Below are 115,343 nucleotides of genomic sequence, written 5' to 3'. Positions count from 1 at the left end.
CCCGCACCGCGCCGGCGCGCCGCAGGGCGGCGTCGAAGATGGCGTCGGCGCTGTCGGTGTCGGCGCGGCCGGCCTTGAGCACGATGACCGGCTTGACGCTGGCCGCGGCCCGCAGCGTGCTCATGAATTCGCGCGCCGGGCCCACGTCTTCCAGGTACAGCACGATGCTGTCGGTGCGAGGATCGCTGGCCAGGTAGTCCAGCACCTTGGACAGGCCCACCACCGCCTCGTCGCCCAGCGACACGGCGGTGGAAAAACCGATATGCACGTCCTCGGCCCAGTCCATGACGGCGGCCATGATGGAGCGCGACTGCGCCAGCAGCGCCACGCGGCCGGCGCGCGCCAGCACCGGATGCTGGCTCAGGTTCAGGCCGGCATGCGGGCGCTGCGCGCCGAACGAGCGCGGCCCCAGCAGTTCACAGCGGTTTTCCTCGGCCCAGGCGCGGCACAGCGCCAGCGTGCCGCGCGGATACGGGTCGGGCAGCTCGTGCGGCAACAGGATGACCGAGCGTGGGGCCAGCGGGGACAGCCGGCGCAGGGTCTCGGGCAGCACGGCGGGCGAAACGCAAACCAGGGCCAGATCGGGCCGCTCGCCAGCGGCCAGCCCCTGAAGCGTCTCCGGCAGGTCGGGCGCGGCGCCGGGGTCGCAGGCCACCACCGTGGTTTTCGCCTTGAGCCCGGGCGACAGGGAAGCCGCCGCCGGCAGCGGCCGATCGGCGACGATCACCAGCGAACCGGGTTCGAACATCGGGGCAAGAGCGTGTCGCAGCATGGCGGGAACAGGCACTAATCTAAAATAGCGTCCATCGTAACAAGACAACCCCCACGTCCGCTTGATCCAGGCCCGGTCCGCCGCCGCTTCGTGGCGCCGCAGCCGCTATCATTGCCACCTATGACCTCCAACGCCTCCTCCCCCATCCGCACCCGCTTCGCGCCTTCGCCCACCGGCTTCCTGCACCTGGGCGGCGCCCGCACCGCGCTGTTCTCCTGGGCCTTCGCGCGCCACCACAAGGGCACCTTCGTGCTGCGCATCGAAGACACGGACGTCGAACGCTCCACGCCGGAAGCGGTGCAGGCCATCCTGGACAGCATGGACTGGCTCGGCATGCAGCCGGACGAAGGCCCGTTCTACCAGATGCAGCGCATGGACCGCTACCGTGAAGTGGTCGCGCAGATGCTGGCCGCCGGCACCGCCTACCACTGCTACAGCTCGCCCGAGGAAGTCGAGGCCATGCGCGAGGCCGCCCGCGCCCGCGGCGACAAGCCGCGCTACGACGGCACCTGGCGCCCCGAGCCCGGCAAGACCCTGCCGCCGGTGCCCGAAGGCCGCAAGCCGGTGGTGCGCTTCAAGAACCCCCAGGACGGCGCCACCGCCTGGAACGACATGGTCAAGGGCCCCATCAGCTTCGACAACACCGAGCTGGACGACCTGATCATCGCGCGCCCGGATGGCACCCCCACCTACAACTTCTGCGTGGTCGTGGACGACTGGGACATGGGCATCACCCACGTGCTGCGCGGCGATGACCACGTCAACAACACTCCGCGCCAGATCAACATCCTGCGCGCGCTGGGCGCCACCCTGCCCGAATACGGCCACGTGCCCATGATCCTCGGCCCGGACGGCGAAAAGCTGTCCAAGCGCCACGGCGCGGTCAACGTCATGGAGTACGACAACGAGGGCTACCTGCCCGAGGCCATGATCAACTACCTGGCGCGCCTGGGCTGGAGCCACGGCGACGACGAACTCTTCAGCCGCGACCAACTGGTGGAATGGTTCGACACCCGCCACCTGTCCAAGTCGGCCTCGCAGTGGGACCCGAAGAAGCTGAACTGGGTCAACGCCCACTACATCAAGCAGATGGACAACGCCGAACTGGCCGAACGCGTGGCGCCGCGCGTCGCCCATCGCGGCGGCTATCCGGAAAAGATCGACCTGCCGGGCGTGATGGGCCTGCTCAAGGACCGCGCCGAGACCCTGGAACAACTGGCCGACGGCGCCATGCTGTTCTGCGGCGAGTTCAAGCCGGCCTCGCCGGAACTGGTCGAGCAGCACCTGACCGCCGCCGCGCGCGAGGCGCTGGCCGATTTCGCCCAGCGCGCCCAGGGCGCCGACTGGACCCGCGAGGCCATCTCGGCGCTGATCAAGGCCGTGCTGGCCGAGCGCGGCCTGAAGATGCCGCAACTGGCGATCCCGCTGCGCGTGGCCGTCACCGGCCAGACCCAGACGCCCGCGGTGGACGCGGTGCTGGCCCTGCTGGGCAAGGACACCGTGCTCAAGCGCCTGGCCGCCATCTGATCGGACTTCCCTCCGCGAAAAAGCCCCGCCGGCCTGGCCGTTCGGGGCTTTTTTTCGCCTCATGGGCCGGTTGCCGTCCCGGCGCCGCACGGCTGCGGGCATCCTAGACGGCCTGGGGTCGCGCCTTCAAGGCCCAAGAGAAGAATGCGCCCAGCAGCGGCAGCAGCACGGCCGAACCGCCGAACAGCACCGCCGCGCCGGCCTCGTCCACCACCGAGCCGGCGAGCGCCACGCCCGCCGCCTGGCCCATGAACAGGCAGGAGGCGAACCAGGCCACCGCCGTGCCGCGCGCCGACGGCACCATCTGGGTGGCGTTGGTCTGCAAGGTCGCGTGCAGCAGGTAGTAGCCGAAGCCCGCCAGCACGCTGGCCAGCAGGCTCCACAACCACACCGGCCCCAGCAGGTACGACAGGAAGGCCGCGCCCAGCACCAGCCCGCCCGCCACCGCCAGGCCGCGTTCGCCCAGGCGCTTGAGGATGCGGCCCGCCACCACCGTATAGAGCAGCCCGCCCACCGCGTACACCGCCACCAGCGCGCCGGCCGCCGTCAGCGAGATGTCGAAGCGCTCATGCAGGTAGGACGGCGCGAACGCCAGGGCGCCGAACACCAGCAGGCCCTCGATGAACACCGTGGCCAGCACCACGCGCGCCCATGGCGTGCCCAGCACCAGCCGCGCCTGTGCCACGAACCCCTGGCGCGGCGCGTTCGGATCGACCACGCCCAGTCCCAGCGCGCGCTGGCGCCGCACTTCCCGATGCAGCAGCGTGCCCACCACCAGGTAGCCGCCCACCAGCGCCGCGAAGGCCCAGCGCCAACCGAGGGTATCGGCGAACAGGCCGCCGGCCAACTGCCCGGCCGCCATGCCCAGGATGGTGCCGGTCAGAAAGCGCGCCAGCGTCGCCTGGCGACGCTCATAGGGAACGGTGTCGCCGATCCAGGCCATCGACAGCGGCACGATGCCGGCGCCCGCCGCCCCCGACAGGGCGCGGCAGAACACCAGCACGTCCAGCGTCTCGGCCAGGAAAGCGCCGGCGCTGCCCAGTGCGCAGGCGAACGTCGCCACGCTGACGACGCGGTATTTGCCGTAGCGGTCGCCGACCGGTCCGAAGAACATCTGCAGCACGCCGTAGGCCACCGCGAAGGCGGTGACGGCGCGCGCGGCCTGGCCCGTGCTGGCGCCGAACTCGGCCGCCAGTTGGGGCAGCATGGGATCACAGATACGGAAGGCGCTGGCGCTGACGAAGGCGGCCAGTGCAAGCAGCGCGATGGCGCGCGCTTCGGATGACAGGGCGGGCATGGAGGGCCGGCGGCGCAATGGAGGACGAAGTCCGCACCTTACCGCAGCCGCGCCCGCTTGGCGACGCCGGCGCCCGGATTCCGTCCGCGCGACGGAACGCGGAATCGCCGGCCACCCCAGGGATCAATACGGCAGGCGATAGCCCTGCGGCATGCGGCGCGCGGTCACGATCTGGCCGCCGCTCTTGAGCTCGCGCAGCGTCAGCTTGGCCTGCTCGACCTTCTCGACACGGTAGCGGTTGATGTAAATCGGATCGGCGGCGTCGACGATCTCGCCGTTCGATTGCGTGGTCTGCATCGTGTAGACGCCGTCCACCACGCTCCAGCAACCGGTCTCGCGCAGCGCCGGACGCGTCTTGCGGCCGATCTTCAACTGGGTTTCATAGGCCATGCGGCCATCGGCATACAGCACCGTCAGGGCCTGGAAATCGCCGCTGACGCCTTTCGGCTTGGAATTCGAATACCAGGTGCCGACCATGGGATCGCCGCTCTTGGCGGGCACGCATGCCACCGGCTTGGGCGCCGCTTCCGGCTGGGCCTCGGTAATGGAGGCGGGTTTCCTGGCGGCGCAGCCGGCCAGGATCAGGAGGGCGCAGGCCACGCCCGCCGAACGCAAATACACACTGCTCATGAATTCCTCAACACGTCTGTCGACGCGCCGCGCCGCTCAAACCGGCACGCCCCTCGCGCAGCAAACATCACGCACTCTAAAGATGCGCAGGTGAAGAATCAACGACGATCGGCGGCGTGTGCAATTGCGCAACAGTCCTTGCCGGAAACCCCGTGTTTTAAGGGCTCAACGCGCAAAAATGCGTTGGTTTCAAGCGACACTGCGGGCGCCGCGCGCGGCCTTGGCGCGCAGCATTTCCTCCATGCGCGCCGCGGCCGGCGACAGGCTGCGGCCGGCCAACCGCGTGATGCCCAGTTCGCGCTCGATGCGCGGCCGCGCCAGCGGCACGAAAACCAGACCGGGAGAATCCGGCGGCACCCCCAGCCGCGCCAGCACCGTCACGCCCACGCCGCGCTCCAGCATCGCCAGCAGCGACATCATGTTGGACACGAACACCTGACGCTCCATCATGAAGGCGGCCTGCGGATAGTCCGCCAATTGCCGGTGCGCCACCGTGCCCACCAGCGGCAGCCCCGCGATCTCGCGCCAGGTCACGGACTTGCGCCCCGCCAGGGGATGGCCGCGATGGCAGACCAGTCCGAAGGCATCGCGCAGCAGCGGCTCGAACGCCAGCCGCCGGTCGCGCAGCACCGGGCTGCACACCCCCAGCTCGACCTCGCCCGCCAGCACCATGCGCTCAACGCCTTCGGAGTTGTCGTCGAACAGGCGCAGCGCCACCGCCGGGTAGCGCTCGCGGTAGGTCGCCACCAGTTCGGGCAGCCAATGGGTCGCAACCGTCGCCACCGAGGCCATGGTCAGGGTGCCGGCCTCGTTGCTGGCCAGCCCCGCCAGCGTCCCGGCCACGCGGTCGTGGTGCTCGACCAGTTCGCGCGCCAGCGGCAGGCAGTCCTGGCCGAACCGAGTCAGCGCGTTGCCATTGCCGCGCTCGAACAGCGGCTGGCCCAGGCGCTGCTCCATTTCGCGGATCGACAGCGACAGCGCCGGCTGCGAGCGGAAGGCGCGCGCGGCGGCGGCGCGGAAGCTGCGCAATTCGGCCACCAGCAGGAAGTGGCGGTAGTGCGCAATGGAAAGTTCGGGCAAGGCGGGCATCGGGACACCTGATTTGATGAACTTATCAAATCATAGGAAAAATAAAGTTTTCTCATCATAGGGCGGCACTTAACATGGCCGCAATGACTACCGCGACTCTCTCCCCCGCCCGCGCCCAGGCCGTCGATCCGCTCGACTTCAGCCTCGCCGACCGGCTGCCCGCCCGCGCTGCCGGCCAGGGCCGGCTGCTGACCGCCGCCGCGCCCAACGGCAGGCCCGGCCTGCTGCTCGTGCCCGGCGCCTATCACGGCGCCTGGTGCTACGCGCACTACCTGGACTATTTCGCCCGAGCCGGCCTGGCCTGCGCAGCCATCGACCTGCGCGGCCACGGCCCCTTGCCGCAGCCACCCGGCTTCGTCGACACGGGCATCGCCGACCTGGCCGCCGATGTCGTCAGCGCGCTCGACCTGCTGGACGCGCCCATCGTCGTGGTGGGCCACAGCATGGGCGCCCTGCCCGCGCTGCTGGCCGCCAGCCAGCGCGCCGTCGCCGGCGTGGTGCTGATGGCGCCCTCGCCGCCCGCCAACCTGCCCGGCGCGCTGGGCCTGCCGCCGGTGCCCGCCGACGCCGTGCGCGCCGCGCCCGCCGCCAGCGAGATCCGCGCCCGCTTCCTGGCCACCTCGCCGACGCGCGACGTCAGCGCCGTCACCCAACGCCTGAATCCCGAAAGCCCGCGCGTGCTCAACGACCGCTACCTGCTGCGCGTGCCCGTCGATCCCGCCGCCATTACCGCCCCCGGCCTGTGCCTGGAGGCCGGCCTGGATACCCACGACCGCCATCCGCCCGGCCAGGACCGCGCCATCGCGCGACTGTTCGGCTTTTCCCATGCCGTCCTCGCCGGACAGCCCCATTGCATGATGTACGGCGACGCATGGCAGGCCAGCGCGGACGCGATCCTCGGCTGGTATCGCCAACAGTTCGGCTGACCCGCGACGCCCCTGACGCCTGATACATCCTCAACCATCGACATCCGCCTACGACCGCCAGACAGATCCACCCGGCCCGCGTCCAGCGAGCCATGAAGCACACCGCAAGCCATAGAACATGACGGCGCCAGCGCCGCCCCAGGAGACAAGCATGACCCTCACCGCCTTCGCGCCCCGCGCCTTCCTGCGCCCTGCGCTCGCCGCCGCCAGCCTGCTGCTGGCCGCCACCACGCACGCCGCCGGCTGGCCCGAGAAACCCATCACGCTGATCGTGCCATCCGCCGCCGGCGGCGCCGCCGACCTCACCGCCCGCACCTTCGCCCAGTTCCTGGGCAAGCAGACCGGCCAGACCGTCATCGTCGAGGACCGCCCCGGCGCCGGCGGCATCGTCGGCACCAATGCCGCCAAGAACGCCGCCGGCGACGGCTACACCTTCCTCTTGTCCACCAACTCCACCCACGCCGCCAACCAGTTCCTCTACAAGCGCCTGCCCTACGACGCGCAAAAGGACTTCGTGCAGATCGGCATGCTCGGCACCTTCGGCACCGTCGGCATCGTCGCCCCCGACAGCCCCTATCGCACCGTGCCCGAGCTGGTCGACTACGCCAAGAAGCATCCCGGCGAAGTCTTCTTCGGCTACTACAGCTCGTCCTCGCAAGTGCCGTCCGAACTGTTCAAGCAACGCGCCGGCATCAACATCGGCGCCGCCGGCTACAAGAACATCACCCAGATCATCACCGACCTGCGCGGCAAGCAGATCGGCTTCGCCTTCGTCGATTACCTGACCGCCATGGGCCAGATCGACGGCAAGGGCCTCGCCCCCCTCGCCGTCACCGCCGCCCAGCGCCACCCCGCCTGGCCCGACGTCCCCACCATGTCGACCTACTTTCCCGACTTCGTCGTCGCCGGCTGGCTCGGCATCTCCGCCCCCGCCGGCACCCCGCCCGACATCGTCGCCAGGATGAACGCCGCCACCCAGGCCGCCGTCAACGATCCCGCCACCGCCGACAAACTCCGCGCCCTCGGCCTGACCCCCGAAGCCATGGACACCGCCCGCTTCGACACCTTCGTCAAGGAAGACACCGCCCGCTGGAAGGAGTGGATCAAGATCTCCGGCATCCAACCCCAGTAACCGCCCGCAGCAAATAAAGAAACGCCCTCTATATATAGAGGGCGTCGCAATATAGAGACCATCAAAAGATTGCGCCCATCGAATCAAGCGCGATGACGCAGGATTCACCAGCCCCTCCCATCACGATCGCGCCGCGCCATTGCCCCCCCGAGCAACGCCTCTCTCCAGCAGCGCGCAGCGTCCGCCGCCTCGACACAAGACACCCAAATGCCAAAAAGCGGCCGCCCGCGCGGCCGCTTTTTGGCGACCCCGCAAGACCCTCCCTCCCCCCAGATTGACGGCAAAAACGCCAAGCACACAACCCGCCCCAAAGCCCGGCCGTTAAGTCTCATCAAAAGCGGGAGCCGGGGCAGGCGGGGGATGGCGGGGCGTGTAGATGCGCCCGGCGGAAACCGTAGATACCGTCTTGGCCGTCAAGTAGAAAAAGCGTAGTCAGGTCTGTAAGGCTGCCGCGTCTTGAGCACACCGAAGCACAGATGTACCACCTTGCGCATGCAAGCACCCAGCGCCGACATCTTGGTCTTGCCCGCCGCCAGCAGCCGTTGATATAACGCCCGCACATGGGGGTTGTGTTTGGAAGCAACAACGCCGGCCATATACACCTTGGCCCGTACATCAGCGGGACCTGCCTTGGACATGCGGCTGCGCCCGCGTAGCGACGTGCCCGACTGTCTCCGCACCGGCACCAGGCCTAGATATGCCGCCAGATCCTCGGCGCACTTGAACTGGTGCATGCGCATCACTCGCAGCATGGTTCTGGCCACCTTCGGGCCGACCCCGGGGATGGAGGACAACAGCTTGGTGTCGTCCTTCAGGTCAGGGTGCCGGTCGATGTGGTCATCGATGGCCTTCTCCAGGCGAGCGATCTCCTTGTCATAGAAGCTCAGGGTGTCACTGATCGAACGCTCCACCAGCTCCGAGGCCGAACTGGCCTCGATCTTCTCTTGGCGGTTCATCGTGCGCAGCCGATCCTTGGACAGCGCGTCCAGCTGGGTAATCAAGGCGCGTAGCTCGCGCACATGTGCCGGCGGGGGCTGCCAAGCACCAGGCCTCATCGCCACGCCATAACGAGCCAACACCAGGCTATCGAGTGCATCTGTCTTGGAGCGCATCGCCATTGCCCGACTGAAGTCGTGCACGCTGGCCGGGTTGGCGATCGACACCGCGATGCCGCCGTCATGCAGCGTCGTGGCGGCCTGCTCGTGATACGGGCCCGTGGCTTCCAGCACGGCATGGGCCTGGTCGGCTCCCACCCCGTGCTTGGCGCACCATCGAACCAGTTCGTGCACTCCGTCCCGACTATTAGGCACAACCTTGCTCTTGCGCTTGTCGTTCTCTGGATCCAGCAACAACGTGCAGTCCAGCTTCAGCTTGGAGACATCAATACCCAGATAGATCATCGTTCATACCCCCTCATACAAGAAAGTATGCCAACTGCGCCCACTTACCTTGTGCATGCAGGGTCAATCAGCCCTAGGCTACCGTCCAGTGTCCGCGATGGCGTCAGAGGTGAGAGACAGGGGTTTGGTCTACGGAACAGGGTTAAGTCCCTCGGGAGCCAAAGAAACTCACCTGCCTCTCATGGAATGGTAGCTAACCATCCCAGGGATCAAGATACAAGGGAGCCGAAGGCGGACGAGGTTGAGCCCGGGGCAGTCCGGAGCGAACGCTCCGGACCGCAATCGTAGCCCCGCCATCCCCCGCCTGCCCCGGCTCCCGCGACTAAAGAACCCAACCCGCCACAAGAGCCCACATAGAAGCCCCCCCTACAAAGGCAACTTCAACTCATGCTTGATCTCCCGCAACGCCACAATCGTCCGCGTCTGCCGAATCCCAGGCATATTGAACAAGAACCGATGCAAGAACCGGTCATAAGCCTCCGGACTCTCCACAAGAATCTTGAGCAGAAAATCCGAATCCCCCGTCACCGCATAGCACTCGAGAATCTCCGGCGCATCCCGCACCGACCGCTCGAAGTTCTCCACCGTGTTCGCCGAATGCCGCTCCAGGCTGATCTGCGCGAACATACAGCCCAGCCCCACCTTGCTGCGATCCACCTGCGCGCTGTAGCCCTGGATCACGCCGCTGGCCTCCAGCGCCTTCACCCGCCGCCACACCGGCGCCGCCGATAGCCCCACCTTGTCCGAAAGCTGCTGCGCCGAGGCCCGGCCATCCTCCTGCAAGGCCTTGAGGATGCCGATATCGGTCTTGTCCATCGTTTTGTCTCCTGTTTGGGTCGAAATTCCGCGAACACGAAATATTCATTGCGAATTATAGGGATAGCACGATCCGAAAACGCAATAAACCCGATGCCTCGCGAACCTATCATGGTGCCGACTACAGGAGCATTCATGATGGACGGCACCCCCGCCCCCGAGCCCACGCTGGACCTCGACTACCAGCTCGCCGACAACCTCACCCGCGAGACCGGCCGCATCTTCCTGACCGGCACCCAGGCCCTGGTGCGCATCATGCTGACGCAGCGCCGCATCGACCGCGAGCGCGGCCTGAACACCGCCGGCTTCGTCTCCGGCTATCGCGGCTCGCCCCTGGGCGGCGTCGACATGGCGATGTGGAAGGCGCAGAAGGCGCTGGACGCCAACCAGATCTCGTTCCTGCCCGGCATCAACGAAGACATGGCCGCCACCGCCGTCATGGGCACCCAGCAGGCCGGCATGCGCGCCGACCGCAACGTCGATGGCGTCTTCGCCATGTGGTACGGCAAGGGCCCCGGCGTGGACCGCGCCGGCGACGCCCTGCACCACGGCAATGCCGCCGGCGCCTCGCGCCATGGCGGCGTGCTGGTGGTGGTGGGCGACGACCACACCGCCGTCTCCTCCTCGATCCCGCACGCCAGCGAAGCCTCGCTGATCGGCTGGCAGATGCCCATCGTGCACCCGGCCTCGATCGACGAATACGAGACCTTCGCGCTGTGGGGCTGGGCCCTGTCGCGCCACTCCGGCGCCTGGGTCGCCTTCAAGGCCGTGTCCGAGACCATCGAAAGCGGTCACTCGTTCACCCCCGCGCCGGTGCGCCACTACGACATGCCGGCCGATCCCGACCTGCCGCCGGAAGCGCTGGAATACTCCGCCCGCGACTTCCTGTCGCTGGCGGTCGAAACCCGCATGAACCTGCGCATGAAGGCGGTCGCCGCCTTCGCCCGCCGCCACAGCATCGACCGCCTCACCTGTCCGGCGCCCAAGGCCACCGTCGGCATCGTCACCGTCGGCAAGGCCCACCTGGACGCCATGGAAGCGCTGACGCGCCTGGGCGTGGACACCGTCACCGCCAACGCGCCGGTGCGCATCTACAAGCCGGGCCTGACCTGGCCGCTGGACGCCGAACGCATGCTCGAGTTCGCGCGCGGCCTCTCGCACATCCTCGTGATCGAGGAAAAAGGCGCCGTGGTCGAGACCCAGCTCAAGGACCTGCTGTTCAACCTGCCCGAGCGCGCCACCGTGGTCGGCAAGAAGGGTTTCGACGGCGAGACGCTGGTGCCGTCCGCCGGCCAGTTGCGCCCGTCGCTGCTGGCGCGGCCGCTGGCCCAATGGCTGTCGCGCAGCGCCGGCCTGCAGCCCGGCGTCGACCTGGCCACCTTCGACTGCCAGGACATGCTGTCCAACGACGCCGACGGCATGCGCCGCCGCCCCTATTTCTGTTCCGGCTGTCCGCACAGCACCTCGACCAAGGTGCCGGAAGGCAGCCAGGCGCTGTCGGGCGTGGGCTGCCACTACATGGCCGCCTGGATGGACCGCGACACCGGCGGCCTGACCCAGATGGGCGGCGAAGGGGTCGACTGGATCGGCCTGTCGCGCTACACCAGGATGCCGCATATCTTCCAGAACATGGGGGAAGGCACCTACTACCACTCCGGCTACCTGGCGATCCGCCAGGCCGTGGCCGCCAAGGCCAACATCACCTACAAGATCCTGTTCAACGACGCCGTCGCCATGACCGGCGGCCAGCCGGTGGATGGCCCGATCTCGGTGCCGCAGATCTGCCAGCAACTGCGCGGCGAGAACGTCGCCCGCATCGTCGTCACCAGCGATGAGCCCGAGAAATACCGGGGCGTGGACCTGGGCGCCGGCATCAAGGTGCATCACCGCCGCGAGCTCGACGCCCTGCAGCGCGAGCTGCGCGAGATTCCCGGCGTCACCGTGCTGATCCACGACCAGACCTGTGCCGCCGAAAAGCGCCGCCGCAGGAAGAAGAACCAGTTCCCCGATCCGGCCCGCCGCATGCTGATCAACAGCGCCGTGTGCGAAGGCTGCGGCGACTGCGGCGTGAAATCGAACTGCCTGTCGGTGGTGCCGCTGGAAACGCCCTACGGCCGCAAGCGCGCCATCGACCAGTCAAGCTGCAACAAGGACTACTCCTGCGCCGAAGGCTTCTGCCCCAGCTTCGTCTCGGTCATGGGCGGCAAGCCCAGAAAGAGCGCCGCGCCCAAGGCCGACCAGGAGCGCCTGCAACGCCTGATCCAGCAACTGCCGCTGCCGCAACCGCCGGCGCTGGAGCGTCCCTACCGCCTGCTGGTGGCGGGCATGGGCGGCACCGGCGTCATCACCATCGGCGCCATCGTCTCGATGGCCGCGCACCTGGAAGGCCTGTCGGCCGCGGTGCTGGACCTGACCGGCCTGGCGCAGAAGGGCGGCACGGTCGTCAGCCACATCCGCCTGGCGCCCGCGGGCGCGGCCGCCGGCCCGGTGCGCCTGGACTGGCAGCAGGCCGACGCCGCCATCCTGTGCGATCCGGTCGCCGCCGTGGCGCCCGACTCGCTCGGCGCGCTGCGCCGCGGCCACACCCAGGTCACCGTCAACACCTATGTCGCGCCGGTGTCCGATTTCACCCGCAACCCGGACGCCGCCCTGCGGCCGGAAGCGCTGCTGGCCAAGATCCGCCACGCGGCGGGCGAGGACCACACCGCCGCCATCGACGCGCACGAGGCCGCGCTGGCCCTGTTCGGCGACAGCATCCTGTCGAACATGTTCATGCTGGGCTACGCCTGGCAGCGCGGCGGCGTGCCGCTGTCGCAGGCCGCCATCAATCGCGCCATCGAACTGAACGGCGTCGCCGTGGCCGCCAACCGCGCGGCGTTCGACAGCGGCCGCCTGGCCGCGCACCAGCCCGACGCGCTGGACGGCGCGCTGCGCCCGCGCGCCCAGGTGGTGCAACTGCATGTGCCGGAAACGTTCGAGCGCGCCGTGGCGCGCCGCGTCGAGGACCTGACCGCTTACCAGGACGCCGCCTACGCGCAGGCCTATCGCGACGTGGTCGAACGCGTCGCCGCGCGCGAACGCGAGCTGGCGCCCGACGCCAGGACGCCGCGCCTGGCCATGGCGGTGGCGCGCGGCCTGTTCAAGCTGATGGCCTACAAGGACGAATACGAAGTCGCCCGCCTCTATACCGGCGAAGCCTTCCAGGCCCAGCTCAAGGGCCAGTTCGAAGGCGACTACAGCCTGCGCTTCCACATGGCGCCGCCGATCTTCGCGCGCAAGGACCCGCGCACCGGCGTGCCGCGCAAGCTGACGCTCGGCCCGCGCACCATGACCGCGCTCAAGCTGCTGACCCGCTTCAAGCGCCTGCGCGGCACCTGGTTCGATCCGTTCGGCCACACGGCCGAGCGCAAGATGGAGCGGGCCCTGGTGGTCGAATACCGCCAGACCATAGACCAGTTGCTCGCAGGGTTGAATCGCGACAACCTGGCGCGAGCGGCTACAATCGCCGCCCTTGCAGAAACCATCCGCGGCTTCGGCCACGTGAAGGCTGCGAACGTCGAGAAGTACAGGACGGAGCTGGCCCGCTTGATGCAAAGCTATACGGCGCCTGCCCCGCGCGATGTACCCCTGCGGAAAACCGCATAAACACTCGCGCTGAGCGGCATTCTCCTGGGCGCGCCTTGCTAGGCGCGCCCAGTGCATTTAGTAACAATGTTTTGGGAACCTGATCCTATCTTCTTCTTGTAGCTGTCGTACTCGATCACTAGAATTAGTGTCCAACGAGGGGTGCTACACTATATGTTGTGGTCGCCTAACCGCTGATACTCGTCGGCCACGCCATGCGGATTCGTCCGTCCAAGCGTTGCGCCCCCCTCAATAAGATCCAAATTTCGTACCTGACATGACGTCGTCATGTCGCTATCTACGCGCTTTTCGCACAGGAGCTTCCATGCAGACTACGATCGCCTCTGTGACCCGGCCTTCGGCCGTGCCGCCCTCTCAAACCGATTCCCCGGCCGACGCCAACGGCGGGCAATGGGCCAGCTACAACATCATCCGCCGCAATGGCTCGGTGGTCGGGTTCGAACCCGGCAAGATCGCCATCGCCATGACCAAGGCCTTCCTGGCCGTCAACGGTGGCCAGGGCGCAGCCTCGGCCCGCGTGCGCGAGCTGGTTGAACAACTGACGACCCAGGCCGTCAACGCGCTGGTGCGCAACCGCCCGGGCGGCGGCACCTTCCACATCGAAGACATCCAGGACCAGGTCGAACTGGCGCTGATGCGTTCGGGCCAGCATGACGTCGCCCGCGCCTATGTGCTCTATCGCGAAAAGCGCACCCAGGAACGCGCCGCCGCCGCGGCCGCCGAAGGCCAGCAGAAGGCCGACGCCGTGCCCCAGGAAAACGTGCTGCATGTCACGGACGCGGGTGTCCGCCGTCCGCTGGACATCGCCGAACTGCGCGCCACCATCGTCGCCGCCGGTGAAGGCCTGGCCGAATTCATCGACTCCGAAGCCATCCTGAAGGAAACGGTCAAGAACCTGTACGACGGCATCCCCGTCGACGAAGTGTTCAAGTCCGCCATCCTGTCGGCGCGCGCGCTGGTCGAGAAGGACCCGGCCTACAGCCAGGTCACCGCCCGCCTGCTGCTGCACACGATCCGCAAGGAAGTGCTGGGCGAGGAAGTCTCGCAGGACGGCATGGCCGCCCGCTACGCCGAATACTTCCCCACCTTCATCGCCCGCGGCATCGAAGGCGGCCTGCTGTCGCCCGACCTGGCCAGCTATGACCTGACCAAGCTGGGCAAGGCCCTGAACGCCAAGCGCGACCTGCAGTTCGGCTACCTCGGCCTGCAGACCCTGTACGACCGCTACTTCCTGCACATCCGCGGCACCCGCATCGAACTGCCGCAGGTGTTCTTCATGCGCGTGGCCATGGGCCTGGCGCTGCGCGAGACCGATCGCGAAGCCCGCGCCATCGAGTTCTACGAGATCCTGTCGTCGTTCGACTTCATGAGCTCGACCCCGACGCTGTTCAACTCGGGCACTCTGCACTCGCAACTGTCGTCGTGCTACCTGACCACCGTCTCCGACGACCTGGAAGGCATCTACGACGCCATCAAGGAAAACGCCCTGCTGGCCAAGTACGCCGGCGGCCTGGGCAACGACTGGACCCCGGTGCGCGCGCTGCGCAGCCACATCAAGGGCACCAACGGCGAAAGCCAGGGCGTGGTCCCGTTCCTGAAGGTCGTCAACGACACCGCCGTGGCGGTGAACCAGGGCGGCAAGCGCAAGGGCGCGGTCTGCACCTACCTGGAATCGTGGCACCTGGACATCGAGGAATTCCTCGAACTGCGCAAGAACACCGGCGACGAGCGCCGTCGCACCCACGACATGAACACGGCGAACTGGATTCCCGACCTGTTCATGAAGCGCGTCATGGAAGGCGGCGAATGGACCCTGTTCTCGCCGTCCGACTGCCCCGACCTGCACGACAAGTACGGCAAGGCCTTCGAAGAAGCCTACGTCGGCTATGAAGCGCGCGTTGCCAGCGGCGACCTGAAGCTGTTCAAGAAGATGCCGGCGCTGACCCTGTGGCGCAAGATGCTGTCGATGCTGTTCGAAACCGGCCACCCGTGGATCACGTTCAAGGATCCGTGCAACATCCGTTCGCCGCAGCAGCACGTCGGTGTGGTCCACAGCTCGAACCTGTGCACCGAGATCACGCTGAACACCAACGAATCCGAAATCGCGGTTTGCAACCTGGGTTCGGTGAACCTGGTCGCGCACATGAAGCCGGCCGCTGGCGGCGGTTTCGAACTCGACCACGAGAAGATCAAGCGCACCGTCAGCATCGCCATGCGCATGCTCGACAACGTCATCGACATCAACTATTACGCCGTCGACAAGGCCCGCAACTCCAACGCGCGCCATCGTCCGGTGGGCATGGGCATCATGGGTTTCCAGGACTGCCTGCAGATGATGCGCGTGCCGTACGCATCGCAAGCCGCCGTCGAATTCGCCGATCGTTCGATGGAAGCGGTGTGCTATCACGCCTACTGGGCCTCGAGCCTGCTGGCCGAAGAACGTGGCCGCTATCAATCGTACGAAGGCTCGCTGTGGTCGCGTGGCATCCTGCCGCAAGACACGTTGAAGATGCTGCGTGACGAACGCGGCGGTCATGTCGAGGTCGATGAATCGAGCACGCTCGATTGGGATGCGTTGCGCGCGCGCATCAAACAACATGGCATGCGCAACTCCAATTGCATCGCAATCGCCCCAACCGCGACTATTTCCAATATCATTGGTGTATCTGCGTGCATCGAACCCACTTTCCAGAACTTGTACGTCAAATCGAATCTCTCCGGCGAGTTCACGGTCGTTAACGATTACCTCGTGCGTGACCTGAAGAAACTCGGTCTCTGGGACGAAGTCATGGTCGCCGACCTCAAGTACTTCGACGGCAGCCTGTCCCGCATCGATCGCGTACCTTCCGAACTCCGCGAACTCTACGCCACCGCGTTCGAAGTCGAACCGAGCTGGCTGGTGGAATGCGCCTCGCGTCGCCAGAAGTGGATCGATCAAGCCCAGTCGCTGAACATCTACATGGCCGGCGCTTCCGGCAAGAAGCTGGACGACACCTACAAGCTGGCCTGGAAGCGTGGCCTGAAGACGACCTATTACCTGCGTACCCTTGGCGCCACCAGCGCCGAGAAGTCGACGGGACGCGGCGGCGAACTGAACGCCGTCAGCGCCGGTGGCCAGTCCACCGCGGCTCCCGTGTCCGCTGCACCTGTTTTGCCGGAACCCGAAGTTCTCGGGGCGGTTTGCACCATGCGGCCGGGCGACCCCGGCTTCGAAGAGTGCGAAGCCTGCCAATAACCGCCTCCGGAGAATGAATCATGATTAATTGGGAAGACGACACCCTCGCCACGCAACCTGCACAAGCCCCCGCGCCCGCGGCGGGCGGGCAGGCTGCGCCCGAAGTCCGGGCGGCGACCGGCGTGTTCGGCGACACCGCCATGCCGACCCCGGCCGCGCCGCAGCATGCGGCCGGCCTGGCGGCCAGCGGCAGCGCCACCTCGCAACGCGTGAAGGTCGCCGACAAGCGCATCATCAACGGCCAGACCGACGTCAACCAGTTGGTGCCGTTCAAGTACAAGTGGGCATGGGAGAAATACCTGGCCACGTGCGCGAACCACTGGATGCCGCAAGAAATCAACATGTCGCGCGACATCGCCCTCTGGAAGAACCCGAACGGGCTCACCGAGGACGAACGCCGCATCGTCAAGCGCAACCTGGGTTTCTTCGTCACGGCCGACTCGCTGGCCGCGAACAACATCGTGCTGGGCACCTACCGCCACATCACGGCGCCCGAATGCCGCCAGTTCCTGCTGCGCCAGGCATTCGAGGAAGCCATCCACACGCACGCCTATCAATACATCGTCGAAAGCCTGGACCTGGACGAAGCGGAGATCTTCAACGCTTACAACGAAGTGCCGTCCATCCGCGCCAAGGACGAGTTCCTGATTCCGTTCATCGACGCGATCGCGGACCCCAACTTCAAGACGGGCACGCCCGAAGCCGACCAGACGCTGCTGAAGTCGCTGATCGTCTTCGCTTGCCTGATGGAAGGCCTGTTCTTCTACGTTGGCTTCACGCAGATCCTGGCGCTGGGTCGCCAGAACAAGATGACCGGCGCGGCCGAGCAGTACATGTACATCCTGCGCGATGAATCCATGCACTGCAATTTCGGCATCGACCTGATCAACACCGTCAAACTGGAAAATCCGCATCTGTGGACGCCGGAATTCCGCGAAGAAATTCGAGAACTCTTCCGCAAAGCGGTCGAACTCGAATACGCTTACGCCGAAGACACGATGCCGCGTGGCGTGTTGGGCTTGAACGCTCCCATGTTCAAATCCTACCTGCGCTTCATCGCCAACCGTCGTTGCCAGCAAATCGGTATCGAACCGCTGTACCCGCAGGAAGAAAATCCCTTCCCGTGGATGGCGGAAATGATCGATCTTAAGAAGGAACGCAACTTTTTTGAAACTCGCGTGATCGAATACCAAACCGGTGGCACGCTGAGCTGGGAGTAACGCAGTTCGCCTTCGGGCCCGGCGCGGGCACGCTCTTGCAAGAGCGTTGCGTTCGCGCCAGGCCTTGAGGGCGATCTCCCAGGTCAGGGTGTTTTCGAACACGTAGAACAAGCGGTAGGCGGTCTGTGATCAGACTGCCCACCGGCGCCATTTGAAATGGCTCGCGCCAAAGGAGCGGGGGCCATATCAAATGGCTGTGCCGAATTCATTAGCGCAAACCGTAGTAGCTGTTGCTCGCACAGAACAGCGGCATGCGCCGATGAATAGCCCGGGCACGGTTCGCCTTGTTGGCGGATCGGGGCACGGGTTTAAGTTCTGGGACCCCTGAACCTAAGGAGCATGACCATGGCAACAGCCAAGAAAGCCGTAAAGAAAGCGGTGAAGAAGCCCGCCGCCAAGAAGGCAGTAGCGAAGAAGGCCGCCCCGGCCAAGAAAGCTGCCGTCAAGAAGGTAGCCGTCAAGAAGGTCGCCGCCAAGAAGCCGGCGGTGAAGAAGGTTGCCGCCAAGAAGCCGGCCGCCAAGAAGGTCGCGAAGAAAGCGGTAGCCAAGAAGGCCGTCGCCAAGAAAGTCGCGGCCAAGAAGCCGGTAGCCAAGAAGGCAGCGGCCAAGAAGGTCGTCGCCAAGAAGGCGGTTGCCAAGAAGGCCGTCGCCAAGAAAGCGGTTGCCAAGAAGGCCCCCGCCAAGAAAGCGGTAGCCAAGAAGGCCGTCGCCAAGAAGGCGGTTGCCAAGAAGGCCCCCGCCAAGAAGGCGGTTGCCAAGAAAGTCGTAGCCAAGAAGGCTCCGGCTGCCAAGAAGCCTGCCGCCAAGCCGGCTGCCAAGCCTGCCGCGAAGCCCGCCGCTGCCAAGAAGCCCGCTGCGAAGAAAGCCGCTCCGAAGAAGCCCGCCACGCCGCCGTCCACGGCCGCTGCCCCGGGCGCGAAGACCGCGCTGAACCCCGCCGCGTCGTGGCCGTTCCCGACGGGTGGCCGTCCGTAATCGGACCGGTCACAACGGTAGCAGTACCTCAAACCGCCTGGCTTCGGCCAGGCGGTTTTTATTCGCCCCCACCCCAAGAAAGAAAACGTATTCGCACGGCTCGGGCGCCACCGTTGCCGCATTGCCGTGAGACAATAAAAGCCGTCATCATTAGGTAGATCGCGCCCATGCTCGGTGAAATTCTTCGCTTCCTGCTCGAAATCGCGTTCACGCTGTTCGGCGCCGCGCTCATCGCCCGCGCCTGGATGCATGCGATACGGCTGCATCCCTTCAATCCGCTGGCGCGCGTCATCTACCAGGCCACCAACTGGCTGGTGCTGCCGCTGCGCAAGATCATTCCGGCGGGCAACAAGATCGACTGGACCAGCCTGGTGGCCACCTGGCTGGCCGCGCTGGTGTACCTGGTGCTGATCTGGCTGGTCGCCATCGGCGCCCTGATTCCCGCGGTGCTGCTGCCCTCGGCCATGCTGTCGGCGCTGCTGATGGCGCTCAAGTGGGCGCTGAACCTGGTGGTGTGGCTGACCCTGATCCAGGCGGTGCTGTCGTGGGTCAACCCGATGGCGCCCATGATGCCGATGCTGCAGGCGCTGACCGCTCCGATGCTGGATCCCATCCGGCGGCTGCTGCCGCGCACCTCGATCGACTTCTCGCCGCTGGTGCTGCTGATCGTGGCGCAGGTCCTGCTGATGGTGCTGGCGCGGCTGAGCTACAGCATGATGGGCGTGTGAAACGACAACGGCCCGGCGAACTGACCGGGCCGTCCCTGGCGCACGCCGCGCGGCGGCGCCTTACGCCGGAATCGCGGCGTAGATATCGATCAGCTTTTTGCGATCGATCTTGTGATTGTTCGACATCGGCAGCGCCGCGCACGCCACCAGCTCGGACGGCACCATATAGGGCGGCAGGCGCTGCCCCAGCTTGTCCTTCCACCCTGTCAATGCATCCTGCGCCAGCAGGCTGGCTTCGGCCTGCTCGGCGGCCACGCCGGCAACGAAGCCGATCAGGCGCACCGCGGTGCCGTCCGGCCGCCGCAGCACCGCGCAGGCGCCGCCTTCCACGCCCGGCAGGCCATGCAGGGCCTCGTCGATCTCGGCCAGTTCGATGCGATAGCCGTTCAGCTTGATCTGGTCGTCCATGCGGCCGCGGCAGAACAGCAGGCCGTCCGCGTCCAGTTGCCCCAGGTCGCCCGTGCGGAAACCACGGCGACCGTCCTCGGCCACGAACAGCTTGACCTCGTTCAGGTCCTGGCGGTTCAGGTAACCGCGCATGACGTGGTCGCCGATGATGCAGATCTCGCCATCCTCGATGCGCAGTTCGCAATCGGGCTTGGCATGGCCGACGGGCAGCGGATCATGCGCCGCCAGCACCGCGTCGGTGATGGCGATCCAGGTGGTGGCCACGGTGGCCTCGGTCGGCCCGTAGGTGTTCAGGATCACGGCGTCCGGAAAACGCTGGCGCAGCTTCTTCGCCAGCGCCGCCGGCAACGGTTCGCCGCAGAACAGGAAGGTACCCAGCGTCGGCAGCGTGACCGGCGAGAAATCGCGGTTGGCCAGTTGCTGGTGGGCGAAGGACGGGGTCGAGACCCAGGTTGTCACGCCTTGCTGCGCCAGCCGGCTCATCCAGGTCGCGGCCGCGCCAATCTGCTCGCGCGAATTCAGCACGCAGGTGCCGCCGGCGGCCAACGTGGCGAACACCTCGTACATCGACAGGTCGAAGCTGAACGGCGCCTGGTTCATGAACACCGGCGCATCGCCCAGGCCGAAGCTGCCCAGCATCCAGTCGCCCAGCAGGCCCACGCTCTCGCGGCCGATCTGCACGCCCTTGGGGTCGCCGGTGCTGCCGGACGTGAACATGACGTAGGCCAGGCCGCGCTCGGCCAGCTCGGCGCCCTCTCCCGGCTCGAAGCCGCGCGCGGCCGCATCGTACACGGCCGCGGCGCGCACGATCTCGACAATGCGGCGCAGGCGCTCCGGCGGATAGATGGTGTCGACGGGCACAAACGGCGCGCCGATCAGCAGCGCGCCCACCATGGCAACGAAGAACGAGGCTTCCTTGTGGCCGTAGATGGCCACCGGCACATCCGGCGCCGCGCCATGCGCGCGCGCCTCGTCGGCCCAGGCCGTGGCTTCGTCGCGCAGTTGCGCCCAGGTCAGGCTGCGGTCGGCGCCGACCACCGCGAGCGCGTCGGGCGCGCGCGCGGAGTCAACGAACTGGAAGGTCTTCAGGTCGAAACGCATGCCGAAACTCCGGGCATCAGATGGGGCTGCGACCGCTGAACACGTAGAGCGCCAGGGCAGCCAGGATCAGGGTGAGCACGCGTCCGAGGAAACGCATGACGGGCCGCGCCAGCGCGGCCTGCAGGGCCGGACGGGTACGCGCCGCGTTGATCAGCAGGTTGTGGCCCACCGAGTACGCGCCGAACATCAGGCCGCTGACGATGTAGTGCAGCGACAGGCCGTTCCATACGCCCATCGCCAACAGCGTGGCGAAGATACCGATGTTCTGCGCCGCCATCCGGTGGCGCGAGAAGAACGAGGTCTTGCTCAGCGCCTTGTAGATCGGCATGAACACCACGTCGCGCAGCCACTCGGACAGGCTGATGTGCCAACGGCGCCAGAAGTCCTGCGGATTGAGCGTCGCCAGCGGGTTGCGGAAGTTGATCGGCAGGGTGAAGCCGAACAGCATGCCGATACCGATGGCCATGGTGGAATAGCCGGCAAAATCGAAGAACAGGTAGGCGCTGTAGAGCGAGGCGTTCAGCGCCACGCCGGTGAACGAGTAGTCGTGCGCGTCCAGGGTCGACAGGCCGTAGCGCCAGATCAGTTCGGCCAGGCCGAACTTCTGGATCACGCCCAGCATGATCAATTCCAGGCCCGCCAGCCAGGTGTTCAGGTTCACGCCTTCGTAGCCGCGCTTGAGGTCGGCCTGGAAGGAGCGCCAGCGGTACATCGGACCGGCCAGCAGCGTCAGCGGGAAGAACAGGTAGATGAAGTAGTCCAGCGGCGACACGCGCTCGTTGCGCGGCGCGAACAGCAGCACGTCGATGGCACGGAAGGTGGCGAACGACAGGCCCAGCATCGCGCCAAGGTGCGAGACGCCGGTCTTGACCAGCAGCAGCGGCGTCATGGTGATGATGACAGCCAGCCAGGTCGGGATGTAGTTGCGCCGCATGGCCCACAACGCGCTGCCCGAAATGGCCAGCAGCGCGATCGGCTGGTAGGGACGCGCCCAGAACACCGCCATCCATACGCCCAGGCAGATCACGCCGATGACGTGCCGATAGCCGATGCGCAGCGGCATGCCGAACGAACGATACGCCAACAGACCCAGCCCGCCGAACAGGGCGCCGCCGAAGAAGCTCAAGCTTGCGAACAATTCCATGCTGCGGTCAGAACTGTTGATATTGGAATTCGACCTTGATAGGTCCGCCGCTACCCGTGGTGGGCTGCGCCTGCAGCACGAACACCAGGATCACCCCGACATACAGGCAGAGATGCCAGAAGAAGCGGCGCCCCCAGGCCTTGGCCGCCTTGCGGGCATCCGGCCCCTGGGCGGCGCCGTCCGGCGTCGCATCGGTTTTCTGTTGGGGGGTCATCGGGAAAAGTACTCCGCTATGCCTTGGTCCGCCATCGCCCAACCGAGCTCGGCCAGATGCATGTCATCACGCACCATGCCCGGTTCGAAGGGAATGCTGTACATATCGAGGCAACCCATCTGGTAGCGTTGGCACATGCCGGTGATGGCGGCCACCACCGGGTCGAAACGCTCGACGTCCAGGATGAGTTTGGGATTGAACGGCTGGATCACGAAGTACGCCTTGACCTTGCGCCGTTGCAGCAAGGCCATGACACGCGACAGGTCGCCCAGCTCGGTGCGGGTGAGCGGATCGACGTTGGCGAACTCGTTGCGCGCCGGCGAATACAGCGGCGCCAGGTACTGCTTGTAGTAATCGTCGCGCACGTCGTAGGGATTGTTGCCGCCCAGTTGGTGCTCGACTTCGCGCGCCTCGTGCGTCAGGCGCGACCATTGGCCGGCATTGAGCCTGGCCGACGAGGGCCACGACACGAAACGATGCGCGGGCACCGACAGCTTGCTGCGCGGACGGTCGGGCGCGGGCTCCTTGCGCGCGTTCCACCACAGCGACAGCTTGTCCTTGAGTTCGGCGACCTGGCCATTGGCGATCAACCACAAGAGCCCCCAATTGGCGTTGTCGCTGATCCAGGTCTGCATTTGTTCGCGCGTGCTGGGCTTGTCCCAGAGGCGATCCCAGACCGGTCCGGTGACGTGTTCGGCGAACGCGCTGCGCGGCAACTGGCCGCCCGAGGCGAACCAGGCCGGCGACACCATGATCACGAGCCGCGTGTTCGGCGTCAGCGAATCGGCCACCGACTCCAGCACGCTGACGATGCCATACGACTGGAACATGGCGTGGCCGTAGGCCAGCGTCGGCACCTTCAGTTCTTCGGGGAAGAAACGGTAAGGCACAAAGCGCAGGTCATGGCTGGACAATTCGGACGAGCCGAGCACCACCAGCGTGCCGTCGCTGAGCGCGTTGCCCAGGCGGGTCAGGTTGACGTGCTGCGTGCCCCAATCCGGCCCCAGATTGGGCAGGTAGTTGCTCTTGGACGCCGCCACCGTCGAAACCGGATGGACGATGTTGGACAAGACGTCATCCGCGCCACAGAAAGCCCCATACGCCAGCGCCACCGCCGTGGTGGCCGCTGCGACGTGGGACAACAGGCGGGTATTGCTAAATATTGGCAGCGACATAGCCGGCGAGCGTGCGGACCGACTGCAGATGCTCCGCGATCTCGGGAGCCGGGATGCTGCAGCCGTACTCCGCCTCGACCGCCAGCGTGATATCCACGGCGGCGAGCGAGTCGACCAGGCCAGTGGCAATCAGTTGCGTATCGGGAGTGACTTTCTTCATGACGATCGACTCGACGATGGAGCCGATCTTGGTGTGGAGTTCTTGCTCGGTATGCATAGAGAGTGCGGCGTTACATTGCCTCGTCGGCAAAATATTCCCCGCCCCGAGATACAGGACGGCGAGTATACAAAAAATCGCTGAAAATCGACTGACATTTACAGCATCCTGGAGGGTCGCGCCGATGCACTTGGTTACATCAAAATCAGGCGGCGAGATCGCTCACGGATGCAATCATGGCATTACAAGCGTCGAATCGCCATGAAACTTACAGACCAAATCGCTATAAAAAGCGCGTAAACGTAACGCTTGCGGGTAAACACCGGGTGCTGCGTTGCAGCGGAACGACAGATTTCCGCGCGCCACCCGTCCCCTACCTCGTTGACCGCGCCGCAACGACCGCCCAAAACGGAAAAGCCCGCTTTCGCGGGCTTTTCTTCTGGCTGGGGACCCAGCCTTTTACATCGGCGTGACGCGCGTGGGGCCGGCGCCGCTGATGACCTGCACCCGCTGGCCGACGCTGATCGGCACGTCGGCTTCCTGGGCCACGACTCGGGTTTCGCCGTTATCCAGACGAACCGTGATTTCGTAGCCGGAATTCTTGCCGACCTGGTTTTCCACCGCATTGCCCGCCAGGGCGCCCAGGATGGCGCCGCCAACGGTAGCGATGGTGCGGCCCGTGCCGCCGCCGACGGCGTTACCCGCCACGCCGCCCAGCGCGCCGCCAGCCAGCATGCCGACGCCGCTGGATTTGTCGTTCTGGATGACGATCGGGCGCACGCCCGTTACGGTGCCCGTGCGAACGATCTGCTCGCGCTGGGCTTGATCATAGCTATACACACCGCTGGACGCGCTGCGATTGGCGCAACCGCCCAGGACAGCCATCGAGGTCACGACGGCAGCCACGGCCAACCACCGGCCAGTACGCGGCGTCAACAAGGAAAAGGTTTTGCTTTGGTTCATTTGGACTCCTCGATCGGGCACTGCCGACGATCCGATCATACCCTGCCCAGACAGGACGGCAGCCTAACGTGCAACACACTGAAACTCACCGCCACGGGCGGAAAACGGATTTGCAAACCGGCCGCGGCATTCTCACGCCGCGGCCGGTCTCTCGTCTGCAATTCGACCATCCCGGCCGCTTCAGGTTCCCGAAACGGCCCCGGGCGGGCGACGGGGAGTTCAGGCCGGCAGATGGATGCCGTAGGTGGCGTGCAGCAGAGCGTCGATCTCGGCCCGCGTGGGCGCGTGGTTCTGCGGACCGCGCGAGGCGATCTTGATGGCGCCCATGACGTTGCCCAGCCGGCAACTGTCTTCCCAGCTCCAGCCGCTGGTCAGGCCGTAGAGCAGGCCGCCGCGCTGCGCGTCGCCGCAACCGGTGGGGTCGACCACCTGGGCCGCGCGCACCGGGGAGATCTGGATGGTCTTGCCGTCGGTCAGCAGCGTGGCGCCCTCGGCGCCGCGGGTCACCACCACCGCCTGCAGCTTGGCGGCGATGTCGGCCATGCTACGGCCGGTGCGTTGCTCGACCACGCCAGCCTCGTAATCGTTCACCGTCAGGGCCTGCGCCAGGTCGAGCATGCGCTCCAGGTCGGCGCCGTCGAACAGCGGCATGGCCTGGCCCAAGTCGAAGATGAACGGGATGCCCTGCTTATGCAGGCGCTCGGCGTGGGCGAACATGCCTTCCTTGGCGTCCGGGGCGACGATGCCCCAGGCGGCCTTGGCGCCGCTCAGGTCGTTGCTGGCGGAGAAGGACATGGCGCCGGGGTGGAACGCGGTGATCTGGTTGTCGTCCAGGTCGGTGGTGATGAAGCACTGCGCGGTGAAGGTGCCGGGCACGACCTTGACGCGGCTGGTGTCGATGCCGAGACCGTCCAGGCGCTCGAGGTATTCACCGGCGTCTTCGCCCACGGTGGCCACCGGCACGGGCTTGCCGCCCAGCAGGTTCATGTTGTAGGCGATGTTGCCGGAGCAGCCGCCGTATTCCTTGCGCATGCTGGGAACCAGGAACGACACGCTCAGGGACTGGATGCGGTCGGCCAGGATGTGTTCCTTGAAGCGGCCTTCAAACACCGCGATGGTGTCGAACGCCATCGAGCCGCAGACCAGAACAGGGGTTGCCATGAATGTCATCCTTCAGGGAAAGAACTTGTCGAGTTGGTAGCCGTTGACTTGAACGCCGGTCACTTCAATCGGCACGGAAATCTTCAGTTCGCCCGCCGGTCCGAAGGGACCGCGCAACTGCTCGGGCGTCAGGTAATTCTCGGGCATCAGCACCCGGCGCACCACCACGGTGTCCGATAAATCAGTCAGGTCCAGCACCAGCGCGGGCCAGTGCTGCGGCTTGTCGTAGCGGTTGCGCAGAACCAGGTTCAACACCAGGCGGGTGCGGCCGTCGTCGATGGCGGCGGCACCCGTGGGAGGCTGCAGCGACGACGAGGAAATGGCAATCCGCTCGAGGCGGCGCGCGTAGCCGACCGTGCATCCGAGCGGCTTGCAGACGGTCTCGATCGCCGGCCGCAGGACGGGCACGGAGTTGGCGATATCGATGCGGTACACGTACAGCAGTTGCAGCCCCAGCGCGATCAGGCCGAGCAGGCAGGCATAGCCCCACAGCTTGCGCAGCAGGCCGCGGCGCTCCTGGCGGTCCTGGTCGAGGAATTCGGGCGGCGCACGGCCGACGTCGGTGGCGCTGGAGTAGCGGGTGCGCGTGTCGCCGAGGATCGGTTCCGGCGAGTCCTCGCCGCGCCCGTCATCGACGTCGTCGTGGTCTCTGTCGAAATCGTCGTCGCGATCCCCATCGCGGCCATCCTCGTCATCGTCATGGCGCGAATCGGCAGCCTCGTCACGCACCACGAAGACCGGCTCGGCCGGCCGGGCAGCGTGCGGCGCCTCCCAACGCGCGCTGTCGCGCACCGCCACGATGGGCTCGTCGCGCGGCGCGGCGGGTTCCTGCCAGCGCGGCTGCCGGGCCAGGCGCGGCTCATCGTCGTAGCGATCGAGGTCTTCGTTCTCGTCTTCGTCGTCATCGCCCTCTTGCGCCAGCGCGGCGTCGGGTTCGATGCGGCGGCGGATATCGTCGCGGCCGCGCAGCACCGCGGGCGGTACTGCGGGCGGCACAGCGGGCGGCGGCGTGACGGGCCGGATCGCCGTTTCGCGCGGCGTCGCCAGGAAAGGTTCGTCGGGCAGGTCGTCCCAGGGGGCAACGGGGGGTTGCTCGGCGGACGGCCGCCGCACCAGAGGCGGGGGTTCATCGGCCGGTTGGGCGGGTGGCGCCAGGACCGGCGCGGCGCTCGCCGGCGAGACAATGGGCGCGGCGGGCGGGATCGCGGCGGGCGGCGGAACCGCAGCCGGTACGCCCGATGCCGGTATGCCCGATGCCGGTACGCCCGATGCCGGTATGCCCGCCTCAGGCAGCAGGCAGGCGCGGCCATCGAACACGGTGGCGCAGGCGCCGCAACGCACCAGGCCGTTGCGGACCCGGAGTTGGTCGGGCACCACCTTGAATGACGTGCCGCATTGCGGGCAGCGGGTGGTCAGGGCCATGGCGCGATCCGGCGGAAACGGACTCAGGCCTTCTGGCCGTGCAGGCAGACCCAGCCGTCGCGGGCGCGCCAGACCGACATGGCGATCCAGGGCGCGTACGCGGCGGCGACTTCCTCGGCCTGCCGTTCCAGCACGCCGGACAGCACCAGGTGACCGCCCGCGGCGACGCGCCCGGCCAGCATGGGCGCCAGCACCTTGAGCGGGTTGGACAGGATGTTGGCCACCACCACTTCGAACGTGCCGTCGGCCAGGCCGTCGGGCAACATGGCCTGCAGTTCGACGTGGTTGACCTCGGCGTTGAAGACCGTGCTCTGCACCGCCTGGGCGTCGATGTCGACGGCCTGGGTCGGGCCGGCGCCCAGCTTGCGCGCGGCGATGGCAAGGATGCCCGAGCCGCAGCCGTAGTCCAGCAGCGTCGCGCCCTTGGGCAGCTCGGCTTCGAGCCACGCCAGGCACAGGTGCGTGGTCGGATGGCTGCCGGTGCCGAAGGCCAGGCCCGGATCGAGTTCGATATGGATGGCGCCATCCTCGGCCGCGGCCGCTTCCAGGCCCGGCACGTCCGGGCTGTCGCGGTGCCAACTGGGCACGATCCAGAGACGTTCGGCGATGTGGATGGGGCCGAACTGCGATTGCGTCAGGCGCACCCAGTCGGCGTCCGGCACGTCGCGCAGGCTCCAGCCGGCGAACAGCGCCGGGTCGAGCTCGCCCGCGGCGGCGGCTTCTTCCATGATCTGCGCGGGGTCGGCTCCGTCCGGCAGCAAGGCCACGACGCGATTGCGCTCCCAGGCCTGCACGTCGGGCTCGGTGCCCGGCTCGCCGAACAGCGGACGCTCGTCGTCGGTGCCCAGGTCGGCGTCCTCGACGGACACCGACAGCACGCCCGCTTCCAGCAGGGCGTCGGACAGGGCCTCGGCTTGCGCCTCCTGGCAATGGAGCACGAGTTCACGCATGATGATTCTTCCATCTGGCCAACGGGCCGCGGCATGCGCCGCGGCCCGGTCAGCCCGGTTAAGGCAGTAAAAAAGGGGCCACGGGCCCCTATTGTGCTGGTCAGGGGCGCTGGGCCAGCTTGTTTTCCAGATAGTGGATGCTGGTGCCGCCTTCGATGAAGCGGGCGTCCTGCAGCAGTTCACGGTGCAGCGGGATGTTGGTGGAAATGCCTTCCACCACCATTTCCGACAGCGCGGTGCGCATGCGTGCCAGGGCCTGGTCGCGCGTGTCGCCGTAGGTGATGACCTTGGCGATCATCGAATCATAGTTCGGCGGCACGAAATAGCCGTTGAACGCGTGCGAATCGATACGCACGCCCGGGCCGCCCGGCGTGTGCCAGTTGGTGATGCGGCCAGGGCTGGGCACGAAGCGGAACGGATCCTCGGCGTTGATGCGGCACTCGATCGCGTGGCCCTTGAAGGTGATGTCGCGCTGGCGCAGCGTGAACTTCTCGCCGGCGGCGATCAGGATCTGCTGCTGCACCAGGTCGACGCCGGTGATCAGCTCGGTGACCGGGTGTTCGACCTGGATGCGGGTGTTCATTTCGATGAAATAGAACTCGCCGTTCTCATACAGGAATTCGAACGTGCCGGCGCCGCGGTAGCCCATCTTGCGGCAGGCGTCGGCGCAGCGGTCGCCGATGCGCTCGATCAGGCGGCGCGCGATGCCGGGGGCCGGCGCTTCCTCGATGACCTTCTGGTGGCGGCGCTGCATGGAGCAATCGCGCTCGCCCAGCCACACGGCGTTGCGACCGCCGTCGGCCAGCACCTGGATTTCCACATGGCGCGGGTTCTCGAGGAACTTCTCCATATAGACTTCCGGGTTGTTGAACGCGGCGCCCGCTTCCGAACGCGTCATGGTGACGGCGTTCAGCAGCGCGGCCTCGGTGTACACCACGCGCATGCCGCGGCCACCGCCGCCGCCCGCGGCCTTGATGATGACCGGATAGCCGACTTCGCGGGCAACGCGGATGATTTCCTGCGGATCGTCGGGCAACGCGCCTTCGGAACCCGGCACCACCGGCACGCCGGCTTCGATCATGGCGCGCTTGGCGCTGACCTTGTCGCCCATCAGGCGAATGGTGTCGGGGCGCGGACCGATGAACACGAAGCCGCTCTTTTCGACGCGATCGGCGAAGTCGGCATTTTCGGACAAGAACCCGTAACCCGGGTGGATTGCCTCGGAATCCGTGACTTCGGCCGCCGAAATGATGGCCGGCATGTTGAGGTAGCTTTCACGCGACGGCGCAGGCCCGATGCACACGGATTCATCGGCCAGGCGCACGTACTTGGCTTCGCGGTCCGCTTCGGAGTGCACCACCACGGTCTTGATGCCCAGCTCGCGGCAGGCGCGCTGAATGCGCAGGGCGATTTCGCCCCGGTTGGCGATCAGGATTTTTTCGAACATTTTCAGCTATCAGCCAATGACGAACAGGGGTTGACCGTACTCGACGGGCTCGCCGTTTTCGACCAGGATTTCTTTGATGACGCCGGACTTGTCGGCTTCGATTTCATTGAGCAGCTTCATGGCTTCAATGATGCACAGCGGGTCGCCTTCCTTGACCGTGGCGCCCACGTCGATGAACGGCGCGGCGCCCGGGTTCGGCGAACGGTAGAAGGTGCCGACCATCGGCGCCTTGACCACGTGGCCCTGGACCACCGGGGCGGCTTCGGCCGCGGCGGGAGCGGGAGCGGGCGCGGCGGCGGCCACGGGCGCGGCGGCGACGCCAGCTTCCGGCTGGTGGTAGGCCACCGGCTGCAGGGTCTGCGAGAACTTGACGATGCGAACCTTGCCTTCGCCTTCGGTGATTTCCAGTTCGGCGATGCCCGATTCAGCCACCAAGTCGATCAGGGTTTTGAGTTTTCGAAGGTCCATAAAAGCTGCTTCCCGAGATAGTGTCGGCAACGTCCCGATCGTCGGGTCCGCGCCATATAAGATGTAAAAGCTGAGAGTTGGTGCGAGATCAGTGCCGCACTGCGTAACGCAGCGCCGCTTCGTAGCCGTCCGCGCCCAGGCCGCTGATGAGGCCTACCGCCAAGTCGGACAGATATGAGTGATGCCTGAAGGGCTCTCGCTTATACAGGTTGGACAAATGTACTTCAATAAATGGGATCGCGACCCCGGCCAGCGCATCGCGGATCGCGACGCTGGTGTGCGTATATGCCGCCGCGTTGATGATGATGAAATCGGTGCCGTCTTGCCGGGCCGCCTGGATGCGGTCAACCAGCGCGCCTTCGTGATTGCCTTGCCACGCGGTCAGCGTGGCGCCCAATTCACCGGCCAGCCGCTCCAGGCCCTCGTTGATCTGGGACAGCGTGAGGCTGCCGTAGATATGGGGTTCCCGGGTGCCAAGCAGGTTCAGATTCGGGCCATGCAATACCAGTATGTTTTGCGCCATGCGCTTGCCAGAGAGTGGATTGCCAATTGTTGGCAAAACAGCCGATAAACCAGCTTTTTACGCCAATTCCTACTATTTGTCCAACAGACTTACGCCTTCAAACCAGAGAGCGTTTGATTCAGGTCGTCGGGCTGGATTTCACCCAATATCTTCCGGTTAATGCTGCCATCTGCATTGAAAACAATGGTAAATGGCAGGCCACCACTAGGATTTCCCAGCTTGCGCAGGGTATCGATGGCACCGGCGCCAATGACCCACAACGGGTACGACACCTGTACTTTCTCGACAAATTTTTGCATGTTGGCGGCAGAATCCACGCCGATACCGACAAACTTGATTTGCGGGTATTTTTTCTGCAACGCGTCGAGTTCGGGCATCTCCTTGACGCACGGCGCGCACCAGGTGGCCCAGAAATTCACCACGATGGGCTGGCCCTTCCAGGCGGCCAGCGACTGCGTCGCGCCGTTCAGGTCGGGCAACTGCAACTGCATGAGTGCGGCGACAGGATCCTCGGCGGCGGGCGCCGCGGGTGCCTGCCGGGACTTGTTGCGCCCCAGCAGGGTGTAGCCGCCCGCGACCGTGGCGGCCACGGCCACGGCGGCGGAAAGGAGTAGGCGTCGATTCATGGCGCGATCATAACCGCTGCGGCCGGTTTTCGCCGCATCGCCCGCCGTGCCGGCTTGACCTGCGCCTATATATACAATGCAGGACAGGAGAGTTTTCAATGCACCTGCACATTCTTGGCATCTGCGGTACGTTCATGGGCGGCCTGGCGCTGATCGCGCGCGCCGCCGGCCACAAGGTCACCGGTTGCGACGCGGGCGTCTATCCGCCCATGAGCACCCAGCTATCCGAACAGGGAATCGAGCTGATCGAGGGTTTCGGCCCCGAACAGATGGCCCTCAAGCCGGACCTGTACGTGATCGGCAACGTCGTCAGCCGCGGCAATCCCCTGATGGAAGCCATTCTGGAATCCGGCGCCCGCTATGTGTCCGGCCCGCAATGGCTGGGCGACAACATCCTGCCGGGCGCCCACGTGCTGGCGGTGGCCGGCACCCACGGCAAGACCACCACCAGCTCGATGCTGGCCTGGATCCTGGAAGCCGCCGGCCTGGCACCCAATTTCCTGATCGGCGGCGTGGCCCAGGATCTGCATGTGTCCGCGCGCTATGATCCGGCGCGGCGCCCGTTCGTGATCGAAGCGGACGAATACGACACGGCGTTCTTCGACAAGCGTTCCAAGTTCGTGCACTATCGCCCGCGCACCGCGGTGCTGAACAACCTGGAATACGATCACGCCGACATTTTTCCCGATCTGGCGGCCATCGAGACCCAATTCCATCACCTGGTCCGCACCATTCCGGCGTCCGGCCGCATCATCCGCCCGGCGCGCTCCGAAGCGCTGGACCGCGTGATTGCGCGCGGATGCTGGTCCGAAATCGTCACGTTCGGCGCCGATGGCGCCTGGCAGGCGGGCGCGCCCGACGACAGCGGCGCCTTCGAGGTGCGGCGCGACGGCGCCAGCATGGGCAGCGTGCGCTGGACCCTGGGCGGCGAACACAACCGCATGAACGCGCTGGCCGCGCTGGCGGCCGCCGAGCACGCCGGCGTGCCGGCCGCCGAGGGCGTCGAGGCCCTGAGCCGGTTCGGCGGGGTCAAGCGCCGCATGGAACTGCGCGGCACGGTCAACGGCGTCAAGGTCTACGACGATTTCGCCCATCACCCCACCGCCATCGCCACCACCCTGGAAGGCCTGCGCCGCCAGGTCGGGCCGGCGCGCATCCTGGCCGTGCTGGAGCCCCGCTCCAACACCATGAAGCTGGGCGCCATGGCGGCGCGCCTGCCCGACTCCCTGCGCGACGCGGACCTGGTGTTCTGCTTCGGCGCCCGCGAGGGCAAGCACGCCCTGGGCTGGAATCCGGCGCAGGTGCTGGCGCCCCTGGGCGGACGCGCTTCCAGTTACGATGATATCGACGCCCTGGTGGCCGCCGTGACGCGCGCCGCGCAACCCGGCGACCAGGTGCTGGTGATGAGCAACGGCGGCTTCGGCGGCATCCACGGCAAGCTGCTGGCCGCCCTGGAGGCGCGCGGCTGAGGCCGGGCGCCTCCATCCGCGCCCCCGCCCCATCGGAAAGGCACCCAATGATTCTTTACCTGCACGGTTTCCGGTCCTCGCCGATCTCCTTCAAGGCCCGCCTGATGGCCGACGCCATGGCCGCCCGCGGGCTGGCCGGCGCGTGGGCCTGCCCGCAACTGCCGGCCAGCCCGCGCGAGGCCGCCGAGCTGGCGCTGGGCATCGCCCGCGAGCAATTGACAGGCGCCCCCGACCCGCTCGCGCTGACCGTGATCGGTTCGTCCCTGGGCGGTTTCTATGCCACCTGGCTGGCCGAGACGCTGGGCTGCAAGGCGGTGCTGCTCAACCCCGCCGTCGAGGCCGCGCGGGACCTGGCGACCCAGGTAGGCGAGCACCGCATGTATCATTCCGACGCGCCGTTCATGTTCCTGCCGGAATATGTGGAGGAACTGGCCGCCCTGCACGTCGGTCGGATCACCCGGCCAGAGCGGTATTTCCTGGTGGCGGCGACGGGCGACGAGGTGCTGGACTGGCGTGAGATGCGTGATCGCTACGCCGGCTGCCGCCAGCGCATCGTGCAAGGCGGCGACCATGGCCTGTCCGGTTTCGCCGACTGGATGCCCGAGGTGCTCGAATTCGCCCTTGGCTCCACGCCGAATGGCCCCAAATAACACTGACATCAACGATAGATAGCTGCGCAAGGCGGCGCGTGCGCGCCGCCCAGGACGACCCTCACCATGTATGTGTTTTACGAAGACGACGGCAGCTTCAAGGCCGGCCATATCCTGTCCGAAACCGACGCCAGCCTGCAGGTGGAGTCGGAGTCGGGCAAGCGCAGCAAGATCAAGCGCGCCAACACGCTGTTCAATTTCGCCGCGCCCGAACCGGCCGCGCTGATGGCCCAGGCGGCGGCGCTGGCCGAAACCCTGGATCTGCAATTCCTCTGGGAATGCGCGCCCCAGGAAGAATTCGATTCGCCCGCGCTGGCGGCCGATTACTTCGGCCACGCCCCCACCCCGGTGGAACAGGCCGCGCTGCTGATGCGCCTGCACGGCGCGCCCGCCTATTTCCACCGCCGCGGCAAGGGCAGCTACCGCCCCGCCCCGCCCGACATCCTGGCCGCCGCCCTGGCCGCGCTCGAAAAGAAACAGCGCCAGGCCGAGCAGCAGCAGGAATGGGTCGACGAGATGGCCGCTGGCCGCCTGCCCGAGCCCATCGCCCAGGCGGCCGAATCACTGCTGATCCGGCCCGACAAGAATTCGCAGCAATGGAAGGCGCTGGACGCCGCCTGCGCCAAGCTCGGCAAGAGCCCCGACCGCCTGCTGCTGGAACTGGGCGCCTGGCCGCACGCGCTGGCCCTGCACAAGCGCCGCTTCCTGGCGGTGAACTTCCCGCGCGGCCTGGCCTTCCCCGAGCTGGAACTGCCGCCGCTCGACCGTGACCTGCCGCTGTCGGATGCCGAGATCTACTCGGTCGACGACGTCACCACCACCGAAATCGACGACGCGCTGTCGGTCTCCACCCTGCCCGACGGCAATCTGCGCGTCGGCATCCACGTGGCCGCGCCCGGCCTGACCGTGACGCGCGACAGCGAGTTCGACAAGCTGGCGCGCGCGCGCCTGTCGACCGTCTACATGCCGGGCGACAAGATCCCCATGCAGCCCGACAATGTCATCAAGGCGTTCTCGCTGGACGCCGGCCGCGAGGTGCCGGTGCTGTCGCTGTACGTGACGGCCAACCCGGAAACCGGCGAGGTCATCGAGTCGGACACGCGCCTGGAGCGCGTGGTGGTGCGTGAGAACCTGCGCCACAACATGCTCGACGCCCAGGTCACCGAAGAAAGCCTGAACGACGCCTCCACCGACCTGCCCTACGGCCACTGGCTGCGCCCGCTGTGGAAGCTGGCGCAGGCGCTGTCGGCGCAGCGCGAAAACGTGCGCGGCAAGCCCGAGAACAATTCGCGGGTGGAATACAGCTTCTACCTGGACGGCGACCCCGACGATCCCGACACCCCGGTGCGCCTGGTGCCGCGCCAGCGCAACGCGCCGCTGGACCGGATGGTGGCCGAGTACATGATCCTGGCCAACAATCTGTGGGGCGGCCTGCTGAACCAGCACGGCGTGCCCGGCATCTACCGCTCGCAACAGGCCGGCCGCGTGCGCATGAGCACGCAGGCGCTGCCGCACGAAGCCATTGGCGTGCCGCAATACGCCTGGAGCACGTCGCCGCTGCGCCGCTACGTCGACCTGGTGAACCAGTGGCAGTTGATCGCCGCGGTCGAGCACGGCGTCTCGGCGCGCCTGGTGGCCCCATTCAAGCCGCGCGACGCGGACCTGTTCGCGATCATCGGCGCGTTCGACGCGCAGTACGCGGCCTGGGCCGAGTTCCAGAGCGCGATGGAGCGCTACTGGTGCCTGCGCTGGCTCAAGCAGCACAACATCACCCGCACCGTGGCGCACGCGCTGCGCGAAGACCTGGTGCGCTTCGCCAACTGCCCGCTCGTGACCCGCATCGGGGGGATGCCCGAGCTGGAGCGCGGGACGGCGGTGGAGGTGGAGATCCTGGGGATGGATGAGTTGTCGCTGGAGCTGGATTGCCGGTATGTGGGGCAGGTGGGGCCGGCGGCTGAAGAGGCTGCTGCCTAGGGCGGTATTTGGCTTGTCGCTGGGTTGTTTCTGCTGGCGGCGGGGGGCTTTCTTAGGCCGCCCGTCTGGCAGGCGGCCCGGGCGGCGGGCGCCCACGATTGCGGTCCGGAGCGTTCGCTCCGGACTTCCCCTGCCTCATCCTCGTTGCCGCCTGCCGGCGGCTGCCTTCGGATTCCGTCGGGCGCATCGAGGTTGCCCGCCGCCCGGGCCGCCTGCCAGACGAGCTGCGTTTTTCTTGGCCTGTGGCGCTGCAAGAGCGAGGACACTTCACGAGATTGCTGATGCCCGTTGCGGGTGGCCGCGCGGGCGGCCGCCCGCAACTTACGCGGTGTCTTGGCTTGGCTTGATGACGCTGTGCGCGGGTGGCGGGTGGCTTGCTTGGGGGGCCGTCCAGTCGGGAGGGGGAGAGAGTGGCGGCGCGCGATGGAGGGTGGCTTGCGCGTGACGGGCTTGGCGCGCGCCTGATACTGGGGAAGAACGGCTGATAGGGAAGAGGTCTGGCGATGCATCGCGGATCCTTCCACGGGAAGAACGCCCGATGCATCCCGGACTCTTCCAAACGTAGTACCGCCGGCGTTGCCTCTCCGATTCCTCCGCATCTCGCCCGACCTCTCCCCAAATGCCAAAGAAGGCCGCCCGCGCGGCCGGTTTTGGCGGCCCCGCCAAATCTTCCGTCCCGACCCGGTCTGCCGCCAGAACGCCAAGCACACGATTCGCCCCCGCGCCGGTGAAGTGATCACGCCGTAGCCCGTGGCGTCGGCGGCCGGTGGGGTGCGGGGCGTGTAGATGCGCCCGAGGGAAACCGTAGGGAGCCGAAGGCGTACGAGGTTGACAACGGGGAAGTCCGGAGCGAAGGCTCCGGACCGCAATCGTAGCCCCGCGCCCCACCGGCCGCCGACGCCACGGGCGGCCAAAAGAACACCACAGCCTCCCCGACAGCGACAGCACCAAAGCCTCCCGTTAAACTCCCGAAAAAATCACAATCGATATCGGAGGACGGACATGCGCATTCTGCTGGTCGAGGACAACCTCGACCTGGGCGATGCCGTGGAGAGCAAGCTGCGCTCGGCGGGCCATAGCGTGCAATGGGTGCATGATGGCGTCGCCGCGCTGCGCTGGGGGCTGGACGAGACCTGGGATGCGCTGGTGCTGGACATCAACCTGCCCGGCAAGGACGGCTTCAGCGTCATCCGCGAACTGCGCGCGGCCGGGCTCGAAGCGCCTGTGCTCGTCGTCACCGCGCGTTCCGAAATCGAAGACAAGATCGACATGCTCGACCTGGGCGCCGACGACTACCTCGTCAAACCCTTCGACCTGCGCGAACTCGAAGCCCGGCTGCGCGCCCTGCTGCGACGCCCCGCCGGACAGACCAGCAGCGTGACCGCCTACGGCAACCTGAGCCTGGACCTGGCCAATCGCCACGTCACGCTGGCCGGCGCGCCGCTGGAGCTGGGCCGGCGCGAGTTCCGGCTGCTGGAGATCCTGCTGGGCAAGCTGGGGCAGACCGTCGCCAAGGAACGGCTGATGAACCAACTGTTCGACCTGGATGATGGATCTTTGAACGCGCTGGAACTGCTGATCTCGCGCCTGCGCAAGAAACTGGCCGGCGCCTCCGTCGATATCGTCACCGTGCGCGGCGTCGGCTACCAGGCCCGCAGCCATGAGCCTGCCTGAAAGCGCCTCCATCCGCCGCCGCGTCTTCACACTGGGCGCGGTGCTGCTGGCCTGCGCGCTGATCGGGCTGGTGTTCTTCCTGCGCGACTACGCCCAGCGCGCCGCCGAGCAGGCCTTCGACCGGCTGCTGGCGGCGTCGGCGTTGACGATTGCCGGCTCCGTGCAGATCGAGGACAACGGCGTCACCGTCGAGCCGCCGGTATCGTCGCTGGCCATGCTGTCGGGCAGCGAACGGGTGTTCTACGAAGCCCGCGCGTCCAACGGCCGGCTCATCACGGGCTATGCCGACCTGGCGCCCGGCCTGCCGCTGGCGCAGTCGGCCACCCCGGTCTTCACTTACCTCAGCTACCACGACGAGCCGGTGCGCGTGGCCACGGTGGGACGGCTGGTGTCGGCCAGCCAGCATGCCGGCTGGGTCACCGTGCGGGTGGCCGAGACGCTGGGGTCGCGCGAGGAGCTGGCCGACGAAATCCTGGGCCGCAGCGTGCTGCCGCTGGTCGTGGTGTCGCTGGTGGCGCTGGGCCTGCTGTGGTTCGGCGTGCAGCGCGCCTTCGCGCCGCTGGCGGTGATCGAACGCGAACTGCGGCAACGGGCACCGGACGACCTGGCGCCGCTGGTCACGCCGGTGCCGACCGAGGTGCGGCGGCTGGTCGAGGCCCTGAACGCCTTCATGCAGCGCCTGTCAGGGATCATGGACACCCTCAACACCCTGGTCGCCGACGCCGCGCACCAGGTGCGCACGCCGCTGGCCTCGCTGCGCGCCCAGGCCGAGGTGGCGCTGGATGAAACCGATCCCAAGCGCCTGCGCGAACGGCTGGGCCGCATCCACCTGAACGCCACCCACGCCAGCCAGTTGATCAATCAATTGCTGATGGACGCCACCATCACGCACCGGCTCGGCAAGGGCGCGCGCGCGCCAGTGGGCGTGGCCGAGACCATCAACGAAACGCGCCGCCGCATCGGGCCGCTGGAGGCGCAGCGCCTGCGCATCGAAATCGCGCCGCAGGTGCGGCGCGCCCGCATCGCCGGCGACCGCGTGGCGCTGCGGGAAATGCTGCGCAACCTGGTCGACAACGCGCTGCGTTATGCGCCCGAGGGCGCCGTCGATATCCAGGCGACGCCGGTGGCGGGCTACCGCGTGGCGCTCACCGTGTCCGACCGCGGCCCGGGCATCGCCGATGACGAAAAGGACGCCGTGCAGCAACGCTTCACGCGCGGCCGCGCCGGCGGATCGCAGCCGGGCTCGGGCCTGGGCCTGGCCATCGTGCGCTCGGTGGCCATGGCGCACGGCGGCTCGCTGTGGCTGCAGGACCGCCCCGGCGGCGGCCTGTCCGCGCGCGTCATCCTGCCGCTGGCGCGGCAGCGCGCGGGCCGCGCCGTGGCCGGGTTGCTCGGGGCCATCGGCACAACGCTGTTGCTGCTGGCCGCCGCGCCCGCGGACGTGCGCGCCGCCGAGATTCCCGAGATCGTCACCCGCTATCCCGCGCCGCAGCCGTCTTCGCGCGTGCTGACCATCGCCGGGCCCACCGACACGCCGGTGGTGGCGCCGCTGATCCTTGGCTTCCAGGCGCAGCGGCCCGACGTCACGGTGGTTTACCGCGAGATGGGCAGCCGCGAGCTGTACGAGGCCGCCATCGAGGACCGGCTCAAGGACGTGGACGTGCTGATGAGCTCCGCCTCGGACCTGCAGATCCGCCTGGCCAACGACGGCTATGCCCAGCGCTACGCCTCACCCTACGCCGCCAAGCTGCCGTCGTGGGCGGTGTGGCGCAACGAGGTCTACGGCTTCACCTTCGAGCCGGCCGTGATCGTCTACAACCCCAAGCGCTACACCGAGGCCACGGTGCCGCGCTCGCGCCAGGACCTGCTGCGCACGCTGGAGCACGACCGCGCTCGGCTGCATGGCCGCGTCGGCACCTACGACATCTCGCGCAGCAGCGTGGGCTACCTGATGGCCGAGCAGGACGAGCTGGTGTCGTCGAACTTCTGGGGCCTGGCCAACGCCTTCGGCCAGGTTGGCGTGCGGCTGTCGGCCACCAGCGCCGAACTGCTCGATGCCATCGAGAACGACGAGATGGACCTGGGCTACAACATCCTCGGCTCCTACGCCCTGTCGCGCCAGGCGGCGGGCAGCAAGATCGGCGTGGTGTTCCCGCAGGACTACGTGCTGGTGCTGGCGCGCTCGGTGTTGATCGCGCGGCGCGCGCCCAACCCGGACCTGGGCCGCGCGCTGGTCGACTGGCTGTTGTCGCCGGCCGGCCAGCAGGTGGCCTCCAGCCACGCGGCGCTGGGGTCGATCATGGAAGACACCCCCGGCCGCTGGACCTCGGAAGCGGTGCTGGCGCGCTCGCAGGGCATCGTGCAGCCGGTGGTGCTGTCGCCCGCGCTGCTGGTGGGGCTGGACCAGCGGCGCCATTCGCGCTTCGTGCAGAACTGGATCCGGCTGGTCACCGACACGCCTGAGCGGCCCTAGGCCAGGGCGGCCGCGGACACCGGGATTACCCTTATCCCGGCTGTCGTCCCATGACAGGACGACGACAGACGCCGAAACCTAAGATGGACGCCAAGCAGGCCCTTGCGCCTGTCGATACCAAATCCAAACGGAGACAAGACATGCTTGCCAAGTCCAGACTGGCGGCCGCCTGCGCCGCTGCATTCGCCATCGCCGCCGGCAGCGCCTACGCCCAAACGGTTCCCGCGGGCTACCCGGCCGATTATCAGAAGATCCTCGACGGCGCCAAGAAGGAAGGCAAGGTCGTGATCTACTCGACCACCGACACCAAGGCCGCCGGCCCCATCATCAAGGGCTTCGAAGCGCTGTATCCGGGCATCAAGGTCGAATACAACGACATGAACAGCACCGAGCTGTACAACCGCTACATCAGCGAGCAGGCGGCGGGCGGCAGCAGCGGCGACATCGTCTGGAGCTCGTCGATGGACTCGGCCCTCAAGCTGGCCACCGACTACGCGCTGCAGTACAAGTCGCCCGAAATCGGCAAGCTGCCGGCCTGGGCGGTGTGGAAGGATTCGGCCTACGGCACCACCTACGAACCGGCGGTGTTCATCTACAACAAGCGCCTGATCCCGGCCAACGAAGTGCCGACCACGCACGGCGCCCTGGCCAAACTGATCGCCAGCCAGCCGGACAAGTTCAAGAACAAGGTCACCACCTACGACATCGAGAAGTCGGCCGTGGGCTTCATGCTGGCCGTGCAGGACAAGGCCAACGATCCCAAGTACTTCGAAACGCTCAAGGACATCGCCAAGGGCGGCCTGATCGTGCAGTCGTCCACCGGCACCATGATGGAACGCGTGTCGTCGGGCGAGAACCTGATCGGCTACAACATCCTGGGCTCGTACGCCGAGACCCGCGCCAAGACCGACCCGTCGCTGGGCGTGGCCTACCCGACTGACTACGCGCTGGTGCTGTCGCGCGTGGCGTTCATCAGCAAGAAGGCCAAGAACCGCAACGCCGCCAAGCTGTGGATGGACTACCTGCTGTCGCAGAAGGGCCAGGAAATCATGGCCAACCAGGCCGACCTGGCTTCGGTCCGCGACGACATCGAAGGCGACAACGACGTCGACGGCATGACCAAGAAGCTGGGCGCCTCGCTCAAGCCGATCCCGGTCAACGAAACGCTGCTGGACTACCTGGAGCAGAACAAGCGCCTGCAGTTCATCAAGGACTGGCGCGCCGCCGCCGGCAAGTAAGGCTGTCGCCGGTACCGCCGGGGGCCGCGCGCCCCCGGCCGCAAGCACGCGGGAGGGCGTAGCACCGCCGCCCGCCAGGCCGCCCGTGGCCCGGGTGTTCATGGCCAGTGGGCGCGACCCGCGTCTATCGAGATAACAGGATTTTCCCCATGCAGTCATTGCGCAGAAAATGGCAGTCCCTGCCACGCGGCGTGGTGGTGCTGATCACAGCCTTGGCCATCTACGTGCCGCTGTCGTTCATCATCATCCAGAGCTTTCTATCCGCGCCCTTCTTTTCGCCGTCCAAGGTCTTCAGCCTGGATGCGTTCCGCTTCATCTTCGCGGACCCCGATTTCTACAAGGCGCTGAAAAGCGGCTTCATCCTGGCGTTCGGGCTGGCCATCATCGCCATCCCGCTGGGCGGCATGCTGGCGTTCCTGATGATCCGCACCGACCTGCCGGGCCGGCGCTGGATCGAACCGCTGATCCTGGTGCCGATCTTCGTGTCGCCGATGGTGCTGGGCTTCGGCTACGTGGTGGCGGCGGGCCCGGTCGGCTTCTTCTCGACCTGGGCGCAGAACATCCTGGGTTTCGTGCCCTGGAATGTGTATTCGCTGACCAGCATCGTCATCATCGCCGGCCTGACGCACGTGCCGCACGCCTACCTGTACATCTCGTCGGCGCTGCGCAGCATGGGCTCGGACGTCGAGGAAGCGGCCCGCGTCAGCGGCGCCTCGCCGCTGCGCGTGATGGTGTCCGTGAGCCTGCCGATGGTGCGCCCGGCCATGCTGTACGCCACGGTGCTGCTGTTCTTCCTGGGCCTGGAAGTGTTCGGCCTGGTGCTGGTGCTGGGTGACCCCGAAGGCAACCTGGTGCTGGCCACCTACCTGTACAAGCTGACCAACAAGCTCGGCATCCCGTCGTACCACCTGATGGCCGCGGTGGCCGTGGTGCTGATCTGCATGACGATCCCGCTGGTCATGCTGCAGCGCCGCCTGATGCGCACCGCCAACCGCTTCGTCACCGTCAAGGGCAAGGCCTCGCGCGCCCGTCCGCTGCCGCTGGGCAAGTGGCGCTGGGTGGCCGGCGGCGTAGTGGCGTTCTGGCTGCTGGTCACCATCGTGGTGCCGCTGCTGGGCGTGCTGCTGCGCGCCTTCGTGTCCAACTGGGGCATGGGCGTGTCGCTGTTCGACGTGCTGTCGCTGGACGCGTTCCGCACCGTGTTCTCGCAGCCCAACCTGATGCGCGCGATCGTCAACTCGGTGGCCATCGGCGTCTTCGGCGGCGCGCTGGCGGTGATCTGCTACACCTTCGTCGGCCTGGCCATGCATCGCAAGCCGGACAACGTCACGCGCTTCATGGACTACAGCGTGCTGGTGCCGCGCGCCGTGCCCGGCCTGCTGGCGGGCCTGGCGTTCCTGTGGGTGTTCCTGTTCGTGCCGATGTGGCTGGACAACGCGCTCGACGCCGACCTGGGCGGCTGGCTGTCGGGCCTGCCGTTCGCCGAGTGGGCGCGCGAGAACTTCGTCGAATGGCTGCGTTCCATGCGCAGCACCATCTTCAGCGTGTGGCTGGCCTACACGGTGGTATGGATGGCCTACGGGCTGCGGCTGATCTCGTCGACGCTGTTGCAGGTCGGCCCCGAACTGGAGGAAGCCGCCCGCAGCGCCGGCGCCCGCCGCGGCCAGGTCACGCGCCACGTCACCGTGCCGCTGGCCAAGTACGGCCTGATCGGTTCGTGGCTGCTGATGTTCCTGATTTTCGAGCGCGAATACTCCACCGGCGTCTATCTGCTGTCGCCCGGCACCGAGACCATCGGCTCCATGCTGGTGTCGCTCTGGGCCTCGGGCGCCATCGACATCGTGGCCGCGCTTTCCTTCATCAATATCGTTCTGGTCGTGATCGGCCTGGGCATCGCCCTGCGATTCGGAGTCAAACTTCATGATTGAGCTTTCTGTAGAAGACCTGCACCTGGATTACGGCGACAACCCGGTGCTCAAGGGCGTGTCGATGCAACTGCGCCAGGGCGAAGTGGTGTCGCTGCTGGGCCCCTCGGGCAGCGGCAAGACCACCCTGCTGCGCGCCGTGGCCGGCCTGGAAGGCCCCAAGCGCGGCCGCATCACCATCGGCGATCGCACCGTCTACGACGGCGCCGCGCGCCAGGAGATCCCGGCCGAAGAGCGCAACCTCGGCCTGGTGTTCCAGTCGTATGCCCTGTGGCCGCACAAGACCGTGTTCGACAACGTCGCCTACCCGCTCAAGCTGCGCAAGGTGCCGTCGGGCGAAGTGCGCGAACGCGTACAGGCGGTGCTGGACCAGCTCGGCCTGGGCAAGCTCGGCCAGCGCCATCCGCACGCGCTGTCCGGCGGCCAGCAGCAGCGCGTGGCCATCGGCCGCGCCCTGGTGTACAGCCCGCCCGTGATCCTGCTGGACGAGCCGCTGTCCAACCTGGACGCCAAGCTGCGCGAGGAGGCCCGCGCCTTCCTGCGCGAGCTGATCATCCGCCTGGGCCTGTCGGCATTGATGGTGACGCATGACCAGAGCGAAGCCATGGCCATTTCCGACCGCATCCTGCTGTTGAACAACGGCAAGATCGAGCAGCAGGGCACGCCGCAGGAGATGTACGGCGCGCCGTCGACGCTGTTCACCGCCGAATTCATGGGCAGCAACAACCGCCTGGACGGCAAGGTCACCGAAGTGCGCGATGGCCGCGCCCGCATCGAGGGCCGCGGCTGGGCGCTGTGGGGCAAGGCCGGCGAAGGCGTGGCCGCGGGCCAGGACGCCACCGCCGTGATCCGGGTCGAACAGGTCCGCCTGGCGGACGACCCCGACGGCAACCACATCGACATGCCGCTGCTGACCAGCATGTACCTGGGCGACCGCTGGGAATACCTGTTCCGCACCCCCGACGCGGATCCGGCCAACACGCTGGCGCTGCGCGCCTACGGTCCCGAGGGCCGCGAGCCCGGCCCCTGCCGCCTGGCCCTGCCGGCGGACAAGGTCTGGGTGTTCCCGCGCCCGGCCAAGTAAGGTGACGGCGGCGGGCGGAGTGGCTCTACAATGCGTGCGTGCAACACGTCGCTGACTCCCCTCCCCCGCTGAGCCGTCCGCTGCGGTGGCTGGGCGCGCCCGCCCAGCATTACCTGCGCATCGGCCTCGCGATTTCGCTGTTGGTGCACGCCGGCGCCCTGGCGTGGCGCTTCGGCGCGCCCGCCTTGTCGCGGCCCCCGGCGACCAGCCTGGAGGTGGTGCTGCTGAACGCGCGCAGCGAGACGCCGCCCGATACCCCCCGCGCCCAGGCGCAGAACCAGATGAGTGGCGGCGGCAACGCCGAGCGCGGCCTGTCCACCACCCCGCTGCCCCAGACCGGCGCCTCGGCCGAAACCATCGTGCTCGAGGCCATGCGGCGCCGCCAGGTGCAGCTCGAGGCCGAACAGGCCCGCCTGATGACCCAACTGCGCGCGGCCGACAAGGCCGGCGCCGAGCGCCAGGCCGTCAATCCCTGGCCCGACGGCAACGAACGCGGCAAGGACGCCGAGGACCAGGCCAGCGTCATCCAGAACGCCCAGGTCGCCGCGCTGGCGGCAAAGGTGCAGCAGTACAGCGCCGAGCCGCGCAAGCAGTTCGTGGCGCCCTCGGCCGAGGCCTCGCGCTACGCCGCCTACCTGGACGCCTGGCGCGCCCGCATCGAAACGGTCGGCACCCAGCATTACCCGGAAGAGGCGCGTGGCCGTATCTACGGCTCGCTGCGCATCACCGTGTCGGTGCGCGCCGACGGCAGCATCGCCGACGTCGAGATCGACCAGCCGTCGCCGCACGCGGTGCTGAATCAGGCCGCCCGCCGCATCGTGCAACTGGCGGCGCCATTCCCGCCGTTCCCGCCCGAGATCGCGCGCGACACCGACGTGCTGGTCATCACCCGCACCTGGCATTTCGTCAACGACACCCTGGAAACCCAAGCCCCATGACCGAGGCGTCCCCTCTTGCCCGCTATGCCGTGATCGGCAACCCCATCGCGCACAGCCGCTCGCCGCAGATCCACGCCCTGTTTTCCCGCCAGACCGGCAAGCCGCTCAGCTACGAGCGCCTGCTGGCGCCGGTGGACGGTTTCACGGCGGCCGTGGCCGCCTTCGCCGCCGAGGGCGGCCTGGGCCTGAATGTGACGGTGCCGTTCAAGCAGGATGCCTATACGCTGGCCGCGGGCCGCCTGTCCAGCCGCGCCCGGCTGGCCGGCGCGGTCAACACCCTGTCCTGGCGCGACGGCGCCTGGCATGGCTGCAACACCGACGGCGTGGGCCTGGTTTCCGATCTGCTGCGCCTGGGCGTGCGCCTGACCGGCGCCTCGGTGCTGCTGGTGGGCGCCGGCGGCGCCGCCCGCGGCGTGCTGCAACCCTTGGCACAGGCCGGTTGCGCCCGCATCCATATCGTCAACCGCACCGCCGCCCGCGCGCTGGAGCTGGCCGAGGGCTGGCGCGAGACCGGCGCCGAGCCGCAGACCCGGGTCACCGCCGGCGGGCTGGCCGACGCCGCCCAGCCCGGCGGCTGGAACCTGGTGGTCAATGCCACCGCCAGCGGGCTGCAGGACGCCGCTCCCGACCTGCCCGCCGGCCTGTACGCCGAGGGCGCGGCCGCCTACGACATGATGTACGGCGCCCAGCCGACGGCGTTCATGCGCCAGGCCCGTGAGGACGGCGCCGCCCTCACGGCCGACGGCCTGGGCATGCTGGTGGGCCAGGCGGCCGAGAGCTTCTTCATCTGGCACGGCGTGCGGCCCGACCCCGCCCCGGTGCTGGCCGCGCTGCGCGAGGCGCTCATGGCCGGAAACTGAGCCGATGGCCGCCCGCGGCAAGAGCGGCAAGCGCCGCTCCTGGTTCCGGATCATCACCGGCGCGCTGATGGCGCTGGTGTGCGCGGTGCTGCTGTACCAGTTCTGGCTGTTCGGCCTGGTGGTCTGGTACAACTACCAGAACCCGGGCAGCAGCGCCGTGATGCGCGAGGAACTGTCCCGGCTGCAGGATGGAAACCCCGATTTCCGCTTGAAATACGAGTGGGTGCCCTATGACAAGATCAACCGCAGCCTGAAGCTGGCGGTGGTGGCGTCCGAGGATTCCAACTTCACCGAGCATGACGGCGTCGAGTGGGACGCCATCCGCAAGGCCTGGGAATACAACCAGAAGCAGGAAGCGGCCGGACGCAGCAAGATGCGCGGCGGCTCCACCATCACGCAACAATTGGCCAAGAACCTGTTCCTGTCCAGTTCCCGCAGCTACCTGCGCAAGGGCCAGGAACTGGTGCTGACCTACATGATCGAACACGTCATGAGCAAGGAGCGCATCCTGGAGCTGTACCTGAATGTGGCGGAATGGGGCGTCGGCGTGTTCGGCGCCCAGGCGGCGGCCAAGCATTATTTCAACGTGCCGGCGGCCAGCCTGGGGGCCGCCCAGTCGGCCCGGCTGGCGGCCATGCTGCCGAATCCGCGCTTCTACGACAGCCACCGCAACTCGAACTACCTGAACTCCCGCGTCTACACGCTGACCCGGCGCATGCAGATGGTTGACATTCCCTGACACGGAAACCGGCGGCTTCGACAGCCCGGGCCCACCCGGGGCGGCCGGATTTGTTAAGCTTTCACGTTTAGCGCTACTTCGCCCTTTTTCATGCGTACCGCACGTCGCTACCTGGCCCGCGAGATCTATCGCTCTTGTGCAGTGGTCCTCATGGCCCTGCTGGGCCTTTTCACGTTCTTCGCGCTGGTGGACGACCTGGACAACGTGGGCGAAAAGTTCTCCATGATGGCCCTGCTGTACATGCAGGCGCTGGCCATCCCCACCCGGCTGTACGACCTTTTGCCCATCGGCCTGCTGATCGGCGCCATCCTGGCGCTGGCGGGGCTGGCCCAGCGCAATGAGCTGGTGATCCTGCGGGTCTCCGGCGTCAGCGGCATGCGTCTGCTGCGCATGCTCTGGATCGTCACCATTCCGTTGATGATCGGCGCCGCCCTGCTGTCCGAGTACGTCACCCCCTGGGCCGAGATGAAGTCGGGCGAGGCCAACCTGGTGTTCCGCGGCAAGGCCGGCGGCGACCGCCTGAACAGCGGCTACTGGTTCAAGGAGCCCATGGCCAACGGCGGCACCCGCATCATCAACATCGCTGAGCTCAAGGGCGACGGCCAGGTCACCGGCATCACCCTGTATGAATTCAAGAAGAACCTGACGCTGTCGGTGCTGTCCACCGCCCCGAGCGGCCTCTTTGCCCATGGCGACCTGGTGCTGAAAGACGTCGCCGAGACCCGCCTGGACGACAACGCGGCCGAGACGCTGGCCGATGCCCGGCCGCCGAAGAATCCTCCCGCGGTGGTGGTGAAGGTGCCCGAGCGCACCGTCGACACCACCCTGAGCGCCGAACGCCTGCTGGCCCGGATCCTGACCCCTGAGCGGATGTCGATCGCGACGCTGCTCGACTATGTGGATTATTTGCGCAACAACCAACTGCAATATGGTCGACAGGTGGTCGCCTTGTGGCGCAAACTGGCATATCCGTTCACGCTGCTGGTGATGATCACCATCGCCGCCCCCATCGGCCTGATGCAGACGCGCCGCGGCGGCGTGGGCGCCAAGGTGTTCATCGGCATCCTGCTGGGCGTGGGCTTCTTCATGCTCAACCAGTTGGCGCTGAACGTCGGCATGCTGGGCAAATGGCCGCCCTGGCTCACCGCCCTGGGGCCGAACATCGGCGCCATGGCCCTGGCGCTGGGCGCCATGAGCTACATGGAATACCGCCACACCATCACCCGAATCGTCCAACAACGTTGGCCCTGGAGCAAGAGTCCCGCATGAACGGCAGTATCTGGATGATCGGCGACGTGCAAGGTTGCTGCTCGCCGCTGGATCGCTTGCTGTCCCATCCCGATCTGGTCGGCGACCCGCAATCGCGCTTCTGGTTCGCCGGGGATCTGGTCAACCGCGGCCCGCAGTCGCTGGCGACGCTGCGTCGCATCATCGACCTGGGCGATCGCGCCACGGTGGTGCTGGGCAACCACGACCTGCACCTGCTGGCCGCCGCCGCGGGCGTGCGCAAGCCGTCCAAGTCCGACACGCTGGACGATATCCTGCGCGCGCCGGATTCGGCCGACCTGATCGACTGGCTGCGCTCGCGCCCGCTGGCGCATTTCGAGCAAAATCACCTGATGGTGCATGCGGGCACGCTGGCCAAATGGGACGTGGCCAAGACGCTGTCGCTGGCGGCCGAGGTGCAGGACGCGCTGCGCGGCCCGAACTGGCAGAAGGCGCTGCAGAAGATGTACGGCAACGAACCGTCGACGTGGAAGGAAGACCACAAGGGCGGCAAGCGGATGCGGGTGATCATCAATGCGCTGACGCGTATCCGCCTGTGCACGCCGAACGGCCACATGGAGTTCGCGACCAAAGTGACGCCGGGCGCCTGGCCGGCTGGCCTGGTGCCCTGGTTCGACGTGCCGAACCGCGCCACGCGCGACGTGACGACGGTATTCGGCCACTGGTCGACGCTGGGACTGATGCAGCGGCCGGACGTGATCTGCCTGGATACGGGATGCGTGTGGGGCGGGGCGTTGACGGCGTTGCGGCTGCAGGATCGGAAGCTGGTGCAGGTGAAGTGCTCGCAGTTCCAGGATCCGTTGTCCGAGTGACGATCGTCCTATTGCGACCGACGGCGGTGACCGCGGCTGCTCAGCATCTGCCCGTCGCGCGTTTCTGCCGCTGAGGCAGCCCCCTCAAAGCACCGCCTGGATCGCGTCCCGGGCCTGATGCGACAGTTCCAACCGCGTCGGCGCCGTCCCGTCCGCGTGTTGCGTTGCCAGCACCGGCAAGAACACCACTTCGACCGCCAGCCCCGTCGTTCCCAGCACCCGCCAGAGATTCGCCACCAGCGTTTCCTCGCCCACGAAGGCCGCGAAGCCGCTGCGTTCGCCGTGTTGCAGGAAGCGCAGGGCCACCGGCTGGATTTCGACCGCGGCCGTGCGGGCCGGCTCGAACAGGCTCGCATGGAACGGACGCAGCGTGAAACCCTCGCTCGTCGTGCCTTCCGGGAACAGGCCGACCGCGTCGCCCTGCTTGAAGCGCGCCTGCATCGACTCGCCCATCGCGTGCACCGCGTGGCGTTGGCCGCGTTCGATGAACAGCGTGCCCGCGCCCGCCACCAGCCAGCCGATCACAGGCCAGGCGCGGATCTCGCTCTTGGCCACGAACGAGGTCGCGCGCGCCGAATTCAGCACGAAGATGTCGATCCACGACACATGGTTCGCCACCAGCAGCACCGGGCCCGTCATGCGCGGCTGGCCCTTGAAGACGACTCGCAGGCCGCAGGCCGCCATCAGGCAGCGCGACCAGGTGCGGTTGAGCCAGGCCCGCGACTTTGGGCGCAGCAGCGGATACACCAGCCCCACGCACAGCAGGCCCAGAACGATCAACGGCACCACCAGCATCAGGCGAAGAACAAAGCGCAGCAGCTTCAAACAGGCGTCTCCCAGGCCGGACGGCCACCCACCAGGGTGGCGCGGACACGACCGGGCAGCATCATACCCGCGAACGGCGTATGACGGCTGTGGCTTTGCAGGGCGCCCGGCGCCACCAGCCATTCGGCCTCCAGGTCCGCAAGGCACAGATCAGCGGGCGCGCCCACGCCCAGTTCACCCAGGCCGGACAGCGCCGGAGACAACCCGCGCAGCACCGCCGCGGGTCCCGACGTCACCCGGGCCAGCGCCTGCGGCAGCGGCAGGCGGGCGTCGCGGGCCCATTTCAGCGTCAGCGACAGCAGCAATTCCAGGCCGGTCGCGCCGGGCTGCGAGTGCGGGAACGGAACGGACTTGCCGTCATCGTCCACCACCGCATGATCCGAACATAGCGCGTCCACCAGCCCCTCGCGCAGCGCCGCCTGGATCGCGTCGCGGTCGCGCTGGCCGCGCAGCGGCGGGCGCAGGTGGAAAGCCGTATTGAAATAGCCGATGTCCACATCGGTCAGGTGCAGGCTGTTGGCCGAGACGTCGGCGCTGACCGGCAGTCCTTCGCGGCGGGCGGCGCGCAGCAGGTCCAGGCCGCGGGCGGTGGAAAGGCGCGACAGGTGCACGCGGGCGCCGGTGGCGCGTTGCAACTCGAAAATCGTCTGCAGGGCCAGCGCCTCGGCTTGAGGCGGCTGGCCTTCCAGGCCCAGGCGGTCGGCGTAGGCGCCAGCGGCGACCACCGCCCCCTGCGCCAGCCAGGGGTCCTGCGGCCGCAGCCACAGCGCCAGGCCCTGCCCGGCCGCATAGCGCATGGCGCCCCACAGCACCCGGGTGTCGACGATGCCGGACTCGCCCGGCGAGAAGGCCACACAGCCGGCCTGCGCCAGCAGGCCCATTTCGGCCAGGGTCTCGCCGCGCAGGCCGACCGTGAGCGCGCCAAGCGGCAGCACCCGGCCGTGCCCGGCGGACGCCTCGCGCAGCAGCGCCTCGACCTTGGCCGGTTCGTCCAGCGGCGTGGCGACATCCGGCGGCAGGGCCAGCGTGGTCACGCCGCCCGCCAGCGCGGCGCGCAGCTCGGCGGGGGAAAAGCGGGCCTGCGCCGCCGCGCCGGCGTCCTGGCGCAGCACGCGCGCCGACAGGTCCACCAGGCCCGGCAGCACGGCCAGGCCGGCGGCGTCGATGCGGCGGTCGGCACGGAAACCGTCGGGGGCCTGGCCGACCGCCGCCACTCGGCCATCGGCGATGAACAGGTCCTGGATGCCGTCGCGGTCGTGGGCCGGGTCGATCAGGCGGCCATTGGCGATGTGCAGCCTCATGCGGCGACTCCAGCCAGCACGCTCAAGGCGGCCAGGCGCAAATGACATTCAGAGCGGGCCAAACCGGCGGCGATGTCGCCCAGGCCGGCGGCGACATCGCCATCGACCTCGATGCCCGGCGTCAGCGCGGCGGCGGGCAGCAGCAGGGCATCGGGCCGGGCCAGCGCCAGGCGGTCCCGCGTCAGGCCATGACTGGCGGCGTATTCGCGCGCCGACGGCAGCAGCGCGCCGCTCATGCGCTCGACGCGCAGGGGCAACACCATCACCACATCGGCGTCGGCCAGGCATTCGTGCAGCGTGGCGCAAGCCCGCACGCCCAGTTGCGGCAGGCCGTCGGGCAACAGGGTGCGTGGCGCGGCGGCGCGCACTTCGGGCACGCCCAGCGTGGTCATGGCATGGATCAGGCCGCGGGCCACGGCGCTGTGGCGGATGTCGCCCACCAGCGCCACGGCCAGGTTGGTCAGATCGTGCCTGGCCTGCAGCATCGCCTGCACGCGGGCCAATGCCGGCAGCGGATCGGCGTGCGCGCCGTCGCCCGCGTTGAGAATGCGCAGGCCCGGCGCGCAGGCGCCGGCGGCGCTGACGGCGGCGCCGCTGGCCGGATGCCGCAGCACCAGGATGCCGGCCGGCAGGCCGGCGGCGACAGCGGCGGGAGACAGCGCGGCGGCGGCAGGATCGCCGGCGCCGACGCCGTGGCCGCGGTCCACCCCGGCATCGGCGCCCGGGCCATTGGCCTGCAGCGACATGGGTCGCAGGCCCAGGCGCGCGGCGGCGGCCTCGAAATCCTGGCGCAGGGCGGCATCGCCGGCGGGCAGGCTCAGGAACAGGGGCAGGTCGGCGTGGGCGACGGCGGGCGTGCCGTCGGCGGCGAAAGCGGCCGCCGTCTCCAGCAGCCGCTCGACATGGCGTCGCGGCAACCCTTCCGTCGTCAGTAAATGCAGCAGTTCGCCACGGCGGTCGAGTTGTGGATTGAGCATGGGCGGGGCCGGCGGCGTCAGAGCGCCGGCGGCTTGTCCAGGTACCGTTGCAGGATGACGGCCGCGGCCATAGCGTCGTCGGCCGCGTGCGTGCCCAGCAGGCGTTGCGCCTCCATGCTGGAGCCGCGCTCGTCGACCAGCTCCACCGCAACGCCGAAGCGGCCGTGCAACTGGTTGGCGAAGCGGCGGCAGCGCGCGGTGGCGGGCTGTTCGCCGCCGTCGCTGTCGAGCGCCAGGCCGACCACGACGCGATGCGGCTGCCATTCGCGCAGCAGCGCCTCGATGCGCGCGAAGCGCACGTCGCGCACCTCGCTGAAAATGATTTCGAGCGGCCGCGCGTGGCGCGTCAGCGTATTGCCGATGGCCACGCCGATTTTCTTCTCGCCGAAATCGAACGCCAGCAGGGTTTCTTCAGGCATGGCCCGCGTCGCCGGCCAGCATCACGGGATCGATGCCCAGCAGCTTGAGCGCGGCCGGATAGCGATCCTCGGGGGGCACGTCAAAGATGATGTGGTCGTCGGCGCCGACCGACAGCCAGGCGTTCTGGCCCATCTCGCTTTCGAGCTGGCCGGCGCCCCAGCCGGCGTAGCCCAGCGTGACCAGCATGCGGGCGGGCCCCTTGCCGTCCGCCACCGCCTGCAGCACGTCGCGCGAGGTGGTCAGGGCCATGGCGCCCAGCTTGATGCTGGAGCTGTAGTCGCCCGCGGGCGCGTGCAGCACGAAACCGCGATCGGTCTGCACCGGACCGCCGAAGAACACCAGCGTGTCCTTGACCGGAGCGATCTCGAGCGCCAGGTCGATGCGTTCGAACAGCGTGCCGAGCGTCAGGTCGGTGGGGCGGTTGATGACCAGGCCCAGGGCGCCACGTTCCGAGTGTTCGCAGATGTAGATGACCGAGCCAGCCAGGCTGCCTTCGACCATGCCCGGCATGGCGATCAGGAACTGGTTGGCGAAGTTGGCGGCCTGTGTGGTGGACTCTTCGTGGTGTTTTTCCGTCATGGCAACCCCTTTTTGGGTAGTCTGATAGAGCCGGGGGCCCGCCACCCTGGCGTGGCCCGTCGGGAGCGCGGGGCGGGCATGGCCCTCCCCCTCGTTGCAAGCCTTGGCGGAATACGTCAGTGCTGCGCGTCAGATTTCCATCAGTTCGAAGTCCTCTTTGCGGGCGCCGCATTCAGGACAGACCCAATTCGGCGGCACGTCTTCCCAGCGGGTGCCGGGCGCGATGCCCTCGTCGGGCAGGCCGGCCTCTTCGTCGTAGACCCAGCCACAAATCAGACACATCCAAGTACGCATAGTTCTCTCTTACATCAATTCCCTGCCGTCGTCCCCCCTACGGGGCAAAGGCGGGAGGCATCCATTAGAATGGGGACAATCTTACCGAAACCCAATAGGGGTTCCCCTGATTCTCCGCAAATGAGTCCGGGCACCCTAACTCTAGCGCTGTCCACGTGGCCCCCGTTACTCCCCCTCTCGTTTTGGTCTTCGGTCCGCTCGATCCCTCGGGCGCCGACGGTTTGCCCGCGGACGCCGTGACCTGCGCCCGCCTGGGCTGTCACGGCCTGGCGGCCGTCACGGCGCTGACCGTGCAGGATACCGCCGGCATCGAAGAAATCCATCCCGTTTCACCCGACCTGCTCGACGATCAGGCACGCTGCCTGCTCGAAGACATGTCGGTGCAGGCGATCAAGGTGGGCGGACTATACACCGCCGAAACGGCAAGCGTAGCCGCCCAGGTAGCCGCCGATTACAGCCAGGTGCCGCTGGTGCTGCACCTGGGCCAGCGCGCCCAGGTGCCGGCCGACGCCGCCGACGAGGACGACGCTGACGACCTGCTGGCCGCCATCCTCGAGCTGGTGCTGCCGCAGACCGACCTGCTGATCGTCGAGCACCTGCGGCTCGCGCAGTGGCATGCCGATGGCGACATCGATATCGGGGACGCACCGTCGCCGATGCACGCCCTGGTGGCCGCCGGCGCAGAATGGGTGCTGGTGCTGGGCAGCCCGCAACGGCCCGGTCACCACGCCAACGTGCTGCTCGGCCCCAACGGCCAGACCACCACCCTGCCGTGGCAGGCGCCCCCGGACCGCAACGGCGACGCCGGCGGGCTGGCCGCCACCGCCATCACCGCCCTGCTGGCGCGCGGCCTGGAAATGCCCGAGGCCGTGCGCCAGGGCCTGGCCCACGCCGACGCGGCGGTCGCCGCCAGCTTCCTGCCGGGCATGGGCCGGCGCATTCCCAACCGGATCCAACCGCAATGAAAGCCCTGCGTTTTCCCGCCGGCCTGTACGGCGTGACCCCCGAATGGGACGACACCGAGCGGCTGCTGCGCGCGGTGCGCCAGGCCGCCGAGGGCGGCATGCGCGCGCTGCAGTTGCGCCGCAAGGACGTGCCCGACGCGGTGCGCGCCGAGCAGGCGCGCGCCCTGGCGCCCCTGTGCCGCGAGCTGGGCGTGGTGTTCCTCATCAATGACGACTGGCGCCTGGCGCTGGAAGTCGGCGCCGACGGCGCCCACGTCGGCCGCGACGACGACAGCCTGGCCCGCATCCGCGCCGAAGCCGGCCCCGACCTGATCCTGGGCGGCTCCAGCTACGACGACCTGGGCCGCGCCCGCGAGCTGCTGGACGCCGGCGCCGACTACATCGCCTTCGGCGCCATGTTCCCCTCGCGCGTCAAGCCGGACACCGTGCGCGCGCCGCTGTCGGTGCTCACCGAGGCTCGCGCCCTGGTCGAGCAACGCGACGCGCCGCGCCCCGCCGTGGTCGCCATCGGCGGCATCACGCCCGGGAACGTGGCGTCGGTGGCCGCCGCCGGCGCCGATTCGGTCGCCGTCATCACCGGCCTGTTCGAGGCGCCCGCCATCCGCGCCGCCGCCGCGGCCTGCGCCGCGCCCTACTCCATCAACCGCAACCTGAAGCCCTGACCGCCATGTCCCGTAACGCCCAGCTTTTCGAACGCGCCAGCCGCAGCATCCCCGGCGGCGTCAATTCGCCCGTGCGCGCCTTCCGCTCCGTGGGCGGCACGCCGCGCTTCATCAAGCGCGCGCAGGGGCCGTACGTGTGGGATGCGGAAGACAAGCAGTACATCGACTACGTCGGTTCGTGGGGCCCGGCCATCCTGGGCCACTCGCATCCCGAGGTGGTGCGCGCGGTGCAGGACGCGGCCGTCAACGGCCTGTCGTTCGGCGCCCCCACCGAGGCCGAGATCGAACTGGCCGAAGTGCTGATCGCGCGCCTGCCGTCGCTGGAACAGGTGCGCCTGGTCAGCTCCGGCACCGAAGCCACCATGACGGCCATCCGCCTGGCGCGCGGCGCCACCGGCCGCAACAAGATCGTCAAGTTCGAGGGCTGCTACCACGGCCATTCCGACAGCCTGCTGGTCAAGGCCGGCTCGGGCCTCCTGACCTTCGGCAACCCCAGCTCGGCCGGCGTGCCGCCCGAATTCGTTTCGCACACGCTGACCCTGGAATACAACAACCTCGAAGCGGTGCGCGAGGCCTTCGCCCAGCACGGCGCCGACATCGCCTGCATCATCGTCGAGCCGATCGCCGGCAACATGAACCTGATCAAGCCGGCCGCCGGCTTCCTGGAAGGGCTGCGCGAGGTCTGCACGCAGCACGGCGCGCTGCTGATCTTCGACGAAGTCATGACCGGCTTTCGCGTCGGCCCGCAGGGCGTGCAGGGCCTGTCGGGCGTCAAGCCCGACCTGACCACGCTGGCCAAGGTGATCGGCGGCGGCATGCCGGTGGGCGCCTTCGGCGGCAGCGCCGAGATCATGAAGCACATCGCGCCGTTGGGCGGCGTCTACCAGGCGGGCACGCTGTCGGGCAACCCGGTGGCCGTGGCCGCCGGCCTGGCCACGCTGCGCCTGATCGCCGCCCCCGGTTTCTACGACAAGCTGGCGGCGCAGACCGCCAAGCTGGCCCAGGGCCTGCAGGAACGCGCCCGCGCCGCCGGCCTGGCGTTCTCGGCCGACTCGGTCGGCGGCATGTTCGGCATCTATTTCAGCGACAAGGTGCCGGCCACGTTCGCCGAGGTCTCGGCCTGCGACACGGCGCGCTTCAACCGCTTCTTCCACGCCATGCTGGACCACGGCGTGCATTTCGCGCCGTCGGCGTTCGAGGCCGGCTTCGTCTCGGCCACCCACGACGACGCGGTGATCCAGTCCACGCTGGATATCGCCGAGAAGGTCTTCGCGGCGATCTGAGCGCCAGCGCGGGGCTGTCGGCACGCGCTGGCCTCACGCTTGCCCCACAACGCCCTGGCGGCCCGACAGCGGCCGCCGGGGCGTTGTCGCATCCGCCCCTAGGGTGTCTTGTATTGCTGGTACAGCGCCGTGACGTTGCGCACGTACTGCTGAGTCTCGGCATAGGGGGGCACCGCGTCGTACTTGCGCACCGCGCCCTCGCCCGCGTTGTAGGCGGCCAGCGCCAGGTCCAGGCGGTTGGGATACTGATCGATCAGGCGGCGCAGCAGGCTCGATCCGGCCTTCACGTTGGTGGCCGGGTCCACCAGCGCCCGCTCGATGTCATCCGAGACCAGCAGGGTCGCCGCCGTCGCCGGCATCAGTTGCATCAGGCCCAACGCCCCCTTGGGCGAGCGCGCATCGCTGCGGAACCCGGATTCCACCGCGATGACCGCGGTCAGCAAGGCCCGGTCCACGCCCGAATCCCTGGCCGCCTGCGCGATCAGCTCGTCATGCGCCGTGGAGGGCGGCGCCGACCCCCAGCGCGCGGCGCGGTCGCCCAGGGTCAGCAGGCTGGCGCCGTCCCCCGAGCGCGGCTCGCAGTCCAGGCAGGCCTTGATGCGGTTGCCGCGCAGCGCGGTCCGAACCTGCGCGCGTTTGTAATACCTGGCGTAACCGTTGGGCACCTTCATGGCGCGCCAGACACCGAACGGATCTTTGTAACGGTAGATCTCGGTGGCGCGCGCGGCGTCCGTGGGCAGCAGCGCGCCGGCGGCCAGCAGGGCCGCCACCGCCAGACCGGCCAGGAAGGTCCGCCCGGCGCGTGGCCGTGCGGACGGAATGCATGAGAGTCGGAACATGGGGAAGGCGCTCCGGCGGCGTCCAGGGACGGGAAATCGAACGCCTATGCTGAGCCGGCGCGCCGGCTTTGTCGCTCCTGCCTATGCCCTAGTACCCGCCGCGCCGCCCGGCGCGAGCATCCCCGCACGGCCTGCGCCCCTGAAAGCCGGGGGCAAAAGCGTCATAGGAATAAGGGTCTGATCTACATCTTTTATCTTCATCCCCCCTCGTACTACTACGCAGTAGCCCAGCGTTCCTGGGTTAACATATGTCGCAATATTTCGTTTAATTACTAAATGAATGGAGAACCCGGCGCCAACTGCCGGGCAGGAGGCGGAGATGGGCGCAGACAATACGCTCCAGCTAGTGCTGGATGCCACTACCAACGTCCTGACGGCGATTTACTCGCCGCCACCTGCGCCGCAGAACAATGCCGCCACAGCCGACGCGCCGGCCGACGAGGCCCCGGGCCGGGAGGCCGACGCCCCGGAGACCGACACCCCTGACGCCGCCCCGGACGTCCCGCCCGCCGACCTGCCAAGCTGGGACACCCTCGCCGCCATGGCCACCGCGCAGGGCTGGTCGACCGAGGCGCTGGACAATCACGCCGTCATCGCCTTCATCGACCTGTGCCGCCATGCCACCGGAACCGTGCAGGTGCCGGTGGGCAAGCTGATCGACGGCTCGTTCGATCTGGAAGTGGACGCCGCCTGCATGTCGGCCCTGGTCACCCTGCACCCGCCCAAGGGCGGCAAGCCGGTGACCCTGCCCGTGCTGCGCCAGGCCATCGCCGACCAGGGCATCGTCCACGGCGTACTGGAAAAGGAACTGGCCGAGGCCGTCGAGCGCGGCGGCGCGCAGACCGTGCTGATCGCGCAAGGCACGCCGCCCACGCGCGGCACCCCCACCCGTTTCGAAAGCCTGCTGGACCGCCTGAAGCCGCGCGCCCAGGAAATCGACGAACTGGCGCAGATCGACTACCGCGACCTGGGCAGCCTGCTGCTGGTGACCCCCGGCATGCCGCTGATGCGGCGCATCCCGCCACTGCCGGGCATCGACGGTTGCAACGTGCTGGGCCAGCCGGTGCTGCCGGATGAACTGCCGGACACCCCGTTCAACGCCGAAATGTCCGGCGTCGAGATCGATCCGGAAGACCCCAACCTGCTGCGCGCCGCCATCGCCGGCTCTCCCAAGCTCATCCATCAGGGCGCGCAGGTCAATCCGGTGGTCGAGGTCGACGCGGTCGACCTGTCCACCGGCAACATCAACTTCCAGGGGTCGTTGCAAGTGCGCGGCGATATCAGCGCCACGATGGAAGTGCGCGTGACCGGCGACGTGGTCGTCAACGGCACCATGGAAGCCGCCCTGGTCGAAGCGGGGGGCAACGTCACGGTCAAGGGCGGCATCATCGGCATGGCCGAAGCCATGCAGGACGGCGCCAGCGAGTCGGCCAACAATGCCGCCGCGCGCACCGCCCACATCGTCTGTGGCGGCGATGTGCGGGCCCGCTTCATCGCCAACGCCATCATCAGCGCGGGGCAGAACGTGGAAGTGGAACGCGAGATCCGCCAAAGCAGCATCGCGGCGGGCGGCAGCGTCAACGTGGGCGCGCCCAACACCCAACAGACCGCCATCACGGGCGGCCAGACCCGCGCCCTGCATTCAGTGCGGGCCGGCACCATCGGCTCGCCGGCCGGCGTGCCGACGCTGGTACAGGCCGGGCTGGACCCCCATGCCGACATCAAGCGTTCGGCGCTCACGCGCAAGCGCCTGAAGATGAACGAGGAAAAGGCCAAGCTGGAGCAGTTGCTGCTGTTCCTGCACGCCAACCCCGGCCGGGCCGGCGGCGACGTGGTCGAGCGCGCCCGCAACACCCACACCAAGCTGGGCCGCGACCTGATCGAGCTGGACGAAGAAGAAGCCCAGCTCATCCGCGACCTGCAGCCCCTGCATACCGCCACCATCATCGCGGCGCGGCGCTTCTGCGGCGGCACCAAGATCCAGGTGGGCAACCGCATGCAGGAGTTCCTGGAAGACCAGGTGGGCGGCAAGGCCGGCCTGGAAGAAGGCGAGATCGTCATCCGCTGACGCTCGCCCGGCGGCCGGGACCGCAGCCGGCTCAGGGCGCCAGTTGCTTGAACCAGGCGCGCGGCGAAATGCCGCGGTCCGGCCCGAGGATCGAGAAGCCGCCGTCCACCGGGATATCCACGCCCGTCATCCACGAGGCCGCATCGGAGCACGCGAAACACACCGCCGCCGCGATCTCCTCGCCCGAGCCGACCCGGCCCAGCGGATGAAAGTGCGCGCCCACCGCGTCGGCGGCTTCGCGCGAGCCGCCCGCCAGTTGTTCGACCGACGGCGACCAGGTCCATGCCGGCGACACCGCCAGCACGCGGATGCCGGCCGGCGCCAGCTCCACGGCGAAGTTCTTGGTGATCTGCAGCAAGGCCGCCTTGGAGGCCGGATACAGCGCGCGCCCGGCCGCGCCGAACTTGCCGCCGGTGCTGCCCAGGTTGACCACCACGCCGCCGCGCGGCAGCAGCGGCGCCGCCATCTGCGTGAAGATGGCGGCGGACACCAGATTGGTATCGAGCGTCGCGTGCCACTCCGCGCGGCTGGAGGCCAGCCCGCGGTCGTTGTACTGGCAGGCGTTGTTCACCAGGATGTCGACCCGCCCGAAGCGCGCCAGCGCGGCGTTCAGGCAGTGGCGGATCTGGTCGTCCTGGCCGATGTCGGTTTCGTGGAACAGCGCGCGGTCGCCGATCTCGCCCGCCAGCGCCTGGCCGGCCTGGGCGTTGCGTCCCACCAGCACCACGTTGGCGCCGGCCGCCGCCAGCCCGCGCGCGATGTCCGCGCCCAGCCCCTGGGTGCTGCCGGTGACGATGGCGGTCTTGCCGGCCAAGCCGGGAAAGCCTGAGAAATCCATGAACAGTCCTTGATCAATGAGGCGCGGCGGCCCAGTGCATGGCCTGCGCCACCGAGCCGGTCTGCGCGATCAGCCGCATGCTGGCCAGCGAGGCGTCGTGCACCGCCGGATCGGCCGAGGCGCAGGCGTCTTCGGCCACCATGACATTGAACCCGATATCGGCGGCGTGCCGCACCGTGCCCTCGACCACCGAATGCGTCGCCACCCCCGCCACCACCAGCCGGCGCGCGCCCAGCAGCCGCAGGGTCTCTTCCAGCGGCGTGCCGTAGAAGGCGCTGATGCGCGTGTGCTTGACCACGAATTCCCGCGGACTGCCCGCCACAGGCTGCAGGCCCTCGTAGAAGGCGCTGCCCCATTGCCCCTCGGCGACGGCGCCGATGCTGGCGACGTTGCGAAAGATGTCGCAGTTGGGCAGCAGGTCGGCATAGTCGGGCCTGAAGGCGATGCGCACGTGCACGATCGGCAGGCCATGGCTACGGGCGCCGTCGAGCAGGTCGGCGGCGCCGCGCAGCAGGCGCTGGCGCTCCGCGCCATCGGCGTCCAGCCCGACGCGGATCTTGCCTTCGGGATGCAGCACGTCGTTCTGGTAGTGCAGCGCCAGCACCGCGGCGTCGGTCGCGCTCACACGAACACCTCGAACACATCGTGCGCGTCGTCGCAGTTCACCAGGTCCACCCGTTTCATGCGAATGCGCCAGTTGTCGCCATCGGCCGCCAGCTTGTGGGTGTAGCGGCCCGCCAGTTGGCGCGGCTGGCGCTTGCGCCACTCGGTCATCTGGAACGCCGAGTGCACCACCAGGTTGCCGCCGGCGTCCAAGCCCTCGACCTGCACCCCGCCCACCAGCCGCGCGCTGCGCGTGGGCGGCTGCTGCGACCAGTTGCGCGGATGTTCCAGCCGGCGGATGCGCACGTCGCGCAGCATGCGGTCTTCCCAGAACAGCGAGATATGGTCGTAGGGGCTGGACTGGCCCGGCTCGCGCGGCATCCAGTACATGCCGTCGTCGGTCCACAGCGACTGCCAGTCGCCGTAGCGGCGCTCGTCCAGCAGCCGCGCCTCGCGATACAGGAACTGGGCGATGCGGTGGTAGGCCTCGGCCGGCACGTCGGCCGGCGCCAGGTTGGCGGTGGATACGTCGAATTCGAGGTCTAGCAGCATGCGCCTTCTCCTTGGCCGTGGGCGGACGCCACGGGACCGGCCTCCATATAGCGCTTCCAGGCGCGGAACTGGTTGCGCATCGGCAGCTCGCTGGTGCCGTTGATCGACACCATGCCGTCCGCGTCGCTGCGGTCGGTGCCGTGGTAGCGGTGCATGCTGACCCATTCGCCGCCACGGGTGGCGTTGCCTTCCTGGCAGCGGTTGTAGAGCTCGATGTCGTCCGGCATGACGTTGGACGACGGCGAGTTGATCACGTTGGCGTACAGCATGGCGCGCTTGAACACGCCGTCCGGCGCGCCCTTGCAACGGAAGGTCTGGATCTCGATCAGGGTGCGATCGACGGCGATCGGCCGGATCACGCGGAACTGCTGGAACACCGTGTGCGGCGAGCCGCTGCCGTAGATGACGGTGTTGTGGCGGTTCATGCCGAGGATCTCGCGGGCGCGGTCGGCGCCGTAGGCCGCGGTCAGCGCCTCGAAGTGGGCGCGCGACACCGGATCGCGTTCGGCCGCGCCCGGGTTGAAGATGCCTTCCATGTAGCCGTGGCCGTTGTCGTAGGCGCGCAGCTCCAGCTTTTCCCAGAACTCGTAGGGCTCGCCGTTGCCGTCCATGATGTGCAGCTCGAACGGCATCTCGCCGATCTCCTTGGCTTCGTCGCGGGCGGCGGCGAAGGACGATTCGTGCGTCACGCGGGCGTGCATGGTGTCGTGCAGGTTCTCGTAGAACACCTTCCAGTTCGAGCGCTGCATCACGCGGAAGATGCCGCCGGCCACCTCGACCTCGCCCACCGGCGAGCGGTCGCACAGGTTGTCGATGGACGAGCGCACGCCGCCCAGGAATTCCTCCAGGCCCTGGCCGTCGCGGGCCTGGCTGGCGAAGACGAAGCCGCGATAGCTTTCCACGCGCGGCAGGCGCCGCATCGAGAAGCTGGGGTCGGTCGGATCGTACGAGGTGCCCTCCAATCCCTGCTTGAGCGGCACGCCCAGGTGGCTGCCGTCCAGCTTGAAGGTCCAGGCGTGGTAGGGGCAGCGGAAGAATTTGCCGACACAGCCGTCGCCATCCGCCACCACCTTGGCGCCCTTGTGCGGGCAGCGGTTGTACAGGACGTGCACGCGGCCATCGCTGGCGCGCACCATCAGCACGTCCTGGTCGCCCAGCCGCGTGGTGTGATAGTCGCCCGTCTTGGGCACCTGGCTTTCGTGGCCGACGTAGACCCAGGCGCGGCCGTAGATGCGCTGCATCTCCAGCTCGAAGATCGCCGGGTCGGTGTACAGGGCGCGGTGCACGCTGTCGCCGCGCACCATCTCGCCCAACTGTTGATCGCTATACGGCATGGCGGTCTCCTACTTGTTCTCGCTGTCTTTCCAGCGCGCCATCAGGGTGTTGGAAGGCAGGGTCTCGTCCAGCAGCTTCTGCGCGGTCTCGCGGCCGGCCACCGGCAGGCCCTTGGGGTCGAGCGCGCCGATCTGCACCAGCACGCTGGCCTGGTCCCAATAGATGTGTTCGTGGCAGAGCTTGTCGCCGCGGAACTTGACGATGGCCACCAGCGGAATCTCGACGTATTTGCCGGTGGGCGCGACGCCGGGCAGCAGCCAGTCGATCTCGGTGGTGTGGGTGAAGCAGAACAGCAGCTCGTCGACGATCTGGGTCGCGCCCACGGTGCGCGACAGCGGCACCAGTCTGGTGTCGGGCGGATTGCTGTTGACGAAGTGGTGCTGGTAGAAGCGCGACAGCTCGCGGTAGCCCACGCCACCGGTCATGGTGGGGATGTGGTTGACGTAGGGCTCGGCCACCATCGTGGCCATGGTCGCGGCCACGTCGCGCGTGCCGAATTCGTATTCGCAGTGCTTGTCCCACAGGGCCGAATAGTCGAACTGCGGGCCGATCACGCGTTGCAGCGCGGCCATGCTGCGCTGGTGCGCCATCAGCGCCGACGGCTTGTCATAGTGCGCGCCGCCGGTGCGGGCAAAGGCGTGGTCCATGCCGGGGTACACATACAGCTCGACGTTGGCCTTGCCGCCCAGCGCCTCCAGGATGCGCTGGCGCGCCGGCGGCGGACAGAAGCCATCCTGCTCGGCGATGTGCAGCACCAGCCGGCCGCGCAGCTTGGCGGCTTCGTCCAGGCTGTCCTCGATGCCCACGCCGTAGTAGCCGATGGCCACGTCGGCATCCGTGCGGCAGGCGGCCAGGTAGGCCAGCTTGCCGCCCAGGCAATAGCCCAGCACGCCGGCGCCGCCCTGCTGCTCGGGCAGCGCGCGCAACGCGGCCAGGGTCGCGGCGATGTCCTTGATGCCCAGATCGACGTCGAAGCCCTTGTACAGCTCGAACGCGCGCGGCATGTCGGCCGGGCCGTCGGTCAACTGGATGCCGGGCTGCTGGCGCCAGAACAGGTCCGGCGCCAGCACCACGTAGCCCTCCTCGGCCAGCGACTGCGCGGTGCGGCGCATGAAGTCATTGATGCCGAAGATCTCCTGGCACAGCACCAGCCCCGGCCCGTGGCCCGAGGCGGGCACGGCCAGATAGGCGCTGAATGATTGGCCGTCGTGCGAGGCGATGGTCACCTCGCGCGTCGTGATGGTTGCGGTCATGCTTCTCTCCTTGATGCGTGCGTCGCCTGCCTCACTTCATCTGGCAGGCGGCGGCGAACGGGTCGTGATACTGCGTCAGCACCGTGCCCGACAGCTTGTTGGCCAGCTTGCCGTCCGCGCCCTTGACGATGGTGCGCAGGTAGTAGTTCTGGATCGGGTACTGGTTGCGGTTGAAGGTGAAGTCGCCGCGCACCGACTTGAAATCGGCGCGCCGCAGCGCCGGACGCAGCGCGTCGGCGCCCAGCTTGCCGCCGGTCTGCCTGACGGCGCTGTCCAGCAGCATGGCGGCGTCGTAGCCCTGCGAGGCGTAGAGCGTGGGGGTGCGGTTGTAGGTTTTCCTGAAGTCCTCGACGAACTTGCGGTTGGCCGGGTTGTCCAGGTCGGCCGCCCATTGCGACGAGTTGTGCAGGCCTTCGATCGGCGCGCCCACCGCCGCGATCGTATCCTCGTCGCCCGAGAAGCCCGGCGCCAGCAGCGCGATCTCCTTGCCCAGGCCGGCGCCGTTGAACTGCTTGATGAAGTTCACGCCCATGCCGCCCGGCAGGAAGAAGAACACCGCGTCCGGCTTGCTGGCGCGCAGCCGCGTGATCTCGACGCCGTAGTCGAGCTGGCCGAGCTGGGTATAGATCTCTTCCGACAGCCCGCCCTTGTACAGGCGCTTGAAGCCGTTGAGCGATTCGCGCCCGCCGGGATAATCGGGCGCGATCAGCGCCACCCGCTTGAAGCCCTGGTCGGCGGCATATTTGCCCATCGCCGCCGGGATGTCCTCGTTCTGCCAGGCCACCGCGAAGAAATTCGGATTGCAGCCGGCGCCGGCATAGTTCTCCGGCCCCGTATTGGTGCTCAGATAGATGGTGCCCGACTGCAGGATGGCCGGCATCACCGGCAGCAGCACGTTCGAGAACACGATGCCCGTCATCACGTCGACCTTGTCGCGCTTGAGCAGGCGCTCGACCGCCTGGCGTCCGGCATCGGCCTTCTGCTGGTCATCGGCCACCACCACCTCGGCAGGCAGCCCGCCCAGCTTGCCGCCGGTATGCTGCAGCGCGAGATTGAAGCCGTCGCGGATTTCGTTGCCCAGCGCCGCGCCCGGCCCCGACAGCGTGGTCAGCAGGCCGACCTTGATCTTGTCCGCCGCCGATGCCCCGGCCGCGGCCGTCATACAGCCCGCCGACACCAGCGCCGCCAGCGCGCGCCGGCCCCATAGCTTTCCATTCATGAGCCACCCCGTTCGTGTCCGCCGGCGCCGCCGGCGCAATGCTGACAGAATCCGTCTGCCGTCGGTACACCCTGCCAACGATGAAAACTGCCAGCTTACGCGCCACGGCGCCGCCTTCCAACAACCCCCAGCTTAGGACGGGCGGGCGCGCGGCTCTATCCGAATCGGCGCACGCCTATCCGGGATTCACTTAATTCCAAACGCTTGACGATTGCATTACGCTCGACGGCGATACGGGAGCGTTCCCGTCCCGGAGGCATCCATGCACGGCTGGTCCCGCATCGAGCTGGCGCCATTGCTCAAACGACGCGTCTTCAGTTCCACCCAGCCCGCCGAAACGCGCGAACGCGTCTCCGAAGCGCTCAAGGATCACCGCCTGACCTGGAAGGGCGGCCGCGTCGACGCCGAACTGAACCGCGCCCGCTTCGGCGCCCTGAGCGTCTGTACGCTGCGCTACGGCGCCGAAGTCCACATCGAACCCGACCGCCTGCAGGACTTCATGCTGGTGCAGGTGCCGCTGCGCGGCCGCGCCCGCATCGAATGCGGCAGCGACTGCGTCGACGCCCACCCCGACTGCGCCGCCGTCATCGCCCCCAACCGCGCCCTGAAACTGCACTGGGAAGCCGGTTGCGAACAACTGCTGCTGAAAATTCCGCGCGGCAAGCTCGAAGCCATCGGCCACCGCATCTTCGGCGACGCCGCCGCCCGCCCCCTGGACTTCAGCCCCGCGCTACGCCTGGACACCCCCGTCGGCGCCGCCTGGCGCAGCATGATGACCAGCCTGATCCACCTGCTCCCCACCCTGGACGACGGCGCGCCGAGACCGCCCGCCGCCTGGCTGGAGCACCTGGAAGACACCCTCGTCCTGCACCTGCTCTACAACCAGCCCAACACCTGGCAACGCCACGCCGGCCTGCCCCCCGCCCTGCCGCGCCGCGTCGCCCAGGCCGAAGCCTACATGCGCGCCCACCTGGCCGCCCCCCTGACCCTGACCGACATCGCCCGCGGCGCCGGCGCCAGCCCCAGCGCCCTCACCCGCCTGTTCCAGCAACACCGCGAGACCACCCCCATGCAGGCGCTACGCGTCCTGCGCCTGGACGCCGCCCGCGAAAAGCTGCAACAAGGCGCCTGCGAAAGCGTCACCGAGGTGGCCGTCTCCGTAGGCATCAGCCACCTGGGCCGCTTCTCCGAGTACTACCGCGACCGCTTCGGCGAACTCCCCCGCGAAACCTTCCAGTCCAGCAGATAGACCTGACAATTCTGGCGCCATGCGCCAACCCCCGCAGCCACAAGCGAAGAATCACAAACGTAGTTAAACCAATACATATGTGATAAAGCGTCCCGCCCGCGAGCGTGCAGCGTCATCCGCCCCCGCAAGACACCACGTAAGCTTCAAAAGGCCGTCCGCGCGGCCGCCTTGAAGCGGGCCCCGCAAATCGCTCTGAACCCGAGTTTCCGCCTGTCAGAACGCCAAGAAACGCCCCCTCCCCAGCACCCGCCATTAATTCTTATCGTGAGCGGGTGACGGGGCAGGCGGGGGATGGCGGGGCGTGTAGATGCGCCCGACGGAATCTGAAGGGAAGGCCGAAGGCCTGGACGAAGATGAGGACGGGGCAGTCCGGAGCGAAGGCTCCGGACCGCAATCGTAGCCCCGCCATCCCCCGCCTGCCCCGTCACCCGCGGCTAAAGAACCCAACCCGACGCAAATATCCCGCCAGGCCGGCCCGCACTCAAGCCGGCACAACAGCCGTAACTTCAATCTCCACCTTGGCCCGATCCTCCACCAGATCCGCCACCTCCACCGCCGTCATCGCCGGAAAATGCCTCCCGATCAATTCACGATAGTGCTTCCCGATCTCCGGATAAGCCGCCACATAGGCCTCCTTGTCCGTCACATACCACGTCATCCGCACGATATGCTCAGGCCTGGCCCCGCCCTCGGCGAGAATCGCCACGATGTTGGCCAACGTCTGCCGCACCTGATCGGCCAGATCATCCGACTCGAACTGCTGCTGCCCGTTCCAGCCCACCTGCCCGCCCACGAACACCAGCTTGCTCCCCACCGTCATCTCGGTCAGGATCCCATTCGAATAGCCCCTCGGCGCCATCCAATCCGGCGGTTGCAGAATCTTCATAACGTCTCATCCTATTTTCAAAAAACAAACACCAGGGTGGCCCCCGCCGAACTCACTCGGCGGCAACCAGATAATCCTGCATGCGCTCGCGCAGATCCGCCGGCAGCGGCATCGACTTCATCGTGCGCAGATCCACCGTCACGATCGTCAGCGTCGCCGACAGCCGCAACTGCCCGTCCGGCCCCTCGAACCGCACCAGCGCCTTGAACGACGCGCCGCCGATGCGCTGCACCTGCAGCGTCTGCCGCAGTTTCTCGTGCCAGCGGCTCGGCGCGCTGAAATCGCACGTCACCGACGCCATCGGCGTGCCGATGTGACGCTCCACGTGCAGCGCGTGGAATGGCAGCCCCATGCCCTTGTCGAACCACTCCTCGACAAAGTCATTGATCATCTCGAAATAGCGCGGATAGAAAACGATGCCCGCCGGATCGCAATGACGGAAGCGGACCTCTACCTGACTGATGAATGGTGCTGCCATGGCATTTCCTTGATGCAAAAAAATCACGCCATCTTGCGCAGCGCGAATCGCTGCAGCTTGCCCGTCTCGGTGCGCGGCAGCGCGGACACGAACTCGATGGCGCGGGGATACTTGTAGGGCGCGATCGTGGCCTTGACGAATTGCTGCATGGCCGCCACCAGCGCCTCGCTCGGCGCGAAGCCGGGCTTGAGCACCACGAAGGCCTTGACCAATTGGCCGCGCTCGTCATCGGGCGCGCCGACCACGCCGCATTCGGCCACCGCTTCGTGGCGCAGCAGCGCATCCTCGACCTCCGGGCCGGCGATGTTGTAGCCGGCCGAGACGATCATGTCGTCATTGCGCGCCTGGTAGAAGAGATAGCCGTCGTCGTCCTGCACGAACGTATCGCCGGGCAGGTTCCAACCCTTCTGCACGAAGCGGCGCTGGCGCTCGTCGGCCAGGTAGCGGCAGCCGGTCGGCCCCTTGATCGCCAGGCGGCCCACCGTGCCGTTGGGCACCGGATTCATGTCATCGTCCACGATCTGCGCGATGTAACCGGGCACCACGCGGCCGATGGCGCCGCGCCGCACCGACTCGGGCGGGCTGGACACGAACACGTGGATCATCTCCGTGCCGCCGATGCCGTCGATCATCTCGATGCCGCTGGCCTCTTTCCACAGCTGGCGCGTCGCGTCCGGCAGGGCCTCGCCGGCCGACACGCTCTTCTTGAGCGAGGACAGGTCGAACTTGCCCACCAGCGCCGCCATCTGGCGGTAGAACGTGGGCGCGGTGAAAACGATGGTGGCGCGGAAGTCCTGGATCAGCTGCAGCAGGCTTTCTGGCGTCAGGCGCTCGGCCAGCACCGTGCTGGCGCCGACCCGCAGCGGAAAGCACAGCAAGCCGCCCAGGCCGAAGGTGAACGCCAGCGGCGGCGTGCCGCAGAAAATGTCGTCCGGACCCGGCTTGATGACATGCTTGGGAAACAGGTCGCACATCGCCAGCACATCGCGATGGAAATGCATGCAGCCCTTGGGCGCGCCGGTGGTGCCGCTGGTGAAGGCGATCAGGCAGACGTCATCGGCGGCGGTATCGCAGGCCGTGAAATCATCCGGCTTGACCGCTGCCAGCGTGTCCAGCGACTCGGGCGCCGTGTCGTTGAAATACACGATCTGCGCCAGCCCCGGGCAATGGTGTTCGTGATCCGGCTGGGCGCAGAACTGCGCCTCGTCCTTCAGGCGCACGTCGCACAGCACCGCCTGGATCTGCGCCTTGTCGATGATCTGCTTGAGTTCCTTGGCGCGCAGCAGCGGCATGGTCGGCACCGTCACCAGGCCCGCCTTGATGGCGGCCAGCCAGGACGCCGCCATCATCGGGTTGTTGGGACCGCGCAGCAGCAGGCGGTTGCCCGGCACCAGCTTCATGTCCTCGACCAGCACGCGCGCGATGCGGTTGGTCAGCGCCGCCAGTTCGCGGTAGGTCATGGTGGCCGGCTTGCCGTCCTGCGCCCAGCGCAGCGCGACGCGCTCGCCGTGGCCACGGTCGACCATGGCGTCCACCAACTCAACCGCGCAATTGAAGCGCTTGGGATAGGCCACGTCGGGGCCGTCCAGCAGGAACTCGGGCCATTGTTCGCCCGGGGGCAGATTGTCCCGGGCGAAAGTGTCGATGTGGGCGGATACTTCCATGAAATTCCCCTTGCTGATGCGGTGTAGTTGACTGCCGAAAGCGGAAACTCGATGGTTTCTTCAGGCCTTCAGCAGTTCCCGGGCGATGATCAACTTCTGCACTTCGGTGGCGCCTTCGTAGATACGCAGCGCTCTGATTTCCCTGTAAAGCTTCTCCACCGGCATCCCCGACACCACGCCCGCGCCGCCGAACATCTGCAGCGCGCGGTCGATCACGGTCTGCGCCGATTCGGTGGCCGTCATCTTGGCCATGGCCGCTTCGCGCGTGGTGCGTTGTTTCTGCACGTCGCGCATCCACGCTGCGCGATAGGTCAGCAGCGCCGAGGCGTCGATGGCCGTGGCCATGTCGCCCAGCGCGGCCTGCGTCAGTTGCAGGTCGGCCAGGGTCTGGCCGAACATGCGGCGCGACCTGGCGCGCGCCAGGCCTTCATCCAGCGCGCGGCGCGCAAAGCCCAGCGCGGCGGCCGCCACCGAGGCGCGGAAGATGTCCAGCGTCATCATCGCCAGCTTGAAGCCCTGCCCCGCCTCGCCCAGCCGCTGCGACACCGGGATGCGGCAGTTGTCGAAGGTGAGGGTGGCCAGCGGGTGCGGCGCGATCAGCTCGATGCGCTCCGAGATCTCGAAGCCCGGGGTGTCGGCATCCACCACGAAGGCGCTGATGCCGCGCGCGCCCGGCGCCTCGCCGGTGCGGGCGAATACGCAATAGAAGTCGGCGATGCCGCCGTTGGAAATCCAGGTCTTGGCGCCGTTGAGCACGTAGTGGTCGCCCTCCAGCCGGGCCTCGCAGGCCAGCGCCGCTACATCCGAGCCGGCATCCGGCTCGGACAGCGCGAACGCCGCGATGGCCTCGCCGCTGGCCACGCGCGGCAGGTAGCGCTGGCGCAGCGCGTCCGAACCCATCAGCGAGATCGCGCCGCTGCCCAGGCCCTGCATGGCGAAGGCGAAGTCCGCCAGGCCCTCGTGGCGCGCGAACGTTTCGCGCAGGATGCAGACCGAACGCGAATCGACCTCGGGCAGCGCGCCGCCCCAGGCGCCGCCGGGGCCGCCCGCGACCGCGTAGCGCAGCCAGCCGGCCTGGCCCATGGCCTTGACCAGCTTGCGGCAGGCCGCATCGGCATCGTGGTGGTCGACATGGCCCAGGGCGCTTTCGCACCAGCCGTCGACCTCATGCGCCAGTTTGCGATGGGCGTCGTCGAAGAACGGCCAGTCCAGCCAGCTTGCGTCGCGCATCATCAGTTCCCCTCGAAGACCGGCTTCTGTTTGGCCACGAAGGCCTCGTAGGCGCGATGGAAATCGCGCGTCTGCATGCAGATGGCCTGGGCCTCGGCTTCGGCCTCGATGGCCTCGTCCACGCCCATGTTCCATTCCTGGTGCAGCAGTTTCTTGGTCACGCCGTGGGCGAAGGTGGGGCCCGCGGCCAACTGCGCGGCCAGCTTGGCCGCCGCGTCCATCAGGGCGTCCGACTCGTGCAGCGCGTTGAAGAAGCCCCAGCTGGCGCCCTCCTCGGCGGTCATGGCGCGGCCGGTGTACAGCAGTTCGGAGGCGCGGCCCTGGCCGATCATGCGCGGCAGCAGCGTGCAGGCGCCCATGTCGGCCCCCGCCAGGCCCACCCGCGTGAACAGGAAGGCGGTGCGCGCGGCCGGCGTGCCCAGGCGCATGTCGGAGGCCAGCGCCACCATCGCGCCGGCGCCGGCGCAGACGCCGTCCACCGCCGCCACGATCGGCTGCGGGCAGGCGCGCATGGCCTTGACCAGGTCGCCCGTCATGCGGGTGAAGTCCAGCAGCTCGGGCATGCTCATCTTGGTCAGCGGCCCGATGATTTCATGCACGTCGCCGCCGGAGCAGAAGTTGCCGCCGGCGCCCGTCACCACCACCACCTTGATGTCGGTCGCGTACACCAGCGCGCGGAACAGGTCGCGCAGCTCGGCGTAGGAATCGAAGGTCAGCGGGTTCTTGCGCTCGGGGCGGTTGAGCGTGATGGTGGCGACCTTGCCGTCGGCCGACACCCGCCACAGGAACGTCCGGGCCTGGTAGCCGGCCAGCGGGCGCTTGTGGTGCTTCATGGTGTGCTCTTCGGGCTGCGTGCTCATGGTGTCTCCGTTCTGGAATCGTAGGGTGGGCGCCGGCTCAGCCGGTCATCACTTCGCCGCCGTCGACGGCGATGGCCTGGCCGTTGATGGACGACGAGGCCGGCAGCGCCAGCCAGGCGACCGTCTCGGCCACTTCCTCGGGCTGCACCAGGCGGCCCTGCGGGTTGCGCTCGGCCAGCTTGGCGCGGGCGGCTTCCGGCGTCATGCCGGTCTTCTCGACGATATTGGCGACCGCGCCGCGCACGATGTCGGTCTCGGTGTAGCCCGGGCACACGGCGTTGACGGTGACGCCCTTCTGCGCCGTCTCCAGCGCCAGCGAGCGGGTCAGGCCGATCACGCCGTGCTTGGCCGCGCAGTAGGCGCTGACGTAGGCATAGCCGATCAGGCCGGCGGTGCTGGCCACGTTGATGACGCGGCCCCACTTGGCCGCCAGCATGCCGGGCAGGGCGGCCTGGATGCAATGGAAGGTGCCGGTCAGGTTGACCGCCAGCATCGACTGCCACAGCGCCGCGTCGGTGCGGTCAAAGCGCTGGCTGACGGCCTGTCCGGCGTTGTTCACCAGCACCAGCACCGGACCGAGTTCGGCCTCCGCCTGGGCGAAGGCCTGGCGCACCGAGGCCTCGTCGGCGATGTCGGCGCTGACCGCCTGCACCTGGCCCAGGCTGGCCAGGCTGTCGACGGCCGCCTCCAGCGCGCCGCCGTCGCGGCCCAGCAGCGTGACCCGCGCGCCGCGTTCCAGCAGCGCGCGGGCGCTGGCCAGGCCGATGCCGCGGGCGCCGCCCGTCACCAGCGCGTGGCGGCCGGCCAGGGGAAGGGAGGACGTGCTCATTTGATGTCCAGTTGCGCCATGGCGGCGGCGCGTTCGAAATTGGTTTCCAACTGGCGCTTGCCGGCGAAGTACTGGCTCGGCCAGGCCACGTCACGATAGCCCACGCGGGCCGCTTCGCGCAGCGTCCAGGAGGCGTCGGCCAGATGGGGACGGGCCAGCGCGCAGAGGTCCGCGCGGCCCGAGGCGATGATGCCGTTGGCGTGGTCGGCCTCGAAGATGGCGCCCACCGCGATGGTGGGGATGCCGGCCTCGTTGCGCACGCGGTCGGCGAACGGCGTCTGGAACATGCGGCCGTAGACCGGCTTTTCTTCCTTGCTGACCTGGCCCGACGAGCAGTCGATCATGTCGGCGCCGGCGGCCTTGAAGTGGCGCGCGATCTCGACGGCGTCATCGGGGGTGATGCCGCCCTCGACCCAGTCGCTGGCCGAGATCCGGACCGACATCGGCTTGTCCTCGGGCCAGACGGCGCGCACCGCGCGGAACACTTCCAGCGGGAAGCGCAGGCGGTTTTCGAGGCTGCCGCCGTATTCGTCGTCGCGATGGTTGGTCAGCGGCGAGATGAAGCTGGACAGCAGATAGCCGTGGGCACAGTGCAGTTCGAGCCAGTCGAAGCCGGCGGCCTGGGCGCGGCGGGCCGCGGCCACGAAGTTGTCGCGCACGTCGTCCATGTCGGCGCGCGTCATGGCGCGCGGCGTCTGCGACACGCCCTCGATGTACGGCAGGGCCGAGGCCGACAGCAGCGGCCAGTTGCCTTCGGCGAGCGGATGGTCGATCTTCTGCCAGCCCAACTGCGTCGAGCCCTTGCGGCCGGCATGGCCCAACTGCACCCCGATGCGGGCGTCGCTGTTGCCGTGCACGAAGCCGACGATGCGGGCGAAGGCCTGCTGCTGCTCGTCGTTCCACAGGCCCGGGCATCCCGGGGTGATGCGGCCATCGGGCGAGACGCAGGTCATTTCCACCATCACCAGCCCGGCGCCGCCCATGGCGCGGGCGCCCAGGTGCACCAGATGGAAGTCGCCCGGCACGCCATCGGTGCAGGAATACATGGCCATCGGCGACACCAGGATGCGGTTCTTGAGCTTGACGCCACGCGCCTGGTACGGCGTCAGCATGGGCAGCGGCGGCCGCTGGCCGGCCGGCGCCTGCGCGCCGGCGTGCTCGGCGATCCAGCGCTCGAAGCCTTCCAGCCAGGCCGGGTCGCGCAGCCGCAGGTTTTCGTGCGAAATGCGCTGCGAGCGGGTCAGCAGCGAATAGGCGAATTGTTCGGGTTCGAGTTCGGCGTAGCGCGCCACGTTCTCGAACCACTCGGTGGAGTTGCGGGCGGCGTTCTGGATCTTCAGCACTTCGACGCTGCGCACTTCCTCGTAGTGCTTCAGGCCGCGCTCGACGCTGCCTTCGGCGCCGCTCAGGCAGCGCGCCAGTTCGATGGCGTCTTCCAGCGCCAGCTTGGTGCCCGAACCAATGGAGAAGTGCGCGGTATGCGCCGCGTCGCCCATCAGCACCACAGGCACGGCGCGCTTGCCGCGGCTGGTTTCCAGTTGGTTCCAGTGGACCCAGGTGTTGCAGATGACGCGCGGGAAGCGGATCCAGATGGCCGAGCCGCGCAGGTGCGAGGCGTTGCTGATGAGCGCGTTGCCGTCCAGCCACGGCGCGAACAGCTTCTCGCAGTAGGCGATGCCCTCTTCCTGGCTCATCTGCTCGATGCCGGCGGCCTGCCAGGTTTCCTCGGGCGTCTCGACGATGAAGGTCGACATGCCGTCTTCGTAGCGGTAGGCGTGCGCCTGGAACCAGCCATGCTCGGTCTGCACGAAGGCGAAGGTGAAGGCATCGAACACCTTCTTGGTGCCGAGCCAGACGAAGCGGCAGCGGCGCTGGTCGATGTCGGGGTGAAAGGTGTCGGCGTAGCGGGTGCGGACCTGGCTGTTGATGCCGTCGGAAGCGATGACCAGGTCGGCGTCGTATTCGCGGGCGATGGCCTGGTCGTCCTGGACGAAGTTCTCGAACACCAGTTTGACGCCAACGTCTTCGCAGCGCGCCTGCAGGATGTTGAGCAGCTTCTTGCGGCCGATGCCGATGAAGCCATGGCCGCCGCTGCGGATGCTGCGGCCCTTGAAATGGATGTCGATGTCGTCCCAATGGTTGAAGGCGTCACCGATGGTCTGGGCGGAAACCGGATCGGCTTCGCGCAGGTTCTGCATGGTGGCGTCCGAGAACACCACGCCCCAGCCGAAGGTGTCGTAGGGGCGGTTGCGCTCGATCACCGTGACTTCGTTGGCCGGGTCTTGCAGCTTCATGAGCAGACCGAAATACAGGCCGGCGGGACCACCACCAATGCATACGATTTTCATTGCCGTAACGCTCCAAGAAGTGCGGCCCGGAAGCTTGGGGCGGGTCGCTGCTATTTTTAGGCCTTGATAGTTTAGGCTTGAAATATATACCCGGAATGGGAGGATCGCAAATGGGGGAAACGTGGGGGGTGGATTTTGGGGACGGGCTTGGGGTGCTGAGGGGATTGGCAGGGGAGGTTTGGGGCGTCGTTTGATCTTCGTAGGTCGCCCCTCGGGCGGGCGGACCCGGTGGCGGGCGCCCACGATTGCGGTCCGGAGCGTTCGCTCCGGACTGCCCCATCGTCATCCTCGTACGCCTTCGGCTCCCTTGTATCTTGATCCCTGGGATGGTTAGCTACCATTCCATGAGAGGCAGGTGAGTTTCTTTGGCTCCCGAGGGACTTAACCCTGTTCCGTAGACCAAACCCCTGTCTCTCACCTCTGACGCCATCGCGGACACTGGACGGTAGCCTAGGGCTGATTGACCCTGCATGCACAAGGTAAGTGGGCGCAGTTGGCATACTTTCTTGTATGAGGGGGTATGAACGATGATCTATCTGGGTATTGATGTCTCCAAGCTGAAGCTGGACTGCACGTTGTTGCTGGATCCAGAGAACGACAAGCGCAAGAGCAAGGTTGTGCCTAATAGTCGGGACGGAGTGCACGAACTGGTTCGATGGTGCGCCAAGCACGGGGTGGGAGCCGACCAGGCCCATGCCGTGCTGGAAGCCACGGGCCCGTATCACGAGCAGGCCGCCACGACGCTGCATGACGGCGGCATCGCGGTGTCGATCGCCAACCCGGCCAGCGTGCACGACTTCAGTCGGGCAATGGCGATGCGCTCCAAGACAGATGCACTCGATAGCCTGGTGTTGGCTCGTTATGGCGTGGCGATGAGGCCTGGTGCTTGGCAGCCCCCGCCGGCACATGTGCGCGAGCTACGCGCCTTGATTACCCAGCTGGACGCGCTGTCCAAGGATCGGCTGCGCACGATGAACCGCCAAGAGAAGATCGAGGCCAGTTCGGCCTCGGAGCTGGTGGAGCGTTCGATCAGTGACACCCTGAGCTTCTATGACAAGGAGATCGCTCGCCTGGAGAAGGCCATCGATGACCACATCGACCGGCACCCTGACCTGAAGGACGACACCAAGCTGTTGTCCTCCATCCCCGGGGTCGGCCCGAAGGTGGCCAGAACCATGCTGCGAGTGATGCGCATGCACCAGTTCAAGTGCGCCGAGGATCTGGCGGCATATCTAGGCCTGGTGCCGGTGCGGAGACAGTCGGGCACGTCGCTACGCGGGCGCAGCCGCATGTCCAAGGCAGGTCCCGCTGATGTACGGGCCAAGGTGTATATGGCCGGCGTTGTTGCTTCCAAACACAACCCCCATGTGCGGGCGTTATATCAACGGCTGCTGGCGGCGGGCAAGACCAAGATGTCGGCGCTGGGTGCTTGCATGCGCAAGGTGGTACATCTGTGCTTCGGTGTGCTCAAGACGCGGCAGCCTTACAGACCTGACTACGCTTTTTCTACTTGACGGCCAAGACGGTATCTACGGATTCCCTCGGGCGCATCGAGGTTGCCCGCCACCGGGTCCGCCCGCCCGAGGGGCTACGTGCGTCTAGGCTTGTCGCGCTGCTAGACCTGTGTGCGGGGAATGGAATCTGCGGGGCTGCCCATCGCGGCCGCGCGGGCGGCCACGATGGGCGTCTGTGCATTTGAACGTGTTGCGGATGCGCTGCGCGCTGGCGGCGAGCGGTTTTCTAATGATTCCGCACGTCAGGGGGGGGGCGGTGGTGGTCGGCGCGGCGTCAAGCATTTTGCGCGGGACGACCTCTCGCGCCGACCACAAACAGGCGTGGTGCGGGCGGTGTTTCATTGGCGCATGATTACGATGTGCCCACGCAGCCAGGCTGCTCGTGGGGAGTGTCATAAATTTTGTGTTTGAGGCCTAACATACCGCTCAAGGAGCATGTGTATGGCCACAAAGAAGAGACTTCCCCTGCGCGAGTTGCCGTCGATTCCGGCAGACCTGGTAGATCAATTCGTTAAAGGCCCGATGACCGCGGAGGCGGTGCAGGACCTGTCGATGGCGTTCAAGAAGGCGCTGATCGAGCGGGCCCTGGGGGCTGAGCTTGGACACCACCTGGGCTATGCCCAGGGCCAGGAGCGCCCCGAGGAGGCGACCAACCAGCGCAATGGCAAGAGCCCCAAGACGGTGCTTACCGACGACGGCCCGCTGCGCGTGAACATTCCCCGGGACCGCGACGGCAGCTTCGCCCCGATCCTGATCCCCAAGCACGAACGTCGCTTTACCGGGTTCGACGACAAGATCATCGCGATGTACGCACGCGGGATGACGGTGCGCGAGATCCAGGGGTTCCTGGCCGAGCAGTATGGCACTGAGGTCTCGCCGGAGTTCATCAGCTCGGTGACCGACGCAGTCATGGACGAGGTCACCGCCTGGCAGACCCGGCCGCTGGAGACGATGTATCCGGTGGTGTTCTTCGATGCTCTACGAGTCAAGATCCGCGAGGATGGGGTGGTGCGCAACAAGGCGGTGTACCTGGCGCTGGGTGTGCTGCCAGACGGCACGCGCGACATCCTGGGCTTGTGGATCGAGCAGACCGAAGGCGCCAAGTTCTGGATGAAGGTGTTCAACGAACTGAAGACCCGCGGCACGCAGGACATCCTGATCGCGGTCACCGACGGCTTGAAGGGCATGGAGCAGGCGCTGAACGCGGTGTTCCCAGCCACGACGCTGCAGACCTGCATCGTGCACCTTATCCGCGCCAGCCTGGACTATGCCAGTTGGAAGGAGCGGCGCACCGTGGCAGCGGCGCTCAAGCCCATTTACACCGCACCGACCGTCGAGGCAGCACTAGCGGCCCTGGCAGAGTTCGAGCGGGGGCCGTGGGGGCAACGCTACTCGCCGATCGTGGATGCCTGGCGCCGGGCCTGGGACCGCGTGATCCCGTTCTTTATGTTCCCGCCGGCCATCCGCAAGGTGATCTATACCACCAACGCCATCGAGAGCATCAATGCGCAGTTGCGGCGCGCGGTCAAAACCCGGGGCCACTTCCCTAGCGACGAGGCGGCCACCAAGCTGCTCTGGTTGGTACTGCGCAACATTACCGAGGCCTGGGGAGGTGCCACTCATGATTGGAAAACCGCCATGAACCAGTTCGCCATCATTTATGCCGAACGCTTCACCGACCCGTATCGCTGAGATAGCATCAACAAGCCTGACCGATCCTCGGCCAGGCGTTTAATGCCTTAAACACAAAAATACTGACACTCCCTGCTCGTGCTGACTCGGCGGCATGTTACGCATGACGCGCCCTCCCGCCGACCACAAGCCGTCGGGATGCCAACAGACTATCAATAGCAAACGGTTCCGCCGTCCCCACACGCGAGAGCGTCATCATTCCGACGCAAGACATCGCGTAAGCCGCAAAAGGCCGCCCGCGCGGCCGGCTTGCGGCGGGCCCCGCAAGACCCTCTCCCCGCATCATGACGGTCACCAGCATGCCAAGCACACAACCCGTCCCAGCGCCCGAGGCTAAGCCTCATCGCGAGCGCGTGGCGGGGTCGGTGGGGGATGACGGGGCGTGTAGATGCGCCCGGCGGAAACCGTAGGGAGCCGAAGGCGGACGAGGTTGAGCCCGGGGCAGTCCGGAGCGAACGCTCCGGACCGCAATCGTAGCCCCGCCATCCCCCACCGACCCCGACACGCGCGACTCAAGAACCCAACTTCGACGCAAGCAAGCAAAAAAACCGCTCACCCCCTAGCCCGCAGCCACTCCTCAAGATCCCCCGCCGGCAACGGCGGCGAAAACAGAAACCCCTGCCCCGCCGCGCACCCCTGCTCGATCAGGAAGCGCCGCTGCTCCTCATTCTCGATCCCCTCCGCCACCACCGGCAGGCTGAGACTTTCGCCGATGCGGATGACGGCGCTGGTCAGCGCCCGCGCCGCGTCGTCGTTCTCCAGGCCCTGGACGAAACTGCGGTCCAGCTTCAGTTCATCGACGATCAGGCGTCGCAGGTGGCCCAGACTGGAATAGCCCGTGCCGAAATCGTCCATCGACAGGCGCACGCCCAGACGATGCAGCTCGGCGATCGTGCGCAGCGTGCCCGCCGTCGCGTCCAGCACCACGCCCTCGGTGATCTCCAGCATCAGGTCCGACGCCGCCAGCCCGAACTCGGCCAGGGTCGCGGCGATCATGCGCGGCAAGTTCAGGTTGTGGAAATTGGTGGCCGACAGATTCACCGACACCGAGGGCACGCGCAGGCCGTTGTTGCGCCAGATGGAGAGCTGCGAGCAGGCCTCGCGCACCGCCCAGTCGCCCAGGTCGCCGATCAGGCCGCATTCCTCGGCCAGCGGCACGAAGCGCGCCGGCGAGATCTCGCCCAGCGTCGGATGGCGCCAACGCGCCAGCGCCTCGACCCCATACAGGCTGCCGTTCTTCAAGCCCACCTGCGGTTGGTAATGCAGTCGCAGCGCGCGCCCTTCCAACGCGTCGCGCAGCGCCGCTTCCAGCGCCAGGCGCTCCTGAGCCTGGCGGTTCATCTCAGCGCTGAAGAAGGAGATGCGGTTGCGCCCCGCCGTCTTGGCCTGGTACATGGCCATGTCGGCGTGGCGCAGCAGCGTGTCCATGTCGCGGCCATTCTCGGGGAACACGCTGATGCCGATGCTCACCGACGGATTGAGCGTGATCCCGCCCACCACGAACGGGTGCGACAGCGACACCAGGATGTGTTCGGCGGCGGCGGTCAGGCGGCCATGCTCGAAATCGGGCATGAGCATCACGAACTCGTCGCCCGACAGGCGGCCGACGATGTCGCTGGCGCGCGCCAGGCGGCGCAGGCGCTGGGCGATGTCGCGCAGCAGCGCGTCGCCGATGGGGTGGCCGAGCGTGTCATTGACCTGCTTGAAGCGGTCCAGGTCCAGGAACAGCACCGCCACGCGCTTGCGCTCCGGCTCGGCGCGGGCGATGGCCTGCTCGGCCTGGGCCAGCAGCAGGTTGCGGTTCGGCAGGCCGGTCAGTTCGTCGTAGAACGCCAGTTGGCGGATGCGGGCGCGGGCCTCTTCGCGTTCCAGCGCCAGCGCGCACAGATAGACGCAGACGTCCACCAGGCGATGGTGAAAGTCGTCCGGCAGGCGGCGTTCGCGGAAATAGAAGCCGAAGGTGCCGATGACACGTCCGTCGCTCGACTTGATGGGCGAGGACCAGCAGGCCTTGATGTCGTCCGGCAACGGCAGGTGGCGGTAGTCATCCCACAGCGGGTCGGTGGCGATGTCGGGCACGATCACCGGCCGGCCCAGGAAGGCCGAGGTGCCGCAGGCGCCCGACTGCGGGCCGATGGCCTCGCCGTCCAGCGCCTCGGTGTAGGCCGTGGGCATGCTCGGGGCGGCCAGCGGCCGCAGCTTGCCGGCCTCGTCCACCCGCAGCACCGTTGCCGCGACCTCGGGCGCCAGGCGCTCGACCTCGCGGCACACCATATTCATCACTTCCACCACCGAGGCCTCGTTGACCATGGCCTGCAGCACTCGCCGCTGCAGCACCTCGTGCACTTTGGTGGGCGTGATGTCGGTCAGCACGTCGACGACGTTCACCAGCGAACCGCGCTCGTCGAACACCGAATTGGCCATGACCGACACCCACAGCGGCTTGCCGCTGCGGTCGTAGACCAGCACGTCCTTGTGGTAGCCCTCGCGGCAGGCGATGCGGCGGTCCAGTTCCTCGCGGGTGCCGCCGTCGTGGCGGGTGCCGGCCAGCAGTTCGCCCAGCTCCTGCTCGAGCGCGTCGGCGCGCGAGAAGCCCAGCATGCGCTGGAACCCGTCGTTGACGTAGACGATGCGGCCGTCGCGGCCCGATACGGCCACGGCGTTGCCGGTTTCGTTGATGCCCAGCAGCAGCAGGCGGATTTCCTCCTGGCGCTCGGCGTCGGCGATCGACTTGCGCGAGATCACCGCTATGCGGCGCACTTCGCCGCTTTCGTCGCGCATCGGCAGGTAAGTCGCCTCGATCCACACGGACGCGCCGCTGCGCGTGCGGTAACGGCAGGTGCCCGAAAAGAACTCGCCGCGGCGCAGCCGCGCCCAGAGATGTTCGGCGCTGGCGATGCCCTTGCCCTCGTCCATGCTGTCGCACAGCAGGTCATGGCGCAGCCCGGGGATGTGGGCGCGGGTGTAGTCCAGCGCCGCCAGGAAGTTGTCGTTGGCGTTGATAAGGGAGCCGGCGGCATCGAAATCGAACAGCAGCAGTGCCCGGTCCATCGACGCCAGATAGTTGCTCACCTGCCACGCGGCGCCCTGCGGGGCCGCGCTCGAACCGCCTGGATGAGAATCAAGCATAAGGGGCTCCATACCGGAAAAACAGCGATTCCGGGTTCATTTCAGGGCCGGGGGAAACCAAGTGCGACACGGTCGCGTCCATCCTGTTTGGCCAGGTACAACGCCTGGTCCGCCCTGCTGAGCGTTTCTGAAAAGGTTTCTCCGAGCTGGTGACAGGCCATGCCGATGCTGACGGTCAGGCGCAACACGTCGGCGCCGACATCCAGGGCCAGGCCGCGCACCGCGCCGACCAGCCGGTCCATCACGCCCTGCGCCGTTTCCGGCGGGGTCGCGGGCAGCAGCACCAGGAACTCTTCGCCGCCCCAACGGCCGCACAGGTCGTACTCGCGCACGCTGCGGCGCATGGCGCCAGCCAGCTCGACCAGGGCGCGGTCGCCGATCTCGTGACCGTAGCGGTCGTTGACGGACTTGAAATGGTCGACGTCGAGCATGGCCACCACAAAGGCCTGGCCGCCGCGGGCGGCGCGCTGGACTTCCTGCTTGATCATTTCCATCAGGGCGCGGCGGTTGAGCAGGCCGGTCAGCGGATCGCGGCGCGAGGTTTCCTCCAGCGTGGCATTGAGGTCGCGCATCATGCTCTGGTAGTGATCCGAGATGCGCGCGATGCGCGCCAGCCGCCGCAGTTGGCGGTCGAACTGCTCGCACAGGCCCATTTCGCGTTGGTGCGCCATGGACTGGTAGGCGTCCGACAAGTGCGTGACGCGCTCGATCCGCGCCATCTGTTCGGCGGTGTGCCGCCACAGATCCTGCAACGCCTCGCGCAACGGATGCCCGGCGTACGCCGGATCCGCCAGCAGGCCGGCGATGCGGTCATCCAGCTCGGCGTTGCCGGCCTTCATTGGCGGCCGACGACCGAGAACGGGAAGGTGCAGTCTTCCTTGAATTCCTCGGCCAGCTCGCCGACGCGCTCGTTGCGCATGTCGTAGAACCAGGTGACGCTGACGCTGCGGCCCTTGCCGTGGGCGGCCTCCAGCAAGTCGAAGATGTCCATGACGGACTTGATGCTGCTGGTGTTCAGGTAGAGCAATTCGAGTTCCAGGTTCAGCGGCGCGGCGCTGCTGAGCAGGTAGGCCTCGACCCACTCGATCACCGGACCGAACAGCTCGAACGAATTCTCGGGGTAGGAGTCGCCGCGCATCGCCAGCACGCCGGCGGCGGCGTCCGCGGTGATGGCGGGCGTGGACTGGGTCCCCGCGATATTCAGGTCTTTCATCAGTAACTCCGAAAAGGTCTAAGGCTCAGGGGCGGCGGTCAGATCACGACGCTCAGGCTGAAGAACGCCCGGCCCTCGCCCGCGGCGGGCGTCAGGCTGGCCTCCAGCGGCGCGCCGGCCCGACGCGCGATATCGATCAGTCCCAGGCCGGCGCCGGAGGCCACGCCGGGGGTGCGGGGCTTGTGCAACTGGGTCTTGTACTCCGCCTTCAGGGCGGCCTTGTCCAGCCCGGCCAGCCGCTGGATGCGGGCCACCAGGCTGCGGCCATCCTCGGCCTTGACCAGGTTGCCGGCCGACACCACGTAGCGGCTCTCGTCGCGGCGCCCGATGACCACGGTGGCGGCGGCGTCCGTGTCGCCGTTCTGCGCGGCGTACTGGCGGATGTTCTGGATCATCTCGATGTAGACCGAGAACACGTCCATGGCCTCCGCCGGCCGGGCATGCTCGGCATTCAGGTAGTTCTTCAGCGCGTTGCCGATTTCCTCGATCAGGCTGCGGGAGATCGGCCCGTTGAAGCACAACAGCGTGCGATTCTGGTCGAACCGCTCGCCCAATGCGTAGAGATCGGAGGCATTCATGGGAGTTACCGCCCTGATAACGATTATTCGAAACGGAAAGACAGCAAGGTAATGTCGTCGCGCTGCGGCCGTTCGCCCTGGTAGCGAGCCAGGGCCTCGGTAAACGCGGCCGCCTGGTCAGTTAACGGCCGCCGCGCGTGTCTCTTGAGCATTTCGGCGAAACGCGTGTTGCCAAAGCCGAAACCATGCTCGCCGCCGGCCTGGTCCAGGAAGCCGTCGGTCGCCAGGTAGTAAGTCCAGCCCGGCTCCATGCGCAACTCGATATTCTGGTAGGCCCCGGTCCGCTTGTCGCCCAGCGCGCGCTTGCCCCCGGGCACCTCGCGCAGGGTTTCGCCGTTGCTGGCAAACAGGCTGATCTTGGCCCCGGCATAACGCAACATGCCGGATTGGCGGTCAATATATACCAGCCCCGCGTCGGTATTGGTCGCCAGAGCCCGCGGCAGTTGCGCATCGGCAAGCATGGCGCGGATGGCGCCGTCGGTGCGCGCCAGGATCCCGGCGGGGTCGGCAGGGCCGGCTTCGGTGATGGCCAGGTCGATGGCGGCGCGCGCCAGCATGGTCATCAGGGCGCCCGGCACGCCGTGGCCGGCGCAGTCCATGATGCCCAATAGGCAGTTCGGGCCGTCCGAGCGGAACACGTAGAAATCGCCGCCGACCACGTCGCGCGGCTTCCACAGCACGAAGTGGTGGGCGCCGAGCGACTGGGTCAACTGGCGGTCTGGCAGGATGGCGCGCTGGATCAGGCTGGCGTAGTCGATGGAATCGCCGATCTTCTTGTGCGCGGCGGCCATCGCGCGGTTGGCATCCTCCAGCTCGGAGGTGCGCTCGCGCACCTTGCTTTCCAGTTCGGCGGTGTGCTGGCGCACCTTGTCGGCCATGACGCCGAAGGCGCGGCTCAGGTCGCCGATCTCGTCCTGGCCGCCCGGCGGCAGGCGCACGTCGTAGCTGCCGTTGGCGATGGCGCGGGCCGATTGCTGCAGGCGGCGCAGCGGACGCAGCATCAGGCGCTCGATGGCGTAGCCGAAACACAGCAGCAGGGCCGCGAACAGCAGCACCAGGCCGATCGCGGCCGGCCACAGCCAGTCGGTGTCCAGCACGCGGGCCGCGCCCAGGTCGACCACCGTCAGCACGTGCCAGTGCAACTCGGGCATGTAGGCCACCGACACCAGCTGGCGCACGCCGTCGATGGTGACCCAGGCCGACTGCACCGATTGCGGATCGGCCTGGGCCGCGTGCATCGCCGAGCGCAGCTCGTCGCGGCCGTTGCCTGCGTCGAGCAGGTTGAACACCCTGCCGCGGCCGCTGGCGCCTTCCGCGCCGCCGGCCCCTGAGTTGTAGGCGATCAGCGTCGGATCCATGTGCGCCTGGATCGCGCCCTCCTCGTCGACGATGATGGGCGTCACGCCGGGCTGGCCGCTGTTGACGAAGTCGCGCAGGAAACCGCCCACGTCCAGGCCGGCGCCGGTCAGGCCGATGACCTTGTCGCCGTCGCGCACCTGCACGTTGATCCAGACCCGGGTGGTCTTGAGCTTGAGGTCCGGATTGACGTTGATGTTGTAGCGCGCGCTCGCCTTGAGCGAGTTGTAGAACCAGCCATCGTCGGCCGCGTCGCGGCTGAGCGTGTAGCGCGGCGCCTCCGACAGCGGCTGGTCGTCATTGAAGTAATAGTGGCCGGTGGCGGCGCTGGCGATGAAATAGGCGCGGCCCAGCAGGTCGCGCCGGTAGCCGTCGGCCTCGCGGAAGAACAGTTCGCGCGCGGCCGGATCGCTTTCGTTGCGCAGCCAGCGGCGCGTGACCTCGCTGTCGGCCAGCCGCTGCGACAGCGCCAGCTCGCGCGACACCGGCGCCAGGATGCGCTGCCGGTTCAGTTGCGTGAAGTTATCGGCGAAGGCGCGGCCGAAGTGATCGCGCACGCCGTCCAGCACCTGCCAGCCGATCAGCGCGGCCGGCGCCAGCGCGACCAGGCATGCCAGCAACAGCGCCATCAATGATTTTTTGCGCAAACCCCATTTCGCCATGCGAAGTCTTCCCTGACAGCTTGTTAAGACGTGACGCATCCACGCGGTACGCACGGCGCGCTAAGTGTAGAGAACCACGGGATGAATGAAAACAGGCGTAAACGCGCGGATTTGCCAAAGGTCAGCCTATTTCGGGCCGACCGCGGCAAACCTCGTCTTTATTGCGTTTTATATCGAAAGAAAAGCCGCCGCCCGCGCCGGGACTGCGGCTTTCGCGCTACACGCCCAGGTAGCGTTCCCACAATCCGCGATCGGCATCGAGCGCGGCGGAGTCGCCCGTCCAGACCACCTTGCCGCGCTCCAGGATGACGTGGCGGTCGGCCAGGCTCAGCAGGCGCTCGACGTACTTATCGATCACCAGGATGGTCTGGCCGGCCTGGCGCAGGCGCGCCAGGCAGTTCCAGATCTCCTCGCGGATCTTGGGCGCCAGGCCCTCGGTGGCCTCATCCAGAATCAAGAGGCGCGGATTGGTCACCAGCGCGCGGCCGATGGCCAGCATCTGCTGCTCGCCGCCCGACAGCTGGTTGCCCATGTTGCGGGCGCGTTCGCCCAGGCGCGGGAACAGCTCGAACACGCGCTCGGGCGTCCACGGCTCGCCGATGGCGGGGTTGCGCGCGGCCACGAAGGCCGTCAGGTGCTCGCGCACCGTCAGGTTGGGAAAGCACTGGCGCCCCTCGGGCACGATGGCCATGCCGGTGCGGGCGATGCGGTCCGGACTCCAGCCGCTGATGTCCTGGTCGGCGAAATGGATCCTGCCGCCGCGCAGCGGCAGCTGGCCGAACAGGGTGCGCAGCAGCGTGGTCTTGCCCATGCCGTTGCGGCCCAGCAGTGTCACCACCTGGCCCGCGCCGATCTGCAGGTCCACGCCGAACAGCACCTGGCTGGCGCCGTAGCCGCTCTGGGCCGATTCAATGCTGAGCATCAGGCAAGCTCCTGGCGCGCGGGCGCCGTTTCGTCATCGCCGAGGTAGGCCTGGCGCACATCCGGGTTGGCGCGGATCTCGTCCGGCGTGCCGGTGGCGATCACGCGGCCGTAGACCAGCACCGAGATGCGGTCGGCCAGCCGGAACACCGCCTGCATGTCGTGCTCGACCAGCAGCATGGCGGCGCGGCCGCGCAGGGATTCGATCAGGTCGGTCAGGCGCAGGGTCTCGTCGGGCCCCATGCCGGCCATGGGTTCGTCCAGCAGCAGCACGCGCGGCCGCGCGGCCAGGGCCAGCGCGAACTCCACCTTGCGCTGTTCGCCGTGCGGCAAGGTGCCCGCGGCGCGGTCCAGCAGGCTGGCGTCGATGGCGCATTCGCGGGCCAGCTCGCGGGCCTGCTCGTACAGGGCCGACTCGGCCGCGCGCGGCCGCCAGAAGCGGAAGCTGCTGCCGGCGTGGGCCTGCACCGCCAGCACCAGGTTGTCCAGCACGCTGGACTGCTTGAAGATGTTGGTGATCTGGTACGAGCGCGACAGGCCTGCCGCCACGCGCTGGTGCGCGTTCATGGCGGTGACGTCGCGGCCGTCCACGGCCAGCGAACCGGAATCGGCCGCCAGCGTGCCGGACAGCAGGTGGATCAGGGTGGATTTGCCGGCGCCGTTGGGGCCGATCAAGGCGTGGATCTCGCCCGGGTTCAGCGAGATCGAGACATTGTCGGTGGCCACCAGCGCGCCAAAGCGGCGCACCAGGTTGCTGGCCTGCAGCGCGGGGGCCTGCGTGGGGGTATGGGTCTGGTTCATGATCCCGCCTTGCCGGTTTGCGCGGCACGGCCGCCGAACAGCGGGCCGAACAGGCCCACCAGGCCGCGCGGCGCGCCGAACACCACGCCCAGCAGCAGCACGCCCAGGGGCAGGTGCCAGTATTCGGTCCACTGGCGCAGCACTTCTTCCAGCACCAGCATCACCACCGCGCCGGCCACGCCGCCATAACGCAGGCCGATGCCGCCCACCAGCACCATGATCAGCAGGTTGGCCGACTGGGTCCAATGCATCAGGCTGGGCGAGATGAACAGGTTATGGTTGGCCAGCAGCGCGCCGGCCAGCCCCGCCGCCGCGCCGCTCAGCGTGAAGGCGGTGAGCTTGATGCGGTAGACCGGGTAGCCCATGGATTCCATGCGCGATTCGTTTTCGCGGATGCCCTGCAGCGCGGTGCCGAAGCGCGACAACGTCACCCGCCCGAACAGCCACATCATCACGGCGAAGATCGCCAGCACCAGGTAATAGAACGCCACGTCGTTGGCCAGGTCGATGCCCGGCAGCGTGGAGTAGCCCGGCAGGTTCAGCCCGTCCTCGCCGCCGTACTGGCGCAGCGAGATGAAGATGTAGAACAGCATCTGCGCGAATGCCAGCGTGATCATGATGAAGTACACGCCGCGCGTGCGCAGCGAGATCGCGCCGGTGATGAAGGCCAGCAGCGCCGCCAGCAGCATCGCCACCGGCCACGACACCAGCGCCGAACTCACGCCCGACATCGCCAGGATGCCGACCGCGTAGGCGCCGGCGCCGAAGAAAGCCGCGTGGCCCAGCGCCACCATGCCGCCGTAGCCCAGGATCAGGTTCAGGCTGGTGGCGGCCAGCGCGTAGATCAGCACGCGCCGCACGAAGGAGATATAGAAATCCAGGCCCAGCGCGGGCGCCACCAGCGGGAATGCCGCCAGCGCGGCCAGCAGGGCCAGGGTCCAGAGCATCGAAGAGGTCCGCATCATCAGCCTCGCGCCGGAAACAGGCCGGAAGGCCGGAACACCAGGACCGCCGCCATCAGCACGTAGATGGCAATGGCCGCCAGCGTCGGGCCGACGCTGGACGCAACGGCCGGCGAGAACACCTGGCGCAGCAGCATCGGCAGGAAGGCCCGCCCGGCCGTATCGACCATGCCCACCAGCAGCGCGCCGACGAAGGCGCCGCGGATCGAGCCGATGCCGCCGATGACGATGCACACCAGCACCAGGATCAGGATTTCCTCGCCCATGCCGACCTGCACCGAGGTGATCGGCCCCAGCAGCGCGCCGGCCACGGCAGCCAGCATCGCGCCCAGCACGAACACGCCCAGGAACAGCAGCGGCACGCGCACGCCCATCAGGGTGGCCATCTGCCGGTTCGAGGCGCCGGCCCGCACCAGCACGCCGGCGCGGGTGCGCGTCACGAACCAGTACAGCCCCACGGCCGAGGCCACGCCGAAGACGATGATCATCAGGCGGTAGGCCGGATACAGCAGGTCGGGCAGCAGGCGCACCGGCCCGGACAGCAGCGCCGGCATGTTCAGCATGACCGGGGCCGGACCCCAGATCATCTTGACCAGGTCATTGGCGATGAGGATGACGGCGTAGGTGCCCAGCACCTGTGCCAGATGGTCGCGCAGCGCCAGGCGGCGGATCAGCGTCAGTTCCAGCGCCACCCCGACCAGGCCGGTGGCGACGGCGGCCACCAGCACGGCGGCGGTGAAGGAACCCGTGCGCTGCATGGTTTCGGCGGCGACATAGGCGCCTGCCATATAGAGCGAGCCGTGCGCCAGATTCATGATGTCCATGATGCCGAACACCAGGGTCAGCCCGGCCGCGATCAGAAACAACATCAACCCAAACTGCAGACCGTTCAGCAATTGCTCGACGATGAGCGTGAACGTCATGAAAAATCCCCTGGTGGGCCCACCCCCGGAGCGCTGTGCGCTTCCCCCTCAAGGGGGCGTCGCGACGGACCGGCGAGAAGCCGGATCCGTGCGACCCCGCGGGGCCAGGCTACATTGTGTAGCCGCGACGCTTTACGCGCCCCGCCGCCTTTTATAGTTTGCAGTCGCCGACGTAGACGTCCTGGTACTTGTCGAACACCTTGCCCACCAGCTTGTTGGTGATGCGGCCGCTGGCGTCCTTGTCGACCACGCGCAGGTAGTAAGCCTGGATCGGGTAGTGGTTCTTGCCGTAGGTGTAGCTGCCGCGCACCGAGGGATAGTCGGCCTTGGCCAGCGCCTTGACGATGGCCTCGCGGTCGGAGGCCTTGCCGCCGGCCTGCTTGACGGCGGCGTCCATGGCCATGATGACGTCGTAGGCCTGGGCGGCGTAGACCGACGGGTAGCGGCCGTTGTATTCCTTGCGGAAGGCCTCGACGAAGGCCTTGTTCTGCGGCACGTCCAGGTCATGCGCCCACTGCGCCGTGTTGTACATGCCCAGCATCGGCTCGCCCACGGCCTGGATCACGTCCTCGTCGGCCGAGAAGCCCGGGCCGATCAGCTTGACGCTCTGCGACAGGCCGGCCGACACGAACTGCTTGACGAAGTTGATGCCCATGCCGCCCGGCAGGAAGATATAGACCGCGTCCGGCTTGGCGGCGCGGATCTGGGCGATTTCGGCGGCGTAGTCGATCTGGCCGAGCTTGGTGTAGACCTCGTCGCCCGGGGCGGTCTTGTAGCCACGCTTGAAGCCGGCCAACGCATCCTTGCCGGCCGGGTAGTCCGGGGCCATGATGAACATCTTCTTGAAGCCGCGGTCGGCCGCGACCTTGCCGGCGGCTTCGTGGAAGGCGTCGTTCTGGTAGGACGAACCGAACCAGTAGTTGTTGCATTGGGCGCCGGCGAACTGGCTGGGGCCCGGGTTGTTCGACAGGTACGGCACCTTGGCGGCGAACAGCGCGGGGCCGACGGCCAGCGCCACGTTCGAGCCGATCGGGCCGGTGAAGAAATCGACCTTGTCGCGCTGGATGTAGCGCGTCACCAGTTGGCGGGCCTGGTCCGGGTTGCCGCCCATGTCGGTCTGCAGGAACTCGGCGGGCTGGCCGCCCAGCTTGCTGCCCAGTTGTTTGATGGCCAGGTTGAAGCCGTCGCGGGCTTCGGCGCCCAGGGCCGAGAACGGGCCGGAAATGTCATTCGCGATGCCGACCTTGACCGGGTCGGCGTGCGCCAGTGCCGGAACCAACGCGGCGGCGGCAACGAGGGAAGTGATGAAACGCATGGTGGTGTGCTCCGTGCGCGAGCCGCGCAGAGGGTGTTTTTCTGGGATTGCGATTCGAAGGACTTCTATGCCCGGCCTGCCGACCCGTTCAGGCGGCGCGTCAGACCGGCGCCCGCAGCAGCCGATCCCGTGGTGCGGCAAGGGGAGAACTGGCGCGGTTCATAGTTTAGGTTTAAAGTATCCGGCAAAACAAGTCTAGGGTTTTTACCAGTGACTCACGAATACAGACCGATCCACGCATTCCCGGTAACCTCCCGACCATGACAGACGCCCCCGACCTGGAATCCCGCGCCGCCCCCGACGATCACCATGCGCTGCGCCTGTGGCTGCGCATGCTGACCTGCGCCAATCTCATCGAAGGCGAGATCCGCAGCCGGCTGCGCAACGAATTCGACACCACCCTGCCCCGTTTCGACCTGATGGCGCAATTGCAGCGCGCCCCCAAGGGCATGAAGATGGGCGAATTGTCGCGCCACATGATGGTGACCAACGGCAATATTACCGGTATCACCGACCAACTCGAAAAAGAAGGCCTGGTGGTGCGCACCAAGGTCGAGTCCGACCGCCGCAGTTCGCTCATCAAGCTGACCCCGCAGGGCAGGAAGAGTTTTGCCAAGATGGCGCGGGCCCACGAATCGTGGGTCAAGTCGATGTTCGGCGAGCTGCCCGAGGCCAGCCGCAACGCGCTGTTCCAGGCGCTGGGCGAACTGAAGCTGCAGGTGATCGCCACCCGCTCGGCCGCCGCCGCGGACTGAGCCGCCTCCTGCGCGCCGCCCGGCCCGGGGAGCCGCGGCGCACCGGCCGCCGGCCCCTCGGGCGGACGGAAAATGACAACGGTTTGGCGCATAATTGCCGCCATGATTCCGGTATCTCTTCCTGGCGGTAATTACTACGTGCTGATGGCAGTGTCGCTGGCCTGCCTCTCCACGCTGCTGACCTGGCTGGCCGTCCTGGCCACCAGCCGCGGCGCCCGGCTGTGGCTGGGCGACCATCGCCGCCGCGGCACGATCCTGATGACGCTGCTGGCCCTGGTCGGCGGCATCTTCCCTTACCAGCAACTGAGCCAATGGCTGGTCGCCCAGCGCGACGCGCGCCTGGGCGCCAGCCTCGAACGGGTGCTGGACCAGCCCACCCGCCTGGCCGGCGTCGACATGCCGGCCGGCACGGTATTGCGCCTGACCAGCGCCGGCGATCCGGCCTCGTTCGACCGCGCCACCTTCCCCGAGGGCCACCCAGCCAGCGTGCAGGGCATCAGCGCCACCCGCCTGTTCCACTACCCGGCCACCAGCCGACAACCCGAGACCCTATCGGCCGAGATCGCCCGCGATCAGGCCCTGGACGGCTGGCTCTGCGCCCACGGTCACCGGGTCGAATTCGTCATGCTGGGCGGCCAGCCGCGCTTTGCCAGTTGCCACCTGGCGATCGGCAACACCCTCAACCAGCAACCCATCCCGCCCGGCGCCTGGCTCAAGGTCGACGAGGCGGCCCGCGCCAGCGCCCCCGACCCGGCCAGCGCGGCGCCGCGCTGGCTGCTGCGCGCCGAGGGCAGCGAGCCCTTGTCCGTGGACGGCCTGCCGCTGCTGAAAGTGGACATGACGCTGGACGCCCAGCGCCGCCTGCTGGCATTCGAGGGCCTGTTGGGGCGCGAAAGCGCCTTCGGCGGCATCACCTACCCCACCGGCACGCGCATGCTGACGGCCGGCCCGCGGGTGCCCGGCATGCAGCCCGGCGACCTGCTGTTCTCGCCATCGCGTGGCCGCGCGGCGCGGCAGGCGGACGGCAAGGAGGTCGCCGCCGGCATGTCGGTGCTGCAGGCGCCCGACGGCACCGTGCGCCGCGTGCTGTCCAACCGCGAGGCCGGCGTGCTGGACGTGGCCGCCATGCGGACCGCCCCCTGACAGCCGACCTTCCGGCCGCCGCCGCCGGCTGTCGCAAAGCAGTGGGATAATACGAAGCTTTCCCCCGCGCGCCGCCTTGCCCTGGCGGCGATTTCCGTCCTGCTCATTCATGAGACGAAGTCATGGCCGTTAACCTGCAGATCCCCTCCGAGTCCGAAATTTTCCCTGTTGCCGGCGTTGAAATCGGCGTCACCGAGGCCGGCATCCGCAAAGCCAACCGACGCGACCTGACGGTATTCCGCCTGGCCGAAGGCAGCAGCGTGGCCGGCGTGTTCACCCGCAACCGCTTCTGCGCCGCCCCCGTGCAGGTGTGCCAGGCCCACCTGGCCGACGGCGGCCCGATCCGCGCGCTGGTCATCAACACCGGCAACGCCAACGCCGGCACCGGCGCCGAGGGCCTGAAGAAGGCCCAGGACACCTGCGCCGAGCTCGGCCGCCTGCTCGGCGTGCCCGCCGCCCAGGTGCTGCCGTTCTCGACCGGCGTGATCCTGGAGCCGCTGCCGCTGGACCGCCTGTTCGCCGGCCTGCCGGGCGCCATCGCCAACCTGGGCGCCGATCACTGGTCGAGCGCCGCGCACGGCATCATGACCACCGACACGCTGCCCAAGATCTCGTCGCGCCGCTCCCAGATCGGCGGCAAGACCGTCACCTTCACCGGCATCAGCAAGGGCGCCGGCATGATCCGCCCCAACATGGCGACCATGCTGAGCTTCCTGGCCACCGACGCCGGCATCGCCCAGCCGCTCCTGCGCAAGCTGGCGGTCGAGATCGCCGACGCCTCGTTCAACCGCATCACCGTGGACGGCGACACCTCCACCAATGACTCGTTCATCATCGTCGCCACCGGCAAGTCCGGGGTCGAGGTCAACGCCGAGTCCGACGCCGCCTACGCCGCCGTGCGCGAGGCCCTGACCGCCGCCGCGCTGGAGCTGGCGCAGAAGATCGTGCGCGACGCCGAAGGCGCCACCAAGTTCATGACCATCCGCGTCGAGGAAGCCGGCACCACCGAGGAAGCCCTCAAGGTGGCCTACGCCGTGGCCCACTCGCCGCTGGTCAAGACGGCCTTCTTCGCCTCGGACCCCAACCTGGGCCGCATCCTGGCCGCGGTCGGCTATGCCGGCATCGACGACCTGGACGTGTCGAAGATCCGCCTGTGGCTGGACGACGTGCTGGTGGCCAAGGACGGCGGCCGCAACCCGGCCTACCAGGAAGCCGACGGCCAGCGCGTGATGAAGCAGGCCGAGATCGCCGTGCGCATCGCGCTGGGCCGCGGCCAGGTCAGCGACACCGTCTACACCTGCGATTTCTCGCACGAGTACGTGTCGATCAACGCCGATTACCGTTCCTGATCAAGACCCGCCATCCGCCCGGTTGACCCCGGGCGCGAAGCGACGGCGTTCAGTTGCGCGCCGGGCCTCGCGGGATGGCGGCAGCAATGAAATCCAGTGGCTGCGCCTTACCCATCGCCGGTCACTGCCCCCGGGGAATCCGTGGCATCACCGCGGTCCCCGGCAGGTGACAGCCGTTGAGCGGCGCGCGCCCCCACGACGCCTTTGCGGCGGGACACGCGCCCTCTTCTTCCGACGATGCCCGCGAACGCGACGCGGGCCCGGTGCCGGGCCCGCCCGTTCGCTCTTCCAGGATCACACCGTGACCGCGAACGAATTCACCACCCTCATCCAGCGCGCCGAGCGCGTCCTGGCCCAGCTTGAAGCCTGGCTGCCCCCCGCGCCCCCCGATATCGACTGGAGCGCCCACGCGTTCCGCTGGCGCAAACGCGGCTCGCGCGGCTGGCTCGACGCCGTGCGCCACGTGGCCCGCATCGACCTCGAAGACCTGCAGCACATCGAGCGCCAGAAAGGCATCATCGACCGCAACACCGTGCAGTTCATCGAGAAGAAGCCCGCCAACAACGTGCTCATGACCGGCGCGCGCGGCACCGGCAAGAGCTCGCTGGTCAAGGCCATGCTGGCCGCCTACGGCGACCGGGGGCTGCGCCTGATCGAAGTCGACAAATCCGACCTGGGCGACCTGGCCGACATCGTCGAGTTGGTGGCCTCGCGCCCCGAGCGTTTCATCGTGTTCTGCGACGACCTGTCGTTCGAGGAAGGCGAGGCCGGCTACAAGGCGCTCAAGTCCGTGCTGGACGGCTCGGTGGCCGCCTCGGGCGACAACGTGCTGATCTACGCCACCTCCAACCGGCGCCACCTGATGCCGGAATACATGAGCGAGAACCTGCAGTCCAAGCACCAGCCCGACGGCGAGATCCACCCCGGCGAAACCGTCGAGGAAAAGATCTCGCTGTCCGAGCGCTTCGGCCTGTGGCTGTCGTTCTATCCCTTCAAGCAGGACGACTACCTCGACATCGTCTACCACTGGCTGCGCGAGCTGGGCTGCCCGGAAGACCAGATCGAACCGTCCCGCACCGAGGCGCTGCAATGGACCATCGAGCGCGGCTCGCGCTCGGGCCGCGTCGCCTACCAATTCGCCCGTGACTGGGCTGCCCGCCATGTCTGACAAAATCATCGATGTCGCCGCCGGCCTGATCCTGCGTCCGGACGGCATGCTGTTGCTGGGGCAACGCCCCGAAGGCAAGCCCTGGTCGGGCTGGTGGGAGCTGCCCGGCGGCAAGCTCGAACCCGGCGAAACCGTGCTGCAGGCGCTGGCGCGCGAGCTGCAGGAAGAGATCGGCATCCGCGTGACGCAGTCGCGGCCCTGGGTGACCTACGTGCACGCCTACCCCCACACCACGGTGCGCCTGGCGTTCTGCCACGTCACCGGCTGGGAAGGCGAGCCGCGCAGCCTGGAGAACCAGCGCCTGGAATGGGTCGACCCTGCCAACGCCGCGTCCGTCGGCGACCTGCTGCCCGCCACCCTGCCGCCGCTGCGCTGGCTGCAACTGCCGACCGCCTATGGCATCAGTTCGATCGGCTCGCGCGCCGGCCTGTCGGCGTTCCTGGGCCGGCTGGACGCGGCGCTGGCGCGCGGCGTCAGGCTGGTGCAACTGCGTGAACCGCAGTGGCCCGACGGCCCGGCCTCGGCCTCGCTGCACGAGGCGCTGCAGCAGATCGTCAAGCGCTGCCACGCCGCTGGCGCCCGCGTGCTGGTCAACAGCGCCCATCCGGCCGCCTGGTGGCGCGAGGCCGACGGCGTGCACCTGCGCGGCGCCGATGCCGCGCGCCTGGCCGCCCGGCCCGACCTGCCGGCCGGGGCGCTGGTCGGCGTCTCGGCGCATGACAACGCCCAGGTGGTGCACGCGCGCGAGCTGGGCGCGGACTTCGCCGTGCTGGGCCCCGTGCTGGACACGCCCAGCCACCCCGGCGCGCCGACGCTCGGCTGGGACGGCTTCGTCGAAGGCAACCGCGACGCTGGCATCCCGGTGTTCGCGCTCGGCGGGCAATCCACCCAGACGGTCTCGCACGCCCTGCGCCATGGCGCGCACGGCATCGCCGGCATCCGCGGCCTGATCTGAGGCCGTGGCCGCGGGGCGCGGCAGGCCCGCGCGGCCGCGCCGGCGCCTTTCCCTGCGCCTAGGGAAACTCCCCCCTTGCCGCGCGGGGCGCCCGCGCCCTATCTTGAGCATTGTTGTGACCATACGGTCACAACAAGGGATGGCTTGGGGCCGACACCTTGCCGCGCGGCCGCGGTTCCCGGACGGCGAAGTCTGGCAAGATGACACCCTCCCCTCACCAAGAAGGAACCGGCCAATGTCCCGACGTGAGAATACCGAGCGCCAGATCCTGCAGGCCCTCGAAGACCAGATCAAGGAAACCGGCATGGGAGGCGTAGGCATCAACGCCATCGCCAAGCGCGCCGGCGTCAGCAAGGAACTCATCTACCGCTATTTCGACGGCATGCCCGGCCTGATGCTGGCCTGGATGCAGGAACAGGATTTCTGGACCCGCAATCCCGACCTGCTGGCGGCGGACGAATCGAGCCAGCGCAGCCCCGGCGACCTGGTGCTGTCGATGCTGCGCGCGCAGATCGACGCGCTGTCCGGCAACGAGACGCTGCGCGAAGTACGACGCTGGGAACTGATCGAACGCAATGAGGTGTCCGCGCCGCTGGCGGATCGCCGCGAACGCGCCGCGCGCGGTTTCATCGACCGCGTCGACGGCCTTACCCCCGACATGGACGTGCCCGCCGTCGTCAGCGTGATGCTGGCGGGCGTGCTGTACCTGATGCTGCGCGCCAAGACCGAAAGCCATTTCCTGGGCGTGCCGCTGCGCACCCCGGAAGGCTGGGCGCGCATCAACGGCGCGCTGGAGCACCTGGTGAAACAGGGCTTCCCGGACGCGCTCAACCAGCAATCACTCGCCCACCTGGAGACGCGCCGCAAGCAAACGCGGCCGCCCGCCGACCCCGGACCCTGACCCATCCCATGCCCGCGCAATCCGCTTTGCAGGAATACGACCTCATCATCACCGGCGGCCTGATCGCCGACGGCCTGGGCGCCCCCGCCCACCGCGCCGACCTGGCCATCTCGGGCCAGCGCATCGCGGCCATCGGCGACGGCGCGGCCTGGCATGCCCTGCACCGCATCGACGCCACCGGCAAGGTGGTGGCGCCCGGCTTCATCGACTGCCATACCCATGACGACCGCGCGCTGCTGGCCGCGCCGCTGATGCGGCCCAAGGTCAGCCAGGGCGTCACCACGGTGGTGACCGGCAACTGCGGCATCAGCCTGGCCCCGGTGCACGCGCCCGGCGACGTCGTGCCGCCGCCCTTGAACCTGCTGGCGCAGCACACCGGCGAACTGTATGCGCGGATGCAGGACTACGCCGCCGCGCTCCAAGCCAGCCCGGCCGCGGTCAACAGCCTGGCGCTGGTGGGCCATTCCAGCCTGCGGGTGTCGGCGATGGACCGCCTGGACAGGCCCGCCGACAAGAAGGAAATCGCGGTCATGCGGCACACGCTCGACCAGGCCATGGCGGCCGGCGCCGCAGGCCTGTCGACCGGCCTGTACTACCCCACCGCCATGCACGCCAGCACCGAAGAGGTCATCGGCGTGGCCGCGCCGCTGTCATCGTGGCAGGGCCTGTACACCACCCACCTGCGGGACGAGGCCGACCACGTCTGCGACGCCATGGAGGAAGCCTTCCTGATCGGCCGCGCCGCCGACGTGCCGGCGATTCTGTCGCACCACAAGGTCACGGGCAAGCACAACCACGGCCGCACCGCCGAAACGCTGGCGCTGTTCGACCGCGCCCGCGCCGACCAGCCGCTGGGCATGGATGTCTATCCCTACTCTGCCTCTTCCACCATCCTGGAGCCGCGCCGCGTGCCGGCCGGGGAAAGAATCATCGTCACCTGGTCACAGACGCGGCCCGAGATCCAGGGCGTGGATCTGCGCGAGCTGGCGGCGCGCGAAGGCAAGGACCCGCAGCGCCTGGCCGAGGAACTGTCGCCCGGCGGCGCCATCTATTTCTCGATGGACGAAGACGACGTCAAGCGCGTCATCGGCCACGGCAGCGTGATGATCGGCTCGGACGGCCTGCCGCACGACCAGCGGCCGCATCCGCGCCTGTGGGGCGCGTTCTCGCGGGTGCTGGGACGCTACGTGCGCGAAATGCGCGTGCTGGGCATGGAAGAGGCGATCCGACGCATGACCAGCCTGACGGCGGCCCAGTTCGGCCTGCGCGACCGCGGCGTGCTGCGCCCCGGCTGCTATGCCGACGTGGTGGTGTTCGATCCGGCCGCGGTGACCGACCTGGCCACCTTCGCCGAGCCGCTGCGTCCGTCCGCCGGCATCCAGGCGGTGCTGGTCAACGGCGAGCTGGTCGAGGCGCATGGCGTGGCCACCGGCGCCCGCCCCGGCCGCCTGCTGCGCGATGCCGACCGCGCCGCCCCCGGTTTCGAAACGCCGGCCTGGGCCGCCTGAATCCCCGTCATCCGGCGCCCTGACGCGAGCGCCGCATCGTTCCCGGAGCATCATGCACACAATCGTCATCGGCGCGGGCGTGGTCGGCATGACCACCGCCTACTACCTCCATCGCGAAGGCCACCGCGTCAGCGTGGTGGAAGCCGGCCCCGGCCCTGGCCTGGTCACCAGCCGCGCCAATGGCGCCCAACTCAGCTACAGCTTCGTCGCGCCGCTGGCCGACCCGGCGGTGCTGCCCAAGCTGCCCGCGTGGCTGCTGGGGCGCGACACGCCGCTGCGCTGGCGGCCAAGGCTCGACCCCGCGCAATGGCGCTGGTGCCTGGACTTCCTTCGGGCCTGCACCCGCGGCCGCAGCCGCGCCACGACCCGTGAACTGCTGGCGCTGGGGCTGTACAGCCGCCATTGCGTGCACCAGTTGGTCGGCCATGAGCGGCCGGCGTTCGACTTCAGTTCGGGCGGCAAGCTGCTGGTCTACCAGGACGCGGCGGCCTATGGCCGCGCGCTCGCGCAGATGGACTACCAGGCCTCGCTGGGTTGCGAGCAACGCGCCCTGGACCGCCAGGCCTGCCTGGCGCTGGAGCCGGCGCTGGCCGACATCGGCGACAGCATCGCCGGCGCCATCCACACGCCGACCGAGGACGCCGGCGACTGCCTGCGCCTGTGCACCGAGCTGGAACGCATCCTGCGGGCCTCGCCCGGCGCGGCGCAATTCCATTTCGACACGCCGGTGTCGGCGCTGCGCACCGAAGGCGGCCGCATCGTGGCGCTGGCCACGCCCGCCGGCGACCTGCAGGCCGACCAGTACGTGCTGGCTGGCGGCATCGGCGCGCAGGCGCTGGCGCGCCGCATCGGCATGGACCTGCGCATCTATCCGCTCAAAGGCTACAGCCTGACCTACGACCTGACGCCCGACAGCATCGCGCCGCGCGCCAGCATCAGCGACATCGGCCGCAAGGTGGTGTATGCGCGGCTGGGCCAGCGCCTGCGGGTGGCGGGCATGGTCGACATCGGCGCGGCAGGCGGCGCCATTGACCCGCGCCGCACGCGCAGCCTGGAACGCGACGTGGCGCGCCTGTTCCCGCGCCTGAACGCCGACGGCGCGCCGCAACCCTGGGCCGGCCTGCGGCCGGCGCGTCCCGACGGCAAGCCGTTGATCGGCGCCACGCCGTGGCGCAACCTGTGGCTCAACGCCGGCCATGGCGGCCTGGGCTTCACCCTGGCCGCCGGCAGCGCGCGCATGCTGGTCGATCTGATGCGCGGACAACCGCCCGCCGTGCAAGCCGCGAGCTTCGCGCTCGCCGCCTGACGGCGCGCCGCGCCGGGTTCAGCGGCGGGCCGGCCTCATTCGGCCTTGATGCCGCGGCCCTGGATCAGCTTGCCCCACTTGTCGCGCTCCTTGACCTCGAAGGCGGCCAGGTCGGCGCCGAACAGGTTGCCGGGCGTGGCGCCGCCTTGCGCCAGCGACTGCCGCAGAGCCGGCGATTGCAGCGCCTGCTTCATCGCCGCGATCAGCTTATCCACCACCGGCGCGGGCGTGCCGCGCGGCGCATAGAGACCCGACCAGGCGGTCACTTCGAAACCCGGCAGGCCCGCTTCGGCCATGGTGGGCAGGTCCGGCGCGGCCGGACTGCGCTCGGCCGACGTGACGGCGATGCCGCGCAGCCGGTCGCCGGCCTTGAGCGCCGCCATCGAGCTCGGCAGGTTGTCCATCAGTATGTCCACCTGCCCGCCGATCACCGCGGGGATCGCAGCCGACGATCCCTTGAATGGCACATGCAGCATCTGCAGACCCGCCATCGACTCGAAGTAGGCGCCTGTCAGGTGCACCGAAGATCCGATGCCGGGCGAGGCATAGGAATACCTGCCCGGGTCCTTCTTCACCGCCCGCATGACATCCTGCAACGTGTGCCATGGCGAGGCGGCCGCCACCGCCATCACGTTCGGCGTGGAGGCGATCATGCCCAGCGGCGCCAGGTCGGTCGCGGGGTTGAAGCCGATGTTCTTGTACAGGAACTGATTGACGCTCTGCGTGCCCACCGAACCCAGCACGATGGTGTAGCCGTCGGGTTGGGCCCGCGCGGCCGCCGCCACGCCCAGGTTGCCGGCCGCGCCCGGCTTGTTCTCGACCACGATGGACTGGCCCAGCGCCGGGCGCATGTGCTCGGCGATGGTGCGAGCGAAAATGTCGGTGGTGCCACCCGGCGGAAACGGCACGATCAGGGTGATGGGGCGTTCCGGCCAGGCCGCCGCCGCCGGGGCGGCCAATGCACCTGTCAACGCGATCCCGCCCGCGAGCGCCATGGCGACGCCCTTTCCCGCACGAAAAAACCTGCCCATCCTCTTTCCCCTTCGTCAGAAGTGTTCGATCGATCAAACGGAATCCGGTGCGTCGGCGCGTCGCGATTCGGCGCGGCAGCCGGGCCGTGGACGGCGTCACGACCGGGCCTGGGCCTGACGTGACCATTCGGTCACTTTTGTCGCATTAGGAACCCGGGCCTGCGGCTTGTCAATCGGGGAGAGGAGGAGTTAGGCGTTATCCCTACCTGACGGCGGCAGGGGTCGGCGCGGCCCCCGACGTGGCGCCAGCGGCCGGCGCGACGGCGCGCTCCACGCCTTGCGCCGCGGGCAGCCCGTTCCAGCCGCCGCCCAAAGCGACGATCAGGTTGACGCTGGCCACCAGGCGATTGCCGTACAGGCTGAGCGCGCTGCGTTCGTTGCTGAGCGCGGTGGCATCCACCACCGCCACGCTCAGGTAATCGACCAGCCCGGCCTTGTACTGGTTCTGGATCAGCCGCAGCGATTCGCGCGCCGACTCCAGCGCGCGGCGCTGCACGGTCTGTTCGTTCTCCATCACGCGCAACTGGATCAGGTAGTCCTCGACCTCGCGCAGCCCGGTCAGCGCCGCCTGGCGGTAGGCCGCCGCCTGGGCATCGTAGGACGCGCGCGCCTGCTCGACCTGCGCCTGGCGCGCGCCGCCATCGAAAATCGTCAACGCCAGCGCCGGCCCCAGTGACCAGAAGCGCGCCGGCGCGGTCAGCAGTTCGGCGAACTGGCCGTTGCGGAAGCCTCCGTCGGCCGACAGGGTCAGGCTGGGGAACCAGGCCGCCTGCGCCACGCCGATCTGCGCATTGGCGGCGGCGGCGCGGCGCTCGGCGGCGGCCACGTCGGGACGGCGCTCCAGCAGCTCGGACGGCAGGCCCACCGGAATCCGCGGCAACTGCAGCGAGAACGGCGCCGGCGGCAGGCTGAAGTGCGACGGCGCCTGGCCCATCAGCACCGCGATGGCATGTTCGTACTGGCCGCGCTGCCAGTCCAGGTCGATCGACTGCGCGCGCGTGCTTTCGACCTGGGTGCGCGCCACCGCCACGTCCGACTGCCCCGCCACGCCAACGTTGTAGCGGTTCTGCGTCAGTTGCAGCGACTTTTCATAGGCCGCCACCGTGGCGTCCAGCAGGCGCTTCTGTTCGTCCAGCACGCGCAGTTGCAGATAGGCCTGCACCAGCGCGGCCTGCGCGCTCAGGCGGGTCGCGGCCAGGTCGGCCAGGCTGGCCGCGGCGCTGGCCTCGGACGATTCGACGCTGCGGCGCACCCGGCCCCACACATCCAGCTCCCAACTGACGCTGCCGGTCAGCGAATACTGGTTGGACACGTTGCCGCCGCCGCCCGACGAGGCGGACGACGAACCGCCGCTGCCGCCGCCACTGCCCGAACGGGTCAGGCCGGCGCCCGCCCCCACGGTGGGGAAGAAGCCGGCGCGGGCGCCGCGCACCAGGCCAAGCGCCTGGCGGTAGTTCGCCTCGGCCTGGGCAATGGTCTGGTTGGAGGCATTGAGGTTGTCCACCAGGCCATTGAGCGTGGCGTCGTCATAGACGCGCCACCATTGGCCGCGGTCGGCGTCGTCGCGCGGCTCGGCCCGCTTCCAGCCCGGCACCTCGTCCTGGCCTTCCTTGTAGGCCGCGCCCACGTCCAGCGCCGGCCGCTGGTAGTCGGGACCGACGGCGCAGGCGGCCAGCGCCGCGCACAGCGCCAGGGTGATGCCGGCGCGCGGCAGGAAGGCGGAAGGGAAAGGCTTGGCGTTGCGGATCATAGTTGTTCTATCGAAGCGCCCCCGCCGCGCCGGGCGCGCCCGCGCGCGGCCCAGAGGCGGAAACGGTCAAGGTAAAGATAGACCACCGGCGTGGTGTACAGCGTCAGGATCTGGCTCAGCACCAGTCCGCCCACGATGGTAATGCCCAGCGGCTGGCGCATCTCGACGCCGGCCCCCGTGGCCAACACCAGCGGCAACGCGCCAAAGATGGCGGCCATGGTGGTCATCATGATCGGCCGGAAGCGCGTCAGGCAGGCCTGGAAGATGGCTTCGCGCGGCGCCATGTGCTGGTTGCGCTCGGCCTCCAGCGCGAAATCGACCATCATGATGGCATTCTTCTTGACGATGCCGATCAGCAGGAACACCCCGATCAGCGCGATCAGCGTGAAGTCCATGCGCACCAGCAGCAAGGCCAGCAACGCGCCCAGCCCGGCCGACGGCAGCGTCGACAGGATCGTCAGCGGATGCACGAAGCTCTCGTACAGGATGCCCAGCACGATATACATGGTGACCAGCGCCGCCAGGATCAGCCACGGCTGCTGCGCCAGCGTTTGCTGCAGCACCGCCGCCGTGCCCTGGAAGCCGGCCTGAATCTGGTCCGACGGCAGGCCGATGCGCGCCACCGCCGCATCGATGGCGGCGGTGGCCTGGCCCAGCGACACGCCCGGCGCCAGGCTGAACGACACCGTATCGGCGACGAACAGGCCCTGGTGCTGCACGCTCAGCGGCGCATTGGCGTTCTCGAAGCGGGCGAAGGCCGCCATCGGCACCCGCGCCCCGCTGGCGGTGATGACCTCGACCTGCTTGAGCGACTCGATGTCCTGCGCGAACTTCGGGTCCACCCCCAGCACCACGTGGTACTGGTTCAGCGGCCCGTACATCACCGACACCTGGCGCTGGCTGAAGGAATTGTTCAGCACGGTCGAGATCGTCGCCATGCTCACGCCCAGCCGGGTGGCGGCGTCGCGGTCGATCACCAGGTTGATCTCGCGGCCCTTGTCCTCGACGTCGGTATCGACGTCGGTGATCTCGGGCACCTTCGCCATGGCCTGCTGCACCTTGGGCATCCACGAACGCAGCAGTTGCAGGTCGCCGGACATCAGCGTGTAGTCATAGGAACCCTGGCTCTGGCGGCCGCCGACGCGGATGTCCTGCTGCGCCACCAGGAACATGCGCGCGCCCGGCATGTTCTGCAGCCGCGCCCGCAGGCGGTTGATGACCTGCTCGGCCGAGACATTGCGCTCGCCCAGCGGTTTGAGCTGGATCTGCATGAAGCTGCTGTTGCTGCCGCCGCGCCCGCCGGCGTAGCCGGTCATGCTCTGCACCGCCGGATCGGCCAGCACCACCTTGCGCAAGGCCTCCAGCTTGGGCACCGTGGCCTGGAACGACGTGCCCTGGTCCACCCGGAAAAAGCCCAGCAACTGGCCGGTGTCCTGCTGCGGGAAGAAGCCCTTGGGCACGACGGTGTACAGGTACACGTTCAGGCCCACCGCCGCCGCCAGGACCAGCATCATCAGCCGGCCATGGGCCAGCGCCCACGCCAGGCTGCGGCGGTAGCCGTCCTGCATCCAGGCAAAGCCGCCCTCGGCCCAGCGCGCCAGCCGGCCGGGCGGCTTCGGTTCCTTGGGCTCGGCCTTGAGCAGGCGCGCGCACATCATCGGCGTCAGCGTCAGCGACACCACCAGCGACACCATGATGGATGCCGACAGCGTCACCGCGAATTCCCGGAACAGGCGCCCCGCCACCCCGCCCATCAGCAGGATCGGAATGAACACCGCCACCAGCGACAGGCTCATCGACAGCACCGTGAAGCCCACCTCGCGCGAGCCGCGCAGCGCCGCCCGCATCGGCGACATGCCGTTCTCGACGTGCCGCATGATGTTCTCCAGCACCACGATGGCATCGTCCACCACGAAGCCGGTGGCCACGATCAGCGCCATCAGCGAGATGGTGTTGAGCGTGAAGCCGCACAGATACATGACGCAGAAGGTGCCGATCAGCGACACCGGCACCGCGACGCTGGGGATGATGGCCGCGCGCCAGCGCCGCAGGAACAGCAGCACCACCAGCACCACCAGGCCCACCGCGATGATCAACGTCAGCTCGGCCTCGTGCAGCGAGGCGCGGATGCTGGGGGTGCGGTCCTGCGCCACGGTCAGTTGCACGTCGGCCGGCATCAGCGCCAGCAGCGTCGGCAGTTGCGCGCGCACCGCGTCCACGGTTTCGATGATGTTGGCGTCGGCCTGGCGCCGCACGATCATCAGGATCGCGTTGCGCTGGTTGTAGAAGCCGGTCTGGTACAGGTCCTCGACCGAGTCCTCGACCTTGGCCACGTCCGACACCCGCACCGGCGCGCCGTCGCGCCAGGCCACGATCAGCGGCCGGTACTGTTCGGCGCGGCTGAGCTGGTCGTTGACCATGATCTGCCAGTGGTACTGGTCGTTTTCCAGCACGCCCTTGGGCCGGTTGGCATTGGCATTGGCCAGCGCCGTGCGCACTTCGTCCAGCGACACCCCGCGATTGGCCAGCGCGCCCGGCAGCACCGTCACGCGCACCGCCGGCAGCGAACTGCCGCCCACCGTGACCTCGCCCACGCCATCGACCTGCGCCAGCTTCTGCGCCACGATGGTCGAGGCCAGGTCGTACATCTGGCCCTGGCTCAGGGTGTCGGACGTCATCGCCAGCGTCATGATGGGCGCGTCCGAGGGATTGGACTTGTGGTACGTGGGGTTGCTGCGCAGGCTGGTCGGCAGCAGCGAGCGGGCGGCGTTGATGGCCGCCTGCACGTCGCGCGCGGCGCCGTTGATGTCGCGCGACAGGTCGAACTGCAGCGTCACGCGGGTCGAGCCCTGCGTGCTGCTGGAAGTCATCTCGGTCACGCCGGCGATGCTGCCCAGCGAGCGCTCCAGCGGCGTGGCGACGCTGGACGCCATGGTCTCCGGGCTGGCGCCGGGCAGGCTGGCCGACACCGAGATGGTGGGAATATCCATCTGCGGCAGCGGCGCCACCGGCAACAGGAAGAACGACAGCATGCCCGCCAGCACGACCGCCAGCGACAGCAGCGTGGTCGCCACCGGCCGGACGATGAAGGGCGCCGACAGGATCACGGCGCGCTCCCGGCGCGCGCCTCGCGCATGCCGCGCCAGCGCCGCGACATGCGGTCGAACATCAGGTAGATCACCGGCGTGGTGAACAGCGTCAGCACCTGGCTCAACAGCAGCCCGCCCACCATCACCAGGCCCAGCGGCTGGCGCAGCTCGGCGCCCGTGCCCGTGGACAGCATCAGCGGCAGCGCGCCGAACAGCGCCGCCAGCGTGGTCATCAGGATCGGCCGGAAACGCAGCAGCGCCGCCTCATGGATCGCCGCGCGCGGCGACAGGCCGCGCTTGCGCTCGGCGTCGAGCGCGAAGTCGATCATCATGATGGCGTTCTTCTTGACGATGCCGATCAGCAGGATGATGCCGATGATGCCGATCATGTCGAGCTCGGTGCCGCTGATCAGCAGCGCCAGCAGCGCCCCCACGCCGGCCGACGGCAGCGTCGACAGAATGGTGATCGGGTGGATGTAGCTTTCGTACAGCACGCCCAGCACGATGTACATGGTGACGATGGCCGCCAGGATCAGCCACAGCGTGCTCGACAGCGAATTCTGGAACGCCAGCGCCGCGCCCTGGAAGCGCGTCTCGACGCTGGCCGGCATGCCGATCTCGGCCTCGGCCGCGGTGATTGCCTCGACCGCGGCCGACAGCGATGCGCCCTGCGCCAGATTGAACGACACCGTGACCATCGGGAACTGGTCCAGCCGGTTCACCGCCAGCACCGTCTTGCCCTCGGTGATGCGGGCAATCGACGACAGCGGCACCTGCGCGCCGGTCGAGGTCGGGACGTGGATCTGGCCGAGCGAGGCCGGATTCATCTGGAACTGCGGCTGCACCTCCAGCACCACGCGGTACTGGTTGGACTGGGTGAAGATGGTCGAGATCAGGCGCTGGCCGAAGGCGTCGTACAGCGCCTCGTCCACCACCGCCGCCGTGATGCCCAGGCGCGAGGCCGCGTCGCGGTCGATTTCGACCCAGGTCTGCAGGCCGTCGTCCTGCAGGTCATCGGTCACGTCCTTCAGGCCCGGCACCTGGCGCAGCCGGTCGATCAGCTTGGGCGTCCATTCGCTCAACACCTTCAGGTCCGGATTGGACAGGGTCATCTGGTACTGGGTGCGGCTGACGCGGTCCTCGATGGTCAGGTCCTGCACCGGCTGCATGTAGACGGTCAGGCCGTCCTGCTTGCCGAAGGCTTCCTGCAGCCGCGCCATGACCGTGCGCAGGTCGCCGTTGCGCTCGGCCTGCGGCTTGAGCGCGATCTGCATGCGCCCGGCGCTGAGGGTGGCGTTGCTGCCGTCCACGCCGATGAAGGACGACACCGCCTGCACGTCCGGATCCTCCAGCGCCAGCCGCGCCGCCGCCTGCTGGCGCTCGGCCATGGCGGTGAACGAAATGGACTGCGGCGCCTGTGTGATGGCCTGGATCAGTCCCGTGTCCTGCTGCGGGAAAAAGCCCTTGGGAACCAGGATGTACAGCAGCACCGTCAGCGCGAAGGTGGCCAGGGCCACCAGCAGCGTCAACGGCTGGTGCCGCAGCACCTTCTGCAGCATGCGGTCGTAGGCGGCAATGGTGCGGTCGATAAAGGCGCCGGTGACCTGGTGAAAGCGCCCGTGCTTCTGCTCGGATTCGGCACGCAGCAGGCGCGCGCACATCATCGGCGTCAGCGTCAGCGACACCACCAGCGAAATCAGGATCGACACCGCCAGCGTGATGGCGAACTCGCGGAACAGCCGCCCCACCACCTCGGTCATGAACAGCAGCGGAATCAGCACCGCGATCAGCGAGAAGGTCAGCGAGATCAGCGTGAAACCGATCTGCTGCGCGCCCTTGAGCGCGGCCTGCAACGGCGTCTCGCCCTCTTCGATGTGGCGGGCGATGTTCTCGATCATGACGATGGCGTCGTCCACCACGAAGCCGGTGGCGATGGTCAGCGCCATCAGCGTCAGGTTGTTGATGGAGAAGCCGGCCAGGTACATGATGCCGAAGGTGCCCACCAGCGACAGCGGCACCACCACGCTGGGGATCAGCGTCGCGGTCAGGCTGCGCAGGAACACGAAGGTCACCATCACCACCAGCGCCACGGCCAGCAGCATCTCGAACTGCACGTCGGCCACCGAATCGCGGATGGTCTGAGTGCGGTCCGACACCACCGTCACGTCCAGCGTGGCCGGCAGCGCGGCGCGCAATTGCGGCAGCAGCGCCTGGATGCGGTTGACCACGTCGATGACGTTGGCGCCGGGCTGGCGCTGGATGTTCAGCAGAATGGCCGGCTTGTCGCCGGCCCAGGCCGCCTGGCGCGTGTCCTCGGCGCCCTCGACCGCGCGCGCCACGTCCGACAGGCGCAGCGGCGCGTTGTTCTTGTAGGCGATGATCAGGTCGTTGTAGTCGGTCGGCGACTTGAGCTGGTCATTGGCGTTGATGGTGGTCGAGCGCAGCGGCCCGTCCAGGTTGCCCTTGGGCTGGTTGACGTTGGCGCCCACCACCGCGGTGCGCAGGTCGGTCAGCCCCAGGCCGTTGGCCGCCAGCGCCTGCGGATTGACCTGCACCCGCACGGCCGGGCGCTGCCCGCCCGCCACGCTCACCAGGCCCACGCCCGGAATCTGCGACAGCTTCTGCGCCACCCGCGTATCGACCAGATCGCGCACCTGCGGCAAGGGCATGGTGGGCGAGGTGATGGCCAGCGTCAGCACCGCCGCGTCGGCCGGATTGACCTTGTTGTAGGTCGGCGGCACCGGCAGGTCGCTGGGCAGCAGGTTGGATGCCGCGTTGATGGCGGCCTGCACCTGCTGCTCGGCCACGTCCAGCGGCAGCGTCAGGTTGAACTGCATGGTGATGACCGAGGCGCCGCCCGAACTGGTCGACGACATCTGGTTCAGGCCCGGCATCTGGCCGAACTGCCGTTCCAGCGGCGAAGTCACCAGCGACGTCATCACGTCCGGGCTGGCGCCCGGATACAGCGTGGTCACCTGGATGGTGGGGTAGTCGACCTCGGGCAGCGCCGACACCGGCAACATGCGGTAGGCGATGAAGCCCGCGATCAGGATGGCCACCATCGACAGCGTGGTGGCCACGGGCCGCAGGATGAACAGGCGCGACGGGCTCACGGGGCGGCCCCTCGATCAGCGCGTGGCGGGCGTGGTGCCCGCCGGCGCGCCCCCGCCCAGCGACTTGTCCTTGGCGGCGGGGATCACCTCGCCCCCGCCCACGACCTCGACCTTGGCGCCGGCGCGCAGGCGGTCGGTGCCCTCGGTGACGACACGGTCGCCCGGCTGCAGGCCCTCGTTGACGGCGACCATGCCATTGTTGATGGCGCCCAGCTTGACCTGCCTGACCTGCACGGTATTGTCCGGCTGCACCAGGAACACGAAGGCGCCGGCCGAGCCCTGCTGCACCGCCGCCGTCGGAATCGCGGTCACGCCCTTGCGCGTCAGCACGTGCAGGCGCACGTTGACGAACTGGTTGGGAAACAGCGCGTCGTCCTGGTTGTCGAACTTTGCCTTGAGCTTGAGGGTGCCGGTGGTGACGTCGATCTGATTGTCCAGCGTCTCCAGCGTGCCGGACGCGATGCGGCGGGTGTCGGCGCGGTCATAGGCCTCCACCGCCAGGGTGCGGCCCTGGGCCAGTTCGGCGCGCACTTCGGGCAATTGCGTCTCGGGCAGCGTGAACACCACCGAGATCGGCTGGGTCTGCGTGATCACCACCAGGCCGTTGGTGTCCGAGCTGGACACCAGGTTGCCGCGGTCGACCTGGCGCAGGCCGAGGCGGCCGCTGATCGGCGCCGTGATGCGGGCGTAGTCCAGTTGCAGGCGGGCATTGTCGACATTGGCCTGGTCGCTCTTGATGGTGCCTTCGTATTGCCGCACCAGCGCCGCCTGGGTGTCGACTTGCTGCTTGGCGATCGAGTCCTGCTTGAACAGGGCCTGATAGCGCTGCAGGTCGCGGCGCGCGTTCTCCAGCAGCGCCAGGTTCTGCATCTGGGTGCCGCGGGCCTGGTCCAGGGCCACCTGGAAGGCGCGCGGGTCGACCTGCGCCAGCAGGTCGCCGGCCTTGACCTGCTGGCCTTCCTGGAACGGCACGTCGACCAGTTCGCCGCTGACGCGGCTGCGCACGGTGACGGTGTTGTAGGCCGTGACGGTGCCCAGGGACTTCAGGTAGATATCGATGTCCTGCGTGACGGCGCTGGCCACGCGCACCGGCACGGCCAGGTTGGCCATGGCCGCGGCCATGTTGGGCCGTCCGCCCGCGCCCGGACGCCCGCCGCCCGCGCCACCCGGCTTGGCGGCCGGCCGCAGCGCCAGCCAGGCGATGCCGGCGACCACCAGCAAAAGCACCGCCAACCCGATGATTCTGCGGCGGGTCCAGCGGGAAGGCGACGAAACGGGACGGCTATCGGACATGGGATACGGTTCCGGCACTGACGGAGAAAGCCGTATTGTGACCTAGACGACCGACATTTCAGCCATTGTCCGTTACCGCTGAAATCGGCCGCAACAGGAATCGGGGCGGGATGCCCCCCACCGCTCGCGCCCGACGGGCTACGAATTGCAGAGCGTGATCTGGAAGGGGATGCTGCGCGCCACCTGCTGGGGCTTGAATTCGCCGTCCTGCGTCGAAAAGCGGATCCAGATCATGTACTTATTCGCGCTGATCTCGGGAAAGACCCCCTGCGCCGGATCGACCCAGACGCGCAGCAGTTGGTACTGCTTGCCGCCCAGCATCTCCTGGTAAGCGCCCTGTTCGGCCACGATGTCGATCTTGCGGCCTGACTCGCGCAGCAGGCGCAGCGCCAGGGTCAGGCCGTCGTTCAGGGCGGTGAAGGGCGCCAGCCAGGCCTGCAGGTCCGCGCAGCGCGCGGCTTCGGACTTATGCTGCCAGGCGTAGTACGACGGCATGTCGACCTGAGTCGCGCCGCCGGGCACCGCCAGGCGCCCGCGCAGGCTGGTGAGCCATTCGTTCTCGCGCAGCGACTGGCCGGTCTTGCCGGGCGCCGCCAGGGCCGAAGCCACCTTTTCGAGTTCGCGCAGCATGCCTTCGAGCGCGTCCTGCGCCACCCCGGGGTGGTCGCGCAACCCAACCAGCGCGACGCGCTGGCGTTCGAGGTCCTGCAGCACCGAGCCTTTCACGTCGGTGCGTTCGCAGACATCGAGCAGATCGAACAGCGAGGTGACGGCAACCTGGTGCTGGCGTGAATCCCCCTCGCGCGCAAAGAAGAACAGCCTGTCGAACAGGTATTCGAGCCGCAGGTAGGCGCGGATGCGCTCGTTGAAGGGATATTCGTAAACAATCACGCTTGTAAACAGGCCCATCAGAGGTCGGCCGGCGGGCCGAGATTATTCAGGGGTGCCGGCCAAGCCCGAAGCTTGCCGGCCCGTGGTGGCCGCCAGCTTGAGCCAGCGATCATGCAGGGTCTTCGCCTGCGCGCGCAATTGCTCCGGCGATGTCGCGCCGCCATTGTCGATGACGTCGTCCGCGACCTCGAGCCGGTCCGCCCGCGCAGCCTGTGCCGCCATGATACGCCGGATGGCTGAGTCCGTCAGCCCGCTGCGCGAGCGCACCCGGGCCACCTGGGTGTCGGGATCGCAATCGACCACGCAGATGCGGTCGACGCGGCCGCGCCAGCGCCCGATGGACTCGACCAGCAACGGCACCACGAACACCAGATAGACGCCGCGCGCGGCCTCGGCCTGGCGTTCGGTTTCGTGGCCGATGGCCGGATGCAGGATGGCTTCCAGGCGCAGGCGGACCTGCGGGTCGGCAAACGCGCGCTCGCGCATCCAGTCGCGATCGAGAGCGCCTGCCGGCGTCAACGCGTCGGGCCCGAACTCGCGTTCGATGGCGGGCATCGCCGCGCCGCCGGCCGCGGTCAGCGCGCGCGCGATCTCATCGGTATCGACCACCGATGCGCCCCATTCCCCCAGCATGTCGGCCACGCGCGATTTGCCCGAGCCGATGCCCCCTGTCAGACCGATCTTGAACATGTTCGTCCTTCGTGTGCGCCCTGCTCCCCGCCGCCCCTGCGCCCCACCGGGCGCGCGCCGCCGCGGGGCGGACGCGCGTTCAATGCAGCAACCATCCCAGGCCTTGCTCGCCGCCCAGCAGCAGCACGGCCACGCCCGCCAGCGCCAGGTATGGGCCGAACGGCAAGGCCTGGCCGCGGCGTGCCCGGCCGCCGAGCGTCAGGGCGCCGCCCACCACCACGCCGACCACCGAGGCGCCCAGCAGCAGCATTGGCAAGGCGCCGACACCGAACCAGGCCCCCAGCGCCGCCAGCAGCTTGAAATCGCCGTAGCCCATGCCTTCGCGGCCGGTCAGCAGGCGGAATGCATGAAAGATAACCCACAGGAACAGGTAGCCGGCCACCGCGCCCACTACCGCCATCGGTAGCGGCGTGAAGGCGTCGAACAGATTCACGAGCAGGCCGGCCCAGGTCAGCGGCAGCGTGATCGCGTCCGGCAGCAGGGTCGATTCCAGATCGATCCAGGCCAGCGCCACCAGCGCCGCCGACAAGCCCATGGCGCACAACGCGATGGGCGTGGCGCCGAAACGCCAGGCGCAGGCGGCGAACAGGATGCAGGTGATCGCCTCGATGGCGGGATAGCGCCAACCGATCGGGGCGCCGCACGCGGCGCAACGGCCGCGCAGCGCCAGCCAGCCCAGCAGCGGCAGGCGGCGCCAGCCCGTCACCGGCGCCTCGCAGCTCGGACAATGCGCGGCCGGCGCCCGCAGGTCGGAGTCGATCGCCGGCCGGGCATTGCCCGCCGCTTCCTGGCACTGCGCCTGCCACTCGCGTTCCATCATGCGCGGCAGGCGGTAGGTGACCTGCGTCAGCCAGCCGCCGACCAGCAGGCCGGCCAGCGCGGCCAGCGCGACAAACGCCGCCAGGGGCACCGGCAAGACATGCCACAGCGTCATGCGCGCCCTCGCGGCGCGGTCCGCCGCGCCGGCGGACGAGCGCGGACGGCAGGACGGCGGGCGGGCTGCCAGGAGCCGTGTCGTAATTTGTGCATAAAGTGCCGGCAACGCCTTTCAGGATGGTGGGGAACGTATCGAATCTTCGCATAAGTGCGTAAAATCGGAGACAGACTCAACTTACGGATCAGCTGCCATGGCCGCGCGCGTCGAAATCCTTACCCGCCCCCGCAAACTCAGCATGATGGGGCTGCTGTTAGCGGGCACGGCGCTGGCAGCCGCGGGCTGCGCCCAGCAACGCACCGAAGGCTATTACGATCCCCCGGCCGAAAGCACCGTCACCGACGCCCAGTACCAGGGTTCCGGCGCCGGCTACCGCACCGTGCTGCGGGCGCCGTCGCAGGTGCAGATCGCGCTGAAGCCCGACCAGAAGAAGACCCCGACCCAGGCCGCCGCGGCCCAGGGCGCCACCACCGAGGATGGCCAGCCCGTGCCGGAAGGCGCGAGCAGCGGCGCCAGCGCCGGCGCGGCGCCCGCCCCGGCGCCCGCCGCGACGCAGAGCGCCGCCGCCAACAGCCTGGTGCCGCAGCCGCAGACCTACATGGGTACGCTGCCGTGTTTCTCGCCCGCCATGCAGTGCACGGCGCAACGCGTCACCCTGACCCTGGCGCCCAACGGCCGCTGGCGCGGCCGCACCGCCTACCTGGAAAACGATCCCCAGAAGGCCGCGCCGATCGTCGAGCAAGGCTGCTGGGACGCCACCGACGAGCGCCCGCCGCGCGTCCTGCTGCTCGACAGCAAGGGCAACATGCGGGTCGAATTCGTGGTCGCCGCCAACAACGTGCTGCGCGTGCGCTCCATCGGCGGCCAGTCGCCCAACCTGAACTACAACCTGACCCGCCAGCCGGACCTGGATCCGATCGACGAACTGGCCAAGGCCCAGGCGCCTCAATGCCCCTGAGCGCGGCGGGCCGGGTATCCAGCCCGGCCTGGCCATCCCCCGCAGGGCCTGCCGGATGACGCATCCGCCAGGCCCTTGGTTTTTGGGGCGGCCTCCTGGACCGATGAAAGCCGAGGGGCGGCTGGCCACCCTCGAAAAGTAAGTGCCTACTTACTCCAGTATCCTTTATTGATAAGTGCCGCGCAGCAATCCGCGAGGATGGCATCGACCCGCTCCGCCCGCAGCGCATAGCGCGTGTCTGACGCGGGCGTATCCGCAGCGGGCTCGGGCGGCGGGGCGACCGGCGCCCCAGCCTCCGACCCGCACGGCAATGGCGCTCCCAGCACCGGCGACACGCCCGGTTGCCCAAAGGCGCACAGCCGGCAGGCCAGTTGCATGGCGTTGCGCACGCCCAGCTTGGCGAAGATCCGGGCGCGGTGGGCCTCGGCGGTGCGCAGGGAAATGTCCAGGTCAATCGCGATGACCTTGTTCGGACGGCCAGCCGCGACATAGGCGACGATCTGGCGCTCGCGCGGCGTCAGGGCGGACAGGAGGCGATCGAGGTCGGCGCGGGGAACGTGCATGGAATGGCTCTGCAATGATGACTTGCAGAGAGTCTGCCCCGCCCTCGCCGGCGACATAAGCTGGCAATTTTGCCAGGGGTGCGCGGCCCGGCCTGAGCCGGCCGCGGCGCAACCGGCTCAGGCCGTGTAGGCCAGCTCCAGGTTGTCGATCAGGCGGGTCGCGCCCAGCTTGGCGGCGGCCAGCACCACCACCGGCTCGCCCGCCTGGAGGTCGGCAGCTTCCGGACGCTTGAGGTCGCGCTGGCGGCGCAGGGCGATGTAGTCGACCTTCCACCCGCGATCGGTCAGTTGCTGGGTGGCCTCGCGCTCCAGCCTCGCGGCGTCGCGCTCGCCGGCGGCCAGGCGCTGGCCGACGTTGTGCAGGGCGGCGTACAGGGCCGGGGCCTCGGCGCGCTCGGCCTCGCTCAGGTAGCGGTTGCGCGACGACAGCGCCAGGCCGTCGTCGGCGCGCACGGTCTCGTGCGCCAGCACTTCCACCGGCAGTTGGAACTGGCGGCACATGTTGCGCACCACCATCAGTTGCTGGTAGTCCTTCTTGCCGAACACGGCGACCCGCGGCTGGACACAGGAGAACAGCTTGAGCACCACGGTGCTGACGCCGGCGAAGAAGCCGGGGCGGAATTCGCCTTCGAGAATGTCGCCCAGGTCGTCCGGCGGCTGCACGCGGAAATTCTGCGGTTCGGGGTACATCTCGCGCTCGTTGGGCGCGAACAGCACGTACACGTCGCGCTCGCGTTCGAGCTTCTCGATGTCGGCGGCCAGGGTGCGCGGGTATTGGTCGAAATCCTCGTTCGGCCCGAACTGCAGGCGGTTCACGAAGATGCTGGCGACCACCGGGTCGCCGTGCTGGCGCGCCAGCTTCATCAGCGCCAGGTGGCCTTCGTGCAGGTTGCCCATGGTGGGCACGAACGAGACGCGGTTCTGGCCGCGCAGGTGGTCGCGCAATTCCTGGATGGTGTGGACGACTTTCAAGGGGGATCTCCGGGGTTGGGCGCACAGCCCGGGGGGAATCGGATCAGGCCGCGACCGCCGCGACGCTGGTGTAGGCCAGGCGCACGTAGATGGGCGCGTAAGGCTCGGCCTGGGTGATTTCCAGCAGCGATTCGCGCGCCAGTTCCAGCATGGCGATGAAGTGCACCACCACCACGGCGGCCGGCGCGCCCTCGCGCACCCGTTCCATGAACAGGTCGCCGAACTCCATGAAGCGCACGTCGTTCAGGCGCCGCAGGATGTGCGTCATGTGGTCGCGCACCGAAAGCTGTTCGCGGGTGATGTGATGGTGCTGGTTGAGCTTGGCGCGCTTCATGATGTCGGCCCACGCGGCGCGCAGGTCGTCGACGCTGACCTCGGGCAGCATGCGCTCGACGCTCAGGTCGGCGACCGCATGGCTGGTGACGAAGTCGCGGCCCAACTGGGGCAGCGCGTCGAGCTTCTGCGCGGCCAGCTTCATCTGCTCGTACTCGAGCAGGCGGCGCACCAGCTCGGCGCGCGGATCCTCGGGCTCTTCGCCGGTGTCGGTCTTCTTGACCGGCAGCAGCATGCGCGACTTGATCTCGATGAGCATGGCCGCCATCAGCAGATACTCGGCGGCCAGCTCCAGGTTGTGGATGCGGATCTGTTCCACATAGGACAGATACTGCCGCGTGACATCCGCCATGGGGATGTCCAGCACGTTGAAGTTCTGCTTGCGGATCAGGTAGAGCAGCAGGTCCAGCGGCCCCTCGAAGGCTTCGAGGAACACCTCCAGCGCGTCCGGCGGGATGTACAGGTCCGTCGGCATCTGGAACAGCGGCTCGCCGTACAGGCGCGCGAACGCGACGCTGTCAACGGTGTCGGGCGTGCTGTCGACGGACGGTTCCACTAGCGCGGCCAGGGCATCGCCCGGGACGGAGGGGGTGTGGGCCATGGCTGCCGCAACGGTATCAGTCGGCCTGATACACGTACGGCTTTTGCGGCACGCGGGCGGCGCGGAAGCCTTCCAGCAGCTCCGCGTCCTGCGGCTTGTCCCACAGACGCGCACGGCCTTCGCGCTGGCGCTCTTCGGTGCCAGGGTGCGACTGCTTGTAGTCTTTGAGGAACTTGGTGATCTCGGATTCGTAGTTGGTTGCCATGGCACCAATTTCAGTGGGTTTCGGATACCCGGAGTTTACTGCACGCGGGGCCGGGAGCCGGCGTTACAATCTTCCGGGTCCCACCGCCCCCCTCCGCCATGTCAGCCGAATCCGCAGCCGCAGCCAATCCCGCTCCTCCCTCGACCCCGGACGCGGTGCGCGCGGCGCGCATGATTCCCTTCATCGTCGGCTGTGCGCTGTTCATGCAGATGCTGGACGCCACGGTGGTCGCCACCGCCCTGCCGGCCATGGCGCGGGCCCTGGGATCGACCCCGGTGCGGTTGAACGTGGCCATCACCTCCTACCTGCTGTCGGTGGCCGTGTTCGTGCCAGTCAGCGGCTGGGCCGCCGACCGCTACGGCGCGCGCCGCGTGTTCATCGCCGCCATCGGCCTGTTCACCCTCAGTTCCGTGGCCTGCGCCCTGTCGCAGGACCTGCCGCAACTGGTCATCGCCCGGGTGGTGCAGGGCATGGCCGGGGCCATGATGGTGCCGGTGGGCCGCATCATCCTGCTGCGCACGGTGCCCAAGCAGGATCTGTTGAAAGCCATGTCGTTCCTGTCGATCCCGGCGCTGCTGGGGCCGGTGATCGGGCCGCCGCTGGGCGGTTTCATGGTCACGTACATGTCGTGGCACTGGATCTTCCTGATCAACATCCCCATCGGCGTGCTCGGCATCGCGCTGGTGCTGCGCTACGTGGCCGAGATCAAGGAAGAATCGGCGCCGCGCCTGGACTGGCTCGGCTTCCTGCTCAGCGCCGTGTGCCTGGCCACGCTGGTCAGCGGCTTCGAGGCCATCGGCCGCGACGTCATGCCGCTGCCGATGCTGCTGGGCCTGATCGCGGTCGGCATCGTCTGCGGCCTGCTCTACGGCTGGCATGCGCGCCGCACCGAACACCCCATCATCGATCTGGCGCTGATGCGCATCCCGACCTTCGCC

General features: G+C 68.0%; 99 protein-coding genes (2 of these 99 running past the window's edge). 38 read left to right on the top strand and 61 right to left on the bottom strand.

The window, feature by feature from the left end; translation table 11 throughout:
• Nucleotides 1-772: the 5' portion of a GNAT family N-acetyltransferase gene (locus AAID08_RS03120; protein WP_395757339.1), read on the bottom strand. Its footprint begins 1,670 nt before the window's first position; the window shows 772 of its 2,442 coding nt (coding positions 1-772); its start codon is at nt 770-772; its stop codon lies off the left edge, out of view.
• 120 nt (nt 773-892) lie between these two features.
• Here AAID08_RS03120 and gltX point away from each other — a divergent pair, with 120 nt between their 5' ends.
• On the top strand, nt 893-2,299 hold the full coding sequence (gene gltX / locus AAID08_RS03115; RefSeq protein ID WP_395757338.1) for a glutamate--tRNA ligase: 1,407 nt from the start codon (nt 893-895) through the stop codon (nt 2,297-2,299).
• Between the two features lie 103 nt (nt 2,300-2,402).
• On the opposite strand, the gene AAID08_RS03110 is transcribed toward gltX, so the two are convergent.
• The 3 genes from AAID08_RS03110 to AAID08_RS03100 all read right to left on the bottom strand — a co-directional run bounded on the left by AAID08_RS03110 (nt 2,403) and on the right by AAID08_RS03100 (nt 5,315).
• Nucleotides 2,403-3,596, bottom strand: a complete 1,194-nt coding sequence (locus AAID08_RS03110; RefSeq protein WP_054503428.1) for an MFS transporter — start codon at nt 3,594-3,596, stop codon at nt 2,403-2,405.
• A 123-nt stretch (nt 3,597-3,719) separates the two neighbouring features.
• Complete coding sequence (locus AAID08_RS03105; RefSeq protein ID WP_049071152.1) at nt 3,720-4,226, bottom strand: hypothetical protein; 507 nt, start codon at nt 4,224-4,226, stop codon at nt 3,720-3,722.
• A 189-nt stretch (nt 4,227-4,415) separates the two neighbouring features.
• Entirely contained in the window at nt 4,416-5,315 is a 900-nt protein-coding gene (locus AAID08_RS03100; protein WP_049071150.1) for a LysR family transcriptional regulator, read from the bottom strand.
• 83 nt (nt 5,316-5,398) lie between these two features.
• Between AAID08_RS03100 and AAID08_RS03095 the strand changes: the two genes are divergently transcribed.
• Together AAID08_RS03095 and AAID08_RS03090 are read left to right on the top strand one after the other, a co-directional pair.
• Complete coding sequence (locus AAID08_RS03095) at nt 5,399-6,241, top strand: alpha/beta hydrolase (RefSeq protein WP_254603894.1); 843 nt, start codon at nt 5,399-5,401, stop codon at nt 6,239-6,241.
• Between the two features lie 151 nt (nt 6,242-6,392).
• Complete coding sequence (locus AAID08_RS03090; protein WP_054503426.1) at nt 6,393-7,373, top strand: tripartite tricarboxylate transporter substrate binding protein; 981 nt, start codon at nt 6,393-6,395, stop codon at nt 7,371-7,373.
• A 413-nt stretch (nt 7,374-7,786) separates the two neighbouring features.
• Here AAID08_RS03090 and AAID08_RS03085 read toward each other — a convergent pair whose 3' ends face one another.
• Both AAID08_RS03085 and AAID08_RS03080 read right to left on the bottom strand, forming a co-directional pair.
• Nucleotides 7,787-8,773 (bottom strand): IS110 family transposase, encoded by a 987-nt coding sequence (locus AAID08_RS03085; RefSeq protein ID WP_116793657.1) that lies wholly within the window; start codon nt 8,771-8,773, stop codon nt 7,787-7,789.
• A gap of 366 nt (nt 8,774-9,139) precedes the next feature.
• Nucleotides 9,140-9,589: an Lrp/AsnC family transcriptional regulator gene (locus AAID08_RS03080; protein ID WP_006388620.1), complete on the bottom strand. Its 450-nt coding sequence runs from the start codon at nt 9,587-9,589 to the stop codon at nt 9,140-9,142.
• Between the two features lie 138 nt (nt 9,590-9,727).
• Here AAID08_RS03080 and AAID08_RS03075 point away from each other — a divergent pair, with 138 nt between their 5' ends.
• The 5 genes from AAID08_RS03075 (at nt 9,728) to AAID08_RS03055 (ending at nt 19,392) form a co-directional block, all read left to right on the top strand.
• A complete protein-coding gene (locus AAID08_RS03075) occupies nt 9,728-13,234 on the top strand; it encodes an indolepyruvate ferredoxin oxidoreductase family protein (protein WP_395757795.1) in 3,507 nt (1,168 codons plus the stop codon).
• A 304-nt stretch (nt 13,235-13,538) separates the two neighbouring features.
• The gene (locus AAID08_RS03070) at nt 13,539-16,469 is read left to right on the top strand and encodes a ribonucleoside-diphosphate reductase subunit alpha (protein ID WP_054503425.1); all 2,931 of its coding nucleotides are present in this window, start codon (nt 13,539-13,541) and stop codon (nt 16,467-16,469) included.
• A 20-nt stretch (nt 16,470-16,489) separates the two neighbouring features.
• Nucleotides 16,490-17,689, top strand: coding sequence for a ribonucleotide-diphosphate reductase subunit beta (locus AAID08_RS03065; protein WP_054416260.1), 1,200 nt, complete (start codon nt 16,490-16,492; stop codon nt 17,687-17,689).
• A gap of 345 nt (nt 17,690-18,034) precedes the next feature.
• On the top strand, nt 18,035-18,664 hold the full coding sequence (locus tag AAID08_RS03060; RefSeq protein WP_080977310.1) for a histone H1-like DNA-binding protein: 630 nt from the start codon (nt 18,035-18,037) through the stop codon (nt 18,662-18,664).
• Nucleotides 18,665-18,831: 167 nt separating this feature from the next.
• Nucleotides 18,832-19,392, top strand: coding sequence for a YggT family protein (locus tag AAID08_RS03055; RefSeq protein WP_054503424.1), 561 nt, complete (start codon nt 18,832-18,834; stop codon nt 19,390-19,392).
• A 60-nt stretch (nt 19,393-19,452) separates the two neighbouring features.
• Here the strand turns inward: AAID08_RS03055 and AAID08_RS03050 are convergent, their stop codons facing one another.
• From AAID08_RS03050 to AAID08_RS02990, 13 genes are all read right to left on the bottom strand, one after another.
• Nucleotides 19,453-20,901: a D-alanine--poly(phosphoribitol) ligase gene (locus AAID08_RS03050; protein ID WP_064528762.1), complete on the bottom strand. Its 1,449-nt coding sequence runs from the start codon at nt 20,899-20,901 to the stop codon at nt 19,453-19,455.
• 16 nt (nt 20,902-20,917) lie between these two features.
• A complete protein-coding gene (locus tag AAID08_RS03045) occupies nt 20,918-22,045 on the bottom strand; it encodes an MBOAT family O-acyltransferase (RefSeq protein WP_054503422.1) in 1,128 nt (375 codons plus the stop codon).
• A 7-nt stretch (nt 22,046-22,052) separates the two neighbouring features.
• The gene (locus tag AAID08_RS03040) at nt 22,053-22,259 is read right to left on the bottom strand and encodes a hypothetical protein (RefSeq protein ID WP_162876685.1); all 207 of its coding nucleotides are present in this window, start codon (nt 22,257-22,259) and stop codon (nt 22,053-22,055) included.
• Entirely contained in the window at nt 22,256-23,434 is a 1,179-nt protein-coding gene (locus AAID08_RS03035) for a D-alanyl-lipoteichoic acid biosynthesis protein DltD (RefSeq protein ID WP_054503420.1), read from the bottom strand. The genes AAID08_RS03040 and AAID08_RS03035 overlap by 4 nt, the downstream gene beginning before the upstream one ends.
• Entirely contained in the window at nt 23,415-23,651 is a 237-nt protein-coding gene (locus AAID08_RS03030) for an acyl carrier protein (RefSeq protein ID WP_006392761.1), read from the bottom strand. Before AAID08_RS03030 ends, AAID08_RS03035 begins: the two co-directional genes overlap by 20 nt.
• A 399-nt stretch (nt 23,652-24,050) precedes the next feature.
• Nucleotides 24,051-24,554, bottom strand: coding sequence for a glycine zipper 2TM domain-containing protein (locus AAID08_RS03025; RefSeq protein WP_054503419.1), 504 nt, complete (start codon nt 24,552-24,554; stop codon nt 24,051-24,053).
• Between the two features lie 219 nt (nt 24,555-24,773).
• Nucleotides 24,774-25,715 carry a carbohydrate kinase family protein gene (locus tag AAID08_RS03020; protein WP_054503418.1) on the bottom strand — a complete coding sequence of 314 codons (942 nt, stop codon included), beginning with the start codon at nt 25,713-25,715 and terminating at the stop codon, nt 24,774-24,776.
• 12 nt (nt 25,716-25,727) lie between these two features.
• Nucleotides 25,728-27,137 (bottom strand): DUF3426 domain-containing protein, encoded by a 1,410-nt coding sequence (locus AAID08_RS03015; protein WP_395757337.1) that lies wholly within the window; start codon nt 27,135-27,137, stop codon nt 25,728-25,730.
• A gap of 23 nt (nt 27,138-27,160) precedes the next feature.
• On the bottom strand, nt 27,161-28,087 hold the full coding sequence (prmA, locus tag AAID08_RS03010; RefSeq protein WP_049071128.1) for a 50S ribosomal protein L11 methyltransferase: 927 nt from the start codon (nt 28,085-28,087) through the stop codon (nt 27,161-27,163).
• A 100-nt stretch (nt 28,088-28,187) separates the two neighbouring features.
• Nucleotides 28,188-29,534: an acetyl-CoA carboxylase biotin carboxylase subunit gene (gene accC / locus AAID08_RS03005; RefSeq protein ID WP_054503416.1), complete on the bottom strand. Its 1,347-nt coding sequence runs from the start codon at nt 29,532-29,534 to the stop codon at nt 28,188-28,190.
• A 9-nt stretch (nt 29,535-29,543) separates the two neighbouring features.
• Nucleotides 29,544-30,002 (bottom strand): acetyl-CoA carboxylase biotin carboxyl carrier protein, encoded by a 459-nt coding sequence (accB, locus tag AAID08_RS03000; RefSeq protein WP_054503415.1) that lies wholly within the window; start codon nt 30,000-30,002, stop codon nt 29,544-29,546.
• Nucleotides 30,003-30,090: 88 nt separating this feature from the next.
• A complete protein-coding gene (aroQ, locus tag AAID08_RS02995) occupies nt 30,091-30,525 on the bottom strand; it encodes a type II 3-dehydroquinate dehydratase (protein WP_049071124.1) in 435 nt (144 codons plus the stop codon).
• Nucleotides 30,526-30,614: 89 nt separating this feature from the next.
• Nucleotides 30,615-31,151 carry a TlpA disulfide reductase family protein gene (locus AAID08_RS02990; RefSeq protein ID WP_144657086.1) on the bottom strand — a complete coding sequence of 179 codons (537 nt, stop codon included), beginning with the start codon at nt 31,149-31,151 and terminating at the stop codon, nt 30,615-30,617.
• 98 nt (nt 31,152-31,249) lie between these two features.
• On the opposite strand from AAID08_RS02990, the gene mpl reads away from it, so the two are divergent.
• The 13 genes from mpl (at nt 31,250) to AAID08_RS02925 (ending at nt 48,274) form a co-directional block, all read left to right on the top strand.
• Nucleotides 31,250-32,620, top strand: a complete 1,371-nt coding sequence (mpl, locus tag AAID08_RS02985; RefSeq protein ID WP_064523173.1) for a UDP-N-acetylmuramate:L-alanyl-gamma-D-glutamyl-meso-diaminopimelate ligase — start codon at nt 31,250-31,252, stop codon at nt 32,618-32,620.
• Between the two features lie 47 nt (nt 32,621-32,667).
• A complete protein-coding gene (locus tag AAID08_RS02980) occupies nt 32,668-33,270 on the top strand; it encodes a YqiA/YcfP family alpha/beta fold hydrolase (RefSeq protein WP_054503412.1) in 603 nt (200 codons plus the stop codon).
• A 66-nt stretch (nt 33,271-33,336) separates the two neighbouring features.
• The gene (locus AAID08_RS02975) at nt 33,337-35,244 is read left to right on the top strand and encodes a ribonuclease catalytic domain-containing protein (protein WP_395757336.1); all 1,908 of its coding nucleotides are present in this window, start codon (nt 33,337-33,339) and stop codon (nt 35,242-35,244) included.
• A gap of 1,002 nt (nt 35,245-36,246) precedes the next feature.
• Nucleotides 36,247-36,918 (top strand): response regulator transcription factor, encoded by a 672-nt coding sequence (locus AAID08_RS02970; RefSeq protein WP_054503410.1) that lies wholly within the window; start codon nt 36,247-36,249, stop codon nt 36,916-36,918.
• The gene (locus AAID08_RS02965) at nt 36,905-39,391 is read left to right on the top strand and encodes an extracellular solute-binding protein (RefSeq protein ID WP_064527928.1); all 2,487 of its coding nucleotides are present in this window, start codon (nt 36,905-36,907) and stop codon (nt 39,389-39,391) included. Before AAID08_RS02970 ends, AAID08_RS02965 begins: the two co-directional genes overlap by 14 nt.
• Nucleotides 39,392-39,531: 140 nt before the next feature.
• Nucleotides 39,532-40,629, top strand: coding sequence for an ABC transporter substrate-binding protein (locus AAID08_RS02960; protein ID WP_054503409.1), 1,098 nt, complete (start codon nt 39,532-39,534; stop codon nt 40,627-40,629).
• 149 nt (nt 40,630-40,778) lie between these two features.
• Nucleotides 40,779-42,557, top strand: coding sequence for an iron ABC transporter permease (locus AAID08_RS02955; RefSeq protein WP_049071111.1), 1,779 nt, complete (start codon nt 40,779-40,781; stop codon nt 42,555-42,557).
• Entirely contained in the window at nt 42,550-43,638 is a 1,089-nt protein-coding gene (locus AAID08_RS02950) for an ABC transporter ATP-binding protein (RefSeq protein WP_049071108.1), read from the top strand. Before AAID08_RS02955 ends, AAID08_RS02950 begins: the two co-directional genes overlap by 8 nt.
• A gap of 38 nt (nt 43,639-43,676) precedes the next feature.
• A complete protein-coding gene (locus AAID08_RS02945; RefSeq protein WP_081273639.1) occupies nt 43,677-44,576 on the top strand; it encodes a TonB family protein in 900 nt (299 codons plus the stop codon).
• Complete coding sequence (gene aroE, locus AAID08_RS02940; RefSeq protein ID WP_054503408.1) at nt 44,573-45,436, top strand: shikimate dehydrogenase; 864 nt, start codon at nt 44,573-44,575, stop codon at nt 45,434-45,436. Before AAID08_RS02945 ends, aroE begins: the two co-directional genes overlap by 4 nt.
• Before the next feature lie 4 nt (nt 45,437-45,440).
• The gene (gene mtgA, locus AAID08_RS02935; RefSeq protein WP_054478367.1) at nt 45,441-46,175 is read left to right on the top strand and encodes a monofunctional biosynthetic peptidoglycan transglycosylase; all 735 of its coding nucleotides are present in this window, start codon (nt 45,441-45,443) and stop codon (nt 46,173-46,175) included.
• Nucleotides 46,176-46,265: 90 nt separating this feature from the next.
• A complete protein-coding gene (gene lptG / locus AAID08_RS02930; protein WP_054503407.1) occupies nt 46,266-47,444 on the top strand; it encodes an LPS export ABC transporter permease LptG in 1,179 nt (392 codons plus the stop codon).
• Nucleotides 47,441-48,274 (top strand): symmetrical bis(5'-nucleosyl)-tetraphosphatase, encoded by an 834-nt coding sequence (locus AAID08_RS02925; RefSeq protein WP_054503406.1) that lies wholly within the window; start codon nt 47,441-47,443, stop codon nt 48,272-48,274. The genes lptG and AAID08_RS02925 overlap by 4 nt, the downstream gene beginning before the upstream one ends.
• Before the next feature lie 84 nt (nt 48,275-48,358).
• Here AAID08_RS02925 and AAID08_RS02920 read toward each other — a convergent pair whose 3' ends face one another.
• From AAID08_RS02920 to AAID08_RS02895, 6 genes are all read right to left on the bottom strand, one after another.
• The gene (locus tag AAID08_RS02920; RefSeq protein WP_054503405.1) at nt 48,359-49,099 is read right to left on the bottom strand and encodes a 1-acyl-sn-glycerol-3-phosphate acyltransferase; all 741 of its coding nucleotides are present in this window, start codon (nt 49,097-49,099) and stop codon (nt 48,359-48,361) included.
• On the bottom strand, nt 49,096-50,400 hold the full coding sequence (locus tag AAID08_RS02915; RefSeq protein WP_395757335.1) for a dihydroorotase: 1,305 nt from the start codon (nt 50,398-50,400) through the stop codon (nt 49,096-49,098). The genes AAID08_RS02920 and AAID08_RS02915 overlap by 4 nt, the downstream gene beginning before the upstream one ends.
• Complete coding sequence (locus AAID08_RS02910) at nt 50,397-51,377, bottom strand: aspartate carbamoyltransferase (protein WP_395757334.1); 981 nt, start codon at nt 51,375-51,377, stop codon at nt 50,397-50,399. Before AAID08_RS02910 ends, AAID08_RS02915 begins: the two co-directional genes overlap by 4 nt.
• Nucleotides 51,378-51,394: 17 nt before the next feature.
• Complete coding sequence (ruvX, locus tag AAID08_RS02905) at nt 51,395-51,796, bottom strand: Holliday junction resolvase RuvX (protein ID WP_054503402.1); 402 nt, start codon at nt 51,794-51,796, stop codon at nt 51,395-51,397.
• On the bottom strand, nt 51,789-52,376 hold the full coding sequence (locus AAID08_RS02900) for a YqgE/AlgH family protein (RefSeq protein ID WP_054503401.1): 588 nt from the start codon (nt 52,374-52,376) through the stop codon (nt 51,789-51,791). The genes ruvX and AAID08_RS02900 overlap by 8 nt, the downstream gene beginning before the upstream one ends.
• Nucleotides 52,377-52,505: 129 nt before the next feature.
• Entirely contained in the window at nt 52,506-52,670 is a 165-nt protein-coding gene (locus tag AAID08_RS02895) for a rubredoxin (RefSeq protein WP_003814980.1), read from the bottom strand.
• A gap of 155 nt (nt 52,671-52,825) precedes the next feature.
• Between AAID08_RS02895 and AAID08_RS02890 the strand changes: the two genes are divergently transcribed.
• Genes AAID08_RS02890 through hemL form a run of 3 tightly spaced genes read left to right on the top strand, consistent with a single transcriptional unit; the run spans nt 52,826 to nt 55,580 of the window.
• A complete protein-coding gene (locus tag AAID08_RS02890) occupies nt 52,826-53,635 on the top strand; it encodes a bifunctional hydroxymethylpyrimidine kinase/phosphomethylpyrimidine kinase (RefSeq protein WP_100509616.1) in 810 nt (269 codons plus the stop codon).
• A complete protein-coding gene (gene thiE, locus AAID08_RS02885; protein ID WP_054419377.1) occupies nt 53,632-54,297 on the top strand; it encodes a thiamine phosphate synthase in 666 nt (221 codons plus the stop codon). The genes AAID08_RS02890 and thiE overlap by 4 nt, the downstream gene beginning before the upstream one ends.
• A 5-nt stretch (nt 54,298-54,302) precedes the next feature.
• Nucleotides 54,303-55,580: a glutamate-1-semialdehyde 2,1-aminomutase gene (gene hemL / locus AAID08_RS02880; protein ID WP_054503400.1), complete on the top strand. Its 1,278-nt coding sequence runs from the start codon at nt 54,303-54,305 to the stop codon at nt 55,578-55,580.
• A gap of 98 nt (nt 55,581-55,678) precedes the next feature.
• On the opposite strand, the gene AAID08_RS02875 is transcribed toward hemL, so the two are convergent.
• On the bottom strand, nt 55,679-56,419 hold the full coding sequence (locus AAID08_RS02875) for a lytic transglycosylase domain-containing protein (protein WP_054503399.1): 741 nt from the start codon (nt 56,417-56,419) through the stop codon (nt 55,679-55,681).
• A 319-nt stretch (nt 56,420-56,738) separates the two neighbouring features.
• On the opposite strand from AAID08_RS02875, the gene AAID08_RS02870 reads away from it, so the two are divergent.
• Entirely contained in the window at nt 56,739-58,487 is a 1,749-nt protein-coding gene (locus AAID08_RS02870) for a DUF342 domain-containing protein (protein WP_144656924.1), read from the top strand.
• 31 nt (nt 58,488-58,518) lie between these two features.
• Here the strand turns inward: AAID08_RS02870 and AAID08_RS02865 are convergent, their stop codons facing one another.
• The 6 genes from AAID08_RS02865 to AAID08_RS02840 are packed head-to-tail and all read right to left on the bottom strand — an operon-like array spanning nt 58,519 to nt 64,287.
• On the bottom strand, nt 58,519-59,325 hold the full coding sequence (locus tag AAID08_RS02865) for an SDR family oxidoreductase (RefSeq protein ID WP_175190230.1): 807 nt from the start codon (nt 59,323-59,325) through the stop codon (nt 58,519-58,521).
• Nucleotides 59,326-59,338: 13 nt separating this feature from the next.
• Entirely contained in the window at nt 59,339-59,950 is a 612-nt protein-coding gene (locus tag AAID08_RS02860; RefSeq protein ID WP_372415567.1) for a cysteine hydrolase family protein, read from the bottom strand.
• Nucleotides 59,947-60,480: an aromatic-ring-hydroxylating dioxygenase subunit beta gene (locus tag AAID08_RS02855; protein WP_336236171.1), complete on the bottom strand. Its 534-nt coding sequence runs from the start codon at nt 60,478-60,480 to the stop codon at nt 59,947-59,949. The genes AAID08_RS02860 and AAID08_RS02855 overlap by 4 nt, the downstream gene beginning before the upstream one ends.
• A complete protein-coding gene (locus AAID08_RS02850) occupies nt 60,471-61,814 on the bottom strand; it encodes an aromatic ring-hydroxylating dioxygenase subunit alpha (protein ID WP_054419367.1) in 1,344 nt (447 codons plus the stop codon). Before AAID08_RS02850 ends, AAID08_RS02855 begins: the two co-directional genes overlap by 10 nt.
• A gap of 9 nt (nt 61,815-61,823) precedes the next feature.
• Nucleotides 61,824-63,068 (bottom strand): dienelactone hydrolase family protein, encoded by a 1,245-nt coding sequence (locus AAID08_RS02845; protein WP_063583143.1) that lies wholly within the window; start codon nt 63,066-63,068, stop codon nt 61,824-61,826.
• A 31-nt stretch (nt 63,069-63,099) separates the two neighbouring features.
• Nucleotides 63,100-64,287, bottom strand: coding sequence for an ABC transporter substrate-binding protein (locus AAID08_RS02840; RefSeq protein ID WP_144656910.1), 1,188 nt, complete (start codon nt 64,285-64,287; stop codon nt 63,100-63,102).
• Nucleotides 64,288-64,549: 262 nt separating this feature from the next.
• Here AAID08_RS02840 and AAID08_RS02835 point away from each other — a divergent pair, with 262 nt between their 5' ends.
• Complete coding sequence (locus tag AAID08_RS02835; protein WP_064527943.1) at nt 64,550-65,536, top strand: AraC family transcriptional regulator; 987 nt, start codon at nt 64,550-64,552, stop codon at nt 65,534-65,536.
• Nucleotides 65,537-66,017: 481 nt separating this feature from the next.
• Here AAID08_RS02835 and AAID08_RS02830 read toward each other — a convergent pair whose 3' ends face one another.
• The 7 genes from AAID08_RS02830 to AAID08_RS02800 are packed head-to-tail and all read right to left on the bottom strand — an operon-like array spanning nt 66,018 to nt 73,831.
• Nucleotides 66,018-66,422, bottom strand: a complete 405-nt coding sequence (locus AAID08_RS02830) for a RidA family protein (protein WP_054419360.1) — start codon at nt 66,420-66,422, stop codon at nt 66,018-66,020.
• Nucleotides 66,423-66,474: 52 nt separating this feature from the next.
• Nucleotides 66,475-66,900, bottom strand: coding sequence for a thioesterase family protein (locus AAID08_RS02825; protein ID WP_026384894.1), 426 nt, complete (start codon nt 66,898-66,900; stop codon nt 66,475-66,477).
• A gap of 23 nt (nt 66,901-66,923) precedes the next feature.
• Nucleotides 66,924-68,564, bottom strand: a complete 1,641-nt coding sequence (locus tag AAID08_RS02820) for an AMP-binding protein (protein WP_343719833.1) — start codon at nt 68,562-68,564, stop codon at nt 66,924-66,926.
• A 60-nt stretch (nt 68,565-68,624) separates the two neighbouring features.
• Complete coding sequence (locus AAID08_RS02815) at nt 68,625-69,794, bottom strand: acyl-CoA dehydrogenase family protein (RefSeq protein ID WP_054419355.1); 1,170 nt, start codon at nt 69,792-69,794, stop codon at nt 68,625-68,627.
• Between the two features lie 2 nt (nt 69,795-69,796).
• Nucleotides 69,797-70,654: an enoyl-CoA hydratase family protein gene (locus AAID08_RS02810; protein ID WP_343719834.1), complete on the bottom strand. Its 858-nt coding sequence runs from the start codon at nt 70,652-70,654 to the stop codon at nt 69,797-69,799.
• 37 nt (nt 70,655-70,691) lie between these two features.
• Nucleotides 70,692-71,483 carry an SDR family NAD(P)-dependent oxidoreductase gene (locus AAID08_RS02805; RefSeq protein WP_049071057.1) on the bottom strand — a complete coding sequence of 264 codons (792 nt, stop codon included), beginning with the start codon at nt 71,481-71,483 and terminating at the stop codon, nt 70,692-70,694.
• On the bottom strand, nt 71,480-73,831 hold the full coding sequence (locus AAID08_RS02800; protein WP_054503388.1) for a bifunctional salicylyl-CoA 5-hydroxylase/oxidoreductase: 2,352 nt from the start codon (nt 73,829-73,831) through the stop codon (nt 71,480-71,482). Before AAID08_RS02800 ends, AAID08_RS02805 begins: the two co-directional genes overlap by 4 nt.
• 527 nt (nt 73,832-74,358) lie before the next feature.
• On the opposite strand from AAID08_RS02800, the gene AAID08_RS02795 reads away from it, so the two are divergent.
• Nucleotides 74,359-75,345 (top strand): IS110 family transposase, encoded by a 987-nt coding sequence (locus AAID08_RS02795; protein WP_116793657.1) that lies wholly within the window; start codon nt 74,359-74,361, stop codon nt 75,343-75,345.
• A gap of 441 nt (nt 75,346-75,786) precedes the next feature.
• Nucleotides 75,787-77,037, top strand: a complete 1,251-nt coding sequence (locus AAID08_RS02790) for an IS256 family transposase (protein WP_395756634.1) — start codon at nt 75,787-75,789, stop codon at nt 77,035-77,037.
• 552 nt (nt 77,038-77,589) lie between these two features.
• On the opposite strand, the gene AAID08_RS02785 is transcribed toward AAID08_RS02790, so the two are convergent.
• From AAID08_RS02785 to AAID08_RS02740, 10 genes are all read right to left on the bottom strand, one after another.
• Nucleotides 77,590-80,166: an EAL domain-containing protein gene (locus AAID08_RS02785; protein WP_054503387.1), complete on the bottom strand. Its 2,577-nt coding sequence runs from the start codon at nt 80,164-80,166 to the stop codon at nt 77,590-77,592.
• A 41-nt stretch (nt 80,167-80,207) separates the two neighbouring features.
• Nucleotides 80,208-81,005: a biofilm regulation diguanylate cyclase SiaD gene (gene siaD / locus AAID08_RS02780; protein ID WP_054503386.1), complete on the bottom strand. Its 798-nt coding sequence runs from the start codon at nt 81,003-81,005 to the stop codon at nt 80,208-80,210.
• Nucleotides 81,002-81,379, bottom strand: coding sequence for a biofilm regulation phosphoprotein SiaC (gene siaC, locus AAID08_RS02775; protein WP_054503385.1), 378 nt, complete (start codon nt 81,377-81,379; stop codon nt 81,002-81,004). Before siaC ends, siaD begins: the two co-directional genes overlap by 4 nt.
• A 38-nt stretch (nt 81,380-81,417) precedes the next feature.
• Nucleotides 81,418-81,957: a biofilm regulation protein kinase SiaB gene (gene siaB / locus AAID08_RS02770; protein WP_054503384.1), complete on the bottom strand. Its 540-nt coding sequence runs from the start codon at nt 81,955-81,957 to the stop codon at nt 81,418-81,420.
• 23 nt (nt 81,958-81,980) lie between these two features.
• The gene (siaA, locus tag AAID08_RS02765; RefSeq protein WP_217485668.1) at nt 81,981-83,975 is read right to left on the bottom strand and encodes a biofilm regulation protein phosphatase SiaA; all 1,995 of its coding nucleotides are present in this window, start codon (nt 83,973-83,975) and stop codon (nt 81,981-81,983) included.
• A 217-nt stretch (nt 83,976-84,192) separates the two neighbouring features.
• Entirely contained in the window at nt 84,193-84,897 is a 705-nt protein-coding gene (locus tag AAID08_RS02760; RefSeq protein ID WP_006388550.1) for an ABC transporter ATP-binding protein, read from the bottom strand.
• Nucleotides 84,897-85,697 (bottom strand): ABC transporter ATP-binding protein, encoded by an 801-nt coding sequence (locus AAID08_RS02755; protein ID WP_049071043.1) that lies wholly within the window; start codon nt 85,695-85,697, stop codon nt 84,897-84,899. The genes AAID08_RS02760 and AAID08_RS02755 overlap by 1 nt, the downstream gene beginning before the upstream one ends.
• Nucleotides 85,694-86,662 carry a branched-chain amino acid ABC transporter permease gene (locus tag AAID08_RS02750; protein ID WP_395757333.1) on the bottom strand — a complete coding sequence of 323 codons (969 nt, stop codon included), beginning with the start codon at nt 86,660-86,662 and terminating at the stop codon, nt 85,694-85,696. Before AAID08_RS02750 ends, AAID08_RS02755 begins: the two co-directional genes overlap by 4 nt.
• Complete coding sequence (locus tag AAID08_RS02745) at nt 86,662-87,582, bottom strand: branched-chain amino acid ABC transporter permease (protein ID WP_006388547.1); 921 nt, start codon at nt 87,580-87,582, stop codon at nt 86,662-86,664. Before AAID08_RS02745 ends, AAID08_RS02750 begins: the two co-directional genes overlap by 1 nt.
• Before the next feature lie 151 nt (nt 87,583-87,733).
• Nucleotides 87,734-88,897: an ABC transporter substrate-binding protein gene (locus AAID08_RS02740; protein WP_175144089.1), complete on the bottom strand. Its 1,164-nt coding sequence runs from the start codon at nt 88,895-88,897 to the stop codon at nt 87,734-87,736.
• A 260-nt stretch (nt 88,898-89,157) separates the two neighbouring features.
• Between AAID08_RS02740 and AAID08_RS02735 the strand changes: the two genes are divergently transcribed.
• The 8 genes from AAID08_RS02735 (at nt 89,158) to AAID08_RS02700 (ending at nt 97,982) form a co-directional block, all read left to right on the top strand.
• Nucleotides 89,158-89,652 carry a MarR family winged helix-turn-helix transcriptional regulator gene (locus AAID08_RS02735; RefSeq protein WP_054503381.1) on the top strand — a complete coding sequence of 165 codons (495 nt, stop codon included), beginning with the start codon at nt 89,158-89,160 and terminating at the stop codon, nt 89,650-89,652.
• A 102-nt stretch (nt 89,653-89,754) separates the two neighbouring features.
• Complete coding sequence (locus tag AAID08_RS02730) at nt 89,755-90,795, top strand: hypothetical protein (RefSeq protein ID WP_054503380.1); 1,041 nt, start codon at nt 89,755-89,757, stop codon at nt 90,793-90,795.
• A gap of 122 nt (nt 90,796-90,917) precedes the next feature.
• Entirely contained in the window at nt 90,918-92,144 is a 1,227-nt protein-coding gene (gene argJ, locus AAID08_RS02725; RefSeq protein WP_175144088.1) for a bifunctional glutamate N-acetyltransferase/amino-acid acetyltransferase ArgJ, read from the top strand.
• 301 nt (nt 92,145-92,445) lie between these two features.
• A complete protein-coding gene (locus AAID08_RS02720) occupies nt 92,446-93,312 on the top strand; it encodes an ATP-binding protein (protein WP_395757332.1) in 867 nt (288 codons plus the stop codon).
• The gene (locus tag AAID08_RS02715) at nt 93,305-94,267 is read left to right on the top strand and encodes a Nudix family hydrolase (protein ID WP_054503377.1); all 963 of its coding nucleotides are present in this window, start codon (nt 93,305-93,307) and stop codon (nt 94,265-94,267) included. The genes AAID08_RS02720 and AAID08_RS02715 overlap by 8 nt, the downstream gene beginning before the upstream one ends.
• A 235-nt stretch (nt 94,268-94,502) precedes the next feature.
• Nucleotides 94,503-95,168, top strand: a complete 666-nt coding sequence (locus AAID08_RS02710; protein WP_054503376.1) for a TetR/AcrR family transcriptional regulator — start codon at nt 94,503-94,505, stop codon at nt 95,166-95,168.
• 8 nt (nt 95,169-95,176) lie between these two features.
• On the top strand, nt 95,177-96,676 hold the full coding sequence (locus AAID08_RS02705; RefSeq protein WP_175144086.1) for an amidohydrolase family protein: 1,500 nt from the start codon (nt 95,177-95,179) through the stop codon (nt 96,674-96,676).
• A gap of 52 nt (nt 96,677-96,728) precedes the next feature.
• A complete protein-coding gene (locus AAID08_RS02700) occupies nt 96,729-97,982 on the top strand; it encodes a D-amino acid dehydrogenase (protein ID WP_395757331.1) in 1,254 nt (417 codons plus the stop codon).
• A gap of 35 nt (nt 97,983-98,017) precedes the next feature.
• On the opposite strand, the gene AAID08_RS02695 is transcribed toward AAID08_RS02700, so the two are convergent.
• The 8 genes from AAID08_RS02695 to AAID08_RS02660 form a co-directional block, all read right to left on the bottom strand.
• Complete coding sequence (locus AAID08_RS02695; RefSeq protein ID WP_082401963.1) at nt 98,018-98,977, bottom strand: tripartite tricarboxylate transporter substrate binding protein; 960 nt, start codon at nt 98,975-98,977, stop codon at nt 98,018-98,020.
• A 238-nt stretch (nt 98,978-99,215) separates the two neighbouring features.
• Nucleotides 99,216-100,763 carry an efflux transporter outer membrane subunit gene (locus tag AAID08_RS02690; RefSeq protein ID WP_395757330.1) on the bottom strand — a complete coding sequence of 516 codons (1,548 nt, stop codon included), beginning with the start codon at nt 100,761-100,763 and terminating at the stop codon, nt 99,216-99,218.
• A complete protein-coding gene (locus tag AAID08_RS02685) occupies nt 100,760-103,870 on the bottom strand; it encodes a multidrug efflux RND transporter permease subunit (protein WP_395757329.1) in 3,111 nt (1,036 codons plus the stop codon). The genes AAID08_RS02690 and AAID08_RS02685 overlap by 4 nt, the downstream gene beginning before the upstream one ends.
• Entirely contained in the window at nt 103,867-106,965 is a 3,099-nt protein-coding gene (locus tag AAID08_RS02680) for an MdtB/MuxB family multidrug efflux RND transporter permease subunit (protein WP_395757328.1), read from the bottom strand. The genes AAID08_RS02685 and AAID08_RS02680 overlap by 4 nt, the downstream gene beginning before the upstream one ends.
• A 15-nt stretch (nt 106,966-106,980) precedes the next feature.
• A complete protein-coding gene (locus AAID08_RS02675) occupies nt 106,981-108,258 on the bottom strand; it encodes an MdtA/MuxA family multidrug efflux RND transporter periplasmic adaptor subunit (RefSeq protein ID WP_054503369.1) in 1,278 nt (425 codons plus the stop codon).
• Nucleotides 108,259-108,396: 138 nt separating this feature from the next.
• A complete protein-coding gene (zapD, locus tag AAID08_RS02670) occupies nt 108,397-109,149 on the bottom strand; it encodes a cell division protein ZapD (RefSeq protein WP_054503539.1) in 753 nt (250 codons plus the stop codon).
• 42 nt (nt 109,150-109,191) lie between these two features.
• Entirely contained in the window at nt 109,192-109,839 is a 648-nt protein-coding gene (gene coaE, locus AAID08_RS02665; RefSeq protein WP_054503368.1) for a dephospho-CoA kinase, read from the bottom strand.
• Nucleotides 109,840-109,918: 79 nt separating this feature from the next.
• Entirely contained in the window at nt 109,919-110,773 is an 855-nt protein-coding gene (locus tag AAID08_RS02660; RefSeq protein ID WP_054503367.1) for an A24 family peptidase, read from the bottom strand.
• A 193-nt stretch (nt 110,774-110,966) separates the two neighbouring features.
• Here AAID08_RS02660 and AAID08_RS02655 point away from each other — a divergent pair, with 193 nt between their 5' ends.
• On the top strand, nt 110,967-111,731 hold the full coding sequence (locus AAID08_RS02655; RefSeq protein ID WP_395757327.1) for a copper resistance protein NlpE N-terminal domain-containing protein: 765 nt from the start codon (nt 110,967-110,969) through the stop codon (nt 111,729-111,731).
• Between the two features lie 146 nt (nt 111,732-111,877).
• Here the strand turns inward: AAID08_RS02655 and AAID08_RS02650 are convergent, their stop codons facing one another.
• The 4 genes from AAID08_RS02650 to AAID08_RS02635 all read right to left on the bottom strand — a co-directional run bounded on the left by AAID08_RS02650 (nt 111,878) and on the right by AAID08_RS02635 (nt 114,405).
• Nucleotides 111,878-112,294: a response regulator transcription factor gene (locus AAID08_RS02650; RefSeq protein WP_054503538.1), complete on the bottom strand. Its 417-nt coding sequence runs from the start codon at nt 112,292-112,294 to the stop codon at nt 111,878-111,880.
• A gap of 117 nt (nt 112,295-112,411) precedes the next feature.
• Nucleotides 112,412-113,266: a pantoate--beta-alanine ligase gene (gene panC, locus AAID08_RS02645; protein ID WP_054503365.1), complete on the bottom strand. Its 855-nt coding sequence runs from the start codon at nt 113,264-113,266 to the stop codon at nt 112,412-112,414.
• Between the two features lie 43 nt (nt 113,267-113,309).
• Nucleotides 113,310-114,200 carry a ScpA family protein gene (locus AAID08_RS02640; RefSeq protein ID WP_054503364.1) on the bottom strand — a complete coding sequence of 297 codons (891 nt, stop codon included), beginning with the start codon at nt 114,198-114,200 and terminating at the stop codon, nt 113,310-113,312.
• Nucleotides 114,201-114,216: 16 nt separating this feature from the next.
• Nucleotides 114,217-114,405, bottom strand: a complete 189-nt coding sequence (locus AAID08_RS02635) for a DUF3460 family protein (protein ID WP_006386935.1) — start codon at nt 114,403-114,405, stop codon at nt 114,217-114,219.
• Nucleotides 114,406-114,503: 98 nt separating this feature from the next.
• On the opposite strand from AAID08_RS02635, the gene AAID08_RS02630 reads away from it, so the two are divergent.
• Nucleotides 114,504-115,343: the 5' portion of a DHA2 family efflux MFS transporter permease subunit gene (locus tag AAID08_RS02630; protein WP_049071001.1), read on the top strand. 615 nt of this gene lie beyond the right edge of the window; only the first 840 of its 1,455 coding nucleotides appear in the window; its start codon is at nt 114,504-114,506; its stop codon lies off the right edge, out of view.

Source organism: Achromobacter sp. EB05, from assembly GCF_044232075.1.
GTDB classification, from domain to species: domain Bacteria; phylum Pseudomonadota; class Gammaproteobacteria; order Burkholderiales; family Burkholderiaceae_B; genus Achromobacter; species Achromobacter dolens.
The sequence above is the reverse complement of the archived record's forward strand: the minus strand, read 5'-3'. Positions and strand labels throughout refer to the sequence as shown.

Bases quoted from the DNA above. Each gene is read 5' to 3' on its own strand.
- AAID08_RS02640 (WP_054503364.1), bottom strand. From the start codon at position 114,200: ATGGCCCACACCCCCTCCGTCCCGGGCGATGCCCTGGCCGCGCTAGTG.
- AAID08_RS03035 (WP_054503420.1), bottom strand. From the start codon at position 23,434: ATGTCGCTGCCAATATTTAGCAATACCCGCCTGTTGTCCCACGTCGCA.
- AAID08_RS03015 (WP_395757337.1), bottom strand. From the start codon at position 27,137: ATGGCCCTGACCACCCGCTGCCCGCAATGCGGCACGTCATTCAAGGTG.
- AAID08_RS02910 (WP_395757334.1), bottom strand. From the start codon at position 51,377: ATGCTCAATCCACAACTCGACCGCCGTGGCGAACTGCTGCATTTACTG.
- AAID08_RS02865 (WP_175190230.1), bottom strand. From the start codon at position 59,325: ATGGATTTCTCAGGCTTTCCCGGCTTGGCCGGCAAGACCGCCATCGTC.
- AAID08_RS02980 (WP_054503412.1), top strand. From the start codon at position 32,668: ATGATTCTTTACCTGCACGGTTTCCGGTCCTCGCCGATCTCCTTCAAG.
- AAID08_RS02635 (WP_006386935.1), bottom strand. From the start codon at position 114,405: ATGGCAACCAACTACGAATCCGAGATCACCAAGTTCCTCAAAGACTAC.
- AAID08_RS03070 (WP_054503425.1), top strand. From the start codon at position 13,539: ATGCAGACTACGATCGCCTCTGTGACCCGGCCTTCGGCCGTGCCGCCC.
- AAID08_RS02955 (WP_049071111.1), top strand. From the start codon at position 40,779: ATGCAGTCATTGCGCAGAAAATGGCAGTCCCTGCCACGCGGCGTGGTG.
- AAID08_RS02755 (WP_049071043.1), bottom strand. From the start codon at position 85,697: ATGAACCAGACCCATACCCCCACGCAGGCCCCCGCGCTGCAGGCCAGC.
- AAID08_RS02830 (WP_054419360.1), bottom strand. From the start codon at position 66,422: ATGAAGATTCTGCAACCGCCGGATTGGATGGCGCCGAGGGGCTATTCG.
- lptG (WP_054503407.1), top strand. From the start codon at position 46,266: ATGCGTACCGCACGTCGCTACCTGGCCCGCGAGATCTATCGCTCTTGT.
- AAID08_RS03105 (WP_049071152.1), bottom strand. From the start codon at position 4,226: ATGAGCAGTGTGTATTTGCGTTCGGCGGGCGTGGCCTGCGCCCTCCTG.
- AAID08_RS02795 (WP_116793657.1), top strand. From the start codon at position 74,359: ATGATCTATCTGGGTATTGATGTCTCCAAGCTGAAGCTGGACTGCACG.
- accC (WP_054503416.1), bottom strand. From the start codon at position 29,534: ATGTTCGAAAAAATCCTGATCGCCAACCGGGGCGAAATCGCCCTGCGC.
- AAID08_RS03040 (WP_162876685.1), bottom strand. From the start codon at position 22,259: ATGACCCCCCAACAGAAAACCGATGCGACGCCGGACGGCGCCGCCCAG.
- AAID08_RS02740 (WP_175144089.1), bottom strand. From the start codon at position 88,897: ATGCGTTTCATCACTTCCCTCGTTGCCGCCGCCGCGTTGGTTCCGGCA.
- AAID08_RS02655 (WP_395757327.1), top strand. From the start codon at position 110,967: ATGGCCGCGCGCGTCGAAATCCTTACCCGCCCCCGCAAACTCAGCATG.
- AAID08_RS02970 (WP_054503410.1), top strand. From the start codon at position 36,247: ATGCGCATTCTGCTGGTCGAGGACAACCTCGACCTGGGCGATGCCGTG.
- gltX (WP_395757338.1), top strand. From the start codon at position 893: ATGACCTCCAACGCCTCCTCCCCCATCCGCACCCGCTTCGCGCCTTCG.
- AAID08_RS03055 (WP_054503424.1), top strand. From the start codon at position 18,832: ATGCTCGGTGAAATTCTTCGCTTCCTGCTCGAAATCGCGTTCACGCTG.
- AAID08_RS03050 (WP_064528762.1), bottom strand. From the start codon at position 20,901: ATGCGTTTCGACCTGAAGACCTTCCAGTTCGTTGACTCCGCGCGCGCG.
- siaD (WP_054503386.1), bottom strand. From the start codon at position 81,005: ATGAAGGCCGGCAACGCCGAGCTGGATGACCGCATCGCCGGCCTGCTG.
- AAID08_RS02650 (WP_054503538.1), bottom strand. From the start codon at position 112,294: ATGCACGTTCCCCGCGCCGACCTCGATCGCCTCCTGTCCGCCCTGACG.
- AAID08_RS02850 (WP_054419367.1), bottom strand. From the start codon at position 61,814: ATGCCGTATAGCGATCAACAGTTGGGCGAGATGGTGCGCGGCGACAGC.
- AAID08_RS02800 (WP_054503388.1), bottom strand. From the start codon at position 73,831: ATGAAAATCGTATGCATTGGTGGTGGTCCCGCCGGCCTGTATTTCGGT.
- AAID08_RS03110 (WP_054503428.1), bottom strand. From the start codon at position 3,596: ATGCCCGCCCTGTCATCCGAAGCGCGCGCCATCGCGCTGCTTGCACTG.
- ruvX (WP_054503402.1), bottom strand. From the start codon at position 51,796: ATGCCTGAAGAAACCCTGCTGGCGTTCGATTTCGGCGAGAAGAAAATC.
- AAID08_RS02820 (WP_343719833.1), bottom strand. From the start codon at position 68,564: ATGGAAGTATCCGCCCACATCGACACTTTCGCCCGGGACAATCTGCCC.
- siaB (WP_054503384.1), bottom strand. From the start codon at position 81,957: ATGAATGCCTCCGATCTCTACGCATTGGGCGAGCGGTTCGACCAGAAT.
- AAID08_RS02710 (WP_054503376.1), top strand. From the start codon at position 94,503: ATGTCCCGACGTGAGAATACCGAGCGCCAGATCCTGCAGGCCCTCGAA.
- AAID08_RS03075 (WP_395757795.1), top strand. From the start codon at position 9,728: ATGGACGGCACCCCCGCCCCCGAGCCCACGCTGGACCTCGACTACCAG.
- AAID08_RS03045 (WP_054503422.1), bottom strand. From the start codon at position 22,045: ATGGAATTGTTCGCAAGCTTGAGCTTCTTCGGCGGCGCCCTGTTCGGC.
- AAID08_RS03030 (WP_006392761.1), bottom strand. From the start codon at position 23,651: ATGCATACCGAGCAAGAACTCCACACCAAGATCGGCTCCATCGTCGAG.
- AAID08_RS02835 (WP_064527943.1), top strand. From the start codon at position 64,550: ATGCACGGCTGGTCCCGCATCGAGCTGGCGCCATTGCTCAAACGACGC.
- AAID08_RS03085 (WP_116793657.1), bottom strand. From the start codon at position 8,773: ATGATCTATCTGGGTATTGATGTCTCCAAGCTGAAGCTGGACTGCACG.
- mpl (WP_064523173.1), top strand. From the start codon at position 31,250: ATGCACCTGCACATTCTTGGCATCTGCGGTACGTTCATGGGCGGCCTG.
- AAID08_RS02785 (WP_054503387.1), bottom strand. From the start codon at position 80,166: ATGCTTGATTCTCATCCAGGCGGTTCGAGCGCGGCCCCGCAGGGCGCC.
- aroQ (WP_049071124.1), bottom strand. From the start codon at position 30,525: ATGGCGCAAAACATACTGGTATTGCATGGCCCGAATCTGAACCTGCTT.
- AAID08_RS02815 (WP_054419355.1), bottom strand. From the start codon at position 69,794: ATGCGCGACGCAAGCTGGCTGGACTGGCCGTTCTTCGACGACGCCCAT.
- AAID08_RS02715 (WP_054503377.1), top strand. From the start codon at position 93,305: ATGTCTGACAAAATCATCGATGTCGCCGCCGGCCTGATCCTGCGTCCG.
- hemL (WP_054503400.1), top strand. From the start codon at position 54,303: ATGTCCCGTAACGCCCAGCTTTTCGAACGCGCCAGCCGCAGCATCCCC.
- AAID08_RS02790 (WP_395756634.1), top strand. From the start codon at position 75,787: ATGGCCACAAAGAAGAGACTTCCCCTGCGCGAGTTGCCGTCGATTCCG.
- AAID08_RS03090 (WP_054503426.1), top strand. From the start codon at position 6,393: ATGACCCTCACCGCCTTCGCGCCCCGCGCCTTCCTGCGCCCTGCGCTC.
- AAID08_RS02870 (WP_144656924.1), top strand. From the start codon at position 56,739: ATGGGCGCAGACAATACGCTCCAGCTAGTGCTGGATGCCACTACCAAC.
- prmA (WP_049071128.1), bottom strand. From the start codon at position 28,087: ATGCGTGAACTCGTGCTCCATTGCCAGGAGGCGCAAGCCGAGGCCCTG.
- AAID08_RS03095 (WP_254603894.1), top strand. From the start codon at position 5,399: ATGACTACCGCGACTCTCTCCCCCGCCCGCGCCCAGGCCGTCGATCCG.
- AAID08_RS02895 (WP_003814980.1), bottom strand. From the start codon at position 52,670: ATGCGTACTTGGATGTGTCTGATTTGTGGCTGGGTCTACGACGAAGAG.
- AAID08_RS03100 (WP_049071150.1), bottom strand. From the start codon at position 5,315: ATGCCCGCCTTGCCCGAACTTTCCATTGCGCACTACCGCCACTTCCTG.
- AAID08_RS02705 (WP_175144086.1), top strand. From the start codon at position 95,177: ATGCCCGCGCAATCCGCTTTGCAGGAATACGACCTCATCATCACCGGC.
- thiE (WP_054419377.1), top strand. From the start codon at position 53,632: ATGAAAGCCCTGCGTTTTCCCGCCGGCCTGTACGGCGTGACCCCCGAA.
- siaA (WP_217485668.1), bottom strand. From the start codon at position 83,975: ATGGCGAAATGGGGTTTGCGCAAAAAATCATTGATGGCGCTGTTGCTG.
- AAID08_RS02730 (WP_054503380.1), top strand. From the start codon at position 89,755: ATGATTCCGGTATCTCTTCCTGGCGGTAATTACTACGTGCTGATGGCA.
- AAID08_RS02965 (WP_064527928.1), top strand. From the start codon at position 36,905: ATGAGCCTGCCTGAAAGCGCCTCCATCCGCCGCCGCGTCTTCACACTG.
- AAID08_RS02700 (WP_395757331.1), top strand. From the start codon at position 96,729: ATGCACACAATCGTCATCGGCGCGGGCGTGGTCGGCATGACCACCGCC.
- AAID08_RS02875 (WP_054503399.1), bottom strand. From the start codon at position 56,419: ATGTTCCGACTCTCATGCATTCCGTCCGCACGGCCACGCGCCGGGCGG.
- coaE (WP_054503368.1), bottom strand. From the start codon at position 109,839: ATGTTCAAGATCGGTCTGACAGGGGGCATCGGCTCGGGCAAATCGCGC.
- accB (WP_054503415.1), bottom strand. From the start codon at position 30,002: ATGGACCTTCGAAAACTCAAAACCCTGATCGACTTGGTGGCTGAATCG.
- AAID08_RS02675 (WP_054503369.1), bottom strand. From the start codon at position 108,258: ATGTCCGATAGCCGTCCCGTTTCGTCGCCTTCCCGCTGGACCCGCCGC.
- AAID08_RS02660 (WP_054503367.1), bottom strand. From the start codon at position 110,773: ATGACGCTGTGGCATGTCTTGCCGGTGCCCCTGGCGGCGTTTGTCGCG.
- AAID08_RS02825 (WP_026384894.1), bottom strand. From the start codon at position 66,900: ATGGCAGCACCATTCATCAGTCAGGTAGAGGTCCGCTTCCGTCATTGC.
- AAID08_RS03025 (WP_054503419.1), bottom strand. From the start codon at position 24,554: ATGAACCAAAGCAAAACCTTTTCCTTGTTGACGCCGCGTACTGGCCGG.
- AAID08_RS02915 (WP_395757335.1), bottom strand. From the start codon at position 50,400: ATGAGGCTGCACATCGCCAATGGCCGCCTGATCGACCCGGCCCACGAC.
- AAID08_RS02960 (WP_054503409.1), top strand. From the start codon at position 39,532: ATGCTTGCCAAGTCCAGACTGGCGGCCGCCTGCGCCGCTGCATTCGCC.
- AAID08_RS02745 (WP_006388547.1), bottom strand. From the start codon at position 87,582: ATGACGTTCACGCTCATCGTCGAGCAATTGCTGAACGGTCTGCAGTTT.
- AAID08_RS02805 (WP_049071057.1), bottom strand. From the start codon at position 71,483: ATGAGCACGTCCTCCCTTCCCCTGGCCGGCCGCCACGCGCTGGTGACG.
- AAID08_RS02925 (WP_054503406.1), top strand. From the start codon at position 47,441: ATGAACGGCAGTATCTGGATGATCGGCGACGTGCAAGGTTGCTGCTCG.
- AAID08_RS02690 (WP_395757330.1), bottom strand. From the start codon at position 100,763: ATGATCCGCAACGCCAAGCCTTTCCCTTCCGCCTTCCTGCCGCGCGCC.
- AAID08_RS02900 (WP_054503401.1), bottom strand. From the start codon at position 52,376: ATGACGGAAAAACACCACGAAGAGTCCACCACACAGGCCGCCAACTTC.
- siaC (WP_054503385.1), bottom strand. From the start codon at position 81,379: ATGAAAGACCTGAATATCGCGGGGACCCAGTCCACGCCCGCCATCACC.
- AAID08_RS02975 (WP_395757336.1), top strand. From the start codon at position 33,337: ATGTATGTGTTTTACGAAGACGACGGCAGCTTCAAGGCCGGCCATATC.
- AAID08_RS02750 (WP_395757333.1), bottom strand. From the start codon at position 86,662: ATGATGCGGACCTCTTCGATGCTCTGGACCCTGGCCCTGCTGGCCGCG.
- AAID08_RS02990 (WP_144657086.1), bottom strand. From the start codon at position 31,151: ATGAATCGACGCCTACTCCTTTCCGCCGCCGTGGCCGTGGCCGCCACG.
- AAID08_RS02810 (WP_343719834.1), bottom strand. From the start codon at position 70,654: ATGAGCACGCAGCCCGAAGAGCACACCATGAAGCACCACAAGCGCCCG.
- AAID08_RS03065 (WP_054416260.1), top strand. From the start codon at position 16,490: ATGATTAATTGGGAAGACGACACCCTCGCCACGCAACCTGCACAAGCC.
- AAID08_RS02950 (WP_049071108.1), top strand. From the start codon at position 42,550: ATGATTGAGCTTTCTGTAGAAGACCTGCACCTGGATTACGGCGACAAC.
- AAID08_RS02845 (WP_063583143.1), bottom strand. From the start codon at position 63,068: ATGACCGCAACCATCACGACGCGCGAGGTGACCATCGCCTCGCACGAC.
- mtgA (WP_054478367.1), top strand. From the start codon at position 45,441: ATGGCCGCCCGCGGCAAGAGCGGCAAGCGCCGCTCCTGGTTCCGGATC.
- AAID08_RS02855 (WP_336236171.1), bottom strand. From the start codon at position 60,480: ATGCTGCTAGACCTCGAATTCGACGTATCCACCGCCAACCTGGCGCCG.
- AAID08_RS03060 (WP_080977310.1), top strand. From the start codon at position 18,035: ATGGCAACAGCCAAGAAAGCCGTAAAGAAAGCGGTGAAGAAGCCCGCC.
- AAID08_RS03080 (WP_006388620.1), bottom strand. From the start codon at position 9,589: ATGGACAAGACCGATATCGGCATCCTCAAGGCCTTGCAGGAGGATGGC.
- AAID08_RS02695 (WP_082401963.1), bottom strand. From the start codon at position 98,977: ATGGCGCTCGCGGGCGGGATCGCGTTGACAGGTGCATTGGCCGCCCCG.
- aroE (WP_054503408.1), top strand. From the start codon at position 44,573: ATGACCGAGGCGTCCCCTCTTGCCCGCTATGCCGTGATCGGCAACCCC.
- AAID08_RS02735 (WP_054503381.1), top strand. From the start codon at position 89,158: ATGACAGACGCCCCCGACCTGGAATCCCGCGCCGCCCCCGACGATCAC.
- argJ (WP_175144088.1), top strand. From the start codon at position 90,918: ATGGCCGTTAACCTGCAGATCCCCTCCGAGTCCGAAATTTTCCCTGTT.
- AAID08_RS02760 (WP_006388550.1), bottom strand. From the start codon at position 84,897: ATGCTCAGCATTGAATCGGCCCAGAGCGGCTACGGCGCCAGCCAGGTG.
- AAID08_RS02840 (WP_144656910.1), bottom strand. From the start codon at position 64,287: ATGAATGGAAAGCTATGGGGCCGGCGCGCGCTGGCGGCGCTGGTGTCG.
- AAID08_RS03020 (WP_054503418.1), bottom strand. From the start codon at position 25,715: ATGGCAACCCCTGTTCTGGTCTGCGGCTCGATGGCGTTCGACACCATC.